The sequence below is a fragment of the Mesorhizobium sp. M1307 genome (assembly GCF_040318155.1).
In the GTDB taxonomy this organism is placed as follows: domain Bacteria; phylum Pseudomonadota; class Alphaproteobacteria; order Rhizobiales; family Rhizobiaceae; genus Mesorhizobium.
The window spans coordinates 1-115,343 of the sequence record NZ_JAMYLR010000004.1; the positions used below are offsets into that span (position 1 = coordinate 1).

The window sequence follows — 115,343 nt, forward strand, 5'->3', positions numbered from 1 at the left end:
AATGTGTCTCTGTTTTATGTGCAAAACACCACCAGATCCGCGGGGGGGCGGCGTCCTCCACCCGAACCCCCCTTTTGGCGCCCCCATTGAAACCCCAACTCCCCGCGGGGGCTCCCCCCCGCCGCTCTTGTCTCTTGCATGGCGGAAGAACGCCTGCTTCAAGCCGCCTTTGCTTCTGCTTCATGGAGCGCGAAAGAGCGCCCGTCCGCGTCGAAAATATGCAGGTCTCCGGCGTCCGCCGTCAGCCGCAGTGTCGCTCCGCGCTTGATCTCGACATTGCCCGGCAGCTTGGTCACCAGCGGCAGGTCGGCGCGGCCGATGTCGACATAGACGAGCTGGACCTCGCCGAGCTGCTCGACGTAATCGACCGTCCCTTCGAACAAATAGTCGGCGCCGGTGGCAATCATCAGATCCTCCGGCCTCACCCCGAAGCTCACCGCTGCGCCTTTCGCCGACGCAGGCGTTGCGATCGGCACCGTTGCCTTGCGGCCGCCGACATGGCTGACGACCGTCGGGTTGCCGGTCTTGTCGATCGTCGCCGGCAGGATGTTCATCGCCGGCGAGCCGATGAACTGGGCGACGAACAGATTGCCGGGCCGCTTGTAGAGCTCCATCGGCGTGCCGACCTGTTCGATATGGCCTTCCTTCAGCACGACGATGCGGTCGGCCAGCGTCATCGCCTCGACCTGGTCGTGGGTGACGTAGATCATCGTCGTGGCCGGCATCGACTCCTTGAGCTTGGCGATCTCGATGCGGGTGGCGACGCGCAGCGCCGCGTCGAGGTTGGATAGCGGCTCGTCGAACAGGAAGACCTTGGGATTGCGCACGATGGCGCGACCGATGGCGACGCGCTGGCGCTGGCCGCCCGACATCGCCTTGGGCAGGCGGTCGAGATATTTGGTCAGCTGCAGGATCTCGGCCGCCTGGCGCACCCGCTTGTCGATCTCGGCCTTGCTTTCCTTGCCGATCTTCATCGAGAAGGCCATGTTGTCGTAGACGGTCATGTGCGGATAGAGCGCATAGGACTGGAACACCATGGCGATGCCGCGCTTTGACGGCGGCACGTCGTTGACGATCTCGCCGTCGATCTTGAGCTCGCCCGAGGTGATCTCCTCCAGCCCGGCGATGCAGCGCAGCAAGGTCGACTTGCCGCAACCAGAGGGACCGACGAAGACGATGAATTCGCCCGACTTTATGTCGAGGTCGACGCCGTGCAGAATGTTGAGATTGCCATATGATTTCCTCACTTGCCTTAGCGTGACATCGGCCATGGTACCCTCCAGTTCTTCCTTGAATTCAGTCGATACGCCCGAACCAGGCGCCGTAGCCGCCGAGGCGGATAGTGCCGGCGCCAGTCTGTCCCGAAAACCCGTGTCCCGGCAAGGGCTGCAATGAGCGGCCGCCAAGATCGACCTCGGCCGGCTTTGCTCCGAGATTGAAGGCGCAGACGATCTGCTCGTTGCCTTCGCGGCGCGTGAAGGCGACGGTGTCGCCCTCGCTTTCGATGAACTCGATATCACCCTTGGCCAGTGCCGGATGGGCGCGGCGGAAAGCCAGGAAGCGCCGGTAGTGCTCGAGCAGCGAGCCGTCGTCGCCTTGCTGCACATTGACGGCTTGCGCAAGGTGCTTGCTGGGCACCGGCAGCCAGGGCTTTGCCGTCGAGAAGCCGCCATTGCGGGCAGCGCCGTCCCAAACCATCGGCGTACGGCAGCCGTCGCGTCCCTTGAATTCAGGCCAGAAGCGGATGCCGTATGGGTCCTGCAGATCCTCGAAGCCGAGTTCGGCCTCGCTGAGCCCGAGCTCCTCGCCCTGATAGATACAGACCGAGCCGCGCAACGACATCAGCAGCGCCGAGATGACCTTGAGGTAGGCGGTCGGGTCGGGCTCGCCGGCTGCCCAGCGCGAGGCGGGACGCATCACGTCATGGTTGGAGAAGGCCCAGCACGACCAGCCGTCGCTGGCCACCTTGCCGAAGGTTTCCAGCACCGAGCGCACCTTTGCCGCGCTGATCTTCTCCGGCGCCAGGAAGTCGAAGGAGTAACACATATGCACGCGCTTGCCGCCGGCCGTATAGGCCGCCACCACTTCCAGCCCACGCTGCGAATCGCCGACCTCGCCAACTGCGGCCGTCGCCGGGTATTCGTCGAGCAAGGCGCGGAAGCGTTCGAGGAAGCCGAGGTTTTCAGGCCGGCTCTTGTCGTAGAGATGGTCCTGGTAGTTGTAGGGGTTGACGGCCGGCGCCGTCTGGTCGTTGCGCTGCTCGGGCGGCAGCGGCGGATTGTCTTCCAGGCCTTGGCTGTGGAAATAGAAATTGATGGTATCGAGTCGGAAGCCGTCGACGCCGCGCTCCAGCCAGAAGCGGGTGACGTCGAGCAGCGCGTCCTGGACCGCGCGGCTGTGGAAATTGAGGTCGGGCTGCTCGGCCAGGAAATTATGCAGGTAATATTGCTGGCGGCTGGTGTCCCACTGCCAGGCCGAGCCGCCGAAGATCGACAGCCAGTTATTGGGTGGCGTGCCGTCCGGCTTGGCATCCGCCCAGACATACCAGTCGGCTTTTGGATTGCTGCGGCTCGAGCGGCTCTCCTTGAACCAGGGATGGATGTCGGCGGTGTGCGAGAGCACCTCGTCGATCATCACCTTGAGGCCAAGCCGGTGCGCCTCTGCGGTCAGCGCGTCGAAGTCGGCCAGCGTGCCGAACATCGGATCGACATCGCAATAATCCGACACGTCGTAGCCAAAATCCTTCATCGGCGATTTGAAGAATGGCGAGATCCAGATGGCGTCGACACCGAGCGAGGCGATGTAGGCCAGCCGGCCGATCATGCCCCTGAGGTCGCCGATGCCGTCGCCGTTCGAATCCTGATAGCTGCGCGGGTAGATCTGGTAGATCACGGCACCTCGCCACCAGTCGCGATCGATAGCGAGATCTGGCTTCGGGGTGGCCTTCAAAGCGGATTGCATGATCTCAACCTCCTTTCACCGAGCCGGCAAGCAGCCCACGGACGAAATAGCGCTGCAGCGAGAAGAACACGATCAGCGGCACGATGATGGTGACGAAGGCCGATGTCGTCAGGATCTCCCAGTCGCCGCCGCGCGAGCCGAGCAACGCATTGAGCTTGGCGGTAAGCACGATCTGGTCGCCCTCGGTACCAAGGAAAACCATCGCCACCAGCAGATCGTTCCACACCCAGAGAAACTGGAAGATGGCGAACGAGGCCAGCACCGGGAACGACAGTGGCAGCACGATCTTGACGAAGATCTCGAAATCGCTGGCGCCGTCGATGCGCGCCGACTCCATGATCTCGCGTGGCAGGCCGGCGATATAGCTCCTCAGAAGATAGATGGCGAAAGGCAGGCCGAAGCCGGTATGGGCCAGCCAGATGCCGAGATAGGTCTTCGACGGCACGCCGAAGAAGCTGCCGACGCCGTTATAGAGCTTCAACAGCGGAATCAGCGACATCTGCAGCGGCACGACCAGGAGGCCGATGATGACGGCGATGAGCAGGGCCCGGCCAGGAAAGCGCATCCAGGCCAGCGCGTAGGCGGCGAACGCGGCGATCAGGATTGGAATGACGGTCGCCGGAATGGTGACGGTCAGCGAGTTCATGAAGGAGCGGCCGATGCCTTCCGAAAACAGCACCGTGTCGTAATTGTCGGTGGTGAATTTCGGCGGCGCCGACGAGGCGTAATAGACGCGCTGGCCGCGTTCGCTCTCGAAAGCCTTCGGCGAGGTCATGACGAAACTGCCGTCGGCATTGAGTTGCAGGGTGACGCCGTCGCCGAGATCGGCTGTCGAGCCGGCGGGATATTGCGTCGGCGCGGCCGACTTGACGCCAAAGGCGCTGATGTTGCGGGCCGGGCCGTCGCCGAAGATATTGCCTTGCAGGACGAACTTGCCCTCCTTCTCGACCTGCGCCGAGGCTGGCGGCAGCCGGCCGGCTTCCGTCTGGCTGGAACTGGTGAACGAGTTCCACCAGCCCGAAGCGATGATCTGATCCTTGTCGCGCAGTGACGAGACCAGAATGCCGAGCGTCGGGATCGTCCAGATCGCAACGAAGATGAAGACGGCGATGTGGACGCCGAAACGGCTGACAAAGGACTTTCCGGTCGACGCGGCCATCTCAATGCCCTTCCGTCTCTTTGTTCGCCTGGCGGATGTTCCAGACCATGATCGGAATGACCGCGATCATGATGATGATGGCGATGGTGGCGCCGCGGCCGAAATCGCCGCCGCCGCGGAACATCCAGTCGAACATCAGATTGGCCAGCACCTGGCTGTTCCACTGGCCGTTGGTCATGGTCAGCACGATGTCGAAAACCTTAAGCACCAGGATGGTGATGGTGGTCCAGACCACGGCGATGGTGCCCCAGATCTGCGGCACCATGATCTTCCAGAAGATCTGGAAAGGGTTGGCGCCGTCGATGACGGCGGCTTCCAGCGTCTCTTCCGGAATGCCGCGCAAGGCCGACGACAGGATGACCATGGCAAAGCCGGTCTGGATCCAGATCAGGATGACCATCAGGAAGAAGTTGTTCCAGAACGGCAGCGAGATCCAGACCTGCGGCTGGCCGCCGAAATACTGGATGATGGCGTTGAGCAGGCCGATCTGCGTCTGCCCGTCGCCGCGATATTCGTAGATGAATTTCCAGATGACGCTGGCGCCGACGAACGAGATCGCCAGCGGCAGGAAGATCAGGCTCTTGGCGATGGTGCCCCACCAGATCTTGTCGGTGAGCACGGCGATGATCAGCCCGAGGAAGGTGCAGGCGGCCGGCACCACCGCCAGCCAGATGATGTTGTTGAGGATCGAGTTGCGGAACTCGCGGTCGCCGAACGCCCATTGATAGTTGGCCAAGCCGACGAAATGGGCGCCGCCGCGATCAAGGAACGACAGCCTCAGTGTCTCCACCACCGGGTAGATCAGGTAGATGGTGAGGATGATCATCGCCGGGCCGACGAACAGCCAGGGCCGGATCACCCCCTGCCGGCGCAGATTGTTAATCGCCGCCTTGCCGGAAACGCCGCGCGCCGGAAAGATCGTGTCGAGTGCCTTGTTGGCGCCCCAGAAATAGGCGACGCAGCCGCCCACGCCGATGATGATGACGAATATCGCCGAAAAAATCTGAGCCGCCATGGGTCCCTCCCCCTGCGCACGGATCCGCCAGTCGAGAATGGCTTTGGCGACGGGATCATGCGCCGATTCAGTTGTCTGGAGCGCGACCAGCCGGAAAGCAGGTCACTGGGCGCGCGTCATGCCGGAATGCGTTGTGCTCACGACAATCGACGCGACGCCAAGCACCGGATAAGGTCCGGGCCGTTTGAGGCCCGGACCACATCACATTGGGAACTCAAGCCGGCCGCTTACTTGATCGCGTCCCAGCTTTTCTGGATGTCAGTGGCGACGTCCTGGGCGGACTTGCCGCCGACCAGGTCGATCATGCCGGTCCAGAACGCACCGGCGCCGATCTTGCCCGGCATCAGGTCGGACCCGTCGAAGCGGAAGGTCGAGGCGTTGGCCAGGATCTCGCCCTGCTTCTTCAGCGCGTCGCTAGCATAGGCGTCCTTGTTGACCGACTTGAACGGCGTCACGAAGCCGCCCTGTGCCATCCAGATCTCATGAGCGAGCGGCAGCTTCAGGAATTCGATGAACGCGCGGGCACTCTTGCTATCTTTGGTGATCATGGCCAGCGTGCCGGCGCCGAGCACCGGAGTGCCGAGCTCGGGCTTGGAGGCGTAGGGCGGGTAATAGAAGAAGTCGGCATCCTCGCCGATCTTGGTGCCTTGCGGGAAGAAGGTCGGGATGAACGATGCCTGGTGGTGCAGATAGCATTTCGGCGGCACCGAGAAGAGGCCCTTCGGGCTGTCACGGAAATCGGTCGCCGCAACCGCCTTGGCGCCGCCCTCGACCATCTTGTCGTCGGTCGCGATCTTGCCGAAAATGTCGATCGCGTTGACCACTGCCGGATCGTTGAACGGAATTTCGTTCTTAACCCATTTGTCGTAGGTCTCGGGCGTCTGGGTGCGCAGCATGATGTCTTCGACCCAGTCGGTCGCCGGCCAGCCGGTGGCGCCGCCCGAACCAAGCCCGATGCACCATGGCGTGCCGCCGTCGGCGATGATCTTCTTTTCGAGCTCGGCAAGCTCTTCCTGCGTCTTCGGCACCTTGTAGCCCGCTTCCTCGAAATTGTCCGGCGAGTACCAGACCAGCGACTTCACGTCGGCCTTATACGGAAAGGCGAAGAAGCCGGGTTTGCCGTCCTTGTCCTTGAACGTGCCGAGGTCGACCCAGGATTGGCCGGCGCCGTAATTGTCCTTGACCCAGTTGGCCGTGTCGTCGCCGAGCGGCGTCAAAAGCCCCTTCGATGCCAGATCCTGGATCAGGCCCGGCTGCGGCAGCACGGCAATGTTGGGCGGGCTGCCGGCCTGCGTGTCGATGACGATCTGCTGCTCGTAATTCTCCGACGAGGAGTACTTGATCTCGGCGCCGGTGGCTTCGGAGAAGTAATCGAGGACGGTGCGGATAAGCCCTTCGTCCTCGCCGCGCCACGGCCCGAAGATCGTCAGCGTCTCGCCCTTGAGGTCGACCTTCTTGAGCTCCTCGTAGTTGGCCCAGTTGAAACGGGGATCTTCGCCCGGCTTGAACTTCAGTTCGGCTTGCGCCGGCATGGCGAGCGCAAGCGTGGCAAACGCAGCGCCCAGCAGAAGCATTTTCTTCATCGGTATTCCCTCCCAGTGGTGACAAACACCGAACGAAACCTCCATTCCGTCCGCCGGCGCTGCAGGACTGTGACTCAGTCGGAAAGGAACTGCAACCTTTCGTAGAGTCTTCCAAAGCGCTTTGGTGATTTTGATCTCGCCACTGAATTGATCCGGAGTCAAGAGAAAGCCAAATTAATCGATTTAATTTCTGCGGTCGAGTGCCAGCGAAAGTGCGCTGCAGCACAGTTTTCTGGCGGTGCAGCAGCAAATTCGGCTTCAAACCGGTCCGAACCGTGCGTAAGGTCATTGCGCTCGGCGGCGCAGTTCGTAGCGGCCGGCTCGATTCAGATTAAAAGCGCTTTGAGGTTTGGAGGCCTCCGGTGAACCTCAAGCAGCTCTCCCATGTGCTGGCGCTTTCGCAGACTACGGTGAGCCGCGCATTGAACGGCTACCCGGAGGTCAACGAGGAAACGCGCCGGCGGGTGGTCGATGCCGCCAAGCGTCACGGCTATCGCCCCAATCCGAGCGCCCGCCGGCTGGCGACCGGCAAGACCGGCATGATCGGCTATGTGCTGCCGACGGGGACGACCGTCGACATCGACCCGCATTTCGTCGAGTTCCTGTCCGGCCTCGGCGACTATGCGCGTTCGCACGAGCTCGACCTGGTGCTGTCACCGGCCGATGCCGACGACCAGGAGACGACGTACCGCCGCATTGTCGCCAACCGGCAGGTCGACGCGGTCTATATCTCCTCGCCGAGGCCGGCCGACCGGCGGGTGGCGCTGGTCAATACGCTCGGCATTCCTTTCATCGTCCATGGCCGCAGCGAAGGCTTCGATTTCGAGTATCCGTTCACCGACATCGACAATGAGGGCGCCTTCCACGAGGCGGCGCGGCTACTCGTTCAGCTCGGTCATAGGCGTCTGGCGCTGATCAATGGCGACGATCGCGAGACCTTCGCCATCCATCGCGAGCGCGGCGTGCGCCGCGCGCTTGCGGCGAGCGGCCTGGTGCTTCGTGATCAGCATGTCTGTTCGCTCACCATGACCGAGGAGAACGGCTACCGCGCCGCCCGGCGCTTGCTGGAACAAAGCGACGCGCCGACGGCGATCGCCTGCTCCAGCCTGATCATGGCGCTCGGCGTGGTGCGCGCGGTGCGCGATCTCGGCCTGACCATTCCGGGCGACCTGTCGCTGATCGCCCATGACGACGTCTTTCCCTGGCTGAAGCCGGAAAATTTTTCGGTGCCGCTGTCGACGACACGTTCGTCGATCCGCCTGGCCGGCGCACGCATCGCCGAACGGCTGGCGGCGCGGATTTCCGGCCTGGAGGAGGGCGCTCGCGGCGAAGTCTGGCCGGTCGACCTGGTGGTCAGGGGATCGGTCGCCGGCGCGCCGGCCTAGAGGCAATCACTCTGAACGGCCGAGGTCGACTCTTGGCGGCTGTTAGCTAGCCAGCACCAGCGGGTGCGTCCTGGTCTCAGGCCGCGGATTTGAGGTGATCGATGAAGGCGCGCAGCTTCGGCAGGACTTGGCGCTTGCCGGGATGATAAAGGAAGACACCCGGCGTCGTCGTGGCGACGCCGTCGAGCACCGACTGGAGTTTTCCTTCGGCTATCAGACCTTCGGCGAGTGGTCGCGGTGGCTGCGCCAGCCCAACGCCCCGCATCGCAGCCCCGACCAATGTCGAATAGTCGTGCGCAATCAGCGGGCCTGAGACGACCGCTTCGATTGCGCCGTTGCCGTCGATGAACGACCAGGGCGCGATAGCGCCATTCGAGCGGCGCAAGCGTAGGCAGGCGTGGTGGCGCAAGTCGTCGACACGCTCGGGACGGCCGTGGCGCTCGAGATAGTCAGGGCTGCCGACGACCACGAACGAGAACGGCGCTGTCAGCCGCACCGCGACCATGTCGGCGGCGATGAGCTGGCCGAGGCGGATGCCGGCATCGAACCCGCCGGTCGCGAGATCGACCATCTGGTCGCTCACGGCGATCTCCAGTTCGATCTCAGGATAGGCTTGGCAGAACGACGCGAGCAGCGGCTCCAACATCAGCGGCACGATAGCGCGAGGCACAGACAGACGTAGCAGCCCGGTCGGCCGCTGGCCGATATCGCGAGCAGCCTCGCCGGCCGCAACGAGCTCCTCGAATGCCGGGCCGGCACGGTCGAGGAACCGCTGGCCAGGTTCGGTTAAACCAACGCTCCGCGTCGTGCGGACGAACAGCGCCGTGCCCAGGCGGGCTTCCAGCGCGCGCACCGCTTGGCTCACGGCGGATGGTGTCACGCCGAGATCGGCGGCGGCGCGGCGGAAGTTACGGCGCCTGGCGACGGCCAGGAACGCCTCGACGCCCTCCAGCGCACCATGTCGGACTGTGTAGTTCTGCTTCATAGGTTGTTGTGATTACACCGGATAGTCGAATTGCGGTAGCGGGCTTAAAGCCGCGTGAATCAACTGTGAGGAAGCCAAATGTCCACGGAAATGGTGTTCCAAACCCACCTTGTTCTCGGCTACGTCGCGTGGCTGCTTTGCTTCGGCGCGTACGGTTTGCCGTGGCTCAGGTCGATGGACCGGGTCGCGGCGCAACGCGCCATCGCCACGCTTCACAGCTTCCGCTTCTTCGGGCTCGTCTTCATGGTTCCAGGCGTCGTAAGCCCCAATCTGCCCACCGACTTCGCCGTATTCGCCGCCTACGGCGATTTCGCGACTGGCGTGCTGGCCATGCTGGCGCTGCTCACGGTGAGGATACGCCCGCTCTTCTGGCCGTTGGTCGTCGCCTTCAATGTCGTAGGGACGGTCGACCTCATCGTCGACTATTACCACGCCATTCAGATCGGCCTTCCTGCACGCGCAGGCGAACTGGGCGCCACCTACGCGATCCCGATCATCTACGTACCGCTGCTGATGATAACGCACATCGCCGCATTCTATTTTCTCCTACGTCCTCAGCAAAACGCGACTTGAGCGGGCTATTCCTTCGCCGCTTCGGCCGCCTTGGTGTCCAGCAGGCCAAAGCCGAAATCATTGTCGCGCCCCTTGGGGCCGAGATCCTTTGCCGTGGCGGCAAGTGCTTTCTCGACCCAGTCGGCGGAGCGGTCGGGCGCGGCATGCAACAGATTGGCGATCGCGCCGGTCACGATCGCCGCGGCGAAGGACGTCCCGGTCACCACGTCCGAGCCGGCGCCGCTCGGCGCCACCATCTCGACGCCGGGAGCGGAGATGAAGACGTAGGCGCCGCGATTGGCCTGCGGCATCAGCCCGTCCTTGGCATCGGTGGCCGTCACCGCGATCACGCCGACGAAGGCGGCCGGATAACCATAGGGCGCCTTCGGTCCGTTATTGCCGGCGGCCGCAACCAGCACGATGCCAAGCGCGCGCGCATTGCGGCAGGCGATGCCGAGCAGGTCGTTCTTCGGACCGACGAAGCTCATATTGATGATGCGGACATCCTGCTCCGCCGCCCAGTCGAGCGCCGAAAGGATGACGTCCATGGTCGACTTGCCGCCCTCGAAGGCGCGGGCATGATAGATCCTGGCGCCCGGCGCCATGCCTTTGAACGCGCCGGTGCCGGCGATCAGTCCATCGACCGAAGTGCCGTGGTCGCGCGCCTTGATCGGCACGTCGGGCATGGCATCGAACTGCCCGGCGATGACGCCGGAGAGCGCCGGATTGCCGTCATCGATGCCGGTGTCGATGACGCCGACGCGCACATTCCCGCCGCTGGCTTTGTCGGCATCGAGCGCGATGCGCTCGAACGCATAATTGACGATGCTGGCCGCCTGCTGCAGCGAGTAGACATGGTTGGCCTCACGCCGCAAAGTACGGCCGTCGGCGGCAAGTTGCGCCAGCACGACGCCGACCGGGCGGCCATCGGGAATGCCGAAGCGCACCAGCGTGTTGCCGAGCAGCCGCGACTGCCGCTGCGAGCGTATCTCGAGGCCGAACGAGGCCGCGATCTGCTGGACCGCGCCGGCGTCGCCATTGACGGTGACCAGCACCTCGTCGGGCACGAAATCGCCGGTCACGGCGCGCGGCGGCTCGGTTGCCACAGGATCGGTCGGCGCAACCACCGCACCGCCCGGCGCGGCAGCCTGTATTGCCGGCGCGACGGCGGGTGGGGCCGCAGTATTGCCAGGAGGTATCGGCGCCTCGGTGACTACGGCAGGATTGGGGAACAGGTCGACAATCAAGCCCGGAAAAAACACCGCGCCCGTCGTTCCATGAGCCGGCGCTTTGCCGCCATCCTTCATGCCGCCACCATCCTTGGCGCAGTCGGCGTTGGCAGCATTTCCCTGGTTCAGGCAGTCGATCTCCACCTGGGTGAGGTTCGGGTCATTGGTCTGCGCCATTGCGGACGCGGCGAAGTCATCGCCGCCGTCAATCGAATGACCGCCTCAGCCGCCATCAGCCGGTTTCCTTCCCTCCAGCGCAGCTTCGGTGAAAGGCTGGGCGGCGATAAGGCCAAGCAGCTTCTGATAGTCGGCGGCGGTCTTGGCCGGGACGCCGACGCGGAAGACGCCGTCGGCGGTCGGCCCGCCGGCGATCTTCAACTGGTTCTGGTCGAGAAAAGCGACGATGTCGGACAGCTTCGCATCCGGTTTGAACTTCACCAGTGCAAACGGCATTTTGGCCAGACCGTCCTCCGATCCGGCAATCTCGAAATCGCCACCTCTGTTGCCGGTCTGCACAAAGGATTGCGCGACGACCAGGGCCAGCAGCACCGCGGCCGCGGCCCAGGCGACGCCGGCGGGCACCGCCATGAAGCGGCTCCAGGCTTGCGCCAGCCAGGACGATGCCGCAGGCGCGCGGGACGGGCCGGCCTCGGCGTCGAGCGCCTTGGCAAAGCGGCTGAGCGCATCGGCCGGCGGGCGGATTGCCTCGTTTGCGGCAGCGGTGCCGGAGAATTCGGCCTCGGCCTCGCCTAGTGCGGCCATCGCCGCCGGATCGCTCGCCAGCCATTCCTCGATGGCTTCGAGCTCGGTGCCCTCCAGCGAGCCGTTCAGATAAAACGGCAGCAGCATTTCCATTTCGTCGCGGCGTGACATTTTTTCAGCGGCGCTCATGGCCACCCCCTGTCGTAACCGGCGGCCTTGAGGGCTTCGCCGAGTTTCTTGCGGGCGTAGAACATCCTGGTCTTGACCGTTGCGACCGGGATGCCGAGTACCTCGCCGATCTCGCTCACCGATTGCCCGTGATAATAGGCAAGGTCGATCACCGTGCGGTGCTCTTCCGGCATGGCATCGATAAAGCGTCGCAAGGCGGCGGCCTTGTCTTCCTTCATCGTCACGACTTCCGGCGTGTCGGCGCCGTCGGCGACCTGGGCCGCGTCATGGTCGTCGATCCAGTCTTCCTTCTTCTTGCGCAGCAGGGACAGCGCCTTGAAGCGGGCAATGCCGAGCAGCCATGTCGAGACCTCCGAGCGCCCCTCGAAGGCCGGTGCCTGCCGCCAGAGTTCGAGGAACACCTCGTTCGCGATATCGTCGGCCATCAGTTCCGATCCCGTCTGGCGTGCCACGAAGCGGTAGACCCGCGCGTGGTGGCGCATGAACAGGAGCCGCACGGCGGCACGGTCGCCTTTCGCGGCCCGCTCGACAAGCGCGCGATCGGTCTCCGCGGCCGTCATCGCCGGTCGAGCCGCCTGGCTCCTGCCTGCTCTGTCGCTGATCGGCCCAAAAAGGTTCACCGCATCCGCCCGTATATTTGCGGAGGCTAACTGAAGAGCGGGAGCGTTGCCAGAGGGAGAAGAGGGCGCGCGCTCAACTCAGGAACGGCTCTGCCTTCATCGTCGCCGGCACCGGCACGCCGAGGCGCGCAAGCACCGTCGGCGCGAGCTGCAGCTGATCGAGCAGCGTATTGGCTTCCGGACCCTCGCCGGATCCGAAGTAGTAAAGTGCGAAATCCTGCATCTCCTCGTCGTGGCCGCCATGATGGCCGCGATCGGTCTGGCCATGATCGGCGGTGACGATCACCTCGTAGCCGGCTTCCCGCCAGCGCGGCAGAAAGCCGGCGAGCATGGCGTCCATTGCATAGACGGCATGATCCATCTCGTGGCAGTCATGGCCGAAGCGGTGGCCCATCGAGTCCAGAGTACAGCTGTGCAGGATGCCGTAGTCGATGCCGTAGCGCCTGGTCAGCATGGTCAACGTCGCGAACAGGTCGACGTCGCTCGGCGTCATCTGGTTCCTGGCATTGTAGCCGGTCATGGTGTGGAACCGGCCATGGCTGATCGGCCTGCCCGGCTGGTCGAACTCCATGTCCTCGACCAGATCGAACGGATAGGCCCGGAAGAATTCGGACCAGTAGGAGTGGGTGACCGCACCGGTCTTGCCGCCGGCCCTACTGACTTCGGAAAAGATGTCCGGCTGTTCGACGCGAAACCGGTTCTCGTTCGACAGGATACCGTGCACTTGGGGCGGCACGCCGGTGTGGATCGAGGCATAGCAGGATGCCGAGGTCGACGGCAGCACGGAACGCATTTTCCATACGCGGGCTTCGCCTGATTGCACCCAGCCTTCGAGATTGCCCATCAGCCGTCGCCAGTTCCGGTAAGGCACGCCGTCGAGGATGATGAGCAATAGTTTTGTGTCGAGCGCCACGGAGTGTCTAATTTCCCGCGCTGGCCATGCGCCGTCCCTTGATCGCCTTTTCCAGCCAGCCGATCTCCATTTCGGGCACCGACGATAGCAAAAGATCGGTGTAGGCATCGAAGGGCGGCGTCAGCACCTTGCTCTTGGCCCCATAGCGCACCACTTCGCCGCGATACATCACGGCGATCGAATCGGCGATCGACTTGACCGTGGCCAGGTCGTGGGTGATGAACAGATAGGCGACGTTTTCCTCTTTCTGCAGCCCGAGGAGCAGCTCCAGTATGCCGTGGGCGACCAGCGGATCGAGCGCCGAGGTCACCTCGTCGCAGATGATCAGCTTCGGCTTTGCGGCGAGCGAGCGGGCGATGCAGACGCGCTGCTTCTGGCCGCCCGAAAGCTCGGCCGGATAGCGGTCGACATAGCCTTTGCCCATTTCGATCTTGTCGAGCAGTTCCGCGACACGGGCGTCACGTTGCCTTCCGCGCAGACCGAAATAGAATTCCAGCGGCCGGCCGATGATGGTGCCGACCGTCTGGCGCGGGTTCATCGCCACGTCGGCCATCTGGTAGATCATCTGCAGTTGGCGAAGATCCTCTTTCGGCCGGTCGGCAAGCCGGTTGGCGAGCGGCCGTCCGTCGAAGGTGACGGTGCCTTGTTCGGGCGGCAAGAGGCCGGTGATGGCGCGCGCCAGTGTCGATTTGCCGGAGCCGGACTCGCCGACCACCGCCAGCGTCTGGCCGGGGAAAATATCGACCGAGACGTTCTTCAGCACCTTGATGTGACTGCGGCCATAGGCGGCGGTGATGTTCTTGACCGACAGGAACGGGCTCGTGCCAGGCTTCTGCTCCTGGTGTTCGATCTCATGCACCGAAACCAGCGCGTTGGTGTATTCCTGGCGCGGCTCCTTGATGATCTGGCGGGTGCCGCCCCATTCGACCAGCCGGCCGTGGCGCAGCACCATGATCTCGTCCGAGACCTGGGCGACGACGGCAAGGTCGTGAGTGATGTAGAGCGCCGCGACATGCGTGTCGCGGATGGCATCCTTGATCGCCGCCAAGACGTCGATCTGCGTCGTCACGTCGAGCGCCGTGGTCGGCTCGTCGAAGACGATCAGGTCGGGTTCCGAGCACAGCGCCATTGCCGTCATCACGCGCTGCAGCTGACCGCCCGAGACCTGGTGGGGAAAGCGCTCGCCGATGCTTTCGGGGTTCGGCAGGCTGAGCTTCTTGAACAGCGCCACGGCGCGCTTTTCGGCTTCGGCCCGCGTCGCCGTGCCGTGCAGGAGTGCTGCCTCGACCACCTGGTCCATCAGCCTGTGCGCCGGATTGAAGGCGGCTGCCGCCGATTGCGCGACATAGCAGACCTCGCGGCCGCGCAATTTGCGAAACCCTTCGTTGCCGCCCTTCAAGATGTCGCGGCCATTGAGGATGACCTCGCCGCCGGTGATGCGCACGCCGCCGCGGCCGTAGCCCATCGACGACAGGCCGATGGTCGATTTGCCGGCGCCGGACTCGCCGATCAATCCGAGCACCTTGCCCTTTTCGAGCGTCAGCGAGACATCGTGCACCAGCACGATGTTCTTCGGCGCCTCACCCGGCGGATATACCGTGGCCTCGATGCGCAGATTGCGGATGTCGAGCAGCACGCCGGACTTTGGTTGCCCGGGCTTCGGTTGCCCGGGCTTCGGTTGCTTGTCAGCCATTAGCCGCGTCCTCCCTTCAGGCTTGTCGTGCGGTTGAGCACCCAGTCGGCGACGAGATTGACGGAAATCGCCAGCGCTGCGATCGCCGCCGCCGGAATGAGGGCGGCGCCTATGCCGAAGACGATGCCATCCTTGTTTTCCTTGACCATGCCGCCCCAATCGGCGTCCGGCGGCTGCACGCCAAGCCCGAGGAAGGACAGCGTCGACAGGAACAGTACGGCATAGATGAAGCGCAGGCCGAGTTCCGAAACCAGCGGCGACAGCGCATTGGGCAGGATTTCCCGGAAGATGATCCAGCCGCTGCCTTCGCCGCGCAATTTGGCCGCCTCGACATAGTCCATGACGTTGATGTCGACGGCGACCGCCCTCGACAGGCGGTAGACGCGGGTCGAGTCGAGAATGCCCATGACCAGGATCAGTGTCACCAGATTGGATGGCAGCACCGACAGCACGACAAGGGCCATGATCAGTGTCGGGATTGACATCAGGAGATCGACGAGACGCGACAGAAGCGTGTCGAACCAGCCGCCGAAAACCGCTGCCGAAAAGCCGAGGATGGCGCCGAGCGAGAAGGACAGCGCGGTCGCCAGCACCGCGATGAACAGGGTGATGCGGGCGCCGTAGATCATGCGCGACAACAGATCGCGGCCGAGATTGTCGGTGCCCAGCCAATGCGCCGCCGACATCGGTTCCCAAGGGACGTCGCTGACGATCTCGGCATTGCCATGCGGCGCGATCCACGGCGCAAAAATTGCTGCCAGCACGAACAGCGCCGTCAGCACGATGCCGACCAATGCCGGGATGGGGATGCGTTTGATGACGAGCATACCCGCCCCCCTCATTTCGGATGTCTGAGGCGCGGATTGGCGACGATCGCCGCTATGTCCGCGATGATGTTCAGGCTGATGTAGACGGCGGCGAAGATCAGCCCGACCGCCTGCACCACCGGCACGTCACGCTTGGTGACGTGGTCGACGAGGTATTGGCCCATGCCTGGATAGACAAAGATAACTTCGACCACGACGACGCCGACGATCAGGTAAGCGAGATTGAGCATGACGACGTTGATGATCGGCGCAATGGCATTGGGGAAGGCATGCCTGCGGATGACCGCGAAGGCCGAAAGCCCCTTGAGTTCGGCGGTTTCGACATAGGCCGACTGCATGACGTTGAGGATCGCGGCGCGCGTCATGCGCATCATATGGGCTAGCACCACCAGGGTCAGCGCCGCCGCCGGCAGTGCGATGGCCTGAATGCGTTCGCCGAAAGGCATCCCGTCATAGACAGTGGAAATGGCGGGAAACCATTGATGTTGCACCGCGAAGAAAAAGACGAGCACATAGCCGACGAAGAATTCCGGGAAGGACGTCGAGGCCAGCGCCAGTCCCGAGATCAGCTTGTCGACCCAGCCATTGCGGTAGCGCACCGCGATCAGCCCGAGGATGATCGCCAGCGGCACCGCGACGACCGCCGCCCAGAAGGCGAGGAACAGCGTGTTCCACAGCCTTCCCTTGATAGAGGTTGCGATATCCTGACCGCTCGACATAGCCGTGCCGAGATCACCGGTCAGAATGCCGCCGAGCCAGCGAAAATAACGGATGTAGGCGGGATCATTGAGGCCGAGCTGCTCGCGCAGATTGGCGAGCGACTCCGGTGTCGCCGACTGTCCGAGGATGGCTTGAGCGACGTCGCCGGGCAGGATCTGGGTGCCGGCGAAGATCAGGACCGAAACGGCCAACAGCAGCAGAATGCCCAGCGCAATGCGCTGGGCCACCAGTTTCACGATGGGTGAGGACATATCCGCAAGGCCGGGCTCAGGCTTCGAGCCAGCACTTCGCCAGAGCATATCCGTTCATCAACTCCTGATGCGGATCATCCACCCACCCGGCAACCTTGGCGCCCGTCGCGTCGATAAACTGATTGAACATCGGCAGGATCAGGCCGCCCTCGTCGCGCACCATCACAGCCATGTCGTGGTACATGGCCTTGCGCTTGGCCTCGTCGAGCTCGGCGCGAGCCGCCAGCACCATCTTGTCGAAATCCGGACGCTTGAACCGTGTGTCGTTCCAGTCGGCCGTCGACAGATAGGCAGTCGAGTACATCTGATCCTGCGTCGACCGGCCGCCCCAGTAGGAGGCGCAGAAGGGCTGCTTGTTCCAGACTTCCGACCAATAGCCGTCGCCCGGCTCGCGCTTGATCTCCAGCGTGATGCCGGCCTTGGCAGCACTCTGCTGGAACAGCTGTGCAGCATCGACGGCACCGGGGAAGGCGACGTCCGACGTCCGGAGCAGGACGGCACCGTCATGGCCCGACTTCTTGTAGTGGAACTTGGCCTTGTCGGGATCGTATTTGCGCTGCTCGATCTCGGTGAATAGCGGGTACGATGCATTGATCGGGAAGTCGTTGCCGAGCGAGCCATAGCCACGCAGCACCTTGTTCAGCATCTCCTCGCGGTCGATCGCCAGCTTCAACGCCATCCGCAAATCGTTGTTGTCGAACGGCGCGGTGTTGCAGTGCATGATGAAGACGTAGTGGCCGGGTCCCGAATGGTTGCGGATGGTGACGCCGGGCACGCGCTTGATCAGATCGACGATCTTCGGCTCGACGCGGTTGATCATGTGGACCTGGCCGCCCTGCAGGGCGGCCGTACGCGCCGTGGCGTCGTTGATGACGATGATCTCTATCTGGTCGGCATGGCCCATCTTGTCGCCCTGCCAATAATTGGCGAAGCGCTCGCCGCCATGGCGCACGCCGGGCTCGTTGGTGGTGACCTTGTAAGGACCCGCCGAGATGCCGGCATCGGCCTTGTCCTTGCCGCCATTCGGCTGAATGATCAGGTGATAGTCGCTAAGCAGGTAGGGCAGGTCGGCATTCGGCTCCTTCAGCGTCAGCACCACTTCCTTGCCGCTGGCCTTGATGCTCTCGATGCCTTTCATGTAACCGAGCGCACCGGACTTTGACTTCTCGTCCGAATGGCGTTCGAGGGTGGCGGCCACGTCCTCTGCGGTCACCTTCTTGCCGTTGTGGAACTCGACGCCATCGCGGATCTTCAGCGTCCAGGTCTTGGCGTCGTCCGACGAGCCGATCTCTTCGGCGATGCGGTTCTCGAGCTTGCCTTCGGGAGACAGTTCGACGATCAGTTCGCCCCACATCTTGCCGAAGGCGAACGGCACCTGCGTCATAAACAGCGCCGGATCGAGGCTGTTGGTGGACTCGCCACCGACCAGGCCGGCCTTGAGCGTGCCGCCCTTGACCGGACCCGCCGCGCGGGAAGCGCTGGATAGCAGCGAATTGGCGATGGTTGCGGTGACGCCAAGCGCTGCTGCCCGGCCGAGAAAATCGCGACGGCTCAGCTTGCCGGACGCAACGCGCCGGCTCAGATATTCCAGTTCGTTTGACATGTTGAGTTCCTCACTCTGTTGGTCCGACCTTATGGTCGTTTTTCTCATTTCTATCGGGAGAATAATGACCGTAAGGGAAAGCGGTAAGCAAGACCGAATGCGACATGCCGTGGCGTAAATCGTGCGTCGCAATTGGACCAATCGCTATAAGCGCTCAAAGTAGCACGCGCGGGATTTTCTCCTCGAAATTGCGCTCGAAGACGAGTTTCTCGCCTTCATAGGCTTCAATTCTGGCGCTAACCACGAAGCTTTGCGCGTCGGACCGCATTTCGGCGAAGGTTTCGGTGCGCACCGACCATCCATTTCGCGACAGCGTCTGGCTCCAATGCGTCTTGCCCGAGGCTGACAGCGGATTGTCAGGATGGATCACCCATGTCTCCCTGGCGAGGCTCCCGTGGGCGAGGCCATGCTCCAGGTCGCGCACCTCACCGAAATCGTCGACGATGGAAACCGTAATCATTCCGGTCTTTTCGTCGCGATCGACATGACGCTCGGAATTGGCGGGCCGAAGCGTCTCCGTTGCCCAGGGCGCAGCACCTTCGGGAGCGGGGAAGGTGACCTCGTCGCCTGTCGCTGGCGGGCGTACCGGCAGCATCAATGTCGCGGCCGACAATTCGAGCCGGACCGGCTCCGGCGACGGCCAGATCATCGGCCAGTAGGCGTTCGAAACGGCAACGCGCAAGCGATGGCCGACCGGCACGCGATAGGCGCATTGGTCGAGCACCACCCGGGCGCTGACGGTTTCGCTGGGCACCAGCGCTTCGGGAAATTCGTGCGAGTTGCGATGCGTCAGGTTGAGCATGCCGTACGAGATCAGCTCCGATGCCCCGTCCGGATGGACGTCGCACAGCCGAACCGCGATGTTCGCCTGGCGCCGGTCCGACGAGACCCTGACCACAACTTCGGGAGCACCGACAATGTCGATCGTTTCGGTCAGCACCGGCTGGTCGAAGCACACCGACAGCGCATCGTCGGGGCGCTGGTCACCCGGCAGTTCCGGGCCGAAGGTGAAGGGGAAATATTCGCCGCCGGCGAGGCCGCAGCTTTGCGGCGAAGCGACGATAGCGTGGTTGCCTTCAGCGATAAGCTCAACCTCTTGCGTCTTGATGTTGGGTGACGGCCATTCCGATTCAGCGACCCAGCGGCCCGGCCGCTCGGGATGCCAGCGCGCCGGACGCACGCTGTCCATGACATAGGCGCGGTAGGCGGGGTCGGCCTCGACGCCGGTGTCGATGTCCTTCAGCCAGCGGTCCCACCAGCGCAAGGCCTCCTGCAGGAAGCCGATGCGCGGTTCGGGCGCGGCGTAATGCGGGTATTTGTGGATCCACGGGCCGACGATGCCCTTGACCGGCGCCTCGATATTGACGGCGAGATGGGAAATCGTATTGCGATAGCCATCATGCCAGCCGCCGATCGACAGCACCGCGGCATGGATGGCGGAATAGTCCTCGCAGATCGAGCCGCGCTTCCAATAGGCATCGCGATGCTGGTGCTTCAGCCACAGCGGTGCCAGGAAGGGCTGGTTCTCCAGCCTGGTCAGCCACAGGTCGCGCCATCTGTTGTCGCCGGCCAGCAACGGATCCGGCGGCCTTGACGAATAGGACAGCATGGTCGAGGCCCAGCCGAAATTCTCGATCAGCAGGCAGCCGCCCTTGTAGTGGATGTCGTCGGCATAGCGGTCGACCGTCGAACAGAGACTGATGACCGCCTTCAGCGCTGGCGGCTGCTTAGACGCCACCTGCAGGCAGTTGAAGCCGCCCCACGAAATGCCCATCATGCCGACATTGCCGTTGCACCAGGGCTGGTCCGCCGCCCAGGCGATGACGTCGCAAGCGTCCTGCAATTCCTGCTCGGAATATTCGTCGTCCATCAGCCCTTCGGAATCGCCATTGCCGCGCATGTCGACGCGGATCGAGGCGTAGCCGTGGCCGGCAAAATAGGGATGCGTCAGCTGATCACGATAGATCGTGCCGTCGCGCTTGCGATAGGGCAGGTGTTCGAGGATTGCCGGCACCGGATCGTCGGCAGCATCGGCCGGCATCCACACCCGCGCCGACAGCCGGCAGCCGTCCGGCATGATGATCCCCATATCCGGAAATTCGACGATCTTTCGTGGGAATTCAGTGACGATTTTCATGCGGGGCATAACGCCCCGCAGCGAGGCGACTTTCAATCGCTATTCGCGACTGGAGCAGCAAATTATGCGACCTGTCAGAGAGGCCGCGCGGCTACCGCAACTCGTCCACCAACTCCGGGTGTTTTTCCAACAGCGTCATCAGCTGAATGGTTGGGCCACTCGGCTCGATCAGACCCCGTTCGTATTTGTCGAAAGCGTTCTCGCCGACCTTGAACAGGGATCCTGCCTCGCGCTGCGACAGTTTGAGCTTTGTGCGCACGCGACGGATGGTGGCCGGTGCCGGAACGCCGTCGATCTTTTCTTTGAGGATGCGGCGCGCTGCATCGACGACGGTCATGTCGTCTCCGACATGCACGCCCTCACTTCCCGAAGAGGGATAATAACCCGGCAGCTCGACGATCATGCTCTCGCCCTTGTAAGTCACAGTGAACGGACGCACCCCACGCGTCAGCGTTTCTCCTGTTTCGGGGGAGGTCATGCTATTCGTTCCATTATTTTCTTTCATCGCCATAGTCACTTTCCTTGAACGACATGACTGTGAATTCGGTCACGACGTCCGCCTGAAATTTCACGTAAAGAACCAGGTCGCGTGCTGGCACGTGCCAGACACGATGGTCGGCGAACGTCGTCATCGACGTTACAAACATCTTCCGCGTGATGCCGCCGATCACCTCGACAATACCGGCGCGATCAAAGCCCAGCCCAATGGCATCCCGCAGGGCGGACGTCTTGATTGCCAGCGTGTCGACAGAACCCAACTCGGCCTTGATTGCATCAAGATCGTAAGTGGGTCTGCGTTTCTCCATAACGCAATATGCCACCATAAAGGTGGCAATTCAAGCCATTGAACTTTGCGGCATTCAATTCAGCGGAATGTCGTTTTCGTCCTTGCCGGCCTGATAGGCGCCGGACAATTCGTCATAGCGCGCCGATATTGTGTGGATGCGCGCTTCCAGCCGGCCGCGCTCGGGGTCGGGCAGCGAGCGCACCAATTTGCGGATCGAAAAGCTCTTCCAATAGGCATTCTCGGCATTGTAGCCGCCGGGATCGAGCGTGAAGACCTCTTTCAGGATCTTCAAATCGTGCGGGATGTCGAAGCTGTCGCGCGAGTCCTCGTGGCTGAACAGATAGAAGAAATTGTCGAAGCCGGTCCAGGTGATCGCCGACAGGCAGAGCGAGCAAGGTTCGTGCGTGGCAAGAAAGATCGCGTCCTTGGTATCGACGCGCTCGGCCTTCGGCATTTCGTAGAAGCGCTTCAGGCAGTGCACCTCGCCATGCCAGAGCGGGTTTTCCGTCTCGTTATTGGTTTCGGCAAGCACCAGCGAACGGTCGTCCTTGCGCAGGATCGCCGCGCCGAACAACTTGTTGCCATGCGCGACGCCCTCGGCCGTCTTCGGCACGATGTCGTGCTCTATGACATCGAGCAGGCGGTCGATCAGCGAAATGTCGGTCATCACCGGCTCCCATCGGGAAGATGTATCTCGTAGGCGTGCGAGAAGTGGCACTCTTCGAGGTTGGAGCCGTCACCGCCACGGTCGACGACCACAAAATCTTGGACATCGCCGATCGGCGTCAGCACGCCGTGCCACAAATTGCGCGGATAGTTGACGCCTTGTCCGGGCGCGGTGATGAACGCATGCAGTTCGCCCGGGCCCTCCTCGCCATCATGGCAGACGACGACCAGGAACGGCCGTGGTGACAGCGGGATGAAGGCCTGGCTGCCGAACGGATGGCGCTCCACCATGGTCAGCTTCAACGGCAGCTCATAGGGCGTGCCACGCACCATGGAGATCAGCACGCGCGCATTCGGTCCTCGTGCTTCCGCGGTGGCGAGGTCGTGGTAGCGCTCGGCCTTGCCGCCATTGATCGAATAATGGTTGTCGCCGCCCATATCGATGACGTCGCCGAATTCGGCGAAATTTTCGCGGGTCAGCGGCCGCGCGACGATGCGGGTCATGGTAAAGGTCTCGCGACGCCGGCGCTGCCAAGCTTGGCGTGGCGGTTGACGTCCTTGTAGAGGAGGTAGCGGAATTTGCCTGGCCCGCCGGCATAACAAGCCTGCGGGCAGAAGGCGCGCAGCCACATATAGTCGCCGGCTTCGACTTCGACCCAGTCCTGGTTGAGACGGTAGACCGCCTTGCCCTCCAGCACATAGAGCCCGTGCTCCATGACATGCGTCTCGGCGAAGGGAATGACCGCGCCCGGCTCGAGCGTGACGATGGTGACATGCATGTCGTGGCGCATGTCGGCCGGATCGACGAAGCGCGTGGTCGCCCATCGGCCTTCGGTACCCGGCATCGGCGTCGGCGCGATGTCCTGTTCGTTGACGAAGAACGCTTGCGGCGGCTCGATGCCGTCGACTGCATCATAAGTCTTGCGGATCCAGTGGAAGCGGACGGCGGCGCCGCTTTCATTGTGCACCGTCCACCCACTCGCCGGCGGCAGGAAGGCAAAGCCGCCCGGCCTTAAGCTATGTTTCTTGCCGGCAAGCGAAACGCTTAGCTCGCCTTCGACCACGAACAGCGCACCTTCGGCGGCGGCGTCAAGCTCAGGGTGGTCGCTGCCGCCGCCAGGCGCGAGCTCGACGATATATTGCGAAAACGTCTCGGCAAAACCCGACAGCGGCCGCGACAGCACCCAGACGCGCGTCCCATCCCAGAACGGCAAGGCGCTGGTGACGATGTCCTGCATCACGCCTTTGGGGATGACGGCATAGGCCTGTGTGAACACAGCGCGGCCGGTCAGCAATTCGCTCTGGCCGGGATGTCCGCCCTGCGGCGCATAATAGGTTCGCTCGGCCATTTTCATCATATCCATAAATTCAAGCCTGTTGCGGAAGCCAGGGCCTATCGCGGCAGCCAAAGCCTATTGCGGAAGCATGTCCTTGACGCGAAGCAGCGCGATGCGCTCGACCTGTCTGCAGGCGGTTTCGAATTCGACATCGTGGCTGTTGCCAATACGCGCCTCGAACTCGGCCAGGATCTCCCCCTTGGTCTTGCCTTTCACCGCAATAATGAAGGGGAAACCGAAACTGGTGACGTAGGCGGCATTGAGTTTTGCGAACAGCTCGCGCTCCTTGTCGGTCAGCGCGTCGAGGCCGGCCGAAGCCTGTTCCCTCGACGATTCCGCCGTCAGCCGCTTGGCCTGCGCCAGTTTTCCGGCAAGGTCGGGGTGGGCATTGAGCACGGAAAGCCGCTCGGCCTCGCTTGCCGCGCGAAAGACGCGGCAGAGCGCATTGTGCAGGCCGCCGGCACTGTCATGCGCCGGGCCGAGCTCCAGCTCATAAGCGCGCTCGGCAATCCACGGGGAATGCTCGAACACGCCGCCAAATGTATGGACGAAGGCCTCGACTTCCATTTTCGACGGGCGCAGCGCCGGCAACCGGAACGGATGCGTCTCCTGCCAATGTTTTGCGATGTCGATGCGCCGTGCCAGCCAGACCTTGTCGTGTGATTTGACGTAGTCGATGAAGCGCTTCAGTGCCGCGACCCGGCCCGGCCGGCCGACGAGGCGGCAGTGCAGGCCGATGTTCATCATGCGCGGCCGTCCTGCCTTGCCCTCGGCATAGAGCGTATCGAAACTATCCCTGAGATAGGCAAAGAACTGGTCGCCCGAGTTGAAGCCTTGCGGCGTGGCAAAGCGCATGTCGTTGGCGTCGAGCGTATAGGGGATGACCAGCTGCGGCTTCGCCGACCCGTCCGGTGCCACATGCTCGAACCAGTAGGGCAGTTCGTCGTCATAGGTGTCCGACACATAGTCGAAGCCGCCCTCTTCCGCCGCCAGCCGCACCGTGTTGATCGAGGTGCGGCCGGTGTACCAGCCGGTCGGCCGCGCCCCTGTGACCTCATAATGCAGCCGGATCGCCGCTTCCATGTCGCGGCGCTCGTCTTCTGGCGCATGGTCGCGGTAGTCGATCCATTTCAGCCCGTGCGAGGCGATCTCCCAGCCGGCCTCCTGCATCGCCGCAACCTGATCGGGCGAACGCGCCAGGGCCGTGGCGACGCCGTAGCAGGTGACCGGCACTTGCGCCGCGCTGAACAGGCGCAGCAATCGCCAGAAGCCGGAACGGGCGCCGTATTCGTAGATCGATTCCATGTTCCAGTGGCGCTGGCCGGGCCAGGGCGCGGCGCCGACGATCTCAGACAGGAAAGCCTCCGAAGCCTTGTCGCCGTGGAGGACGCAATTCTCGCCGCCCTCTTCGTAATTGACGACGAACTGCACCGCGACATGCGCCCCGCCGGGCCATTTCGGATCCGGCGCATTGGCTCCGTAGCCGCGCATGTCTCGTTCGTAACGCATTCTCGCTCCTGCCGGAAATTGTGATCAGGATAGTCGAAAGGAGTGCCTGCGCATTCCCCCGAAATTTTTGAAAGTGTTTTTGTCGCGCTCCGCTCGACCGGGACTTATGCATCGCCTTTAATTGGCGCACAATTCATGAATAGTGTTCGACTGTGCAGGGAATGGAGCAGCCAGTGGCGGAAACGTCGAAAGCCGAAGGCGGGCGCCTGACGACCCACGTCCTCGACACTGCGGCCGGCAAACCGGCGGCCGGTCTGTCGATCGAGCTCTATCATCTTGACGGTCAGGCCCGGACGCATCTGAAAACGGTCGTCACCAATGATGACGGCCGTTGCGATGCTCCGCTGCTTGCCGGCGCGGAATTCCGTACCGGCGAATACGAGCTGGTCTTTGCGGCCGGCGATTATCTGCGCCGGCAAGGGACAAATCTGGCGGAACCGGCCTTCATCGACCATGTGCCGATCCGCTTCGGTATGGCCGAGCCGGTGCACTATCATGTGCCACTGCTTCTGTCCCCGTACGGCTATTCGACTTACCGGGGAAGCTGAGATGGCCGGAATCAAGACACGCAATGAAATCCGCTTCATCCTCAATGGCGAGGACGTCGCGCTCAGCACGGTTGCACCCGACCAGACCCTGCTCGATTGGCTGCGGCTCGACCGCTCGCTGCGCGGCACCAAGGAAGGTTGCGCCGAGGGCGACTGTGGCGCTTGCACGGTGCTGGTCGGCAGGCTCTCCGGTGGAACACTGGTCTATGAAAGCGTCAATGCCTGCATCCGCTTACTTGGCTCGCTAGACGGCACGCATGTCGTGACCGTCGAGCATCTGCGCGGCGACGCAGGAAAACTGCATCCCGTGCAGCAGGCGATGGTCGATTTCCACGGCTCGCAATGCGGCTTCTGCACGCCGGGTTTCGTCATGTCGCTTTATGCTCTGTGGATGCGGGCGCCGGAGCCGTCGGACGCCGCCATCGAAAAGGCGCTGCAAGGCAATCTCTGCCGCTGCACCGGCTACGAGGCGATCATGCGCGCCGCACGTGCCATCTCCAGCTACGGCAAGGCGACAAAGGATCCGTTGGCGGCGGAGCGCAAGGCAGTCACGACCAAGCTCGAAGCGATGAAGGACGGTTCGCGCATTGAGATCGGCTCCGGCAACAAGCGGCTGATCGTGCCGGCCAATGCCGACGATCTGGCCAGCGTGCTGGTCAAGGAGCCGGGCGCCACTATCGTCGCGGGTTCGACCGATGTCGGCCTTTGGGTGACCAAGCACATGCGCGATATTGCGCCGGCGGTTTTCATCGGCAATCTCGATGGTCTGTGCGGGATTTCCGAGGACAAGGGCGTCGTCTCGATCGGCGCCGGTGTCACCTATAGCGAAGCCTTCTCGACGCTGGCGAAACGCATCCCGGCGCTCGGCCCGCTGTTCGACCGCATCGGCGGCGATCAGGTGCGCAACATGGGCACCATCGGCGGCAATATCGCCAACGGTTCGCCGATCGGCGACACGCCGCCGCCGCTGATCGCACTCGGTGCCCGCCTGACGCTGCGCCGCGGCGACAAGCGTCGAACGATCCCGCTCGAGGAGTTTTTCATCGCCTACGGCAAGCAGGACCGGCAGCCCGGCGAATTCGTCGAGGCCGTGCATGTTCCGGTGCCGGGTAGCGAGACGAAATTTGCCGTCTACAAGATCACCAAGCGCCGCGACGAAGACATCACAGCAGCGCTAGGCGCGTTTTTCCTGAAGCTCGCCGAGCATGGCACGGTGGCGGATGTGCGCATCGCCTATGGCGGCATGGCGGCAACGCCGAAGCGAGCCTTTGGCGTCGAAAAGGCATTGCTTGGCAAGCCCTGGACGGAAGCGACGGTCGAGGCGGCGATGGCCGCGTATGCCGACGATTTCACGCCGCTGACCGACATGCGGGCAAGCGCCGAATACCGGGCGCTGGCGGCGCGCAACCTGCTGCTGCGCTTCTTTGCCGAAACCACCGGCACCCGGGCGCCGATCCAGGTATCACGGCACGAGGCGGCATGATGAACAAGCACGCCACCCCCAACCTGAAGGCGCAAAAAATCGCCGGCGGCGTCGCCACCGACCAGCGCCATGATTCCGCGCACAAGCATGTCAGTGGCACGGCCGTCTATATCGACGACATGCCGGAACCGGCCGGCACGCTGCACGGCTGCCTTGGGCTTTCGACGGCGACGCATGCCACCATCACCAGCATGGACCTGTCGGCGGTGCGCGCGGCACCCGGCGTCATCGACGTGCTGACGGCGAGCGACGTGCCAGGCGAGAACGACATTTCGCCGACCGGCCGTCACGACGAGCCGGTGCTGGCCGACGGCAAGGTGCAATTCTTTGGCCAGCCGATCTTCTGCGTCATTGCCGAAACCCGCGAGCAGGCGCGCCGTGCAACGAGGCTGGCCAAGGTCGAATACAAGGAATTGCCGTTCGTCGCCGATGTCGGTGAGCTCGATCCCCGGAAAGATAAGCTGGTCACGCCGCCGCTGACGCTGAAGCGCGGTGATGCAGCGGCTGCGATCAATGCGGCGCCGCGCCGGCTGAAGGGAAAAATGCGCATAGGCGGCCAGGAGCATTTCTATCTCGAAGGTCATATCGCCTTGGCCATCCCCGGCGAGGACCACGACGTCACCATCTATTCCTCGACCCAGCACCCGAGCGAAATCCAGCACATGGTCAGCCATGCGCTGGGTGTGCCGAGCCATGCGGTGACGGTGGAAATCCGCCGGATGGGCGGCGCTTTCGGCGGTAAGGAAACGCAAGGCAATCAGTTTGCGGCATTGGCCGCTATCGCCGCGAAGAAACATCATCGGGCCGTGAAAATCCGGCCCGACCGCGACGACGACATGATCGCCACCGGCAAACGCCACGATTTCCTCGTCGACTACGAGGTCGGCTTCGACGACCAGGGCAATATTCTGGGCGTAGATTTCATGTTCGCGGCGCGCTGCGGCTTCTCGGCCGACCTCTCCGGCCCGGTCACTGACCGCGCGCTGTTCCATTGCGACAACACCTATTTCTGGCCGGCGGTGCACGCGCAATCGGCGCCGCTCTACACCAACACGGTATCGAACACTGCCTTTCGCGGCTTCGGCGGCCCGCAAGGCATGGTCGGCGCCGAGCGCGTCATCGACGAAGTCGCGTTTGCCGTCGGCAAGGACCCGCTCGAAATCCGCAAGAAGAATTTCTACGGCACCAGCGACCGCAACATCACGCCCTATCACCAGACGGTCGAGGACAACATCATCCACCGCATCGTCGCCGAGCTGGAGGCGAGTTCCGACTATGCGAGGCGCCGCCGCACCATCGATGCTTTCAATGCCAACAGCCGCTTCATCAAGCGCGGACTGGCGCTGACGCCAGTCAAGTTCGGCATCTCGTTCACCGCCACCCACTACAACCAGGCCGGCGCGCTGGTGCATGTCTATACCGACGGTTCGGTGCATCTGAACCACGGCGGCACCGAGATGGGGCAGGGCCTCTATGTCAAGGTGGCGCAGGTCGTGGCGGAAGAGTTCCAGATCGACCTCGATCAGGTCAAGATCACCGCGACGACGACCGGCAAGGTGCCGAACACCTCGGCCACCGCCGCGTCTTCCGGCTCCGATCTCAACGGCATGGCGGCGCAGAATGCCGCCCGCCAGATCAAGGACCGGTTGATCAATTTCGCCGTCGAGAGATACCAGGTGCCGCGCGACCAGGTGCTGTTCTTGCCCAACCGCGTGCGCATCGGAAACCAGGAGATCGCCTTCGCCGATCTCGTCAGGCAGGCCTATATGGCGCGCATCCAGCTTTCGGCGGCGGGTTTCTACAAGACGCCGAAAATCCATTGGGACCGCGACAAGGGCGAGGGCCATCCCTTCTACTATTTCGCCTATGGCGCCGCGTGCTCGGAAGTTTCGGTCGATACGCTGACCGGCGAATATGTCGTCGAGCGCACCGACATCCTGCACGAAACCGGCCGCTCGCTGAACCGCGCCATCGACCTCGGCCAGATCGAGGGCGGCTTCATCCAGGGCATGGGCTGGCTGACGACGGAGGAACTGTGGTGGGACGACAAGGGGCGGCTGCGTACCCATGCGCCATCGACCTACAAGATCCCGCTCGCGTCGGACCGGCCGAAGATTTTTAATGTGACTTTGGCCGACTGGGCGCAAGCAGGCGAGCCGACGGTGCACCGCTCCAAGGCGGTCGGCGAACCGCCCTTTCCGCTCGCAATGTCGGTGCTGCATGCGCTGTCGGACGCAGTTGCGAGCGTTGCCAGCCACAAGATCTGCCCGCGCCTCGACCCGCCGGCCACGCCGGAGCGTGTGCTGATGGCGATCGAACGGCTGAAGCGGGAAGCCAGGACCGGCACTTGAATCCCGGAAAACGTGCAATTCAGGCCGAAAAACTCTATATTTCCCGATAGGGAACGCGAATGATGAACCCGAAAGTGCAGAGCCTGAAAGCCTTTCTTGCCGGTGCCGGCCGGGTCGCCTTAGTTGAGGTGGCCGGGACAAAAGGTTCGACGCCGCGCGAGACGGGTGCCTTCATGCTCGTCTCGGGATCGGCCACTTTCGGCACGATCGGCGGCGGCCAGCTCGAATACATGGCGATCGACAAAGCGCGGCAGATGCTTTTCTCCCCCCTTGAGGGGGAGATGGCCGCGGAGCGGCCAGAGGGGGTCGTCTCAGAAGGTACCGCCAGTGCGTCGAGCACTGCCGCGGCGACCCCACCCGGCGGCTTCGCCGCCACCCTCCCCTCAAGGGGGAGGGATATCCGCGCCACGCTCGACATCGCGCTAGGCCCGGAGATCGGGCAGTGCTGCGGCGGCAGGGTCGAGCTGTTGATCCGGCTGGTCGACCCCGCGCTTGAAGCCAAGCTGGTTGCGGCGGCGGAGGCCGAGGCGGCGCAGCTGCCGCATGTTTACATCTTCGGCGGCGGTCATGTCGGCCAGGCACTGGCCTCCACGGTGGCCTTGCTACCGGTGCATGTCGTCGTTGTCGAGACGCGAGCCGAGGCGCTCGAAGGCATGCCGGAAGCGGTCGAAACCAAGCTGACGCCGATGCCTGAGGCAATTGTGCGCAAGGCGCCGGCCGGCTCCGCCTTTGTCGTCCTGACCCACGACCATGCGCTGGACTTCCTGATCGTCGCCGAGGCGCTGAAACGCCGCGATGCCGCCTATGTCGGCATGATCGGTTCCAGGACCAAGAAGGCGACCTTCCGGAATTGGTTCCTTAAGTCGGCGGACGGAAGCGAGGCGGAATTTGCCCGCCTCGTCTCGCCGATTGGCGGCGATGCAATCAAGGACAAGCGCCCGCAGGTGATCGCCGCGCTAGCCGCAGCCGAAATCATGACTGCGTTGACCACCCACGCTCCGTCCAAAGCCCGTCGTGGCAAGGCGATGGCCGGCTGACGTTTCCTTCTATTCCTTCTCCTGCGTGTGCGCCTCAAGGAACCACAGCAATTTGTCGAGCGAGCGTGAATAGGCGGTGAAGATGTCGGCGGTGTTGGCATCGCCCGCGCCGGCCGCCTCGTCGATCGCCGCGCGTGCCCGCTTGGCGGTTGCGGCATAGCGGTCGATCAGCGCCGCCAGATGATCCCGGGTCTTGTGGATGTCGGTCGGATAGGCCTCCAGCATAGTCGCCTTCGACACCTCCTGCGAGGTGCCGAGCGCCGTGCCGCCGAGCTGTACGGCGCGCTCGGCAATGGTGTCGACATGGCCGTCGAGCTCCTCGCGGAACGTGTCGAGCATCTCGTGGATGGCGATGAATTGCGGTCCCTTGACGTTCCAGTGCGCCTGCTTGGTGATCAACGCCAGATCGATGGCGTCGGCGAGGCGGGCATTGAGAAGATCGATACACTCTTTCTTGGCGTTGGATTGCAGGTCGTTGCGGGTGGCGATGGCATCCATGATCGGCTCCTGTGGCGGTTGCGTCCGCGTGGTTTGAAAAGAGGGCGAAGTTTGGGATGGTCAATCGAATATGCGCGCAGACGCCCTCATCGCCGCGGCACAGCATCCCAAAACGGCGATTTCCATTTTCGTTCCGCTCGTCGTTTTACGCCGGCGTTTTCAAGCCCAGATGGTCGCGCAACGTGCTACCTTCATAAGCCTTCCGGAAAAGCCCGCGCCGCTGCAGCTCCGGCACGACAAGCGTGGCAAAGGCTTCGAGTTCGCCGGGAAAATAGGATGGCATGACGTTGAAACCGTCTGCCGCGCCGCCCTCGAAGCGTGCCTCGAGCTGGTCGGCGATCTGGGCCGGAGTTCCGACGACGCGCCAATGACCGCGCGCGCCGGCGAAATGACGGGCAAGCTGGCGAATGGACAGCTTGTCGCGGCGTGATTGCTCGATGACGAGCGCCTGCCGGCTCTGCATGCCTTCGCTGGCCGGCAGCTCGGGCAGCGGTCCGTCGATGGGATAGCGCGCGAGATCGGATATGCTGAGATAGCTGGAAAGCAGCGCGACACCGACATCGTCCGGTATCAGCTCCTGCAGTTCATCATGTTTTGCCCGGGCTTCCGCTTCGCTTGCCGCGACGACCGGCGCGACGCCGGGCATGATCTTGACGTCCTCCGGCTCGCGCCCATGGGCCACCAGCCGTCCCTTGAGGTCGTCGTAGAAGGCCTTCGCCTCCTCGAATGTCTGCGCCGCAGTGAACACCACATCGGCGGTCCGGGCGGCGAGATCGCGGCCCTCATCCGACGCTCCCGCCTGAACCATGACCGGTGCACCTTGTGGCGAGCGCGGCAGATCGAGCGGGTCGCGCACCGAAAAACTTCTGCCTTCGTGTCCACCCTGGCCTTGCCAAAGGCCAGCAACCACGGCAGCGAATTCGCGCGCGCGGTCGTAGCGGTCCGCATGTGGGCGCAGTCCGGTCGAGCCGAAATTGGCGGCCTCGATCTGGCTGGCCGAAGTGACAAGGTTCCAGCCGGCACGCCCGCCGCTCAGATGGTCGAGCGACAGGAAGGTTCGCGCCAGCCCGTAAGGCTCGTTATAGCTCGTCGACGCCGTTGAGACGAGGCCGATGCGCTCCGTCTGCACCGCGAGCGCCGCAAGCAGGCTGATCGGCTCGAAGCCGATCGAGCGCGACGTTTGGCTGGCGATGTTGACATTGGCCTCGCGCACGCCGGCGGCGTCCTCGCAGAAGATCATGTCGAACTTTGCCGCTTCCGCCGTCCGCGCCAGCTGGATGTAATGATCGATGTCGATGCCGGCCGTGACATGCGCCTGCGGATGACGCCAGGCGGCGATGTGGTGGCCTGTCGCCCACAGGAAGGCGCCGAGCTTCATCTGGCCTCGACCGGCGCTCATTGCCGATCCTCCCCTGCAAGCCCGAGATGGGCGCGCAGTGTCGCCGCGCTGTAGCCGGACCGGACAAGGCCGCGGCGGCAAAGCTCCGGCAGCACGAGACCGACGAAATCGTCGAGCGCCGATGTGAACGGCATGGCGATGATGAAACCGTCGCAGGCTTTCGAGCGAAAGCACTCTTCGAGCCTGTCCGCAAACAGGTTCGGCGCGGCGGTTATTTCGGCGCTGACGGTAACGTTCATCAGCACTTTCAGCGCCTCCGGACTGCGCCCGAAGGCAAGCGCACGGCGCTTCAGATCGCCAGCCTTCGCCGGCTCGATCGATGCCTCATCCAGCAGGACGACATCGGCGGTGCGGGCGGCGATATCCGTGTCGGGCTCGGACAGGCCGGACATGACCAGCACCGGCGTGTCCTGCGGCGACCGAGCCACGTTGAGCGGCCCGCGCACGGAAAAATATTCGCCCTTGTGGTCGAGCAAATGCATCTTTTCAGGATCGAAGAAGCGGCCGCCACTTTTGTCGAACAGCAGCGCGTCTGCGTCCCAGCCTTTCCACAAGCCTTGCACGATGCCGATGAATTCCTCGACGCGCAGGCGGAAATCGTCGCCGGAAAACCCTTCCGGTCGGCTGAAATTGGCCGCCTCGCGCGGATCGGGAAACATGCTCGCGTTCCAGCCGGCGCGGCCATGGCTGATAATATCGAGCGAGGCGAAACGGCGTGCGAGGTTGTAGGGCTGGTGGGCGACCGTCGACGCCGCGGCGGCAAGGCCGATCCTGCTTGTCACCGTCGCCAGCGCCGCCACCAAGGTCGTTGCTTCGAAGCGCATTTGCCGGTTCGGCCCGCCTGCAACCGGCGCGGAATCGGCGAGCAACACCATATCCAGACCGGCCGCTTCGGCTTCTTGCACGAACCGCGTCAGCAGACTGAAGTCCGAGCCGGCGTCGGGCGGATGGGAAGGGGCGGCTTCCGGAGACAGTGAAACGGCGAGACACATTGTGGCGCCGTTGGCCATCGCTTTTCCCTGTTGAGCGAGATTCCTTGAGAATTATCTCGCCGGCTGGACGGAAAGCAACCGGCCAGCCGGCGATCATTTGCCGGCCAGAATATCCCTGATCAGCCGCTGGCAGCGCTCGGCCATGAAATCGAGCAGCAGCCGCACCTTCGGATCCTGCAGCTTCTTATGAGGGTAGACGGCGGCGAACTGCACCGGCGTCGGCGGCGTGTTGCTCAGGATCACCTTCAGCCGCTGGTCGCGGATAAACGGCTCGACCTCGAAGCGCGGCTTGTTGATGATGCCGCGGCCGGACAGCGCCCAGCCGGTCAGCACGTCGCCATCATCGGTATCGTAGGGGCCGTGCACCTCGAACTTTTGCGGTCCGTTCGGCGTCTGCAGCGTCCAGACATATTCGCGCGCGCCGGAATAGCGCAGCATCAGGCAATCGTGCTTCTTGCCGATCAACTCCTGCGGCTCGGTAGGCTCGCCGCGCGCCTCCAGATATTGCGGAGCCGCCACCAGAACGCGTTCGCATTCCATGATGCCGCGCATCCTGAGGCTGGAATCCTCGATGATGCCCAGCCGGAAGGCAACGTCGATGCCTTCCTTCATGATATCGACATTGTGATCGGAAAGCCGGAGCCGCACCTCGATATCGGGGTATCTGTCGTGGAAATCCGGGATGCCGGATGCCACCAGCCGCCGCCCGAGGCCGAGCGGCGCTGTCACCTTTATGGTGCCGCGCGGCTGCCCGGATAACGCGCTGACCGCCGCTTCCGCCTCGGTGACCGCCTCCAGCACCTGCTTGGCGCCGGAGTAGAACACCGTGCCGTGCTCGGTCGGCATCAACTGCCGCGTCGTGCGGTTGAACAGCCTGACACCGAGATGCTTCTCGAGCTCCTTGATGCGATTGGAAGCGACTGCCGGCGAAATGCGCATGTCGCGCCCAGCCGCCGATAAATTGCCGAGCTCGACGACGCGGACGAAAACGGCGATGTTGTCGAGATAGGCCATGCGGCTTTCGTGGCTCTCATGTGGCAGCGTGTAACGAGCCTAGTATTTTCCAAATTTTTTTGAAAGTCATCGTGCAGCTCGGCTCTTTCCGTTTGCGCTCCAGTCCGTAAAGTCAGTGGATCGGCAGGGACGATTTTTTCATGATGGATTTCGCGATATTCTGGGATTGGCTGAGTTTCGCCGTGCGCTGGCTGCACGTCGTCACCGGTATCGCCTGGATTGGGTCGTCCTTTTATTTCGTCGCGCTCGATCTCGGGCTGCGCCAGCGTCCGGGCATGCCTGCCGGAGCCTTCGGCGAGGAATGGCAGGTGCATGGCGGCGGCTTTTACCATGTGCAGAAATATCTGGTGGCGCCGGCTGAGATGCCCGAGCATCTGACCTGGTTCAAGTGGGAATCCTACGCCACCTGGCTGTCGGGCTTCGCCATGCTGTGCGTCGTCTACTATGCCGGGGCGGACCTGTTCCTGATCGATCCGAATGTCCTTGCCATGTCGGTGCCTACAGGCATCTTGCTGTCGCTGGCGACGATCGGCGTCGGCTGGGTGGTCTACGATCTCTTGTGCCGTTCGCCGCTCGGCAACAGCGACACCGGCCTGATGCTGGTGCTGTATGGGGTGCTGGTATTCATGGCCTGGGGACTGACCCACCTGTTCACCGGCCGCGCCGCCTTCCTGCATCTCGGCGCCATCACCGCGACGATCATGTCGGCCAACGTTTTCATGGTCATCATCCCCAACCAGAAGATCGTCGTCGCCGACCTGATCGCCGGCCGTAAGCCCGATCCGAAATACGGCAAGATCGCCAAGCAGCGCTCGCTGCACAACAATTACCTGACGCTGCCGGTTTTGTTCCTGATGCTGTCGAACCATTATCCGCTGGCGTTCGGGACAGAGTTCAACTGGGTCATCGCCTCGCTGGTGTTCATCATCGGCGTGCTGATCCGGCACTATTTCAACACCAGGCATGCGCGCAAGGGCAATCCTACCTGGACCTGGCTGGCGGCCGCCGTCCTGTTCGTCGTCATCATCTGGCTGTCGACCGCACCGAAGCTGCTGACCGGCGAGGTCAAAACGTCCTCGGCGGCACAGGTCTACGTTGCCTCGGCGCATTTCCCTGCCGTGCGCGATACGGTGCTTGGCCGCTGTTCGATGTGCCACGCGGCGGAGCCGTCCTACGCGGGCATTTACCACGCACCGAAGGGTGTGATGCTCGACACCGATGCCGGCATCGCCGAGCACGCCGGCGAGATCTACCTGCAGGCCGGACGCAGCCACGCCATGCCGCCCGCCAACGTCACCCAGATCACCGACAAGGAACGGGCACTGCTGATAGCCTGGTTCGAAGGCGCGGGGAAATAGCATGACCAGCACGCTGCTGCGCGGCCGCACGCTGTCGTTTTTGCGCTGGCCAGAAACTATCGACGACCATTCCGCCTGGCGCTACGAGCAAGATGGCGGCCTGCTGATGCGCGACGGCAGGATCGTTGCCGCTGGCGCCTATGCCGAGGTCGAGAAAAAGGCGGGTGAGGGAACAAGAAAGATCGACCACAGGCCACATCTGCTGCTGCCCGGGTTCATCGATGCGCACGCGCATTTTCCGCAGATGCAGGTCATCGCTTCCTTCGGCGCCGAGCTGCTCGACTGGCTGAACACCTACACTTTTCCGGAAGAGACCAAATTCCAGAACGCCCAGCATGGCCGCCGTATCGCCAGGCTGTTCCTGGATGAAGTATTGCGGCATGGCACCACGACAGTCGCGGCCTATTGCTCGGTACACAAGGAATCTGCCGAAGCGTTCTTTGCCGAGTCGCACGACCGCAACATGCTCAACATCGCCGGCAAGGTGATGATGGACCGCAACGCGCCGGACGGCGTGCTCGACACGCCGCAATCGGGCTATGACGACAGCAAGGCGTTGATCGATGAGTGGCACGGCAAGGGGCGCCAGCACTATGCCATCACGCCGCGCTTCGCCATCACCTCGTCGCCCGAGCAATTGGAGATGGCGGGCGCGCTCTGCCGCGAATATCCTGATCTGCACATGCAGACACATCTGTCGGAAAACCACGCCGAGATCGCCTTCACGCAGCAATTATACCCGCAGACGCGGGACTACACCGACATCTACGAACACTATGGGCTGCTCGGGCGCAGAAGCCTGTTCGGCCATTGCATCCACCTGTCGGAACGCGAGGCGGATGCGCTTTCGGATAGCGGCTCGGTGGCGGTGTTCTGCCCGACCTCCAACCTGTTTCTCGGCTCGGGCCTGTTCGATTATCAGCGCTATAGCCGCCGCGAGAAGCCGCTTCGCATCGCCGCCGCCACCGATGTCGGCGGTGGCACCAACTATTCGATGCTGCGCACCATGGACGAGGGCTACAAGGTGATCGCGCTGAACGGCGAGAAGCTCAATCCGTTCCAGTCCTTCTGGCAGCTGACCCGCGGCAATGCCGAGGCGCTGTCGCTTGCGGAAAAGATCGGCACCCTGGAGGAAGGCAGCGACGCCGATATCATCGTGCTCGACGCCCGCGCCACGCCGGCGATGCGGCTGCGGGTGGAGACGGCGGACACGCTCGCCGAGGAATTGTTTCTGCTGCAGACGCTCGGCGATGACCGCGCCGTGCGCGAGGTCTATGTCGCCGGCCGGGCGGCCAAGGCGGATATAGCGGTTTAGCCGTCGTATGCGGCCGGCTTGACCGGGCGGCAGCCATCCGCCAAAGCAACAGGCGAGATCGACAGGGGAACGACATGGCCGTTGCGGACGACATCGCTCTGATCAAGAAACAGGAAGCCACGCTTGTCTTTTCGGCCTTCGATGAAGCCGTCGCTTTCGAGATCGGCTCGGCGATCCGCGACCGGGCTCTCAAGGAAAACCTGCCGATCATCGTCGATATCAGAACTTTCGACCGGCCGCTGTTCTATGCGGCAATGCCCGGCTCGAACGCCTCCAATCCGGACTGGGCGCGGCGCAAGATCAACGTCGTGCGGCGGTTCCTGAAAAGCACCTACCGCATTGTGCTGGAGCAGCAGCGCCCCGACCGCAGCTTCAAGCCCGGCGAGGGGCTGGACGTTGCCGACTATGTACTGGCCGGTGGCGGCTTTCCCATCACTGTCAAGGGCGCTGGCGTCATCGGCGTGATCGCCGTCTCCGGTCTACCGGAGCGCGAGGACCACGGAGTTGTCGTCCATACGCTGTGTAGCTACTTGGGCGTCGATAGCCAGGAGTTGGTCCTGCCGCCGGAAGCAACATCGTGACGTTGGCGCTGCCCCTCATCCGCCTGCCGGCACCTTCTCCCCGCGTAGTGACGGGGAGAAGGGCAACGCTCCAACGCTGGCGATCCCCTCTCCCCGTCTCTATACGGGGAGAGGGTAAGGGTGAGGGGCAGCGCAAACGCCGCAGAAGCTCGCACAGCGTCCGTGGTAGCTCAGTATGACCGCGCTCGATCCCAAGTCCTTTCTCATTTCGATCTTCAACGCCGCCGTTGCCGCCGCCGATCCCCAGAGGACGATCAAGGATCATTTGCCCGCAAGGCCGAAGGGACGGACGATCGTCATCGGTGCAGGAAAAGGCTCGGCGCAGATGGCGGCGGCTTTCGAGAAAGTGTGGGACCGGCCGATCGAAGGTTTGGTCGTCACCCGCTACGGCTATGGCGCGGCCTGCCGGCGCATCGAGATCATCGAGGCGGCGCATCCGGTGCCGGATGCCGCGGGGCTGGAGGCCTCGCGACGGCTGCTCGAAAAGGTCCAGGGACTGACTGCGGACGACCTCGTCGTGGCGCTCATTTCGGGCGGCGGCTCGGCGCTGCTGCCGTCACCTGCCGAAGGTCTGACGCTGGCCGATGAGATCGCTGTCAACGAGGCGCTGCTCGCCTCCGGCGTGCCGATCGCCGCGATGAACACCATCCGCAAACATGTTTCCACGATCAAGGGCGGCAGGCTGGCGGCCGCTGCCTATCCAGCCAAGGTGGTGTCGCTGGTGGTCTCCGACATTCCGGGCGATAACCCGGCGCTGGTCGCTTCCGGCCCGACCGTTCCCGATTCCGGCAGCCGCGAAGATGCATTAGCGTCGATCGCCGCCTATGACATGAAACTACCGGCTTCAGTGATGGCGCACATCAATTCGCCGGCCGCCGATGCACCGCGCGTCGATGATCCGCGTTTTTCGCGCAACGAGGTACATCTGATCGCCTCGGCCGGCGTATCGCTGGAAGCGGCTGCGGCCGAAGCCAGGTACCAAGGTATCGAAGCGGTCATTCTCTCCGATTCCATCGAGGGCGAGGCGCGTGAGGTCGGCGGCGTCCACGCTGCAATCGCGCGCGAAGTGGCGACGCGCAACCGGCCATTCGCAAAACCGGTGCTGATCCTGTCGGGCGGCGAGACGACCGTGACCTTGCGCGCGAAAGGCAAAGGCGGCCGCAACTCGGAATTCCTGCTCGCCTTCGCCATTGGGGTCAGCGGCATGGCGGGCGTCCACGCACTGGCCGCCGACACCGACGGCATTGACGGTTCGGAAGACAATGCCGGCGCCTTCGCCGACGGCTCGACGGTGTCGCGGATGCATAAGGCGGGCGTCGATGCCAAGGCCATGCTTGCCGGCAACAACGCCTGGACGGCATTCAATGCCGTAGATGACCTTTTCGTACCCGGTCCGACCGGCACAAACGTCAACGATCTCCGGGCGATATTGATCAAATAGCTCAGGCGGCCATCAGCTTTTTCACCGCTCTCATATCCTGCAGGAACCGGTCGCGTTCTGCCTGCTTGTCCGCCGGCTCGCGAATGCGCAGGATGAAGGACGGGTGGATGGTGACGAAGACACGCAAGCCATCGTCGCGCTCCACGACGGCCCCGCGCATCTTCATGATCGGCACCACCTTGCCAAGCAGCGCCTGCGCCGCCGTTGCGCCGAGCGCCACCGCCAGATTGGGCTTGATCAGATCGATTTCCTTGTCGAGCCACCAGCGGCAAGCCTGCACCTCGCCGGCGTTCGGCTTGGAGTGGATGCGCCGCTTGCCGCGCGGCTCGAACTTGAAATGCTTGACCGCGTTGGTGACGTAGACTTTCAGCCGATCGACGCCGGCATCGTCCAGGATCGCGTCGAACACCTTGCCCGCCGGACCGACGAAGGGCTTGCCCGCCAGGTCCTCCTGGTCGCCCGGCTGTTCGCCGACGAAGATCACCTTGGCTTTATCAGGGCCCTCACCGAACACGGTCTGCGTGGCGTCGTGCCAGAGCGGACAGCGGCGGCAGATCTTGGCCGTTTCGCGCAGTTCAGGAATCGTCCTGGCGTCGATTTCTGTCGTTTCCGGAGACTTGCTTGCAGGCAAGCGTCTTGCCTGCACTTTGGCATGGTGCGGCGTCGGGGTTGTCTGCATCCTGGCCATCATGACTAAGGCGGCCTTGCTCGCTCGCTGCAATCAGACACGCAATGAGCAAAGCCCGCCGAAGGTTCCGTTGAAATTATTCCGCATGGGCCTTCACCGGCGGATGGCCGACGATGCGATGCCCTACACCTCGTGCAGATAGAGGTGATAATCCAGTTCGCTGACCGTGCGCGCCACGCGCAGATATTCCGATTGCTTGATCGCCACGAACGTCCGGTGCAGGTCTTCGCCCAATGCGCCCTTGAGGAAACTCGACGCCCTTGCCGCCTCGATCGCGGCGCGCCAGTCGACCGGCATCGTCGTGCGCGTGACGGCCGATTCGTAGCCATTGCCGGTGGTTTCGGGACCGGGATCGAGGCCTTCGTCGAGGCCCTTGACGACACCGGCCAGCACCGTTGCCGCCACTAGGTAAGGATTCGCGTCGACGCCCGATGGCCGGTGCTCGATGCGGCGGTTCTTGGCATCGCCGGCCGGCACACGCAGTGCCACCGAACGGTTGTTGACGCCCCAGGTCGGCGCCACCGGCGCATAGGATTGCGAGACGAAGCGCCGCCATGAATTGGCATGCGGCGCGAAGACCAGCATCGATTCCGCCATCGTCTGGATCAGTCCGCCGAGGCCGCGCAGCAGCGGCAGCGACCAGCTTTCGCCGCCGGTTTCGGCAAAGACATTCTTGCCGGCATCGTCCAGCAGCGAGACATGAAAATGCATGCCCGAGCCGGCATATTTCTCGATCGGCTTGGCCATGAAGCAAGCGGTGACACCATGACGGCGCGCCTGCGCCCGCACCAGTCGCTTGAGCATCACGAGATCGTCGGCCGCCCGCATCACATCCTTGCGGTAGTTGAGCGTCAGCTCGTACTGGCCGGGCGCATATTCCGAGATGACCGTCTCGGCCGGGATGCCTTGCACCTTGGCTGCGGCGTAGATGTCGGAAAACAGCGGCTCCATGCCGTGCAGATGGTCGACGGAATAGACCTCCGTCTTGGCCGAGCGGCGTCCGTCAAGCACCGCGTGCGCCGGCTGCACCTTGCCTTCGGCGTCGCGCTCGTTGGCGAGCAGGAAGAATTCGAGCTCGAAGGCGCCGGCCGGATGCAGGCCCTTGGCCGCGAGGATGTCTACCTGGCGGGCGAGTGCCAGCCGCGGGTCGGACGACATCGGCTGGCCATCGAGATGGTACATCGCCATCAGCACCTGGCCGCGCGGCGGCTGGGTGCCGAACAGCGGCACCAGTGTGCCGGGGATCGGCCACGCCCGCAGGTCGCCGTCGCCCGTCGTCCAGATCAGCCCGGTCTCGTGAACATCCTCGCCGGTGATGTCGAGGCCGAGGATCGAGATCGGCATGTGCCGGCCCCCCTCGAAGATGCTCATCAATTCATGCCGGCGCACGATCTTGCCGCGCCCGACGCCATTGGCGTCGGTCAGCACGATGTCGAACGCTTCGATCTCGGGATGAGCGTCGAGAAAGGCCTGCGCCTCGGCGGGCGTCGAGCCCGAAGGGGATGCCGTGACCAGGTTCAAACTTTGCTTGGGCGCTTGTTTCATGCCGCAAGCTTGTCTCACGCCGTAAGCTTTGCCGCAACCGCGCCGAAGGCAGTGATCAGCCGGTTCACCTGGGCGGCGCTGGTCGCAGGAGAGATCAGCATCATGTTGTGGAAGGGTGCGATCAGCACGCCGCGATTGACCAGCGCGACATGGATTGCCGCCTCGAGCTCCGGCACGTGCGCAGCTTCCGCTTCGCCGCCGTTCCTCAGCGGGCCCGGCGCGCAGATGAACTCGACACGGGCACCGACGCGAGCAACATGCCAGGGCAGACGATAGCGATCGATGACGGCGGTCAGCCCGGCGTCGAGCCGCCGCGCCAGATGGTCCATATGGCTGTAGTTCTCGTCGGTCATGACGTATTCGAGCGTGGCGCGCATCGCTGCGAATTGCAGCGGATTGGCCGACAGCGTTGTCCCCATGCCGGAGTAGCCGGGCTCTTTCCGGCTGATATAAGCGGCATAGCGGGCCGCAACGTCTTCGCTCATGCCCCAGACGCTCGCCGGTACGCCGCCGGCAATCGGCTTGCCCAGCACGAACAGGTCCGGCTCCAGCCCGTATTTGCTTGAATAGCCGCCGGGACCGGTCGAGATTGTATGCGTCTCGTCGATTAGAAGCAGCGTGCCGGTCGCACGGGTGAGACGCCGCAAACCATCATGAAAGCCGGCTTCGGGCAGCACCATGCAGGAATTGGTCAGCACCGGCTCGGCGATGACGCAGGCGACATCGTTGCCCCGGAGTGCCGCGTCGAGCGCCGGCAGATCGTTGAACTCGACGACATCAGTCGCCCGCGTCAGGTCGCGGAACTCGCCGGCCAGTCCCGGTCGATTCACCGCTTTCCCGGCGACCAGCCGCACCATCGTCTCGTCGACCGAGCCATGATAGCAGCCGTTGAAGACCAGTATCTTCTCCCGGCCGGTAACGGCGCGGGCAACCCGCAGCGCGAAGCGGTTGGCATCGGTCGCCGTCGTCGCGATCTGCCACGACAGCAAACCGAAGCGCTGCTGCAGCAACGGCCCGATGGCGAGCGCGTTCTCGGCAGGCAGCATGTAGGTCAGGCCGCGTCCGGCCTGCCTGCGGATGGCGCGTGCGACCGGCGGCGGCGAATGGCCGAACATCGAACCGGTGTCGCCAAGGCAGAAATCGTCGAGCCGGTTGCCGTCGATATCTCTGATGATGGCGCCCCTGGCCCTATCGACGAGGATCGGGAACGGCGTCGGCCAGTCGTTCATCCAATGCATCGGCACGCCGCCGAAGAAGCCGGGCAGGCCATTGCCGATTTTCGCCATCGATTTTGGCCGCGCCCGGCGGAAGACTTCTGCTTCGGTCGCGCGCAACTCGGCGATCCGGGCCGGGCCGATGCCGCCGATGGAAGTCTTTGAATGGTTCATGACGTTCATGGCGGCCCTCTCAGTCGCACTTTAGACAATCGGCATCCGCCACCGCAATTGGCCGGGCGGCTGCCCTGTGTTGGGTCAGCGGTCGTTTGAATGAAAACAGGCGCTTGACCGCGAGCCGCCTTCGGGCGCCAATGGTATTTCGGCTGGAGGGGATAAGATGTTGCGGGCGATCGTCTGCGCAGCAACGCTGCTGTCGTCGGTTGGTGCGGCTCTGGCGTCCGGCGGCATCTGGTGTTCCGCCGAGGATGCAGCCGTCAAATTTCAGGTCGGTGCCGGGGTCACCAGAGGCATGGGCGGGCCGACCTTCAATTTTAGCGGCGAGCTCGAGATTCTGGGCAGGCCGGCTGGCGACAGTCTGCGCAAGACGGTGTTCGAGGATCAGAACCTCACGCAATATTGGCTCGACAACAAGGAATTGCGGCTGCTCGTCTACCACGAACGGCAGGTCGAAAACGCCTACGGCTATGTCGAACTGGCGATCCTGACCAAGGCCAGCGAGGAAGGCGTCTATGACGGTCGCTATTTGCTCTCAATCTATGATGTAACGGCCGATGCCGAAAAGGACGGCAAGCAGGCTGAATTGACCGGCAAAGTATCTTGCGGAGCCGAGTAAATAACAGGCTACGCCGAAATATCGATGACGCCGCAGTCGCCCGCAGCGCTGCCAAAGGCGACGCGGCGCTCTTCCTTGTCCCACATCATCGAAGTGACGGCGCCCTTGCCCGGCCGGCGCAACAGCACTTCCTTGGCGTCGGCGAAGCGCACCGCCATCACCATCCCGTCATCATAGCCGATAGCAACGACGTCCTGGCTCGGGTGGCAGGCGACCGTGGTCACCATGGAGCTGCCGCGCGTGCCGAGTTCCAGCGGCGCCTTGCCCATCGGCCCGTCTTTGCCGGAAAACGGCCAGACGATCGCCGCCGGCGCGCCGGAACTCGCCAGCCATTTGCCCTTGGCGCTCCACGACAGGCTTTTCACCTTGCCGGGGTAGCCGGACATGCGCATGTGCTTGCCGTCGGCGAGCTTCCAGCCATGCAGCGCGTTTTCCTGCATGGTGGTGACGACGAAGCCGCCGTCCGGCGAGAAGGTGATGCCGGTGTGGGCGCCGGCCCATTCGAGCTCGACCGGCTTGCCGTCGGCAGCCGGGAAGTGCAGCGTCGCGCCATTGTAGCGGGCAACGCCGAAGCGCATGCCCTTGGGCGAGAAGGCCAGCCCCTCGACCGAGCGCGGATGCGAGAATTCCCTGGTCTTGCCGTCGGCAAACCGCACATAGGCAATCTTGCCCGAAGCATAGGCAACAGCGCCTTGCGGCCCGGCGGCGACGCTGGTTATCCATTTTTTGCCTGCGGTCGCCAATTCCGTTGTATTGCCGCCTGGGGTCACGGCAAAGATCCTGCCGTCCTCACCACCGGTGATCAGTCGGTCGTTTGCCGCATCATGGAAGGCGGCGAGCATTCCGTCATTGGCCTGCACCGTCTTGTGGCCATGGTCGAGCCGATGGATTGTGCCGTCAGCCAGCGCAAAATGCGGCACGTCGCCGAGAAACACGGCGGCGAGGCAGTGGCCTTCGAGATCGAGCGGGGCGACTGTCGGCATGAGAGATCATTCCGTTCGAGATTTCTGCTTGTCATCTAACCCGCCGGACTCCGCCTTCTCCCCTTGTGGGAGAAGGTGGATTGGCGCGCAGCGCCAAGACGGATGAGGGGTGCTGGACGGAGTGCCGTCCTTGCCAAGCTGGAACACCCCTCATCCGACCGAGCTTTCGCTCGGCCACCTTCTCCCACAAGGGGAGAAGGAGAGAAGGGGCAGCGCTAGCGCTATAAAGTCCGGAAATCAAGCGGCCTGGCAGGCCTCGAAGCTTGTCTTCAGTCGCTCGGCGTCGAGTTCGCGGCCGATGAACACCAGCCGGCTCTCGTGCTTCTCGTCGTCCTTCCAGGCGCGCTGGTGGTCGCCCTCGATGATCATGTGCACACCTTGGATGACATAGCGCTCGTCATCGCCTTTCAGCGCAATGATCCCTTTCAGCCGCAGGATGTTCGGGCCTTCCATCTGGGTGACCTTCTCGATCCACGGGAAGAACTTTTTCGGGTCCATCTCGCCGCCGCGCAGCGACACCGACTGCACAGTCACGTCATGGATGTCGGAAGGGTGCGCATGATGATGCCCGTCATGATCGTGGTGATCATGGCCGTCGTGATCATGGTGATGGTGGTCATGATCATGATCATGATGGTCGTGATCGTCATGCGCCTCGAGGAAATGCGGATCGTTCTCCAGCGCCCGGGACAGGTCGAACGCACCGCGATCGAGCACCTCGGACAGCGCCACGCTGGCGCGTGTGGTGCGATGGATTCGTGCCGCCGGGTTGATGGCGCGGATCGTCGCCTCCACCTTGCTCAGCTCTTTGGGGGTGACCAGATCGGTCTTGTTGAGTACGACGACATCGGCAAAGGCGATCTGGTCCTCGGCCTCTCGGGAATCCTTCAGACGCAGCGGCAGGTGCTTGGCGTCGACCAGCGCCACCACCGCATCGAGCCTGGTCTTGGAACGCACGTCGTCGTCCATGAAGAAGGTCTGCGCCACCGGCACGGGATCGGCGAGGCCTGTGGTCTCGACGAGGATGGCGTCGAAGCGGCCAGGCCTGCGCATCAGGCCTTCGACGACGCGGATCAGGTCGCCGCGCACGGTGCAGCAGACGCAGCCATTGTTCATCTCGTAGATTTCCTCGTCGGATTCCACGATCAGCTCGTTGTCGATGCCGATCTCGCCGAATTCATTGACGATGACGGCGTAGCGCTTGCCATGGTTTTCCGAAAGGATGCGGTTGAGCAGTGTCGTCTTGCCGGCGCCGAGATAGCCGGTGAGGACGGTTACGGGGATCTGCGTCTGTGCGTCGCTCATATTGTGCCTCGAATAGGGATTGTCGGCTCCATATAGGATGTGTGCTCGGCTTTTGCACGAGGCAAACCGGTGGGCCAAAGAGGGCTGGTATTGCCGAACTTTCCTCACATTACCGAACTTTCATTGGCGCCGCCTGACAGCGGGCCCTAGATAGGCGGGGTCATTTACGGAGCTGTTCGCGTTGAAGAGGCGCCAGATGTCCGACAAGTCCTTGCCACTAAGCCGTCGGCAGGCGCTCGGTCTCGTTGCGGTTACCGCTGGCGGCATATTCCTGCCTGCCGGTGCAAGGGCCGGGCAGGTTTCGCGCTATGCCGGGCTTGCTTTGTTCGAAGCCGGTGCCGGCGTCTGCGCCATCACGCCCGAGGTCACCGAAGGGCCGTTCTATTTCGACCCGAAGCTCGAACGCGCCGATATCACCGAGGGCAAGAAGGGCATCGCCCTCAATGTGCGGCTGCAAATCGTCGACGCCGCCTGCCGGCCGCTTTCCGGCGCACGCGTCGATATCTGGCATTGCGATGCCCAGGGCACCTATTCCGGCTATCCCGGACAGGGCGACGGGCAGGATATCGACACGTCCGGCCAGAGCTTTCTCCGCGGCTGGCAGAGAACCGATGAAAGCGGCATCGCTTCTTTCGCCACCATCTATCCCGGCTGGTATCGCGGCCGCACCACCCACATCCATTTCAAGATCTTCCCCGACGACCGCTCGATGATGACCGGCCAGATGTTCTTCCCCGACAGCCTCAGCGAGCAGATATTCGCCACCGTCGCGCCCTATAAAGATCGCCCCGGCAAACGCGATACATCGAACGCGCGGGACGGCATTGCGCGGCAGGCCGGGCCGCTGTCGCAGGCAGCGCTGCGGGAAATGGCGGACGCCTATCAGGCGTTGATGGTGGTCGCGGTGAAAGCCGGTTGAGAACGCCTCGTCACGTCCCCATCCAGCCATTGCGGAAAGTCGTTTGTCATCTAACTGAAATAAACATCTGGCATTAGCCACGGCGAACACCGCGAAGCTTGCCGGCAAAGCTATTTTCCCAGCCGGAATGTTTTCGATCGTCATTGCCAATCGGCGGCCTGCTTCTATGCTGTCCGCACCGGTTCGGCCGAGGAGGGATGAGCATGGCCAAGGCGGACAAGACTGCAACAATGAGCCGGCTGCATTCGGCGGCGCGGCTGGCGCGCACGGCGCTCGCCGCCCGGCTTCTGGCGCATGGTTTCTATGCCGGCCAGGACCAGATCATGCTGGCGCTCGACCGCGAGGACGGGCAGACGCCCGGCAACCTTGCCGGCCGCCTCGGCGTGCGTCCGCCGACCATCACCAAGACCATCAACCGGCTGCAGGCGCAGGGCTTTCTGGAGAAGCGGGCCTCGTCCGCCGATGCCCGCCAGGCGCATATTTTCCTCACCGACACCGGCCGCGAAATCATCCACGCCATCGAGAAATCGGTGAAGAAGACCGAAAAGCAGGCATTGAAGGGTCTCGACAAGAAGGATCAGAAAGCGCTGTTCAAGCTGCTTGCCCGTGTCGAGGCGAACCTTTCGAACGGCGAAATGGTGCTCCCCGATGACGAACTCGATATCGAGGACAAGATCCTTGAATAAGGTCACGCGTTCGCCGCTGACGGCCGTCGCGTCAGTGCCGACCAGCGTCCCGGTGTGACGCCGAACGCCTTTTTGAAATGCCGATTGAAATGGCTTTGGTCACTGAAGCCGGCTGCGATGGCGATTTGCGCCAGTGGCTCGTCGGCTTCGATCATCCGACGGGCTCGTTGAAGCCGGCGCATCAACAGGAACCGGTGCGGGCTGGTGGAGAAGGTGGCGCGGAAATGCCGCGACAGGGCATAACGGTCCAATCCGGTTATCGCCTCCAATTCGTCTGAACGTACAATCCGCGCGACATTTTCCTCCAGATAGTCGCGCGCCAGGCTGGCGGCGCGCCACGCCGTTTTCGCTACCGGTTTCGTCGGCTGACCGGCGTGCCGGGCCAGGCTTTGCATAAGCTGCGTCATGAAATCGACGACAAACAGCTCGTCCAGTTCCTGATTCAACGGCCCGAGCGCGGAAAGCAGCGTCGCCCGGAGATCGCGGTCTGTCACCACGGCATTCCCGACGAATGGCAGTGATCCGCCGCCGAGACAATCGAGCATCAGGGACGGCTCCAAATAGAGCATTCTGTATCGCAAGCCGTCTTCGGTACCGGCACCGCCATCGTGCAGTTCGTCGGGATGAAGGATAATGATCTGGCCAGGCAGGCTCTGATGCGTTTGGCCGCGATAGCGGAAGCGCTGCACGCCATAAAGCGTCACCCCGATCGCATAGGTGTCGTGGCGATGGAGATCGAAGGCGTTGCCGTGGAACCGGGCCTCGATGCGTTCCATGCCGGCAGCACGGGGTGCCGGTACGATGCAGTTTTCGGCTGCATCCACGCACAAACGTCCAAGACCCTGAAAGGCTTCCCCGTCTAGACCGTGCGGCATCGCTTCTCTCGCAGCCTCGGATTGGCCCCCTTTCGGATTGGAAACTGTCGCATGTTCGATACGAAATTTGCAATCGTGCTCAAGGATGATCTTCCCGTCTGGCAAAAGCTCAATGTCACCGCCTTTCTGACCAGCGGCATCGTCGCGCAATTTCCCGACATTATCGGCGACCCCTACCGTGATCGCGCCGGCAATATCTACAACCCGCTGTCGATCCAGCCGGTCATCGTGCTTTCGGCGGACGGCCAGACGCTCGGCGCGATCCAGCGGCGGGCGCTGGAGCGTGGTGTGACGGTTTCGCTCTATGTCGAGGAAATGTTTTCGACCGGGTATGATCTGGCCAACCGCGCCGTCTTTGCCGAATTTGCGCCGGAGGATGCCAAGGTGGTCGGCATCGCGCTTCGCGCCGAAAAGAAGCTCGTCGACAAGATCACCAAGGGCGCCCGCATGCACGCCTGAGTCGTCGGCCACTAGGTCGGCCGCTGGGAAACAAACTGAGCCTGTCGGCGGCTGTCGTTGTGCCAGCCTGTTTTGGCTTGCCCGCAGGCGACAATTGCCGCATTGGTGAGGGACCGCCTTGCTTCCCGTCCGGCCTGAAATTGAATGCTCCCCCAAGACATGACGAAAGCGCGACATCGCCGGCGGCGATCCTGTGCATGCTTTCCGTCTATGTGTTTTTCACCTTCCTCGACACCAGCAGCAAGTACCTTGTGCTGGCCGGCGTCTCGGCGCTGATCGTCGGCTGGGCCCGCTTCGCGGTCCATGTGCTGATCGTCGGCGTCTTTCTGCGTGGATGGCGCGAGCCGCTGCGCTTTCGTCCCGCCAACCTGCCGGCGCATCTCACGCGCGGTCTGCTCCTGTTCGGATCGACGATATGCAACATTCTCGCGCTGCGGACGCTGCAGCTGGCGGAAACCACCTCGATCTACTTCTTCGGCCCAATGGTGATCACTGCGCTTGCCGGTCCGTTGCTCGGCGAATGGGCAGGCTGGCGGCGCTGGCTGGCGATCATGAGCGGCTTTGTCGGCGTCCTCATCATCACCCGGCCGGGCATCGGAGTTTTTGGCGTCGGCCATCTCTTTGCGCTCGGCTCGATGCTATCGAACAGTTTCTACGTCATCATGACGCGCCGCATGTCGGCGACGGAAACCTCGGAAAGCCTCATTCTGTTTTCGGCGCTGGCGCCGGCCGTGCTGCTGCTGCCGACACTGCCGTTTTCGCTTTCGTTGCCGCAGGATGGCTGGCACTGGTTCATATTGCTGATGCTGGGCGTCTTCGGCGCCATCGGCCATTGGCTTCTTGTGCAGGCCTATCGCCTTGCCACCACCACGGCCCTGGCTCCCTATCCCTATTCGCAGATGATCTGGATGATCATCTCCGGCCTGATCGTCTTCAACCAGTTTCCCGATCGCTGGACGCTGGTCGGTGCCACAGTCATCGTCGCCAGCGGCCTCTACATCGTTCACCGCGAGCACCGGCTTCGCTTGCGCAACCGCGCGACGCTGGACGCGGAGGCGGAAGCGCTGGCAAAAAAACTTTGATTTGCGCGGGATCGATGGCATAAGAGCCGGCCTTTAAACAGTTTAAATTGCTTCGGGAGCGCAGGGCGCTGGCACAGAAGATCAAGCTTTCCACCATCGCGGATGCGCTCGGCGTGTCCACGGCCACGGTCTCGCTGGCCTTGCGCGACAGCCCGCTGGTCGCCGGCGGCACCCGCGATCGCATCAAGGAACATGCCCGCGCCATCGGCTATATCTACAACCGCCGCGCCGCCAGCCTGCGCACCTCGCGTTCGGGCATTGTCGGCGTCGTCGTCCATGACATCATGAACCCGTTCTTTGCCGAGATATTGCGTTCGATCGAGAGCGAACTCGACCGCAGCCGGCAAACCTTCATCCTGTCGAACCACTACGACCAACTCGAGAAACAACGCACCTTCATCGACACGCTTCTGCAACTCGGCGCCGACGGCGTCATCATGTCACCGGCCATCGGCACGCCGCCCGAAGACATAATCATGGCCGAGGAGAACGGTCTCCCGGCAGTGCTGATTGCACGCACCGTCGAAGGTGCCGACGTGCCGGTGTTTCGCGGCGACGATGCCTATGGCACCGGGCTTGCTACCAATCATCTGATCTCGCTTGGCCACAAGCGCATCGCAATGATCGGCGGTACCGACCAGACCTCGACCGGCCGCGACCGCTATCAGGGATATGTCAACGCCATGGAGGCGGCAGGGCTTGAGGTCAGGCCGTCCTGGCGCATCGCCGGCCCGCGCACCAAGCAGGCCGGCTTCGAGGCTGCCGGGCAGTTCCTGGCGCTGAAGGACAGGCCGACCGCGGCCTGCTGCTGGAATGACCTCGTCGCCATCGGCCTGATGAACGGCATCGCGCGCGCTGGTCTGGTGCCGGGCATCGACATCTCCGTTACCGGCTATGACGACCTCGAGGAGGCGGCGATCGCGACGCCTGCGCTAACCACCGTCTGGAACGGCCAGCGCGAGGTTGGCCGCCGCGCCGCCAGCGCGCTGCTCGACAAACTCAACGGACAGACGGTGCGGCCGTCGCAGGAACTGATCAAGCCGGAACTGCATGTGCGCCAGTCGACCGGCAAACCGGTGGAACGTGCATGACAAAAACCAAACAGCAAGCTGTCGCCATTCTGGTGCCGGGCCAGTTCAACGATCATGCGGTCGGCCGCATCGACGGGGTGTTCAGCCGCGTCCGGATCGAACGCGCCGATCCGTCGCTGGTCACCGACGAGATGCGTCATACGGTGCGCGGCATCGCCGCCTTTGGCGGCATAAGCTCCGCGTTGATGGACGCGCTGCCAAAGCTCGAGATCATCGCCAATTTCGGCGTCGGCTATGATTCGGTCGATGTCCGCCACGCCGCACAGCGCGGCATCATGGTCACCAACACACCGGATGTGCTGACCGAAGAGGTCGCCGATACGGCGCTCGGCCTGTTGATCAATACCATCCGCGAACTGCCGCGCGCCGAGGCCTGGCTACGCGACGGAAGCTGGCTGCGCAACGGCAACTATCCGCTGAGCCGGCTGACCTTGCGCGGGCGCCATGTCGGTATCTTTGGCATGGGCCGCATCGGCCTCGCCATTGCCCGCCGGCTCGACGCTTTTGGGCTGCCCATTGCCTATCACAACCGGCGCCGACTCGAAGGCCTGTCCTATGACTATCACCCGACGCTGAAAGGTCTCGCCGAGGCGGTCGACACACTGATCTCGGTGGCGCCCGGTGGGGCTTCGACGGAAAAGGCCGTCAATGCCGAAATCCTCTCGGCTCTTGGGCCGAACGGCGTCTTTGTCAACATCGGCCGGGGCAGCACGGTCGACGAACCAGCCCTTGCCGCCGCACTTGCCAGCGGCAGCATCGCCGCTGCCGGGCTAGACGTCTTTGCCGACGAGCCGAATGTGCCAACGGCGTTGCTTGCCGCGCCCAACACCTCGCTTTTGCCACATGTCGGCTCGGCCTCGCAGCACACCCGCCGCGCCATGGCGGACCTGTGCGTCGAAAATCTGGTCTCGTGGTTTTCGCAGCGCAAGGCGCTGACGCCGGTGCCGGAGACGGCAAATGTCAAGGCAAGGCCGTAAGCGGGCTGCCATATCTATTAACTTCAGCTTAACCCTTCGGAATCATTCTGGTCCCTTCGCAGTGTATGTCCGCCTGATAGGACATGACAGCAAGATGAAGCGCGCCTCCCTGATCTCTTCGAACCGGCGCGCTTGAAATGCGCGGAGAACCAGGATGAAGACGCTTCCTGCATTGATGGCAGTCGCTGTGCTGTTCGGCAGCGCCCAGCTGTTTTACGCCGGTAGCGGTGAAAGCCGTGCGGCCAGTGAGTCACCGCCTTCATCCGGCAACTACAGGCTGGTAGCCCATGGCAACGAGGGGTCTTGTGCGGTCAGCCGGGGCGCCGAGATTTCGCAAGGCCTGTCGCTGTTGACGGTCGCAGCAAATTGCCGCCGGGTGTTGCCCGGCGTCGAGCAGGCGAAGTTCTGGCGAGAGCAGGATGACGGCACGGTCACCTTCAGCGCCAACGGCACCGATCCGATCGTCATGTTCTCAGTCGCCGACGGCGATGGTTACGAATCCTACGCGCCGGCGCTGCCGCTGCTGACGCTGGCGTCGGCCGGCAACTAGCGAGCGCGGCAGGACTATTCCGCGGCTGCGCGCGCACCCGATTTCGCCGCCTGATGCAGGCGCACCGCATCGCCGAATGCGCGAAATATCTTTACCGAGATACTGTCCGATTTGACCCAGTATTCGGGATGCCACTGGACGCCGACGGCGAAAGCCCGTGCATCGCGCACCGAAACCGCCTCGACAGTGCCGTCGGCGGCGACCGCTTCGACCTGCAGCTTTGGGCCAAGCCGGTCGATGGCCTGGCGATGCACCGAATTGACCATGATATCGCCGGCGCCGAAGACCCCGGCCAGGCAGCTGCCGGGTTTTATCGCCACGCTCTGGCGGATGGCGAAGCGTTCGTCCTGATTGTCGCTTGCCGGCGCACGATGATCGAGCGAACGGGCGCGTTCCTGGATTTCGGTGGCCAGCGTGCCACCCAGCGCCACATTCATCTCCTGGATGCCGCGGCAGATGGCGAGCAATGGCACCCCGCGCTCCACCGCCCGGCGGATCAGCGGCAACGTCGTCGCGTCGCGGGCGGAGTCGTAAGGACCATTGGCTTCGCTGGCGTCACCGCCATAGAGCGAGGGATGAACGTTCGATTTGGAGCCGGTGACCATGACGCCGTCGACGGCGGAAAGCAGTTCGTCGAAGTCGAGCCGGTCGCCGAAGGACGGTACCAGCAGCGGGAACACGCCTGCACCCGAAAGCGCCGCTTCGAGATATTGCTGTGGCGCGGCATGCCAGGTGTAATTGTCGAACTGGCGGACATCGGTCGATACGGCGACGAGCGGCTGGTGCATTTGGTCCGGATCCCATCGGGTGCAACGAATTATCTGCCTGCAAAATAGGCGATCCGAAGGCGCATTTCCATGGCAAGTTTCGGCGTGTCGCGTAGGCCAGTTAATCGACCTTAGACTATAGTTGCAAGATCTGGCCCAACGCCGTGAATTTCCCCGAAATGCGCCGCTCAAACCGGGCTACCGTGCTGGACTCGACTCCTTGCCTGTGTATTGTCGGCTCGAAGCCGATCCGGGCGCCGAAGTGTCCCGAATGTCGGTCAGTGGATCCAAAAGGGAGGAACTTCATGGATCGTCGTTCGTTCATCCGCAAGGCCGGCACCACCGGTTTCGGCGCTGCGGCCGCTGCCGCGACACTTGCTGCGCCGGCCATCGCCCAGTCCAATCCGAAAGTGACCTGGCGACTGGCGTCGTCCTTCCCGAAGTCGCTCGATACGATCTATGGCGGCGCCGAAGTGTTTTCCAAGATGCTGTCGGAGGCGACCGACGGCAACTTCCAGGTCCAGGTCTTCGCCTCCGGCGAACTCGTTCCCGGCCTGCAGGCCGCCGATGCCACCACAGCCGGCACGGTCGAGGCCTGCCATACCGTGGCATACTATTACTGGGGCAAGGACCCGACGTGGGCGCTGGGAGCGGCGGTTCCGTTTTCGCTCAACGCGCGCGGCATCAACGCCTGGCACTATCATGGCGGCGGCATCGATCTGTTCAACGAGTTCCTGGCGACGCAGGGTCTGTTTGGGCTGCCGGGCGGCAATACCGGCGTGCAGATGGGCGGCTGGTTCCGCAAGGAGATCAAAACGGTCGCCGACCTTTCCGGCCTCAAGATGCGTATCGGTGGTTTTGCCGGCAAAGTGGTGCAAAGGCTCGGCGTGGTTCCTCAGCAGATCGCCGGTGGCGACATTTATCCGGCGCTGGAAAAAGGCACGATCGATGCCGCCGAATGGGTCGGCCCTTATGACGACGAGAAGCTCGGCTTCTACAAGGTTGCGCCCTATTACTACTATCCCGGCTGGTGGGAAGGTGGACCGACCGTCCATCTGATGTTCAACAAGGCGAAATACGACGAACTTTCGCCGGCTTACAAGTCGCTGGTGCATACTGCCGCTCAAGCGGCCGACGCCAACATGCTGCAGAAATACGACTATCTCAATCCGGCGGCGGTTAAGCGGCTGGTTGCCGGCGGTGCCAAGTTGAGCCCGTTCAGCCAGGAGATCATGGCCGCCTGTTTCGAAAAGGCCAACGAAGTCTATGCCGAGATGGAAGCCTCGAATGCGCCGTTCAAGAAGATCTGGGATTCGATCAAGGCGTTCCGCAAGGAGCATTATCTCTGGGCGCAGGTGGCCGAGTACAACTATGACACCTTCATGATGGTCCAGCAGCGCAATGCCAAGCTCTGATCCTGTTGCTTCGCGGCGCCAGTGTTCCTTCCGGAACACTGGCGCCGTAGCGCATTCATTTGCGATCAGCCGGGCACCACCACGACCTTGACCTCGCCTGGCGCCGGCGGGTTGGCAATGATCGCCACCGCCTCGTCGAGGCTGACTTGTCGTGATATCAGCCGATCTACTTCGATCGTCCCCGAGGCGATAAGATTGGCGGCCCGGCGATGGGTAAAGGGGTTGAGGAAGGAACCCAGGACCTTCAACTCACGGAACAGCAGATCGAACGGTTCGAACGCCACTTTCATGCCTTGCGGCATCACGCCGACGACGACGACGGTGCCGCCCGCTTTGGCCAGCCGCATCGCCTGCTCAACAGTGTCTTTCACGCCGGCGCATTCGAACACCACGTCGACGCCGCCCGGCATCAAACCCGACCGGCCGACGATCGCATCGATGACATCGAAGGCGCTGGGATCGAGCGTCGCCGTTGCGCCAAATTGCTCGGCAAGAGCCCGCCGCGAGGCCTGACGGGTCGACAAGATAATGGTCGTCGCACCGGCGAGCTTTGCCAGTTGAACGGTGAGCAGGCCGATCACGCCGCCGCCGAGCACCGCGACCGACGAGCCTGGTTTGATCGCGGCAAGGTCCACGCCATGCAGGCAGCAGCCGAGCGGCTCGCAGAAAGCACCATGCGTAGGCTTCAGATCGCCTGGCAAGACGAAGGCCTGTTTCTGTGGCAGGACAAGATATTCGGCAAAGCCGCCATCGCGATGGATACCGATGGCGCGTAGATTGCCGCAGAGATTGACCCGGCCGGCCTGACAATGCTCGCATCGGCCACAGGCAATGTTGGGATCGCCGGTGACGCGGTCGCCGACGGAAAAGCCGGATACGGCAGGTCCGACCGCCTCGACAATGCCGGAGAATTCATGCCCGAGCGTCACCGGCGGCGTGCACGGGAATTCACCATGGAAAAGATGCCTGTCGGTGCCGCAGACGCCGCACGCCTCGATGCGCACCAGCAGATCGTTCGGCCCGGCGGTCGGTTTCTCGACCTCGCACACGGCGAGGCTGCCCACTCGCTCCAACCGAACCGCCTTCATGGCTGCCGGGCCCTCCTCAGTTGAAACTCGGTGGTTGCGACAGATCGATTGCCGGCGCCGCCGGTTTCGCGGGCGGCTTTTCGTCGAAGCTCGGCGGCTGCGACAAATCCGGTGTGGAAGGTGAGGCCGGGGCAGTGCCGCCGTTGGCCGGCGGCGTGCCAAGCGGCGACAAGCCGATGCCAGGCGTTTCCGGCACCTGGTAGTTGATGGTGCCAGGATCGACGACAGTGCCTTTGTAGTGCATCACCATCTGCGGGAAGGCGATGGTCAGGCCGATCATGATCACCTGGATGCAGACGAAGGGCACTGCGCCCCAATAGATCTGCCCTGTGGTGACCGGCGCGATCTGCTTGCCGGTGAGTCGGTCGAGATAGGGCACGCGCGCGGCGACCGAGCGCAGATAAAACAGCGCGAAGCCGAAGGGCGGATGCATGAAGGAGGTCTGCATGTTGACGCCCAAAAGCACGCCAAACCAGATCAGGTCGATGCCGAGTTTGTCAGCCGCTGGCGCCAAAAGCGGCACGATGATGAAGGCAAGCTCGAAAAAGTCGAGGAAGAAGGCGAGCACGAAGACGAGGATGTTGACGCCAATCAGGAAACCGACTTCACCGCCCGGCAGCGACGTCAACAGGTGCTCGACCCAGATGTGGCCATTGACGCCGTAGAAGGTCAGCGAGAACACCCGCGCGCCGATCAGGATGAACAGAACGAAGGACGACAGCCTGGTCGTCGAGGCCAGCGCCTGCTTGACCACGTCGAGCGACAGCCGCCCCTTCATCGCCGCCATTGCCAGCGCGCCGACGGCGCCCATGGCGCCGCCTTCCGTCGGCGTGGCGATGCCAAGGAAGATGGTGCCTAGCACCAGGAAGATCAGCGCCAGCGGCGGGATCAGCACGATGATCACCTGCTGTGCCAGTCTGGACATCAGGTTGATCTTCAGGCGCTGGTCGACGATCGCCACGACATAGATGAAGATGACGCCCATGGTGGCGCCGAGGATATCGGCGTTGCCGCCATGGTTCGGCGCAAGGTAGCGATACGCCGCATAGGAAACCACCACCGCCGCCAGCAGCGCCGCCAGCAGCGACAGCACGCCGTGGCCGAGCGTGCGGGCCTCCAGCGGCAGGGCCGGCATCGACTTCGGCCGGAAGATCGACATCAGCAGGATGTAGAGCATGTAGATGCCGGTCAAAATGAGTCCGGGGATCAGCGCTCCCTTATACATATCGCCGACCGAGCGGCCGAGCTGGTCGGCCAGGACGATCAGCACCAGTGACGGCGGGATGATCTGGGCGAGCGTCCCGGACGCGGCAATGACGCCGGATGCCAGCCGCCGGTCGTAGCCGTAGCGCAGCATGATCGGCAGCGAAATCAGACCCATGGCAATGACGGAGGCCGCCACCACGCCGGTCGTCGCGGCGAGCAGCGCGCCGACGAAAATCACGGCATAGGCGAGGCCACCACGGACCGGTCCGAACAACTGGCCGATCGTATCGAGCAGGTCTTCGGCCATGCCGGATCGTTCGAGCACGATGCCCATGAAGGTGAAGAACGGGATCGCCAGCAGCGTATCGTTCGACATCACCCGGCTGCCATAGAAATTATCCGGCAACGCGTGCAGCAACGGCCAGGCGAGATTGATCGAGCCGCCCGAATAGGGCGACAGAAGCACGCCGATGAAGAAGAACATCAGGCCGTTGGCGGCGAGCGAGAAGGCGACGGGGTAGCCGATCAGCAGGAAGACGACCAGCGAGGCGAACATGATCGGCGCCATGTTCTGGGCGATGAACTCGATCACGAGCGCACCTCTTCGGCGAGCGCCTTGGCTTCGAGTTCGGCCTGCTCATGCGCCGATATGAACGGAGTGGGATCGTCCATCTGACCGCGCATGATGGCGATTTTCTTGATGATTTCGGAAATGCCCTGCAGCGCGAGCAGAAAAAAGCCGACCAGCAGGATCGCCTTCGCCGGCCAGATGATCAGCCCGCCGGAATTGTTCGACATCTCCCCGCTGCGATACGACAGCGACACATAGGGAACGAAATAGACCACCATCAACGTCACGAACGGCATCAGGAAGAAGACGTGACCGAAAAGGTCGATCCAGTGCTGCACGCGGCGCGAGAACATGCCGTAGACGATATCGATGCGGATATGGTCGTTCTGCTTCAGCGTGTAGGCGGCGGCCAGCATGAAGGCGGCGCCGAACAGATACCATTGCAATTCCAGCCAGGCGTTCGAGGACATGTCGAACACCTTGCGGATGACGGCGTTGGCGGCGCTTACCAGGATCGCCAGCAGGATCAGCCACGAAACCCATTTGCCGATGAATTCGTTCAAACGGTCAATGGTTCTGGAAAGAGCGAGAAGCCCTGCCATGCATTCCTCCCTTGTGTCAGAGCGCGGCGGTTCACTGTCCGTCGCGTCGCTGTGGACCAACGGTATGCAGTGCGTGGTCCGGCGGGTCAACACGGGACAGCCCGCATAAACACAGTTGTGAGATGACGGGCGGCAAAATGCTGCCGCGTCCTTTGCATGTCCAAGGACATGCGGCGCTTTCACCCAAGCAAAGTCGGGTGCGGCTCAGGCGATCTTCTGTTGGTCGCGGCCGGCGCCGATCAGCACAAGCATGGCGACGAGGAACAGGTACATCCAGCCGTCCCGCCATTCGAGCGGAAAATAGCCGGCCCATAGCGATTCGGCCATGCCGAAAGCGGCGGCGCCCAGTGCCGCCCGCAAAGGCGAAAGATAGCCGCCCACTGCGGTCACGAACAGGATTTTCAACCCGTAGACCAACCCTGTGCCGAAGCTGATGTTGCCGTAGTAGAAGGCGGCGAGCACGCCGGCCAGTGCCGCGCAAAGGCCGCCGAAAAGCACCGCACGCCGAAACACCGCACGGACATCGACGCCGCACATCGCAGCCGCCTTGGGATCGTCGGATACGGCGCGCCAGCTCCGGCCGAAGCTCGAATATGCGAAGCCCCAGGCAGCCAGCGCTATGGCCGCCAGTACGGCGGCGCAATCGAGCAATTGGATCAGCGTCAACGTCGCCTTGAAGCTGGCATTCTGCGCGAAGACGATGGTCTGGGCCAGCATTGGCGGCAACCATAGGTCATGGGTATCGGCGGCGATGCGGCTGGCTTCCGACAAGACCAGCAATATGCCGAGCGTCGTCACCACGATGGCGTTGGGCGAGCGGTCGGCCAGCGGTTCGAAGATACTTCGGGACAGGACATGGCTGAGCAGCGCCGCATAAAGGAATGCCGCAGCTACGCCGAGCGCGACCGACGCAAACAGCGTCAGCCACAGCGCCTGATAGCCGAACGCCGCGGTGAGGATCATCGTATGCCCGCAAAAGGCGAACAGCGCGCCATAGGCAAGATTGGTACGGTGCAGGATGCCGTTGGTCAGCACGTAGCCGAAGGCAAGCAATGCGTAGAGCGCGCCCGAATGCAGCCCGTTCAGAACCTGCTGGAAGAAATAGAGCATGCAAGACCCTCTATGCATGCCCCGCAATCGGGGCAGAGGTTTGGGACGAACGATATTCTCAGTACGGCGATCGCCTCAGTGAGCGTTGCACCCGGAATCTAACTTGTCAAACGCGAGTTATCAGTTAGATTCGCCATATGACGGTATCCTGGACTCCGCACCGCTTTACCGGTGGCATGCTGGCGCTCGATACGGCGAACACCGTCGTTTTGCGGAACGATCCGAAGAAAACTTTCGACCGTTTCGACGATCCGGCCGAGATCGCCCGCTTTGCCGAAGCCGCGAGTGCCTTTCGCGCCGCCGAGCTCGGCGGCAGGCGGCTCGTAGCGCCGGCGCCTGAAAAGATCGCACCGGTGGTGCTGTCGATCCGGGAGACGACCGATCGGCTGTTTCGCGGCGCGGTATCGAAAGGTGCGATCGCGACCGGCGATATGCCGAAATTCTTGGAGGCCTGCGCCGATGGCCTCGCTCATAGCCGCACCGAAATCGGCACGCCTGGAAAACCGTTCGGTGATCCGGCGACGCCGATTGCCTTTGAGGCCGCGCTTGCGGTCTCGGCGTTGTCGCTGCTGCGTAGCGACACCATCGCCAGGCTGCGGATATGTCCGAACTGCAGCTGGCTGTTTGTCGACAAAAGCCGCAATTCCAGCCGCCTCTGGTGCGACATGGCGGTGTGCGGCAACCGCCAGAAGGCAAACCGACATTATCGCCGCCGGACCGCGGCCAGGGAGGTCACCAATGTCTAGAAGATTCTCACGCGCGATGATTGTCGTCGCGGCGTTGTTCGCGGCGGCCGCGCTCGGCGCCTGCCGTGATTCCGGCAAGGACCAGCTGTTCGCCATTTCCGGGAAGCTGTTCGAGTTCAACTACCGGCTGGGTATCGCCACCTATGTCATCACCCTCAATCCGCTGCGGCCGGTGGGTGAGGGGCAGGTCGCTGTGGTCTCCTTCCAGAACCCGGCCGGTGGTGATCCGATCATCGTCACCCAGAAAATATGGCCGAAGCTGCCGCATGTGACGCTTACCAGCCCGCCGCTTACCTGCGTTGTCAAGGACAAGCCCTATGCGGTGTCGATCCGCATCGAGGATTCCAGCGGCAAGTTGCTGCAGAGTTTCGCGACCACTCTGACGTCCTCGCTCGACCAGTCGGTCCTGCCCGACCGGCCTCTGGTGGTCGGGCCAGTCTACGAGCTCAACAAGGACTTGGCCGGCCATGTCGACGGCAAGCTGCCCGGTGAACCGAAGCCCAGTTGCCCAAAGGCTGCATGATGCATCACCAGCGGCACTGAGCGCCGCCGGAATTTTTCATGCTCGGCCATCCTCCCCGACAGGCGTTTCGTGGCGCCACACGGCCGCGCACGGATCGTTTGTTGCGGACCGCCTGGCACCTTCGATTTTGTTTGACCTCCCCGGCAAGGGAAGAAAGACTGTGGGCACTCGACTCCGACGTTGGCCGCGCACCTCCAGGCGCGGCCTCCGCACAGGAAATGCCTGATGACGCTGCACAATGTCGCGCTCGACGACAAGTTCGACCTGGCAAAGGAGCGGATCTTCCTGTCGGGTGCCCAGGCAGTCATCCGCATGCTTCTGATGCAGCGCGAGCGCGACCGCCGGGCTGGCCTGAACACCGCCGGTTTCGTCTCCGGCTATCGCGGCTCGCCGCTCGGCGGCCTCGACATGCAGCTGTGGAAGGCCAGGAACCAGCTCGCGCAGTCGGACATCGTCTTCCAGCCCGGTCTCAACGAGGAGCTTGCCGCCACCGCCTGCTGGGGCTCGCAGCAGGCCGAATTGCTGGGCGAGGGTACCCATGACGGCGTTTTTTCGGTCTGGTATGGCAAGGGTCCGGGCGTCGACCGCTCCGGCGACGTGTTCCGCCACGCCAATCTCGCCGGGTCGTCAAAACATGGCGGCGTGCTGGCTCTGATGGGTGACGACCACATGGCCGAATCCTCGACCAACGCGCATGCCACCGAGTTCCTGTTCGTCGACACCATGGTGCCGATCCTTAATCCGGCCGGCGTCCAGGAGATCATCGACTACGGCCTCTACGGCTTTGCCATGTCGCGTTTTGCCGGCACCTGGGCGGCGATCAAATGCGTCAAGGACAACATCGAATCGACAGCCTCTGTCGATGCCGCGCTCGACCGGCTAGATATCGTCATCCCGGACTTCGACATGCCGCCCGGCGGCCTCAACATCCGTAACGAGATCGACATGCTCGGCCAGGAGGAGCGGTTGCATGAATACAAGCGCGCCGCCGCTTCAGCGTTCATCCACGCCAATGGGCTGAATCGGATCGTCTATTCGGGCGGCACCAGCGCCAGGCTTGGCATCGTCACCATCGGCAAGAGTTATCTCGATGTTCGCCAGGCGCTGGAGGATATCGGCGTCGACGAAGCGGCCGCCAGTCGTATCGGTATCAGGCTGTTCAAGGTCGGTTGCCCGTGGCCGCTCGACCTGCAACACATCGCCGACTTTGCTCGCGGCCTCGATACCATCGTCGTCGTCGAGGAGAAACGCTCGCTGATCGAGGTGCAACTGCGCGAGAACCTTTACGGCACCGCGACGCAGCCGGTCATCGTCGGCAAGAAGGACGAGCGCGGCGACTGGCTGTTCCCGGCCAAGGGCGCGCTCGACCCCAACGATATTGCCATCGCGCTCGGCGAGAGGATTTTGCGAACGATCGGCCCGTCGGAAGAAATCGCCGCGCGGGTGGCGAAGTTGCGCCAGTTCCAGGCGATGCTGGCCGACACGTCAGACATCGCCTCGCGCACGCCCTTCTTCTGCTCCGGCTGCCCACACAATTCCTCGACCAAGGTGCCGGACGGCTCGCTCGCCGCCGCCGGAATCGGCTGTCATTTCATGGCGCTGTGGATGGACCGCAACACCGTCGGCTTCACCGCCATGGGCGGCGAGGGCGCGCAGTGGGTCGGCCAGGCGCCGTTCTCGAAGCGCGAGCACATCTTCCAGAATCTGGGCGATGGCACTTACAACCACTCGGGTGTGCTGGCGATCCGCTTCGCGCTGTCGACCGACGCCAACATCACCTACAAGATCCTCTACAATGACGCCGTCGCGATGACCGGCGGGCAGCCGCACGAGGGCGGCCTGACGGTGGACATGATCGCAAGACAGGTGCGCGCCGAGGGCGTGGAGCGCATCGCCATCGTCACTGACGAGCCGGACAAATATACCGGCAAGGTGGAATTTCCCGCCGGCGCCACCATCCATCACCGCGACGACCTCGATCTCGTCCAGCGCGAGTTGCGTTCGGTCAAAGGCGTCTCGGTGCTGCTCTACGACCAGACCTGCGCCGCCGAGAAGCGTCGCCGCCGCAAGCGCGGCACGTTCCCCGATCCGGACAAGCGTATCTTCATCAACGAACTGGTCTGCGAAGGCTGCGGCGATTGCGGCGTGCAGTCGAATTGCGTCTCGATCCAGCCGGTCGAGACCGAATTCGGCCGCAAGCGCAAGATCGACCAGTCGAGTTGCAACAAGGACTTCTCTTGCGCCAACGGCTTCTGCCCCTCCTTCGTCACCGTTCATGGCGCCAAAATCAGGAAAGCCGAAGGCATAGCCGGCGCGGCCGACCCGCTCGCGGGGGTGCCGGCGCCGGCGCAATTTACGCTCGGTGAACAAGGCTGGGCGGCGATCATCGACGGTGTCGGCGGCACCGGCGTCGTCACAATAGGCGCGGTGCTCGGCATGGCCGCGCACCTGGAAGGCAAGGGCTGCGGCATGATCGACATGGCCGGCCTCGCCCAGAAGGGCGGCTCGGTGTTCACCCATGTCCGCATCGCCCGCACGCCGGACGACATCCACGCCATTCGGGTATCGGCCGGCAAGGCCGATCTCGTGCTCGGCTGCGATCTCGTCGTTTCGGGTGCCAAGAAGGTGTTGGCCGCGGTGTGCGAAGGCCATACCATCTTCCTCGCCAACACTGCCGAGATCATGCCGGGCGAGTTCGCCCGTTCGGCCGATTTCTCGCTGCCCGTCGAGCGGCTGAAGAAAGCGATAAGAACGGCCGCGGGCGACGACAGGACGCATTTCTTCGACGCTACCCGCACCGCCACTGCGCTGTTCGGCAGCTCGCTTGGTGCCAACATGTTCATGCTCGGATTCGCCTTCCAGCATGGCGGCTTGCCGCTGTCGGCGGAGGCGGTCGAGAAGGCGATCGAGCTCAACGGCGAGGCGGTAGCGATGAATGTCGCGGCATTTCGCTGGGGCCGCCGCGCCGCCCACCAGCCGGATTTCGTCCGCAGCCTTCTCGCCCAGCCGGGCAAGGCCACGCAGCATGCCGCCATTGCCGAGACGCTGGACGATATCATTGCTCGCCGCGTCGCCTTCCTGACCGCCTACCAGAACGCCGCCTATGGCAAGCGCTATGCCGACAGACTGGCGGCGCTGCGCAAGGCCGAAACCAATGCTGTGCCCGGGTCGACCGTGGTGACCGAGGCTGCCGCAAAGAACCTGTTCAAGCTGATGGCGATCAAGGACGAATACGAGGTGGCGCGGCTTTATACGGACGGCTCCTTTGCCGCAGAGCTCGCAAAGCAGTTCCAGAGCTACGGCAAGCTTGAATTCCATCTCGCACCGCCGATCATGGGCAGGCGCGGCAGTGACGGGAAGCCGAAGAAATCGAGCTTTGGCCCGTGGATGATGAACGGGTTCCGCCTGCTGGCGGCGATGAAGGGCCTGCGCGGCACCGCTTTCGACCTGTTCGGCTACAGCGCCGAGAGGCGTATGGAGCGGCAGTTTCTTGCCCTCTATGAAGCCGACCTGGAGCTTGTCGCCGGCGCGCTGGCGCCGGGCAAGATCGAGGTTGCTGCCGCGCTTGTTTCGGTACCGGCGCTCATCCGCGGCTTTGGCCACGTCAAGCAGGCCAGTGCCGAAAAAGCCGCCGGCGAACGCCAGCGTCTGCTCGACCGCCTCTCGACGGCGCCGCTGCGGCCGCAACTTCAAGCCGCCGAATAATTCAGCGCCGTGATACGCCTTGTTTACCTGAACTGTAGTTTCCCTGCTTCCGCTGCGTCACCAATGAATGCCAATAGAGCCCGAACCGCTGCTCTAAACCTTTCTTAAGGCCAATGTGACACTGCTGGGTTCCCCAGGGTTGGGATCCAGGCGTGAATCTGAGACGAAAAAACGAGATTCCGGTCGACGTTTACATTCCGTTCGTGGAAACGCTGTTTCGCGACGGGTTCACGCTGTCGATCGGCCTTGTTGCGCAGACACTCCTCGTCATTCTGGTCTATTGGAAGACCATGGACTTGGCGTATCTTCTAGTTGCCGCTGGGCTCATCATTGTCGGTACTCTGCGCCTTCGCAACATCCGAAAATACGGGCGACTTCCTTCCCCGACGACGTGGGAAGAAGCCCATGATCGCGAAAACGATTACATAATTTTCGGTTCGATGCATGGTTTCATGCTTGGCGCGTTCTGTTTCGTCAGTATCTATCTGGCAAATGACAGCCACGACAACTATGCCGAAATAGCCTCTGTCTGCGTCACTCTGGCATCGGTCACGTCGATTGCCGGCCGCAATTATGGGTCGCCGCGCATGGTCATGATTTTTATCATAACCACCACATGGCCCATATCGCTTGGCTTTATCCTGCGCGGCGATATCTACCACATCATCCTCGGTCTGATGTCGGCCCCTTTTCTGTTTGCGATCAAGCGGTTCGCCGACATCGTCCGCGAAGTCCTGTTTACCGCCCTGTCGGAGGAAAAGAAGGCGAACCGCATCGCGCAGCGTTTCAACCGCGCGCTCAACACCATGTCGCATGGCCTTGTCATGCTTGGTCCCGACGGCCGGGTGGCGGTGGCCAATGCCGAAGCCGCGCACCTGATGTCGCTCAAATCGGCCGATGCGCTGCTAGGCCGCTCGATCCACGGTCTGCTGATGCGCGGCGCTGCAGGCGGCATGCTGGCGCCGAAAGATTGCCGTTACATCGAAGCCCAGCTGACGCGTGCGTTGCGCGAGGGCCGCGACCGCAAGGTCCTGGTCTCGCTCACCAACGGCCAGCACTATGAATTTTCGGCGCGCGAAGGCAGCCAGGAACTGGGCGTCGTCACTTTCGAGGATGTGACCGCCCGGGTCGAGGCGGAAGACAAGATCCGCTTCATGGCGCGCTACGACAGTCTCACCGGCCTGCCCAACCGCGCCTACTTCCACGAGTTGGTGGTGGAAGCCATGGCCTCAGGGGATCCCGAGCGTCTCTGCGGGCTGGTGGTGCTCGATCTCGACGATTTCAAGAGCGTCAACGACACGCTCGGCCATCCGGTCGGCGACGGATTGATCTACGCCGTTGCCGAGCGGCTGGCGGCAGTCGCTGGGCCAGGCATCACCGTCAGCCGCTTCGGCGGCGACGAGTTCGTGATCTTCTTCGAGCGCATCGAGGATGAAAGCCACTTGACCGGCCAGGTTGATGAGATCTTTGTCAATCTACAGGGCGAGGTCGATGTCGCCGGCCACGGATTACGCATCCAGGCCAGCGGCGGCGCGGTGCTGTCGCGGGTCAAGGATACCGACGTTGACGCCATGATCGTCAAAGCCGACCTTGCACTCTACAAGGCCAAGGAGCTTGGCAAGAACGGTTGGCGGCTGTTCGAGGCCTCCATGGATGCTGCCTTCCGCAGCCGTCAGCTGATGAAGGCGGACCTGCGCAGCGCCGTGGAAAACAACGAATTGCGGGTGGTCTATCAGCCGATCGTGGCGATGAGCACGATGCGTATCGCCAGTTGCGAAGCGCTGTGCCGCTGGGATCATCCCGATCTCGGGCCGATTTCCCCCGGTATCTTTATTCCGCTGGCGGAGGAAATGGGGATTATTTCCGACATCAGCACCTTCGTCCTGCATGCGGCCTGCACGGAATGCGCCAAATGGCCGGCCCAGACCAGCGTGTCGGTCAATCTCTCGGCCAAGGATTTCCGCAACCGTGATGTCATCCAGAAGGTTCGCGACGCGCTGGCTGAATCCGGTCTCTCCGCCGGACGTCTGGAGATCGAAGTCACCGAGACGGCGCTGCTCGACGACAAGTCGCTGACACGCCAATATATCGAGGAGTTGAAGCGGCTCGGCGTGCGCATTGCGCTCGACGATTTCGGTACCGGGTATTCGAGCCTCAGCTATCTCCACAAACTGCCGCTCGACAAAATCAAGATCGACCGCTCGTTCCTGATGGATGTCACTCAGAACAGCCGGTCGCTCGAATTGCTCAAGGGCATCGTCAACCTGTCACGGCCGCTGGGACTTTCGGTTACCGTCGAAGGTGTCGAGACCTTCGAACAGCTCAAGATCCTGGCATTGCAGGTCAAGCCGGACCTGGTCCAGGGCTTTCTGTTCGGGTCGGCACTCAGCGCGTCCGGCATCGAGACGATGTCGAGCACCGTCTGGCCCTTCGCCAAGGACATCCAGACGGCAAGGAAGGCGCCGCGGCGCTGACTTCGCGCTGAAAAACCGCGTATTTTAGTATAATTTTATTAATTATTAACCTTAACGAGCGGTAAACGAAATCCTACTTATTTTCGTCTTTACATCTCATGACCCGTCCGTAGTGTCGGCTGGTGGCGGTAATCGCGGGGAATAGAGTTCATGTGTGCCCAGTTGAGTTCGCTCGGCCATGCGGCGGGCGCTGGTGGGAAAGATGCGTCCGAGACCATGTCCAGCTTCGCGCAACATGTTTATGCGCTGCTTGACCGGACGGAGTACCGACGCTGTGAAAGCGGCGAGGACTTCGAAAGCATTTACAGGCTGCGCTACAATTCCTATCGGATGAACGATCTGGTGCCCGAGAATGCGTCCCGTCAGGTCCATGACGAGTTTGACGAACTGCCCAATTGCCATACGTTCGGAATCTACATCGAGGGGCGGCTGGTCAGCACAATGCGCCTGCATAACGTGTCTGCTGATAACGCCACATCACCAGCGCTCAGCGTCTACAAGGACTTGTTGATGCCGCGTCTGGCGGCCGGCGAAGTCTTTATCGACCCGAGCCGTTTTGCCGTGGACGCCGAATGGTCACGGCTTTACCCGCAGATCCCGTATGTGACGCTGCGCCTTGCGGGCATGGCTTGCTTCCATTTCGGCGCGCCTTATTGCATATCCATGATCCGCGAGGACCATGCGGCTTTCTACAAGCGCATCTATCGGGCGCGACCGATTGGCGATGCGCGGCCCTATGCCGGCGTGATCAACTGTTTCGCGCTGCTTTATCAAGCCGATGTCCTGGCGATCAAGAATGAAACCTACGCTCGCTTTCCGTTCTTCCGTTCGACGCCAATGGAGCAGCGCATGTTGTTCGATACGCCCGGTGCCGGCGAACTCGCCCCGCTGACCATCCTGCCCACCGCCAAGTATTTTCGCGAAGCCGCCTGAACGAGCCCATGGAGCCTTCCGGTCGCTTCGGCGTTCTGGGCAAGGGTGCTGGTGGTAGGTCGGCATGGCCGGCATCCGCCAAGCATCGCTTCGATAGCGATCCGATCAAAGGAACCGATATGACCATTTCCACGCTCGCCCTTACCCCGCTTATCTCGCTGATTGCAGGCGTGCTGATCCTGGTGATGCCGCGGCTGCTCAATTATATCGTCGCCCTTTATCTGATCGTTGTCGGCCTGCTCGGTCTGTTCCCGCATCTCGCCGGCTAACGACATCGGCAATAGCGGACCTGCCATCCATTGTGGTAGGTATCGCCGCGCTTCGCGCAGCGATTTCCAGTTTCGCTTGAGACAGTTGGCTGCGGCGATGCGGCAATAGTGCCATTGCCCTTAACGCGGCTTTTCGCTATGTGCCTGAAAGATGTCTTCGAAGGGGTATTCCTATGGCTGAACACACGCCGACCGGTCCTGTCGAACTGGGCGCGAAGATGGACTATGCCGAGCACGACCGCACCTATGCCGGCTTTGTGATGCTGGCCAAATATGGGTCGCTATTTTGCGCCGCCGTGCTTCTGGCCATGGCGTTCGGCTTCTTTGTGGGCGGCTTCTTCTCGGGGACTATCCTGTTCGTTCTGATCCTGGCCGTCGGCGCCTTTATTCTCCGATAACTCCTCCAACCTTTGTCGAGGGCGCCGCCGGGGGCCGGCCGGCGTCTTGGGTAACGGGTTCCGGCCGAAAGGATCATGCGGTGGGACAGACGGTTTTCATCCCTCGTGAGCTTGACGCGAACGAGCCGCGCGTCGCGGCCTCGCCCGACACGGTGAAGCGGCTGGCGGCACTGGGTTTCGACGTGATTGTCGAAACCGGCGCCGGCACTGCGTCGCGCATTCCCGACGAGGAGTTCGCCCGGGTGGGCGCCGCGATCGGCAAGGCCGGCGATGCAGCCAGGGCCGATGTCGTGCTGAAGGTGCGCCGCCCCATGGACGCCGAGCTGAAGGGCTACAAGTCCGGCGCCGCTGTCATCGCGATCATGGATCCCTACGGCAACGACGCTGCCGTCGCTGCCCTTGCCAAGGCCGGTGTTACTGCCTTCTCCATGGAGTTCATGCCGCGCATCACCCGCGCCCAGTCGATGGACGTTCTATCCAGCCAGGCCAACCTCGCCGGCTATCAGGCGGTGATCGATGCCGCTGCCGAATATGACCGGGCGTTACCGATGATGATGACGGCGGCCGGCACGGTACCGGCAGCGAAGGCGTTCGTCATGGGCGTCGGCGTCGCCGGTCTGCAGGCCATCGCCACCGCGCGCCGCCTCGGCGCCGTGGTCACCGCCACCGACGTGCGCCCGGCCGCCAAGGAGCAGGTCGCCTCGCTCGGCGCAAAATTCCTGGCCGTCGAGGACGAGGAGTTCAAGGCGGCCGAGACGGCCGGCGGCTACGCCAAGGAAATGTCGAAGGGGTACCAGGCCAAGCAGGCGGCGCTGACCGCCGAGCACATCGCCAAGCAGGACATCGTCATCACCACGGCGCTGATCCCCGGCCGTCCGGCGCCGAAGCTGGTCTCGGCAGCAATGGTCGCCTCGATGAAACCCGGCTCGGTGATCGTCGACCTCGCGGTCGAGCGCGGCGGCAATGTCGAGGGCGCCGAAGCCGGCAAGGTGGTGACCACGGCCAACGGGGTAAAGATCGTCGGCCATCTCAACGTTCCCGGTCGCGTCGCCGCCTCCGCCTCGCTTCTCTATGCCAGGAACCTCTATGCCTTCCTCGAGACGCTGGTCGACAAGGCGGCGAAGACGCTTGCCATCAACCACGACGACGAACTGGTCAAGGCAACGATGCTGACCGATGCTGGCAAGATCGTGCATCCGGCTTTCGCAAAGGCTGAGCAGGAGCCGCCAAAGGGCCAATATGTCGAGCCACCGGCCATTCCGGCCAGGACGATGGTTGCCGAGGCTTCGGCGAAGCCGGCTGCGAAGAAAACGGCCGCTTCGAGGAAGCCCAAGACCACCGGAGGGATCGCGTGATGGATCAGACTCTGCAGAAAGCCCTCGACCAGCTCGACCAGGCGACAGCTGCCGTGCGGCTCGCGGTGCAGAACCTGGCGGCCGCGCCCGGCACCGAGGCGGCGGGTGACGCCGCTCACGCGCTGTCCGGCGGTGCCATCGATCCCTTCGTCTTTCGCTTCGCCATCTTTGTCCTGGCGATCTTCGTCGGCTACTACGTCGTGTGGTCCGTCACGCCGGCACTGCACACGCCGCTGATGGCGGTCACCAACGCCATTTCCTCGGTCATCGTCGTCGGCGCGCTGCTGGCCGTCGGCATCTCGGCCTCAGGGCTTGCCACCGGCTTCGGCCTCGTTGCGCTGATGCTGGTATCGGTCAACATCTTCGGCGGCTTCCTCGTCACCCAGCGCATGCTGGCCATGTACAAGAAGAAGGAAAAGTAGGCCGCTATGAACGCCAACTTCGCCTCCTTTCTCTATCTGGTCTCCGGCATCCTGTTCATCCTGGCATTGCGCGGCCTGTCGCATCCGACCACCAGCCGCCAGGGCAACATGTACGGCATGATCGGCATGGGCATCGCCATCGCCACGACGCTGGCGCTGGCGACCCCTTCGGCCGGGCGCTTCGGCCTCATAGTGCTCGGGCTGCTGATAGGCGGCTCGGCCGGTGCGGTCACGGCACGGCGCATTGCCATGACCTCGATGCCGCAGCTGGTCGCCGCCTTCCACTCGCTGGTCGGTCTTGCAGCGGTCATGGTGGCGGCCGCCGCCATCTATGCACCGGAAAGCTTCGGCATCGGCACCGTCGCCGATATTCATGCCCAGGCACTGATCGAGATGAGCCTCGGCGTTGCCATAGGTGCCATCACCTTCACCGGCTCGGTCATCGCCTTTTTGAAGCTCGACGGCCGCATGTCGGGCAAGCCGATCATGATCGGTGGCCGCCACTTCATCAACGCGGCCCTGGGCATTGCGCTGATCGTGCTGATCGTGCTGCTCGTCACCGCCGAGTCCAAGGTGGTGTTCTGGCTGATCGTTGCCGCCTCGCTGGTGCTGGGTGTGCTTCTCATCATCCCGATCGGTGGCGCCGATATGCCGGTGGTCGTGTCGATGCTGAATTCCTATTCGGGCTGGGCCGCGGCCGCCCTGGGCTTCACGCTCGGCAATCTGGCGCTGATCATCACCGGCGCGCTGGTCGGCTCGTCGGGCGCCATCCTGTCTTACATCATGTGCAAAGGCATGAACCGGAGCTTCATCTCGGTCATCCTCGGCGGCTTCGGCGGCGAGACATCAGCCATTGCCAACGACGGCATCGAGCGCACGGTCAAGCAGGGCTCGGCCGAGGATGCCGCCTATCTGATGATGAATGCTCAAAAGGTCATCATCGTGCCGGGCTACGGCATGGCCGTCGCCCAGGCGCAGCACGCCCTGCGCGAGATGGCCGACAAGCTCAAGGCCAACGACGTCGACGTCAAATACGCCATCCACCCGGTTGCCGGCCGCATGCCCGGCCACATGAACGTGCTCTTGGCCGAAGCCAACGTGCCTTATGACGAAGTGTTCGAGCTGGAGGACATCAACTCTGAGTTCGCGCAGGCCGACGTCGCCTATGTCATCGGGGCCAATGACGTCACCAATCCCTCGGCTCGTGACGACAAGTCCTCACCTATCTACGGCATGCCAATCCTCGACGTCGACAAGGCGCGCACTTGCCTGTTCGTCAAGCGCTCGCTCGGCTCCGGCTATGCCGGCATCGACAACACGCTGTTCTACAAGGACGGCACCATGATGCTGCTCGGCGACGCCAAGAAGATGACCGAGGAGATCGTCAAAGCGATGGATCATTGAAACGGCGTCGCTGCCAACTCACTGCCGATCGTCGAATACAGCCCGGCTCCGCGCCGGGCTTTTTCTTGGCTGTTCCCGGTTCTGAAGCTACGATGCCGACCCGTCGTCTTGCTAACGGCGTCATCGTGGAGGTGCTGGTGCCCGACCCTGGTTCTGCTGCATCGCCGGCCGCCGATCTGACCGCAGCAGAGAAGGCGCCACGCAAGCGCAGCCAGGCGGTAGTGGTCGTGCACGGCATGGGCGAGCAGCGGCCCATGGACACGTTGAGGGAGTTTGTCCAGGCCGTATGGAGCCACGATCCGGCCCGTGCACCGTTCTATGCCCATGTCCCCGATCCGGCCGACCCGATGGGTGCGAAGATCAACCAGAGCTGGATCACGCCCGACAGCCGGACCAATTCGCACGAACTCCGCCGGATCACCACGCCCTATGATGTCGATGGCCGCCGCACCGATTTCTACGAGCTTTACTGGGCCGATATCACCCAGGGCACGACCCGAAGCCGCCTTGCTGCCTGGGTGACGACCCTGCTCTGGCGCAAGCCGGCCGATATTCCGCGCGATGTGCTCAAACTCTATGTCGTCACGCTTTTGGCCACCATCGTCGTCCTTGGCGCGGCGCTGGCGCTCGCAACGTCGACCTGGCAAGGCTACATCTCCTGGACGACCGGTGTGCTTGTCACGGTTCTGGCGTCGTTCGTCATCTGGTCGGTGGACCAGTTTGGCTTGCCTTATTTCGGCGACGTTGCCGCCTATGTGCGGGCCGAAGCGGCAACGGTCGAGAAGCGGGCGCTGGTCCGCGAGCGTGGCCTCAAGCTGCTGAAGCGTCTCATGATGGACGATGCCTATGACCGCATCGTGCTGGTCTCGCACAGCCTCGGGTCGATCATCGCCTATGATCTGTTGCAGATATTGTGGGCCGATTTCAGGCCTAGAAAGTTGGAAGCCATTCGCGACAAAGCGAGGCTGAAGGCGATCCACGTCGTCGACAAGGCGACGCTGGCCGCCGATGCCTCCGCTTGGCCCGACAGCCTCGATGACCTCCCCGCATTCCGGCGCAGCCAATGGGAGCTCTACCGGCAGCTTCGCGTCGGCGACGCCGATCATCCGCTGCCGTGGAAGATCAGCGATTTCGTCACGCTCGGCAGTCCGCTGACCCACAGCGAGTTTCTGGTGACCTACAACCTCGCCGAATTCAGGCGCGGCATCGCCGAGCGCCTGTTTTCGGCATGCCCGCCGATCGCCGACAGGGCGGCGGGCGGGACCATGCTCTACCAGGAAGGGCGCAGCCATTCCGGCAAGCCGCAGCGGGCGGTGCATCATGGCGCGGTGTTTGCCGCGACGCGCTGGACCAATATTTTCGACAGGGGCAATGGCTGGCTGACCGGCGACCCGATTTCAGGGCGGATGACGGAAAATTTTGGTCCCGGCGTGGAAAACATCCAGGTCGAGCTGCGCGGCTCGGGCGGCCGCGTCTTCACGCACAGGCTCTACTGGTCGCTGACGGCGAGCGGCGTCGAGGTCAACGCGCCGGCCGGCGTACAACCGCGCTCGCACCTTGCCGTGCTGCGCGATGCGGTCGATCTCGGCCGCAAACTGGAAGCTGAGCTGTAGGCGGCGAGCAGCGCACGACAATGCCGCGGCGGCAGTTCAAAGCAAGGTCCCCTTCGGACGCAATCTTCCGGAAGCGGACCGAGTTCGCTTAGTCACCGATCAACGATTGGTCAGGAAAATCGCTTCCTCGTCGTCGCGCTGCCTGCCGCCAAGTGCTGCAGCCGCGCTGGCAATGAAGGCCCCGACGACCAGCGACAGCGCGCCAATCAGCGAGAAGGTGGCGCCTGCCTTTCTGGCGGTGTCGGCCGCCTGCTGGGCCTTGACCTTGGCGTCCTGCGCTCTGGCGATTACCGCATCGACGCGAGCGGTGGCATCCGCTTCGGACAGGCCTGTGCGGGCGGCCACCAGCCGCGACAGATAGGTCTTGTCGTCGGCCGATATTTCGCCTGCTGCGGCACTCGCGATTAGAATGCGCGATGCCTGCGCCGTTGCCGCAGCGTCGCTCTCCGGATTGGCGGCAGCGAGCCTTGCCGGATCGGCCGGGCGGAACAGCGTATCGACGAAATACGATGTGGCGTTGTCTGTCGAGGCGCTACCCGCGTTTGCAGCAGCACCTGCCGAAGCGCCAATTGCCGCGCCCGATGCCACAGTCGAAGCAGCCTGGACACCGGTACCTATCGCGGCCGAAAGCGCCGTGCCGAGCACGCCGGCGACGAGCAGCGTCGCCAGCGCCCAGGCCAGGAAGCCGTGAGCGGTATCGCGGAAGAAGACTTCATCGGTGTGGATGCCGACCCATTTGGTGCGCAGGCGTCCGGCGAGGTAGCCGCCCAGGGCCGACGACAGCCACTGCACGACGATCAGCCAGACGGCGGTGGAAACGGCGAAAGTCGTGACTGACGCACCCGAGCCGGACCATGGCGACACCATGCTCAGCCCAAGCCCGGAGCCGAGCAGCATCAAGATGAAGGTAAGCGTTGACGCAGCAAAGGCGCCGGCGACGATTGGCCCCCAACTGACAGCAGTGGAAGCGGATTCCGTCGGGGCGGAAACGTCGACAGCTGTTACGGTGGACTGCATCGAAGCCTCCCTACCGTGCGAACAGCATGATCAGAATAATGATCGGAATTGGGACTCCGAGAAGCCAGAGCAAAATGCCACGTCCCATGGATGCCTCCTGCGGCGATTGTGATCAACTACAATGCCTTGAAAGCCTTTCCGTTCCGGCGGTCCTGGTGATCTTTGTTGCGTTGCAGCAGTCGTATTGGTGCGCCAAGGCGCACCAATACACTTCATGCCTGCTGGCTGGGTATCTGGACGGCGGCTCAGATGTCCAGATTGGCAACCGACAGCGCGTTTTCCTGGATGAATTCGCGCCTTGGCTCGACCTCGTCGCCCATCAGCCGTGAAAACAAGCTGTCCGCATCAGTCGCGTCATTGACCTTGACCTGTAACAGCGAGCGCACATTCGGGTCGAGCGTCGTTTCCCAGAGCTGCTCGGCGTTCATTTCGCCAAGGCCCTTGTAGCGCTGCATGGTCAGGCCCCTGCGGCCGGTGGCAAACACGGCATTGAGCAGTGCCAGCGGCCCTGAAATGGTTTCCGAGACATCCTTGCGGCGCAGCACCGGCGGCTCGCCGTAGATTTCCGCCAGGCGCGGCGCATAGCGGTCGAGCTGGCGTGCGTCGGCGGAATTGATCAGCGCCAGGTCGAGATGCGCGAACTCCTTGACGCTGCGCACCGTTCGCTCGAAGACATAGCCGCCAATGCCCTCGTTCGAGGTCGACATGCGGCCGATCCAGCCGCGCTCGGTGTCCTCGGCGATAATGTCGAGACGACGGGCAACACGCTCGGCCGTCTCGTTGGCGCGGCGGAGGTCGGTGAAGATCTCCGGGTTGAGCGCGCCGGCAATCGCTGCCTGCTCGACCACGCCTCTGTTATAGCGCGTGTGCAATCCGTTGATGAGCTGGCGGACAGCCAAGGCGTCGTCGATGGCACTGCGCAGGTCCTGCCCGGCCCGCACCTCGCCTGTGCTGAGCGCAAGCGACGCTTCTTCCAGCCCGGAGCCGATCAGGAATTCCTCGAAGGCGGCTTCGTCCTTGATGTATTGCGAGCTCTTCCCGCGCGTCACCTTGTAGAGCGGCGGCTGCGCGATGTAGAGATGACCGCGTTCGATCAGTTCCGGCATCTGGCGGAAGAAGAAGGTCAGCAGCAAGGTGCGGATGTGGGCGCCGTCGACATCGGCGTCGGTCATCAGGATGATCTTGTGGTAGCGCAGCTTGTCGGCGTTGAACTCGTCCTTGCCGATCGAGGTGCCGAGCGCGGTGATCAGCGTGCCGATCATGTCGGAGCCGAGCATGCGGTCGAAGCGGGCGCGCTCGACATTGAGGATCTTGCCGCGCAGCGGAAGAATGGCCTGGTTCTGGCGCGAACGGCCGCCCTTGGCCGAGCCGCCGGCGCTGTCGCCCTCGACGATAAAGATCTCGGATTTCGCCGGATCGCGCTCCTGGCAATCGGCCAGCTTGCCGGGCAGCGAGGTAACGCCGAGCGAACTCTTGCGGGTGATGTCGCGTGCCTTGCGCGCGGCTTCGCGCGCGGCAGCGGCCTGGATGACCTTCTCGATGACCGCCTTGCCCTCGGTCGGGTGCTCCTCGAGCCAGGTGCCGAGCGCTTCGTTGACAAGCCCTTCGACCACCGGGCGGACCTCGGACGACACCAGCTTGTCCTTGGTCTGCGAGGAGAATTTCGGGTCGGGAACCTTGACCGACAGCACCGCGGTCAGCCCTTCGCGGCAATCATCGCCGATCAGCGCCACTTTTTCCTTCTTGGTCAGGCCCGAGGAGTCGCCATAGCCGGTTATCTGGCGCGTCAGCGCGCCGCGGAAGCCTGCCAGATGCGTGCCGCCGTCGCGTTGCGGGATGTTGTTGGTGAAGGCCAGCACGTTCTCATGGTAGCTGTCGTTCCACCACATGGCGACTTCGACCGTGATGCCGTCGCGCTCGGCGCGGATCGAGATCGGCTTGTCGAGCAACGGCTTCTTCGTCCGGTCGAGATATCGGACGAACTCTTCGAGGCCGCCATCGTAGTGCAATTCATGGCGCATGATGTCGGCATGGCGGGCATCGGTCAAAACGATGCGCACGCCGGAGTTCAGGAAGGCGAGTTCGCGCAGCCGATGCTCCAGCGTACCGTAGTCGAATTCGACCATGGTGAAAGTCTCGGACGACGGCAAAAACGTGATTTCGCTGCCGCTGCGCCCTTCATAGGTGCCGGGGACCTTGTCTTGTTCATAACTGCCGGTGATGCGCAGCGGCGCGTCGGCATTGCCATGCGTGAAACTCATCTCGTAGATATGGCCGTTGCGGCGGATCTTCAGTTTCAGCCAGGCCGACAGGGCGTTGACGACCGACACGCCGACGCCGTGCAGGCCGCCTGAGACCTTGTAGGAGTTCTGGTCGAACTTGCCGCCGGCATGCAGCTGCGTCATGATCACTTCGGCCGCTGAAATGCCTTCGCCGGTGTGGATATCGGTCGGAATGCCGCGGCCATTGTCGATGACCGTCACCGATCCGTCCGGATTGAGCGTCACCGTCACCAGGTCGGCATGGCCGGCCAGTGCTTCGTCGATGGCGTTGTCGACCACCTCATACACCATGTGGTGCAGGCCCGAGCCGTCGTCGGTATCGCCGATATACATGCCCGGCCGCTTGCGAACGGCATCCAAGCCCTTCAAAACCTTGATGGAATCGGCGCCGTATTCGGCTTCAACGCCGTTGGCGATGTCGGTCTGGTCGCTCATGAAAACCTGTCTGATTGATGCCGTGTGCAGAGCGCGAAAAATCGGCTTCGAATCGCGCATTTCTAATGTCGTAGATATAGGCGCAAAAGGCGGTTTTTCCAAGGTTTGCAGGCATTTCGGAACGGAATCACCATCGCGTGAGCCGGCTACCGGCGCGTGGCTTCGATCCTGGCCAGCCGCTCACGTAAAAACTTGATCATGAACTTGTGGCGCGGTGCCAACCGCCCGCTCCGGTCGAGCTCGAGCGTCATGTCGAGCGCCTTGGAAAGCACAGCCTTCGGGTCCTTTGCGACTTGGGCGTAGTCGATATAGGCGACCACCAGGTCGCGCTGCCAGGTGGCGTTGTCCGGATCGGACCGGGCAAGTTTCTCGCGAATGGCCAGGCTGTTCTGAAGGGCTTGCCGGGCGCCCCTGACGTCGCGCTGCCTGAGGCGCAGCGTGGCGACTTCGGACAGCGTTATCGACAAGTCCCGCTGCCAGTCGGAATTGGCGGGATCGAGCTTGGCCAGCCTCTGCGCAATCGCGTAGCTGTCCAGATAGGCTTTCAGCGCGCCTTTGTGGTCGCCCTGTATCGCGAAGACGCCGGCGACTTTCTCGATGCACACGGACAGGTCGCGCTGCCATTCGGTGTTGTTCGGGTCGCCGGCGGCGAGCACGCTGGCCTGCGAAAGTGCCTCACGATAAGCCGAAAGTGCCGCCGGCCAGTTCTGCTGGTCGCTTAGCGCATTGCCGATTTTGGCGTTGCCGACCGACAGGTCGCGCTTCAACTCGGTGTCGTCCGGATCGCGTTTCGCCAGTTGTTTGACGATCGCCAGACCTTCCTTGTAGGCCGCCAGCGCCCCGGCGGCGTCGCCGCGTTCGCGCAACAGGTCGCCTATCGTATCGTGGCTGACCGAGACGTCACGCTGCCGGTCGGCGTCTCCCGGTTTGTCCGCCGCCAGCGCCAGCCGCACCTTCAGGCTCTCTTCATAGGCCGCCTGTGCGTTGTCCAGTTGGCCTGCGATATGGGCAAGGTGACCGATCTCATCGTAGGTGATGGTCAGGTCGCGCTGCAGTTCGGCACGGTCGGGCTCTCCGGCGGCGAGCTGCTTCTTGATCGACAGGCTTTCCTGGTAGACCTCTGCGGCGCCGGCCAGATCGCCTTGCGTCGCCAATACGTTGCCGATCTTGTCGTCGGCCATGGCGAGGTCGCCGAACCACTCCAGATTGTCTGGTTCTGCCTCGGTCAGGCCCTGCAGAATGGTCTTGGCGGTCTCATAATTCTGCAGCGCTGACGGCAGATTGCCTTGCGCCATCCGCACGTTGCCGAGCTTGACGTGGCTGACGGCGAAGTCGCGCTTCACGTTGGGATCGGTTTCATGATGCGACCGCCGCTCGAGATCGGCTTGCAGCGCCTCGAAGGCACGGCCAGCCGCATCGATATTGCCGACCGTGGTATAGAGCTTGCCGAGCTCGTCCAGCGTGCGGATCAAGCGGTCGGCGTCGTCGAGCGACAGCACCACCTGTCCGGCTTCGCCATAAAGCGCCAGCACGGACTCATAGTCCCTGATGGCTGTGGCGTAGTCGAGGTCGGCGCGCGCGGCCCCGCCGGACAGATAGCGCGTTGCGGCCTCGGAGAGCGTGCGGCTGACGAAATTGGCCTTCAGCGCGTTGCGCGAGACATTGTCGATCTCGGCTGCCTCGGCGAGCTTTTTACGCGCGGCATCGAACGCTCCCAGCGAAAGCTGCTCTTCGGCCTGCCGGCGCAACGCTGCCACCCGCAGATCGTCGGAGCCAAGCGTCTGCATTTCGCTCCGCACCTTGACGAAGGCGTCGGCTGCCTCACGCAGCCTGGCGTTCAGACTGTCCGCGGAGAGGTGGCCGGCATCGGAACTGATCAACGCGCCATAGAGCGGTGCCAGCGGCATGTCGGCGTCGCTGGCGATCTTCTCCACTTCGCCGCGCATCGCGGGCGTCACCTCGGCCATGGCCAGCAACAGGCGTTCGCGTTCCGGCAATTTCTCCTTGGCCGAGGCGGCAAAGAACAGCTGCGGCAGGCCGCTCTCGACATAGGGCAATTGCTTGCCGCGCGAGAGGTCGTAAACCTCCTGCTGCACGAGCGTCAGCACGGAGCGGATCTCGAGACCTTCGGTGCCGAGGTATTTCGTCAGCGCCGCGGTAAACGGCGAATTCTGGTCCGTCCCATCCGCGGCGGTCTCGCCGGGCGCCGCCGAGAAGGCAAACAGGATGTTTTCTGCCCGCCCGATGCGGCCAAGACCCGGCCGGACCTTGTCGCTGACCTCTTTTACCAGCGCCGTTGCGCCGCGGCCTTCGCCGCCCGTAGCCGCAAACGGATCGCTGCGGCAGGCATCGAGCACGATCAGTCCGACCTTGCTGGTGGCGGCGACGGTCGCGCGGATCTCCTCCAGCGGCAGGCTGGTCCTTTCCAGCGTAGCGAGCGACGACGCGTCTGCATCGACCGGCAGGAGCCGATTCTCGCCGGCTATCTCGACGCCGTGGCCGGAGAAGAACACCAGCGCCACGTCGGCGCCTTTGGCATCCTCGCGGAAATCGTCAAGCGCCCGGCGCATGCGCCGCAGGTCGCGGTTGGTTTCGAGGAAGACCTCGAAACCGAGCTTCCTCAGCACCGTTTCCATGATCTCGCCGTCATTGACGGGATTGGCGAGCGGCCGGATCAGCCGGTAGTCGTTCTCGGCGATGACCAGCGCAGCGCGCCGCTCCGCCATTGCAGCGGAGGCCGTCGAGAGGATCAGCAGCAAGGCAAACAGAAAACGCAAATCGAACCGCCCCGGCCCGGTCATTTGCCGGAGCATTCCATCTCTTTATGGCATGAGCAAGTTACGGCATCGGCAAGCCGGGCCGTTCGCGTTGTCAGCCAACCCGCATCGGCTTCAGCGCTTCGCTCCAGCGGAACAGCTCGTCCAGCATGGTTCTGGCCCCGCCGAGCACCTGCTCGCTGGGCAGGAAGGCGCCGGTCTCGTCGAGCAGCTTCTGGTACATCGGCAGCGCCACGCCTTCCGGAATCGGCATGACACCGACGGCGGTCAGCAACGGTTTGACCGCCTGCGCCGCTCGTAAGCCGCCGGAGACACCGCCGTAGCTGAGGATGGCGGCCGGCTTGTATCGCCATTCCCTGAGCAGGTAGTCGACCGCGTTGACGATCGCGGGAGCGGTGAAATAATTGTACTCCGGCGCCACGAAGACGAATGCGTCGGCGGCGTCGATTGCTTTCGACCAGGCTTTCGTGTGGCTGTTTTCGTATTTGCCGAGTCTCGGATGATGCGGCTCGTCCAGCACCGGCAGGTTGAATGCGGCGATGTCGGTGAGCACCGGCTCGAATTTGCCATGCTCGCGCGCAAAGCTCTCCAGCCACTTTGCGAAAGCGGGTCCGGCGCGGCCCGGCCGCGTGCTGCCGATGATGACGTTCAACTGGTGCTTCAAGGCAGGCTCCCGCCGGTTCTGACATCTGTGGTGCTGCCACCTAAGACACGCAGCCGGACACAGCAAGCAGGCACTTTCCGGTGCCCGGGTCACATTCCAGAGAGCGGATGCATCACCTTGTCGTCCGCTCACATGGACGCCTGCCTTGCCCGCCACTACATTGAGGTGTCAGCGGAGCAAGTCATGGACAGTCAGCCCGTCCCCTTCGTCCCGCCGGCGCCGAAGCCGCGCACCGCGCCGCCCTCGACGCTGGAGATGATCCGCATCGTCTACCGCAATCCGCTCGAACTGTGGGGCGAGCCGACCTACAACGAGCCCTGGATTTCGGTGACCGGCATCGGCGGGCCGCTGGTCATCGCCAACGACCCCGGTCTCATTCGCCACGTGCTGGTCGATAACGCCAAGAACTACAAGATGGCGACGGTTCGCCAGCTGATCCTGCGGCCGATCCTGCGCGACGGCTTGCTGACCGCCGAGGGCGAGGTGTGGAGGCGTTCACGCAAGGCCATGGCGCCGGTGTTCACGCCGCGCCATATCTTCGGTTTTGCCGAGCCGATGCTGAGGCGCACGCGGGAGTTCGTCACGCGCTACGAGGGCGGCGGCACGTTCGACATCGCTCACGACATGACGCTGCTTACCTTTGACATCCTGGCCGAGACGCTGTTTTCCGGTGAGATTTCAGGCGAGCCGGGCAGCTTTGCCAAGGAGATCGACCGCCTGTTCGAGACCATGGGTCGGGTCGATCCGCTCGACCTGTTGCGGGCACCCGATTGGCTGCCGCGTCTGACCCGCATCCGCGGCCGCAAGACCATGGCCTACTTCCGCAAGATCGTCACCGACACGGTGCAGATGCGCGAGGCGCGGTTGAAGCGTGATCCGGACACGGTGCCGCAGGATTTTCTCACGCTGCTGTTGAAAGCGGAGGGACCGGGCGGGCTGACCCGGGCCGAGGTCGAGGACAACATCATCACCTTTATCGGCGCCGGCCACGAGACTACGGCCAGGGCGCTCGGCTGGACGCTCTACTGCCTTGCCGAAGCGCCGTGGGAGCGCGAAAAGATCGAGCACGAGATCGATGCCGTGCTGGCGCGTGAGCCCGACCCGATGAAATGGCTCGACGCTATGCCGCTCACCCGTGCCGCCTTCGAAGAGGCGCTCAGGCTCTATCCGCCGGCGCCATCGATCAACCGCGAACCGATCGAGCCCGAAACCTGGAACGGCCTCTACATACCGCGACGTGCCGCGGTGCTGGTGATGCCGTGGGTCGTCCACCGCCATCGCAAGCTGTGGGACAGGCCCGACGCCTTCATGCCGGAACGCTTCCATCCGGGAAACCGCGAGAAGATCGACCGTTTCCAGTATTTGCCGTTCGGCGCCGGGCCTCGCGTCTGCATCGGCGCCAGCTTTGCCATGCAGGAGGCAATCATCGCGTTGGCGATCATGCTGTCGCGCTATCGTTTCGATACCACCGCGCAAACCCGCCCCTGGCCGGTGCAGAAGCTGACGACGCAGCCGCAAGGCGGGCTGCCTATGCAGGTTACCAGGCGCGCGGCGTAGGCAACCCGACGTCCGTTCGTGTTATGCGGCGGACTTGCGTTGGAACTGGCCGGCGGCGCGGTAGCGCCAGAGATAGCTGGGCAGGATGGTTCCGATCGACCGCGGCTGGATACCGAGGCCGGCGAGCGTCCTGTTGTCCTTGACGGCGGCATCCGACACCACATTGTGCTGGCGCAACAGCAGGACCTGGTCCTTGGTCAACAACGGATTGGGCAGCAGCCCGAGAATTGATGCCTGGAAGTTCGCCAGCCACCATGGCACGGGCAGCAAAAACCGCTTGCGTTCGATGATGACAAGCAGCTCTTGCATGCATTCCTTGAAGCTAAGCACCTGCGGCCCGCCGAGTTCATAGATCCGGCCGCCCTGGACCTTGCCGTCGACCGAGTGTGCCACCGCTTCGGCGACGTCGCCGACATAGACCGGCTGGAATTTCGTCTGCCCGCCGCCGATCAGCGGCAGCACTGGGGAAAAGCGAGCCATGTTTGCAAAGCGGTTGAAGAAACCGTCCTCCGGCCCGAAATTGATCGATGGCCGAAAGATCACGGCGTCCTGGACCGTCTCAAGAACGGCCTTTTCGCCGAGCGCCTTGGTACGCGCGTAGTCCGATTGCGCGTGGAGATCCGCACCCAGAGCCGAGATATGGGTGAGGCCGGCGCCGACGGCGCGCGCCGCTTCAGCGACAGCCCGCGCGCCGAACTCGTGGACGGCAGTGAATTTCTGCCGGCCGGCCTCATGCGCGATCGCCACCAGATTGACGACATGGTCCGCGCCTTGCACGGCGCGGTCGACCGACCAGCGCACCCGGACATTGGCTTGCACCGGCTGGATCTGCCCGACATTGCCGAGCGGCTGCAGGTGGCCGGCGAGATCGGGCCGGCGGCAGGCGACCCGGATGCGGTAGCCGCGCTTGGCCAGCGCCCGCACGACATGACGACCGACAAAGCCGGAGCCGCCGAACACGACCACGAGCTTTGGGGTCTGCAGGATTTCGGTCATGGCTGGCTCCGGCGGCTATCCAGATGGCTTGGTTGAAGCCGTTTCATAGTCGGTTTCGCGCCAAAGGCAAAGGGCGACCATCGGTCGCCCGGCATTGTTGAAGCATGATTTCCAGTATCCGTTGGAAACGGCAGAAAACCCGCCGACGCCGGGCTTTAGGGTAACTCCATTCGGGACAGGAACCTTTGTTCCGGCCGGCGATTTTAGGATGTATGGTTTGATTCCGAATGGAGGATATTGCCGATGACGACAAAACGCGTTGCGATCTTCGCTCTGGCTTTCGCAACAGGCTGCAGCATTGGTGCCTCGGCATTCGCGGCAAACCGGCATCACCACCAAGCTCAACCCGAACGCTACGTTCCGGCCAACGGCAACATCATCGACATTCTGTTCGGTGGCCCGCGCTACTATGACAACCACCTGTTCACGACGGCCGCCGAACCCTGCTCCTACAACAGGGTAGGGCCGGACGCGAATGCGGCGAACGTCATCAACGATCATTATTGCGGGAAGTAGGCTCGCGCTGCCGGATCGGCAGGCGTTCTCAGCCGCTCATCGGACAAACGAATTTCTTCAGGACGAATAGCGGGCGGCGAATTCGGAAATGCGCTGCACCACGGCTTTCGGCGCGCTTATGCCGCGCGCCGCCGCCTTCTCCGCGGCCTCGGCCCGGGCACGCCCCGGCACATGCACGCCATAGCGCCGCCGCAGCCGGTCGAGTTGATCCTTCATCCGCTTTTCGAAGTCCGGATCGAGCAGCTTGGGCTCGACGGCAAGCACGAAAAGGCCGGTCCCCGGACTGTCCGGCCCGCCGCTGAACCATGGCGCATCGAGCGACCAGTTGGCGCCCGACAGGCCCGCAGCCAGCACCTCGACCATCAGCGCGATGTTGGCGCCGCGCTGGCCGCCGAAGGCAAGCATGGCGCCCTTCATTGCAGCTGCCGGGTCCGTGGTCGGATTGCCGCTCGCATCCAGTGCCCAGCCTTCGGGTATCTTCTTGCCGTCCTCGGCCGCCTTGCGGATGTTGACGAAGGCGGTGGCGCTCGACGATTGGTCGATGACCAGCGCCGCCCCGTCCGCGGCGGGTGCCGCAAAGGACATCGGGTTGGTGCAGTAGACCGGCTTGACCGAGCCCGAGCCGGCAAGCACGGCCGGGCCGTTGGTGGCGGCGAACGATACCAATCCCTGCGCGGCCAGCCGTCCGGTGAAATAGCCGAGCGCGCCGCATGTATAGGCATTCTTCTGTGAAAAGATGGCGACGCCGAACAGTCGCGCCGCCTTGGCGAGGTCATCGATCGTGCGGTCGAAACCGGTATGCGCCAGTCCGCCGCGGGCATCGGAGAGATAGACTGCGAGCGCCGGCCTGGTGATCACCGGATCGGCATTGCCGTCGATACGGCCGGCTTCCAGCGCTTCGAGATAATCGATGAAATGCGACAGCCCGACGGTCGACAGTCCTTCCGCCTCGGCCGCGACGATCGAGGCAGCCAGCGACTGCGCTGCCTCTTCGTTTGCGCCGGCGCCAAGTGCGGCCATCCGGCACAGCCCTGTCGCCTGGTCGAGACTGAGTTGCATTGTGATTGCCATGGATATCTGAGGGAATGGGTGAATGGTGAATGGTGAGTGGGATTTAGCCGGTAACACTACGGGCTACTCACTACTGACTATTCACCATTCACCATTCACCTAACCAATCTTGTTCGGAATCCGCGCCTCGATCTTGCCCAGAGCGAAGACGAGGATGCCGGTGATCGCCATATAGATCAACGCCAGGAGCAGCAAGGGTTCATAGGTGAGGTAGGTATCCTGACGCACCTTTGAAGAGACGGCGAATATATCGATCACGCTGATGGTCGCCACCAGCGGCGTCGATTTCAGCTGCAGCACGGTTTCGCCCGTCAGTGTCGGCAGCGCGCGATAGAAGGCCTGCGGCAGCCAGATTCGCTGGAATGTCTTCCAACGGCTCATGCCGAAAGCGCGGGCTGCTTCCAATTGGCCTTTCGGCACGCCGGCAAAAGCGCCTCGCATCACCTCGCCCTCATAGCCGGCGAAGGACAGCGTCAGCCCGAGAACGCCATAGGGCCATGCCTGCCTGAGATACGGCCACATCCAGGACTCGCGAATCCACGGATATTGTGGAAACAGCGAGCCCAGCCCGTAATAGAGCAGCCAGAGCTGCAGCAGCAGCGGTGTTCCCCTGATGACGGTGCAGAAGACCTTGGCGGGTGCCGCGAACCAGACGGGGCCGGCAGCCTGCGCCAGGCCGAGCGGCACGGCGAGCAGGAAACCCAGTATGCAGGTGACGGCAAGAATCCACAGCGCGCGCCAGATGCCGAGCAACCCCATCCCGTAATATTTAGGCAGCCAGTCCCAGCGCATGAAGACAGCCGCCGCCAAAACCAGTCCCAGCGCGATCAGGATCAGCACGATACGATGCGGCTTCAGCCACAGCGAAGCGCGTGCGGCTATCTCGACGGCCGCTTCGCCAGTCATCACCGGGCCAGCCATCAACGGGCCTCCTTGAGCGAGGGCATGCCGCGGCGGGCCCAGCTCTCGATGCGGCCGATGATCAGGTTGGAAACCAGCGTCAACAGAAGGTAGATCGCGCCGGCGGCGACAAAGAATGTCAGATAGGCTTTGGTGACGCCGGCCGCCTGCCGTGTCGCCAATGTCAGCTCGAAAAAGCCGACGACCGCCAGCAGGGCGGTGTCCTTGGTGGCGATCAGCCAAAGATTGGCAAGGCCGGGTATGGCGAACGGCAGCATCGCCGGCAGCGTGATGCGCCGCAGCAGCAGGCCGGGAGACATGCCATAGGCGCGCGCGGCTTCGATCTGGCCCTGCGGAATGGCGAGGATCGCCCCGCGGATCACCTCGGTCGAATAGGCGCCCTGGACGAAGCCGAGCACGGCAATGCCGGCCGCCAGCCCGCTAATGTCCATGCGCTGATAGCCCATTGCCGTCAGCATCTGATTGATCAGGTCGGTGCCGGCGTAATAGAGCAGAAGGATCAGCACCAGCTCCGGCACGGCGCGCACGACGGTCGTATAGACTGCCAGGAGATCGCGCACCACCGGACCACCATACAGCTTGCCGGAGGCGCCGCCGATACCGATCAAAAGGCCGAGACAGGTGGCGCCGACCGCAATCTCGATCGTATGGAGCAGCCCGACGATGAGCGTTCCACCCCAGCCCGGCGGCACGGGCGAGAGAAGCGCGATGGCAGAGGCGGCCCAAGCCGGAACAAATGCGTCGATCAGCGTCGCCCTCGAATTGCTGGCGCTAAAACCGCCGGCGATTTCCGCCCGCGGAAGCTCGCGTCGATGGATTTCGACCAACCACGCGGCTCTATCGGGGCCGCGTGGTTAATCGCTCATGGATGAGGCCGTCAGTTCGACTGCGTGTCGGAGCCGTAAATATCAAAGTCGAAGTACTTCTTCGAAATCTCGTCATATTTGCCGTTGGCGCGGATGGCCTTGATACCGGCGTTGATCTTTTCCTTCAACGCGGTGTCTTCCTTGCGGACGCCGGCGCCGACGCCGGGCCCGAGAATGGCCAGATCCGGCGCGACCATGCCTTTCAGATCGCAGCATTGCTTGCCCTGGTCCGATTTCAGGAAGGCGTCGAGGGCGATGGAATCGGCCTGCACCGCGTCGACCCGGCCGGCGGCAAGATCCTGGTTGGCCTCGTCCTGGGTCTGGTATTCCTTGATTTCCGCCGCGTCGGCGAAGTGCTTCTTGGCGTAGTCGGCGTGTACGGTCGAGACCTGGACGCCGATGATCTTGCCCTTGAGGTCCTCCGGTGTCGAGCCGAACTTCTGGTCCTTCGGCCCGATGATCGCAGTCGGGGTGTTGTAATATTTGTCGGAGAAGTCGATCGTCTTCTTGCGTTCGTCGGTGATCGACATCGAGCTGGCGATGACGTCGATCTTCTTGGTCGTCAACGCCGGGATGATGCCGTCCCAGGCGACCGGCGTGATGACGCAGTCGAGCTTCTCTTCGGTGCAGACAGCGTCGATGAATTCGATTTCCCAACCGACCCATTTGCCGGAAGCATCCGGCGAGGTGAACGGCGGATAGGGCTCGGCAGCGACACCGATCTTGACCGGATCGGCCTTGGCCACGCCCACGGCGGCAACGCCAAGCAGCAGCGCTGCCGCAAAGGTCTTGAGAATAATCTTCATCGTCATGACTCCCAGTTTGTTGTTGTTCCCGGTTTTCGTCCGCCCACGGTTTAACTGATGTTGCGGATGAACTGCTTCAGCCTTTCGGATTTTGGTGCGCCGAAGATCTGTTCCGGCGACCCTTCTTCCTCGACCAGCCCGTTATGGAGGTAAACGACATGCGTCGCGACCTCGCGGGCAAACTTCATCTCATGGGTGACCAGCACCATAGTGCGGCCTTCCCGCGCCAGGTCGCCGATCACCTTCAGCACCTCGCCGACCAGCTCCGGGTCGAGCGCCGAGGTCGGCTCATCGAACAGCATGACGCGCGGATTGATGGCCAGCGCCCTGGCGATCGCGGCGCGCTGCTGTTGGCCGCCCGACAGATAAGCGGGATAGACGTCGCGTTTTTCGGCCAGGCCGACGCGGGCGAGCAATTTTTCCGCCTCGCCGATCGCCACATCGCGCTTGACGCCGAGCACATGCACGGGAACCTCGATGACGTTCTCGATCAACGTCATGTGGCTCCACAGATTGAAATTCTGGAAGACCATGCCGAGCTTGGAGCGGATGCGTTCGATCTGCTTGCGGTCGGCGGGCACGGTGTGGCCGTAGCTGTCGGCCTTCAGCTTTATCTCTTCGCCATTGACCCGGATGATGCCGCTGGTCGGGTTCTCCAGGCAGTTGATGCAGCGCAGCAGCGTCGATTTGCCCGAGCCGCTGCCGCCGATGATGGCGATCACCTCGCCGTCGCGAGCCGACAGCGAAACGCCCTTCAATACATGCAGCTTGCCGAAATTCTTGTGCAGGTTCTCGACGTGGATGGCTTCGGCGGCGCCGTTCTGCGCCGTATGCTTCAGGGCGGTGGCCGGCGCTGTCATCGTCGCGGCGCCCCGCGGAGCAGCCGAGGCAGTGCTTGCTGGAATTTTTTACCCATTACCCGTCACTGGACAGCGTTCCGATTCTCAAGATGGACCGTTCCGCTTGTCTCCGTCAACCGCAGTTTTTTGGACCATTGATCACCGCCTGCCGAGTGGCTATTGGCAGGAGGGGCGCGTTTCAGGAGAATTTAGTGGGCAAAGCATACGGGTCGCAGTCGATGGCCGGGACGCTGCAGCGCGTGCTGATGCGCTCCGCTGCCGGCGCCATGCGTCGGGCCGAAGCGCTGGAGTGGCACTATGGCCCCGGCTTCAATCCGCAAAAAGCGGCGGTCCAGCATGATGCGCTGGCCAGGCTGATTTCGGCCTCAGGCGCTGAGATCGAATGGCTGAGTGACGCCGACGACGGGCTTGCCGATTCGGTTTTTACCCACGATCCCTCGCTGATGACCGACCATGGCGCGGTCATCCTTGCCATGGGCAAGGCGCTGCGCCGGCCCGAGCCCAGCCTCCACGAGGCAGCCTATGGGCGCATGGGCATCCCCGTCCTCGGCCGAATCGAGGCTCCCGGCCAGGTCGAGGGCGGCGACTGCGTGTGGGTGGATGCAAACACGCTGGCCATCGGCCGCGGCGTGCGCACCAATCAGCACGGCATCCAGCAGCTCTCCAACCTGCTTTCGCCCAAGGGCATCCAGGTCTATGGCTTCGACCTGCCGCTCTGGCAGGGCGAGGAGGCCTGCCTGCACCTGATGTCGGTGATCAGCCCGCTCGCCGACGATCTGGCGCTGGTCTATGCGCCCCTCCTGCCGGTCGCCTTCCATCAGATGCTGCGCGAACGTGGCATTCGGCTGGTCGACGGCGATGCCGACGAATTCTTCGCCTCGAATGGGCTCAGCCTCAATGTCCTGCCGACCGCGCCGCGCCAGGTTATCGCCGTTGCCGGTTTTCCGAAGACGGCGGCTGCCATGCAGGCCGCTGGCTGTACGGTCTCGACATTCGAGGCCGATGCGCTGTGCATTGCCTGCGAGGGCGGCCCGACCTGCCTCACACGCCCGGTGCTAAGACAATGACGACCATTGGCGAAGCGCTCATCACCTTGCTCGAAGCGCACGGCGTCGACATCGTCTTCGGCATCCCCGGCGTGCACACGGTCGAGCTCTACCGCGGGCTGGCGCGGTCGAAGATCCGTCACATCACGCCGCGCCACGAGCAGGGCGCCGGCTTCATGGCTGACGGCTATGCGCGCGCCAGCGGCAGGCCGGGTATCGCCTTCGTCATCACCGGGCCGGGGCTGACCAACACCATCACCGCCATGGGCCAGGCGCGCGCCGATTCGGTGCCGATGCTGGTAATCTCGGGCGTCAACGCCACACCGACGCTGGGCAAAGGCCTTGGCCATCTGCATGAACTGCCGGACCAGCGCGGCATGATGGAGAAGGTGGCGCTGTTTTCGCACCGTGTCACCGAGGCCGGCGAACTGCCCGGCGTGCTCGCCCGCGCCTTTGCGCTGTTCTCATCCTCGCGTCCGGGTCCGGTGCACATCGAGATCCCGACCGATGTCATGAGCCTGCCTGCCAACGGCATCGTGCCGCTGCTGCGGAGTTCAGCGCCGCCCGAGCCGGATGTGGCGGCGATTGCCGAGGCGGCAAGGCTATGCGCGTCTGCCCGCCGGCCGCTTATCCTGGCCGGCGGCGGCGCCAAAGCGGCCGAAGCGCCGTTGCAGCACCTGGCCGAGAGGCTGGGAGCGCCGGTCGTCCAGACCGCCAATGCGCGCGGCCTGCTCTATCGTCATCCACTTGGCGTGCCGGCCAGCCCCAGCCTGAAGGCGGTGCGTGCGCTGATCGCCGATGCCGACCTGGTCATTGCCGCCGGCACCGAATTCGGTCCGACCGACTATGATGGCTATGGCGACGGCGGTTTTGTCCTGCCCGCCAACCTGATCCGCATCGACATCGGCGCCGACCAGCTTGCCCGCCGGCCTGCGCGGATTTCGATCCAGGCCGATTGCGGAGCGGCGCTCAAGGCGCTGCTTGCCGAAATCGGCACGCACGAGACGCCATTGGATGATGGTTCAGCCCGCGCCGCCGCGACGCGGCAGGCGGCCTTTGCCGAGATCGGCCCGGCCATGCAGGCGCAATTGCGAGCCGTCGAGACGATCCGCGATGCGCTGCCTGGCGCGATCATCGTCGGCGATTCGACCCAGCCGGTCTACGCCGCCAACCTCTATTACGATCACGACCGGCCGGGCGGCTGGTTCAACGCGGCCACCGGCTTCGGCGCGCTCGGCTATGGCCCGCCGGCGGCGATCGGTGCCGTCCTTGCCAGGCCTGAGGCGCCGGTCGTTTGCCTCACCGGCGACGGCGGCTTCCAGTTCACCCTGCCGGAACTGGGCGCCGCGCTCGACGCGGCGGCGCCGGTGATCTTCGCCGTCTGGAACAATCGTGGCTACCGCGAGATCGAAACCTCGATGCTCGACGTCGGCGTCGAGCCGGTCGGCGTCTCCCCGGCACCGCCGGATTTCTGCAAATTGGCCGAAGCCTACGGCATTGCCGCCGAGCGGATTTCTGGCACTGGCGGCTTGGCGGACGCGCTCGGGCGCGCGCGGGCGACTGGACGACCTTACGTCATCGAGATTTCGGTTGAGTGATCGCGCGAAAGGCGCGACCTTCCGCATCGGCGGCGCGCAATGACGGAGCGGTCGAATATGACGGAAACACTGGACGGCAGACATATCGTGGTGACCGGCGGCACCGGTGCCCTTGGCGGCGCGGTCGTAGGAAAACTGCTGGAGCAGGGCGCGATCTGCCATGTGCCCAATGCCCACGCTGCCGCGCCTGCGCATTTTCCCTTTCCGGCGCATGACCGCGTCAGGCTGGCGCACAATGTCGACCTTGCCGACCCTGCCAAGGTCGACGCCTTCTATGCCAGCGTTCCGAATTTATGGGCATCGGTGCATCTGGCCGGCGGCTTCACCGCCGCGCCGGTCGAGAAGATCGAGCCCGCCTCCTTCGCCGAGATGATGGATACCAATGCCCGCACCACCTTCCTGTGCTGCCGCGCGGCGATACGCTCGATGCTGGAATCTTCCGTGCCGGGCCGCATCGTCAATGTCACCGCGCGAGCCGGGCTCGATCCGCGGCGCGGCTCCGGCAAGGTGGCCTACGCCGCCGCCAAGGCGGCAGTCGCCGCGATGACCGTGGCGATAGCCGAAGAGCTGAAGGGCAACGGCATCCTGGTCAACGCCGTGGCGCCCTCGACGCTCGACACGCCGGCCAACCGGGCTGACATGCCGAACGCAGATTTCAGCAGATGGGTCAGCCTTGAAGCGGCCGCCGAGGCCATTGCTTATCTCGCCTCGCCGGCCAACATGGCGATCAGCGGCACGCTGGTGCCACTCTACGGCCGGGCCTGAGCCTGCGGTCCGTCGCAAGCAAAAGGTCACAAGCAAAAGCCCCGCCGGACCGTTCCGGCGGGGCTTTTGTTTCGTTCATAACCCGCGCGAGGCGCGGTGTTGGCTTAGCTGCCCTGCTTCTTCAGCGCGGCACCCAAAATATCGCCCAGCGAAGCGCCGGAGTCGGTCGAACCGTATTGGGCGACCGCTTCCTTCTCTTCGGCGATTTCCAGGGCCTTGATCGAGACCTGCAGCTTGCGGGTCTTCTTGTCGAAGGCGATGACGCGGGCGTCGACTTTCTGGCCGACGGTGAAGCGCTCGGGGCGCTGCTCGTCGCGGTCACGGCTGAGATCGGAGCGCTTGATGAAGGTCTCGATGCCGCTGTCGACCAGCCGCACTTCCAGACCGCCATCCTTCACGCCGATAACCTCGCAGGTGACGACTGCGTTCTTGCGCAGTTCGCCTGACGTCGCCGCTTCGCCGACCGTGTCCTTGGCCAGCTGCTTGATGCCGAGCGAGATGCGCTCCTTGTCTATGTCGACGTCGAGCACCTGCGCCTTGACCATGTCGCCGCGATTGTACTCTTCGATCACCTGCTCGCCCGGACGGGTCCAGTCGAGGTCGGAAAGGTGGACCATGCCGTCGACGTCGCCTTCGAGGCCGATGAACAGGCCGAACTCGGTCTTGTTCTTGACCTCGCCCTCAACCTGGCTGCCGACCGGGTGGCTGCGCGCGAAGGCCTCCCACGGGTTCTCCAGCGTCTGCTTGAGGCCGAGCGAGATGCGGCGCTTGGCCGGATCGACTTCGAGCACCACCACGTCGACTTCCTGCGTCGTCGACAGGATCTTGCCGGGATGCACGTTCTTCTTGGTCCACGACATTTCCGAAACGTGGATGAGGCCTTCGATGCCCGGCTCCAGCTCGACGAACGCGCCGTAGTCGGTGATGTTGGTGACGGTACCCTTGATCTTCTTGCCGATCGGGAACTTGGTGCCGATCTCGGACCACGGATCGCTCTCGAGCTGCTTCATGCCGAGCGAGATGCGGTGGGTTTCCTGGTTGATGCGGATGATCTGCACCTTGACCGTCTGGCCAATATTGAGGATTTCGGTCGGATGGTTGACGCGGCGCCATGCCATGTCGGTGACGTGCAGAAGGCCGTCGATGCCGCCGAGGTCGACGAACGCACCATAGTCGGTGATGTTCTTGACGACGCCTTCGACCACCTGGCCTTCTTCGAGGTTCTGCACGATTTCCGAACGCTGTTCGGCGCGGCTTTCCTCGAGCACGGTGCGGCGCGACACCACGATGTTGCCGCGGCGGCGATCCATCTTGAGGATCTCGAAGGGCTGCGGGTTGTGCATCAGCGGCGAGACGTCGCGGATCGGGCGGATGTCGACCTGGCTGCGCGGCAGGAAGGCCACGGCACCGTCGAGGTCGACGGTGAAGCCGCCCTTGACCTGGTTGAAGATGACGCCTTCGACGCGTTCGCCCTTGGTGAACTTCTCTTCGAGACGGACCCAGCTCTCTTCGCGGCGGGCCTTTTCGCGCGACAGCATGGCTTCGCCAAGCGCGTTCTCGATACGCTCGACATAGACCTCGACCGTGTCGCCGACCTTGAGCGTCGTGTCCTTGCCCTTGACGCCGAATTCCTTCAGCGGCACGCGGCCTTCGACCTTGAGGCCGACGTCGATGATGGCCATGTCCTTCTCAATGGCGGTGATGATGCCCTTGACGACCTGGCCTTCGCCGGAATGGCCGGCGGAAAATGATTCTTCGAGCAGGCTCGCGAAATCATCGCGAGTGGGATTTGCAACTGACATAGTTTCTCCTGGAATGCCCCGCAATCTGTCGCGGGGCGGGCGCCGTGGGTTAGCGTTGCGTTGGCCTGCCAGCGTTCCGGGCAAAAAGCCCTTGGCCGCCCTTGAGCGGCAATTCCGGCGCATGAAGAATGCTGGCAGGCTGGTTCATACCCGATATGGGAAGTCTTTTTGTCGCCGGCAATCGGCGGCGGCAGGAAAACCCGGCTCAGGCTTCGTTTCTCTTGGCCAGGACATCGTCGATGATCGCCTGAGCTGCCAGAAACGCGGCTTCTATAGCCATTTCCGACGTGTCGAGCAAGTGCGCATCGGCGGCCGGCTTCAAGGGCGAGTCCATGCGGCCCATATCGCGCTCGTCGCGGCGCACGATATCGGCAAGGATTTCGTCGAAATTGGCAGTGCCGCCGATGCTCTCGATTTCATCCAGCCGCCGCTTTGCCCGCACCTCGGCGCTGGCCGTGACATAGAGTTTTACGTCGGCATCGGGACAGACGACGGTGCCGATGTCGCGGCCGTCGAGCACCGCGCCAGGCGGTGTTCTTGCGAAGTCACGCTGTTTCTCGACCAGGATGCGCCGCACCGACGGGATCACTGCCACTTTCGAAGCCGCCTCGCCAACGGCGTGTGCCGAAAGCACGGCGCGGTCGAGCTTTGCCAGATCGACCTGACGAGCCGCGGTTTCAGCGGCCGAGACATTGTCGAGCGGCAGGCCGAGCCGGAGCAGCGAATGCGCCACCGCCCGATAGGTAAGGCCGGTGTCGAGCAGGTTCAGCCGGTAGTGATCGGCGAGTCGCCGAGCGAGGGTGCCCTTTCCGGCACCGGCAGGGCCGTCGATGGCTATGGTGAAAGTTGAGGTCATTGGCCGCCCACCGGAATCGAAAAGCGCAATGATCCAGATAGGCGTTGCGATCCTTCGCGCCCCCCTCTGTCCTGCCGGACATCTCCCCCACTTGGGGGGAGATCGGCGGCCATCGCGGCTTTCGCCAATTGTCTACGTCGCAGGATTGAGCGGAGCGCCGAAGCTGCCAATCTCCCTCCTTGCGGGGGAGATGTCCGGCAGGACAGAGGGGGGCGCTGTCCCACCGACGTTCCAGTTTGGCCCCAACCCCCAAGGCTATTGATTGCTATCAAGCTATTCGATCTCCGCACCGAGCCCCTTCATCAGCCCCATGAACTCCGGAAAGCTCGTTGCGATCATCGCCTGGTCGTCGATGGTCACGGGCTTTTCCGTTGCCAGCCCCATAACCAGAAAACTCATGGCGATGCGGTGGTCGAGATGGGTCTGGACGATGGTGCCCTGTCCGTTGGGGTGTTGGCCGAGGCCCTTGCCGCCGGGCTTTCCGCGCACGACAAGCGAGGCCTCGCCTTCGCTGCAATCGACGCCGTTGAGCTTCAGCCCTTCGGCCACCGCCGACAGCCGGTCGGATTCCTTCACGCGCAGCTCTTCCAGGCCAAGCATCAGCGTTTCGCCCTCGGCAAAGCTCGCCGCCACGGCAAGCACCGGATACTCGTCGATCATCGTCGGCGCCCGTTCGGGCGGCACGGTGACGCCTTTCAGTTCGGAATAGCGTACGCGCAGGTCGGCGACGTCCTCGCCACCTTCGTTGCGCGGATCGATTATGTCGATCCAGGCGCCCATTTCCTGCAGCGTCAACAGAAGTCCAGTGCGGGTCGGGTTCATCAGCACGTTTTCGATTGTAATGTCCGAGCCCGGCACGATCAGCGCCGCCACCAGCGGAAAGCCGGCCGAGGAGGGGTCGCCAGGCACCGCGATCGTCTGCCCCATGAGCTTGCCCTGGCCTTCGATGAAAATGTGGCGCACGCCGCGCTCGTCGGTCTCGACCGACAGATTGGCGCCGAACCCCTTGAGCATCTTTTCGGTGTGGTCGCGCGTCATAACCGGCTCGATGACGGTGGTAATGCCCGGCGTGTTCAGCCCAGCCAGCAGCACCGCCGACTTGACCTGTGCCGATGCCATCGGCACGCGGTAGGTGATCGGCGCGGCGTGCTTGGGCCCGTGCAGCGTGATCGGCATGCGGTCGCCGGGCGTCGCCTTCAGCACCTGCACGCCCATCTGGCGGAGCGGTTCGAGCACCCGGCCCATCGGCCGGCCCGACAGCGAGGCGTCGCCGATGAAGGTGGTTTCCATGTCATAGGTGCCGACCAGGCCCATGGTGAGGCGTGAGCCCGTGCCGGCATTGCCGAAATCGAGCGGGCCTTCCGGCTGCAGCAGCGCGCCGTTGCCGGTACCGCGGATCACCCACTCAGCGCCATGCTTCTCGATATGGGCTCCCATGGCCTTCATGGCAGCGCCCGTACGCATCACGTCCTCGCCTTCCAGCAGCCCGGTGATACGGGTTTCGCCGGAGGCCAGGCCACCGAACATGAACGAGCGGTGCGAGATCGACTTGTCGCCCGGCACCCGTGCCGCGCCTGAAAGGCCAGATGATTTGCGGGCGGTGGCCTGCTTCGGGGCGGCAGTGTGCGACATGGTTCTTTCCTGGAAACGCCGGCGGCCGGCCATTTTCTGCTGGTTTGCGGGGTCTCCTATCATGGCGTACCGAAATGGTCATCCCCTTGGTATGAAGGCCTTCGAATTCAAGCTTTTTGGGACGCCGGCTTTTCGCTTTGACAGCGCCGTAAACTCTGGTTAAGGGGACCAAACTTTCATCGACGAGGCTTGCTGTGGCAAAACCCGAACTTGGCACCAAACGCATCGACCCGGAGACGGGTCGAAAATTCTATGACTTGAACAAGGACCCGATCGTCTCGCCTTACACGGGCAAGAGCTATCCGCGCTCCTATTTCGAAGAAGGCAAGATCGCCGCCCTCGAGGAGGAAGAGGAAGTTGCCGAGAAGGAAGTGGACGCCGAGGAGGAAGAGGGCGTCGAGGTCGTCTCGCTCGAAGAGGCGGACGAGGACGCGAAGGCCGACGAGCTTCCCGATCTCGGCGATGACGAAGACGACGTTGACCTTGGCGATGACGAGGATGACACGTTCCTCGCCGACGAGGAGGAAGAAGACGACGACGTTGCCGACATGATCGGCGTCGGCGAAGACGACGACGAAGTCTGAGCGAACCGCATTCGCCGGCTTTCGCGGCGCTGCCTAGAAAAAGCGGTTCTTGAAGGCTTGATATTGACTGAAGGCGGGGTTAGAAGCCGCCTTCACTAACGGCGCGGTCTAGAACCCGCGCCGGATCTCTTCGCCGGAAACGGCGCCGGTGAACTGCCGGAGTGGGGCCATAGCTCAGTTGGGAGAGCGCTTGAATGGCATTCAAGAGGTCGTCGGTTCGATTCCGATTGGCTCCACCAGTTCTCTCCGCGAAAATCAGCAGAACGCCCGCCCGTCCGGGCTGGCCCGCCGCCTATCGCAGAACCCAGCTGAGACTAGTGTAATCGGCCGCTCTACTTGGGCTCGCCGATCCATTCAGAAGTAATGAGCCCGTGCCCGGTCTGTGCATGTTTCTGGCTGTGGTTTGAACCGCGAGCACCGGTCTGGACCAGGCAGCGGGCTGAAATGACGGCTGAGCAAAACGCCGTTACTTGTTGCAGTTCTGCATATCCGACGTCATGGCGCCGCTGGGGGTATTGTTGTCGGTATCGCTGCTCGCCGTATCCTTACAGCGGTCCTCCATACCGTTTGTCTGCGGCGTGGTGGCGCTCGTTGCGTTCGGATCGATCGTGTTCGGGGTAGTTGCGCTGCCAGTCCCGGTGTTGCCGCCGGAAGTGCCTGTGTTGACGCCGGTATTGGGGTCGTTACCGGTCCCGGAGCCCATGGATTGTGCCATGGCAGATGTGGCCAGGCCGATAGCAAGTAGGGATGCAGAGAGAATTTTCATCATCTTAGTGTCTCCATCGAGTTGCATCGCTCTATCGCGATCTATACCAACGAGAGTTTTTTCGAGATGTTCCGTTGGGCAGAAATATTGATCGATACAATCATTATGGATCTTTGTTGCTCGTCGTTTCGTGAATGCGGCTGCGAAATTCCTGCCGCATAGCGGCAATTTCGTCTGGAACCAAATCGAGCATGCCGCGTTCTTGCGCTTGCGGGGAGTTGTGTCGGCCGCAGGGGACAGTTTCACCAGGACATTTAAGAAATCCGTGAGCTGGGAGGGGCGCTGTGAGCGTGCTTGCATCCACAAGGCAATTGGACCACCGTCAAATACTGAACGCGCTGAAGGCTTTTCGGAGCGGTGACTTCTCCGTTCGCATCGACAATATCTATTCTGGCCTCGATTCGGAGATCGCCGACACCTTCAACGAAATCGTCGAGCTCAACGATCAGGTCACGCGCGAGTTTGAGCGCCTCAGCAAGGTCGTCGGCAAGGATGGCCGGATCGGCGAACGCGGCCGTGTCCGCAACGCCACCGGCAGCTGGGAATCGAGCGTCCGTTCCGTCAACGATCTGATCGAGGACATGGTTCAGCCGACGGCCGAAGTGGCGCGCGTCATCGGCGCGGTGGCCAAGGGTGACCTGTCGCAGACGATGATGGTCGAAATCGACGGCCGGCAGCTGCGCGGCGAGTTTCTGCGCATCGGCAAGATAGTCAACACCATGGTCGGGCAACTGGCCTCCTTCGCCTCGGAAGTGACGCGCGTGGCGCGCGAGGTCGGCACCGAAGGCAAGCTCGGCGGCCAGGCCCGCGTGAAAGGTGTGGCCGGGACCTGGAAGGACCTGACCGACAACGTCAACGCGATGGCGACGAACCTGACCGGGCAGGTGCGCAACATCGCCGAGGTGACGACCGCCGTCGCTTCCGGCGACCTGTCGAAGAAGATTACCGTCGACGTGAAAGGCGAAATCCTCGAACTCAAGAACACCATCAACACGATGGTCGACCAGCTCAATTCCTTCGCCTCGGAAGTGACGCGCGTCGCGCGCGAAGTCGGTACAGAAGGCAAGCTCGGCGGCCAGGCGCGCGTCGAAGGTGTCGGCGGCACCTGGAAGGACCTGACCGACAACGTCAACCTGATGGCCGAGAACCTGACCGGCCAGGTGCGCAATATAGCCGAGGTGACGACGGCTGTGGCGCTGGGCGACCTGTCGAAGAAGATCACCGTCGACGTCAAGGGCGAGATCCTCGAGCTGAAATCGACTATCAACACCATGGTCGACCAGCTGAATTCATTTGCCGGCGAGGTGACGCGCGTCGCCCGCGAGGTCGGCACCGAGGGCAAGCTCGGCGGCCAGGCGCAGGTGCGCGGCGTCGCCGGCACCTGGAAGGACCTGACCGACAACGTCAATTCGATGGCCGAGAACCTGACCGGCCAGGTCCGCAACATCGCCGAGGTGACGACCGCCGTCGCTTCGGGCGACTTGTCGAAGAAGATCACTGTCGCCGTGCAGGGCGAAATCCTCGAGCTCAAGGACACCATCAACACGATGGTCGACCAGCTCAATTCCTTCGCTTCGGAAGTGACGCGTGTGGCCCGCGAGGTCGGCACCGAGGGCAAGCTCGGCGGCCAGGCCGAAGTGAAGGGCGTCGGCGGCACCTGGAAGGACCTGACCGATAACGTCAACCTGATGGCCGCCAACCTGACCGGCCAGGTCCGCAATATCGCCGAGGTGACGACCGCCGTTGCCCGCGGCGACCTGTCGAAGAAAATCACCGTCGACGTCAAGGGCGAAATCCTCGAGCTCAAGGACACCGTCAACACGATGGTCGATCAGCTCAATTCCTTCGCCTCGGAAGTGACGCGTGTGGCGCGCGAAGTGGGGTCGGAAGGCAAGCTCGGCGGCCAGGCGCATGTCGAGGGCGTCGGCGGCACCTGGAAGGACCTGACCGACAACGTCAATGCCATGGCCGGCAATCTGACAGTGCAGTTGCGCGACGTGTCCAAGGTGGCGACGGCAATTGCGACCGGCGACCTGACCCAGAAGATCACCGTCGATGCATTGGGCGAGATCCTGCAGATCAAGGACGTCATCAACACGATGGTCGACCAGCTGAATTCCTTCGCCTCCGAGGTGACGCGCGTGGCGCGCGAAGTCGGTTCCGACGGCAAGCTCGGCGGCCAGGCGCAGGTGCGCGGCGTTGCCGGCACCTGGAAAGATTTGACCGACAACGTCAATGCGATGGCTGCCAACCTCACCGGCCAGGTGCGCAACATCGCCGAGGTGACGACTGCGGTGGCGCTGGGCGACCTGTCGAAGAAGATCACGGTCGATGTGCGCGGCGAGATCCTCGAGCTCAAGGACACCATCAATACGATGGTCGACCAGCTGAATTCCTTTGCCTCGGAGGTGACGCGCGTTGCGCGCGAGGTCGGCACTGAAGGCAAGCTCGGCGGCCAGGCGCAGGTGCGCGGCGTTGCCGGCACCTGGAAGGATCTGACCGATAATGTGAATTCAATGGCCGAGAACCTGACCGGCCAGGTCCGCAACATCGCCGAGGTGACCACCGCTGTGGCGCGCGGCGACCTGTCGAAGAAGATCACCGTCGACGTCAAGGGCGAGATCCTGGAGCTGAAATCGACGATCAACACCATGGTCGACCAGCTGAACTCCTTTGCCGGCGAAGTGACGCGTGTCGCCCGCGAGGTCGGCACCGAGGGCAAGCTCGGCGGCCAGGCGCGGGTCGAGGGCGTCGCCGGTACCTGGAAGGACCTGACCGACAACGTCAACCTGATGGCGACGAACCTGACCAACCAGGTGCGCGGCATCGCCGATGTCGTGACCGCGGTCGCGCAAGGCAATCTCAAGCGCAAGCTGACGGTCGATGCCAAGGGCGAGATCGCCTCGCTCGCCGACACCATCAACGGCATGATCGAGACGCTGGCGACCTTCGCCGACCAGGTGACCAACGTCGCCCGCGAAGTGGGCATCGAAGGCAAGCTCGGCGGCCAGGCCCGGGTGCCCGGCGCTGCCGGCCTTTGGCGCGACCTGACCGACAACGTCAATCAGCTCGCGGCCAACCTGACCACTCAGGTGCGCGCCATCGCCGAGGTGTCGACGGCGGTGACCAAGGGCGATCTGACCCGCTCGATCAGCGTCCAGGCCTCCGGCGAGGTGGCGGCGCTGAAAGACAACATCAACGAGATGATCCGCAATTTGAAGGACCAGACGCTGAAGAATGCCGAGCAGGACTGGCTGAAGACCAATCTCGCCCGCTTCTCGCGCATGCTGCAGGGCGAGCGCGACCTGGCCACGATCTCGCGCCTCATCATGTCCGAACTCGCCCCGCTGGTGAATGCGCAATATGGCGTGTTCTATGTGACCAACCGCGACGAGGATGAATTCTATCTGGAGCTCGCCGCCTCCTATGGCGCCGAAAGCAAGGCGGAAATCAAGCAACGCCTCGATCTGCGTGAAGGGCTTGTCGGGCAGAGTGCCGCCGACAAGCGCGCCATCATGCTGGACAATGTGCCGCCGAATTTCCTGCGCGTTACCTCCGGCCTTGGCAATGCCGCGCCGGCGAACGTGATCATTCTTCCGGCTCTGTTCGAGGACGAGGTGAAGGCCGTCATCGAACTCGCCTCGTTCAGCGAATTCCGCGACACGCACCAGTCGTTCCTCAACCAGCTGATGGAATCCGTCGGCATCGTTCTCAACACCATCGCCGCCACCATGCGCACCGAAGGCCTGCTCAAGCAGTCGCAACTGCTGACCTCGGAATTGCAGGCGCGTCAGACCGAGCTGACCAAAAAGCAGGAAGAGCTGCACGCCACCAACGAGGAGCTGCAGGAAAAGGCGCAGCTGCTCGAGAACGAAAAGAAGCAGGTGGAGAACAAGAACCTGGAAATCGAGATGGCGCGGCGGGCGCTGGAGGAGAAGGCCGAGCAGCTGGCGCTTACCTCGAAATACAAGTCGGAATTCCTCGCCAATATGAGCCACGAACTGCGCACGCCGCTGAACTCGCTGCTCATCCTTTCAAACCTGCTCGCAACCAACCAGCAGGGCAATCTCAACGACAAGCAGGTCGAGTTCGCGCGCACCATCAATTCGGCCGGCACCGACCTTTTGAGCCTGATCAACGACATCCTCGACCTGTCGAAGATCGAATCGGGCACCGTCTCGATCGACATCAACGACATGCCGGTGGTGCATCTTCGCCAGCACATGGAGCGAACCTTCCGGCAGCTGGCGACCGACAAGGGGCTTGGCTTCACCATCAACGTCGATCCCGAGCTTCCGGAGACCGTCCGCACCGACGAGAAGCGATTGCAGCAGATCGTGCTCAACCTTTTGTCGAACGCCTTCAAGTTCACCTCGCAAGGCGAGGTTCGCTTGAATTTCCGGGCCGAAAAGACGGGCCGTCACAACGTTTCGGCGCAACCGATGGAGGCGCTCGCGATCGTGGTCACCGATACCGGCATCGGTATTCCGCAGGACAAGCAGAAGCTGATTTTCGAGGCCTTCCAGCAGGCCGACGGCACCACAAGCCGCAAATATGGCGGCACCGGGCTTGGGCTCTCGATCAGCCGGGAGATTGCCCGGCTGCTCGGCGGCGAATTGCGGGTCGAGAGCACGCCGGGCAAGGGTTCGACGTTCACTCTGGTCATTCCATTCGACGGACCCCGGATGGCCTTGGCCCCGCAAGCGGCGTTGCTGCCGGCGATGGAGGTGGCCGCGACGACAGCGCAGCCGAGCCCGCCGTCCTCCGAATTGCTCGATGACCGCGATACGATCTCGTCGGAAGATCGGGTCGTGCTGATCGTCGAGGACGACCCGACCTTCGGCGGTTTGCTGCTCGGCCTTGCACGTTCGGCCGGGCTGAAAGGCGTCCTGTCGACCGCGGGCTCCGGCACGCTGGCTTTGGCACGCAAGCTGGTTCCCGACGCGATTACGCTCGATCTCGGACTATCGGATATCGACGGCTGGGTGTTGTTCGATCTGCTTCGCCATGACCCGAAAACCAAGGACATTCCCGTTCATGTCATCTCGGGCGCCGAAGACATCGAGGTGCTTGCCCGCAAGGGTGCATCCAGCATTTCAACCAAGCCCGTATCGTCGGACGAACTGATGAAGGTCTTCCAGGATATTCATTCCAGAAAGCTCCGCGTCCAGAGCCGCGTCCTGATTGCCGATCCCGATCCCGAGCGCCGCCTTTCGCTGATCGAGGCGATCCGCGACGGCGTCACCTCGGTTACGGCGATCGGCCGCGTCGCGGCGAATGCGGACGAAATCGGCATCGCCAACTATGATGCCGTTGTGCTCGGCTTTGGCCGCTCGGCCAAGGACAACGCCCAGATGCTGGATGAGATTGCCATCCTGTTCGGGCAGTCGGTGTCGCGACTGCTGTTCTTTGCGCCTCATCCGGAAGCGCTGCAACAGTCGCTCGCCTTGCATCCGGCATTGGCGGATGTTCCGCGGGCGGAGAATTTCGCGCAGCTGGCTCTCCTGATGTCGGCAACACTCCCCGGGCGAGGCCACGAAAACGATGGTGCGGCAGCCGAACAGCCGGACAAATTCGACCTCGCCGGCGCAAAGGTCCTCATCGTCGACGACGACATCCGCAACATCTATTCGCTTACCAGCGTTCTCGAGACCTATGACATCCAGGTGCTGCATGCGGAGCGCGGCCGGGAAGGTATCGCGCTTCTGGAGCAGAGCCCGGACATCGATGCGGCACTGATCGATATCATGATGCCGGAAATGGATGGCTACGAGACGATGCGGCAGATCCGCAGCATGCCGGCGATCGCCCATATCCCGTTGATCTCGGTCACAGCCAAGGCAATGAAGGGCGACCGGCAGAAGTGCCTCGATGCCGGCGCCTCCGACTACATCGCCAAGCCTGTCGACCTCGATCTGCTGTTGGCATTGCTGCGTGTCTGGATCGGCCGTTCGCGATCCCGTGTCCATGGTCCGGAAAAGATGCTCATGGCAGTGAACTGACGGCCGCTCGATGCAGAAGCTATCGAGAAACGGAGCAAGGAAGCTGGAGGTCATGGCGCCGGCAGCGGGGCCGGCAAAGGCGCGCATCCTGGCCGTGGATGACGACGAGCGCAATCTGCTGGCGATCGGCGAGGTTCTGGCCCCTATCGGTGAAGTCGTCTGCGTGCAGTCGGGCGAAGAAGCGCTGCGCGCACTGCTGAAGGAGGATTTCGCAGTCATCCTGCTGGACGTGCTGATGCCCCGGCTGGATGGCTACGAGACCGCGGGATTGATCCGCCAGCGCGAGCAATCCAGGCGAACGCCGATAATTTTTCTCACCGCCATCAACAAGGAAGACGCGCACATGCTGCGCGGCTACGACGCCGGCGCGGTGGATTACGTGTTCAAGCCTTTCGACCCGGCCATGCTGCGTTCCAAGGTTGCCGTGTTCGTCGAACTTCATGAGAAGACGCTCGAAATCCAGCAAAAGGCGGCTGCCGAGCAACGGCTGCTGGCCCAGGCACTGCAGGCGCAGAAGGAAAAGCTCGAGGCCGAGCGGGCGCTGCGCAGCGCACAGGAGCGGCAGCATGCCATTTTGAGCTCTCTTCCGGTCTGCTTCCACGCAAGGGCGGCGGAGCCGCCGTTCGGCGCCAGCTTTGTCACCGAAGGGGTCGAACGCCTGACCGGCTTTCCTGCGGAACGGCTGACCGCCGATCCAGGCTTCGGCCTGAGCCGCGTTCATCCCGACGATCTGCCGAGAGTGAGGGAGGTCCTGCTCGCAGCCAAGGCCACCGGCTCCTACACCTGCGAATTCCGCTGGCAATGCGCCGACGGCAATTACCGGATTTTTCTCGACCAGGGCGTCCTGTCGAATGGCTCCGACGGCCGGAAGCCCGAGATCCTCGGCACATTGCTGGACGTTACCGAGCGGCGCGAGCTTGAGGACCAGCTGCTGCAGTCGCAGCGCCTCGACGCGATCGGCAAGCTTACCGGCGGCCTGGCGCATGATTTCAACAATCTGCTTGCCGCAATTCTCAGCGGATTGGGATTGCTCGAGCGCCATGCCGAGTTCGACGGACAGACCAGGCAGGTTCTGGAACTGACACGCCGGTCGGCAAAACAAGGCGCCGAGCTCGTCAACCGCATGCTTGCCTTCTCGCGCCGCCAGACGCTGAGGCCGCGGGCCGTGCGCCTCGCCGCGCTCGGCGATACAATGAACGGGTTGGTGGCCCCGGTCCTGGGCGGCCTGATCCGTTTCGATTGGCTTGTCGACGACACTGTGTGGCCGGCGCATGTCGATGCCAGCCAGCTGGAGCTCGCGCTGATGAACCTGGTCTTCAACGCGCGCGATGCCATGCCGTCCGGCGGCACGATAATCGTGGAGGCGCAAAATCGAACGCTAGGCCGTGCAGCCGAGGATATTTCGGCGGGCGACTATGTCGTGGTCACCGTCAAGGACACCGGGTCGGGCATACCGGCTGACATTCTCGCCAAGGTCGTCGAACCGTTCTTCACCACAAAACCGGTCGGCAAGGGCACTGGCCTCGGTCTGAGCACGGTGCATGGTTTCGTCAAGCAATCGGGCGGCACGCTTCGCATTGAAAGCACCGTCGGCAGTGGAACATCCGTCCAGCTCTGGCTGCCGCGTTCAATCGAGCGTCCGGTCGAAATCCCCGAGAAATCCGATGCCGACGACAGCGTCGTGAATGCCAGCGAGGACTATCCATCGGTCCTGCTGATCGACGACAGCAACGTACTGCGGGAACTGACGGCGCAATCGCTTCGCCAACACGGCTTTGCGGTTACCTGTGCCGCGGGCGGTGCCGAAGCGCTGGCGATGATCGAGCGCGCGCCGTACGATTTCGATGTCATCGTCACCGATTTTGCCATGCCGCTCGTCTCGGGCCTGGAGGTCATTCGGTTCGCCCGCAATCTGCGGGCCGATTGGCCGGCGGTGATGATAACCGGATATGCCGATGCCGACGCGATCGCCGGCCGGCCCCCCGACGTGCCGCTGCTCGGCAAACCGCTGCGCGACAAGGATCTGGTGGAGAGCATTCTTGCAGCGGCCGCGCGCGCCGGCTCGCAGAAAGCCAGGCGGGCCCAGCCGGTGAAAGGCGGGTACCGGTTTTCGACCTGAGGAGACAAGCCTCATCGAATCGAAACGGTACGTTCCGTATCCTCGATCGTCCGCGACATCCAGCCTGTGCGCAACACGGAGCGCCGGCCATGCCGCGCTCGACGGGCTGTGATGCGATTGATAAGCCCTCTCCGCAAGGAGAGTCGAGACATGACCGTTGCGATCGAGATGGGCCAGACGAGCGCAGGCGCCCCGGCGGCGCTGGATCTCGAGGAGCTGCTGGCGACCCGCCTTTTGGTGCAGGGCAATTCGGGCTCCGGCAAGTCCCACCTGCTGCGCCGGCTCTTGGAGCAGAGCGCGCCCTGGGTGCAGCAGACCATCATCGACCCCGAAGGCGACTTCGTGACGCTGGGCGACCGTTTCGGCCACCTGGTGATCGACGCCGAGGAGCATACCGAGCGCGGCCTGCAGAGCGCCGGCGAGCGGGCGCGCATCCACCGCGTCTCCACGGTGCTCAATCTCGAGGGGCTCGACGCCGAGAACCAGATGCGGCGCGCCGCCGCCTTTCTCGGCGGGCTTTTCGAGGTCGCCCGCGACCACTGGTACCGGATGCTGGTGGTGGTTGACGAAGCGCAGCTGTTCGCGCCGGCTGTCGCCGGCGAGGTTTCCGACGAGGCGCGCAAGCTCTCGCTCGGCGCCATGACCAATTTGATGTGCCGCGGCCGCAAACGCGGGCTGGCCGGCATCATCGCCACCCAGCGGCTGGCCAAGCTTGCCAAGAACGTCGCCGCCGAGGCTTCCAATTTCCTCATGGGCCGGACCTTTCTCGATATCGACATGGCGCGCGCCGCCGACCTGCTCGGCATGGAGCGGCGCCAGGCGGAGGCTTTTCGCGACCTCGAGCGCGGGCAATTCATGGCGCTCGGCCCGGCGCTGTCGCGCCGTCCGCTGGGCTTGCGGATCGGCCCGACCGATACAAGTCCGCGCAACGCGACCCCGCGCCTGATGCCGCTGCCGGAATCGGCGTTGGAGGACGCGCGCGCGATCATCCTGGCGGCCCCGCCGCCCGAAACCGTCCGGCCGCAGCGCCGGTCGTCGCCGGACCTGCTCGACCAGCTGATGGCGGCGAAATCGGCGGCGCTGGAAATCCGCCCCGAAGCGGTGGAGCCGCCGATCAGCGCCGAGGATTTGGCGGAGCGCCGCGAGCGCGTCGACCGGGTGCTGCGCGCCGTGCTGGCGCAACCCGATGCCGGCTTCCGGGTCATCGGCGTGCTTTATCAGGAGTTCGTGGTCCGCTGCCGCATCGAGGGCCTCGCCTCGGTCGTGCCGGACCTGCCCGAGTTCCGCCGCATGCTGACGCGCGCCCGTGCCGGCCTCGGCTCCGACATGGCGGGCGACGACGCATGGCAGGACGTCTCGGTGCGCGCCTCGCTGCTGCCCGAGGATATGCAAGGCGTGTTCATGATGATCGCTCGCGCCGCCAAGGAGGGATGGCCCTGCCCGAGCGACGCGGCAATCGCTCGCGCCTACGGCTCGCACTCGCTACGCCGCGCCCGGCGCCTGCTGAGCTATATCGAGGAACAGGGCCTGATCGTCTGCCAGCTGGATGGGGTTGGCCGGCGGACGGTGACACTCGTCGAACTGGCCTGGGCGACGGCACCGGGCGACCCCAATGCGGAGGAGGTGGTGCAGGGGAGGGTGGCTGTTTAATTGGGGTGGTTTAGGCCAAAACTGACGTTACTCAACATCAGCAAAGCGCCATATCCGGACCTTGCCAGTGATGCCGTGAATGTTAAGTCTCGGCTCCGATGCGGACGTTCCGCCCGAGTTCGAAGACTGACCGCGACCGTTCTGCGGCCTTCGCATCGATAGCGCCAATGAGCGGCGTCCCACATCCCACTCCTTGTGTCCATTGGGAGGGGTCGTTGTGGACCAAGCCCTACTACCCAGGCTTGTGACGAAGCCGATCCAGCGCGTCTCGAAGTGCATTGGCGGCATCGCCACGCTCGTCAGGGGACATCAGCTCCGGTTCAAGTTCCAACCTGAAGTGCGGCAGCTCCGTTCGAACAGCACGACGAGCGGCCGCCAAATTGGCCTTCAGATCGATGACGCGGTAGGTGGCGACGGGATAGGCGATCCCCTTGACCTGGACTTGCCCCAGTTCCTCACAGTCGATTGCGTCCTTCACTTGCGCAAACGTCTCGTAGGAAATGAGGATGGCCCCCGGCGGCGCCTCCTGCTCCAGGCGCGAGGCGAGATTCACGGCGCCGCCGATTATCGTGTAGTCCATCCGGTCCTCGCTGCCGAAGTTACCGACGGTGCAGTAGTCGGTATGGATGCCGATGCGACAGCGCAGCGGTGTTTCGATCCCCATGTCCCGCCAGACTTCGGCAAGCTCGCTAATCCGCTTTTGCATTGCAAGTGCCATCTGCGCGCAAGCCAGCGCGTCCTCCTTGACGCCGCGAGTCTCGGGATCGCCGAAAAACATCAGGATCGCGTCGCCGACATATTTGTCGATCGTCGCCCCGTGATCCGAAGCAATTTTCGACATTTCCGTCAGATAGTGATTGAGGAGTTGGGTGAGATCCTCGGATTCCATTTTGTCAGTGGTCTCGGTAAAGCCGGCGATATCGGAGAAGCATATTGTCAGTTTCTTCCGCTGGCTGGCGATCCTGACCTCCTGGCGGCCGGTGAATATCGAGCGATACACCTGGGGCGCCAGATACTTCGCCAGCTTGCTGGAAAGCGCCTCCAGAACCACGGATTTCTCGGCGAGATTCTCCTCCCTTTGCTTCAGCTCAGTGATGTCCGAATAGACGGCGACCGTGCCGCCGGCGCTGATCCGCCGCTCGCTGACCATGACCCATCGCCCGTCGCCTCGCCTCTGCACCCAAGGTTCGCCAGGGTTGCGGTGCCGCGAGAGGCGCTCGGCGACCCACTCCTCGACCCGCCCCTCGGCGTCCCTGATGTAGCCGCGCTCAGCGGATCGGCGAATGATTTGCTCGAATGTCGTGCCGGGCGTCAGTTCGCTCTCCAGACCGGTGTAGAGCAATTCGCGGTAGCGGCTGTTGCTGAGGACGAGCCGGTCCTCCCAGTCGTACAGAGCGAATCCTTCGGAGATGCTTTCGATGGCATCGATGAGCCGCTGACGAGCTTCCGCAACGTCGCGCAGGTTCTTTTCCTCGACCTCGACAGCAGTATCCCGGAAGAGTCTCAGCGCTTCGGCCATGCGCCCGATTTCGTCGCTGCCCGCGGCTGGCAGCGGCGCACGAAGATTGCCCCCTGCAATCGCGAGCATGCCTTGGCTCACGGCCCCCAGTCGGGCGAGGAGGCTGCGGTCGACATAGAGCCAGACAACCAGAACCGAACTCAGGAGGCTGAGAAAGGCGGAGCCGAGTACAACCGCGGTGCCGTAGCGCTGGACGAGCGCGGCTTCGCGACCGGACGCAGCGATCTCCTGATCTGCCGTGGCGACCAGGCGATCGACGCCAGCGGTGAGATTGCGCGACAGTCGATTGTTCTCGGCCAGAAGCCTTTCGCCCTGTGCCAGGACAGCAAACTCGTCCTCCCGCACCTTGGGGATGCTGTCCTCGCCGTCGGTCAAACCCCTGAACTCGTCAACACGCTGCCGGAAGCGGGTCCGCAGCTTTTCGTCGATCTCCGTGGAAACCTTTTCAAGAGCAGTGAGCGAACGGCGTAGCGGAAAAAGGATCAACGCCAGGTCGCCCGGCGTCGGCGCGTTCGCGACCTTCACCAGCGCGTCGTTGACCGCCGAGATCTCCAGCTGCGCCTTCTGCTGGGGAATGTAAGCCGCAATCGCCTGGACCAGGTCGGCCATCGCCGCTGCGCGTCGATCGGGCGACAGCGACGTGTCGGCCGCGACCGCCCTCCATTGCGGGAGCCTGGAATCCATTACTAGGATGCCGGTGGCCACAAGGCGCTGGCTTCCGGTCGTCGTCGCGGCGAGGCGGTTCAGGAGCTCCTCCTTGCGGGCGACCACGTCGAGCCGGGCGACAACAAGAGAGTCGAGCTCCTTCAGGTTGCGCCTCAGAACAATCGCGGCTTCCTCGATCTCGGCCAAAGGCACTGTGCCCAACGTGGCATCCCGGAGGTCCGTGCGCAGGGCCTCGAGGCGGGACATCTCGAGCGCGACGGCAGCCGAGACCTCGCTGTGCTGAGCCCTGCTTGTCGCTGCTAGCACCGATGGCGCGGCAGCAGCGACCCGTTCGGCCTGGCGCGACAGCTGGAGGGAGGCGAGCGCCGACGGCACTCGATCCGTGGTAATTCGGTCCACGACGTCGCCAACCTGGAGGAAGGCATAAAGCGCCGCAGCGGTTGCCAGCACCGCAAGGGCGCTGATCCCGAAAAAGGCGAGCAACAGCCGGCCGCGTATGCCGAGGCGTTCAAGCTCGGCGAGTCGGAACAGTCCGGCCACACTGGTCTGCATCAGACTAGACATCTCAGCCGGCACGCCGGCGATCAGCGAACCCTATTCAACCGGCACGTACTCTCCGCCGCGCCAGACGTACCAAACCCAACTCTGCTTCGTGAGGTCGCCCTTGTCGTCGAAATCGACCCGGCCGATGACGGTGTCGAATTCCTGTTCGTGCAGTGCCGCAATGATGGCCTTCTGCTCCAGCGAACCTGCCTTCGAGACTGCCTGGGCCCAAACCTGGACCGCGCAGTAGCTCAACAGCGTGTAGCCCGCGGGTTCGAAATTCTCCGCACGGAACTGCTCAACGACCGCGGCCGCTTCGGGGCTTCGCCTCGGGTCCGCCGGGAACGTGAAGAGGGTCCCCTCCGCCGCGGGGCCGGCGATCAGGGCAAATTCCTCGGTCGCCAAAGCATCTCCGGATATGAGCTGAACCGTGTAGCCACTGTCGTGTGCAGCGCGAGCAATCAGCGCAACCTCGGCATGATACCCACCCACATATAAGGCGGAGACGCCGGCGGTCTGCAACGTAGCGATCTCGGCCGAATAGTCGTCCTTCCCGGGAATGTATGCGTCGTAAACGGCCTCAGTCACGCCCCGCTTGTTCAGCTGCTTCCTGGTCTCGTCGGCGAGACCCTTCCCATAGGTCGAATTGTCGTGGAGGATCGCAATCTTCTTGTTGCCCCAGCGATCGGCAAGGTAGTTGCCGGCGATGAAACCTTGCGCGTCGTCGCGGCCAATGGTGCGAAAGACATTGGCACGGCCCTGTTCGGTCAGCTGCGGATTGGTCGAGCCTGGGGATATCTCAACGACGCCCGCCTCCTCGTACACTTTTGATGCGGGGATCGAGGCTCCGGAGCAATAATGCCCGACGACGAGCACGACCCCGTCAGCCACCAGCTTCTTGGCGGCCGCCACAGCTTGCTCGGGATCGCAGAAGTCGTCGACCGAGATGAGCCTCACCTTCTGGCCGAGCACGCCGCCCGCCGTGTTGACGTCGGCCACTGCCATCTCCGCGCCGCGCTGTCCCTGCTCGCCGATCCAGGCGAGCCGTCCCGTCATCGCAGCCGAGACGCCGATCAGCACCTCCGCCTGCGCGGAACTGAACACGGCCGCGAGAACTAAGATCGCTATGGCGATGATGCGGTGCATGTGTGCACCCCCTTAACTGTAGCTTACGCCAATCCCGTCAAAGCCGACAGCCCCTTCGGCAAGCGCGACTGTCTCGGGCTGCTATTGCAGCGCACACCCAATTTGGCGAAGCAAGCATACACTGGAATGGCGTGTCATAACTTCGTTCACTGAGGTCGGAATCGCGCGCCAAATCCGGACGTTACCACTGACCGGAGTGAGCGTCGTGATTGGGTCAAAGCAGCCCCCCGCCTCAGCTTCCCCCTATCTCTCCTCCACAATCCGCAAATAAGCCGCCGTCACAAACAGCACGATTAACCCAAACAATATCCACCACGCCCCTTCCGGCATCTGCAAAATCGTCAGCAGCGTCGTCAGCGCGGTGGGGATCAGCGCCGTTGATTGTGCCGGTGCAGGCGCCGCGGCCGCCGAAGATCGAGGTGCCGCCGACGACGGCGGCGGCCACCCAAGGCAGCACCAGCGGGTCGGCGAGCGACGGCCTTGATCAGGCCGATGTAGTGCAGTGCCGACGAGCACGCTCGAGATAACGTAGAGCGCCGTGATCACCTGCCAGCAGCGTACGCCGGACAGGCGTGTTGCCCGTTCGTTGTCGCCGACCGCCCCAGCACCACCGCCGCGACGCTGGCCGTCGCGTCCAATTCCTCAGGCGACGCCTGGACGCCGGCATTGTTTCCGTGAATCTCGGGATGCCGCATTGCACAATCGTCTCGCCTGCGCAAAATGCGGCATGATCCGCAAATCCCTCACTGTCCTGGTGATCGATGAAAACCACATCCGCGCTTCGATAATCGAAGCGGGATTGCGGGAGGCTGGGCATCAGCAGGTCACGGTCATCCACGACGTCGCCGGCATCGCGCGACGGATCGCCGAGATCGAACCCGACGTCATCGTCATCGATCTCGAAAATCCCAACCGCGACATGCTCGAAAACATGTTCCAGCTTTCGCGCGTGGTGAAGCGGCCGATCGCCATGTTCGTCGACCGCTCGGATCAGGCTTCGATCGAAGCCGCGGTGGAAGCGGGGGTATCAGCCTATGTCGTCGACGGCCTGCGTCAGGAGCGGGTCAAGCCGATCCTCGACATGGCGATCAGCCGCTTCAACGCCTTCTCGCGTATGGCGCGCGAACTGGAAGAAGCCCGCAGCGAGTTGGAGAGCCGCAAGGTGATCGATCGCGCCAAGGGCATCCTGATGAAGTCGCGCGGCCTGTCGGAGGACGCGGCCTACACGCTGCTGCGCAAGACCGCCATGAACCAGAACCGCAAGATCGCCGAGATCGCCCAGAGCCTGGTAACGGCGGCAGGCCTGCTGGATCCCGAGGAGAGTTGAGAATGGCGGCCGAGCACCGGATCAATGCTGGCTTCATGCCGCTCTTCGACAGCGCTATCCTTGTCGCGGCGAAGGAAATCGGCTTCGCCCTGCGCGAAGGCATCGACCTGACGCTCAACCGGGAAACGTCCTGGGCCAACATCCGCGACCGCATCGCCATCGGCCATTTCGATCTGGCGCACATGCTGGGGCCGATGCCGATCGCCTGCAATCTGGGGCTGACACCGCTCGCCTCCGATACCGTCGTGCCGTTCTCGCTCGGCCTCGGCGGCAATTGCGTGACGGTTTCGAACGCGGTCTGGGTGGGCATGGCCGCGCACGGCGCCCAACCCGATCTCGATCCGGCGCGGGCCGGCAAGGCGTTGGGAGCGCTGATTCGTGAACGGGTGAATGCCGGCGGCGATCCGCTTCGCTTCGCCGTCGTCCATCCGCACTCCGGGCACAATTATGAATTGCGCTACTGGCTCGCCGCCTGTGGCATCGACCCGTCGCGTGAAATCGAGATCGTCATCGTGCCGCCCCCGTTCATGGCCGACGCACTCGCCGCCGGCAGGATCGACGGCTACTGCGTCGGCGAACCCTGGAACAGTGCCGCGGTCGTCGCCGGCACCGGCCGCATCGCCACGGTCAAGGCGGCCATCTGGAAGACCAGCCCCGAGAAAGTCGTCGGCGTGCGCAAGGCATGGGCGGAAAGAGAGCCGGAGGCGCTTTCGGCCCTGCTGCGCGCGCTGCATCATGCGGCGCGCTGGTGCCAGGATCCGGCAAACCGCGGCGAACTCGCGGCGCTGATGGCGCAGCCGGCCTTCCTCGGGCTTGAGCCGGCGCTGCAGATGCCGATCCTCAGCGGCCATCTTGCGCTCGGCGGCGGCGCCGAACTGAGCGTCGGCGACTTCTTTCTGCCCTTCAACAAGGCGGCGAACTTCCCGTGGAAGAGCCATGCGCTGTGGTTCTACACGCAGATGGTGCGCTGGGGGCATGTCGCGCACACGCCGGAAAACCTCGCTATTGCCCGCGACTGCTACCGCCCCGATCTCTACCGCTCGGCGTTGAAGCCGCTTGGCGTGGCGCTTCCCGGTGCCAATGCCAAGGTCGAGGGCGCGCTGAAGGCCGCGACTCCGGTCGGTTCGGCGGGGGCAAGCCTGGTGCTCGGTCCCGATGGTTTCTTCGATGGCCAGATCTTCGATCCCGACGAGATCGACGCCTACATTGCCGGCCAGAAATTGGCGCGCGCCGAAGTCTGATCATTTCGGCGCCATTCTTGTGCGCTGCACAAAAAATGTGCGTGCAACTGCGCTAATGAACAATCTTTGGCTTGCTCGCCCAGCGGGCCGGCGCGCCGACGATTTTGGCAAGTCGTTGATCTCATTGATGTTTGTCATCCATTCCGAAACTGGCACGGTTCCTGCGTTGCAATAGGCAGACTCTTCTCGGGTCACGGAATAGGCGTCCAATGGCGGGCGCTACAGGCAACGCTGCCGCTCAGGTCAACACGCGATCCCGGATGGACGGACGCGCGCGGCCTGGCCGGCGGCTTTTTTGTTTTGGTCGAACACGCAATCGACGGCGCCGATCCCAAGCCGCGCCCAACCGGAGATGACGATGACGAAAAGCAGCAATAGCCATTCCGCCCAAACGGCGATCAGCCGCCGCGATTTCCTGAGGATCAGCGCGGCCACCACGGCAACGCTGGCCGCGGCGCGTGCGCTGCTGCCCTCCGGCGCCTATGCGGCGCCCGCCGCGCCGGAAGTCACCGGCGCCAAGCTCGGCTTCATAGCGCTGACCGATGCGGCGCCGCTGATGATTGCCAAGGAGAAGGGCCTGTTCGAGAAATTCGGCATGCCCGACGTCGAGGTGCTCAAGCAGGCCTCCTGGGGGGCGACGCGCGATAATCTGGTGCTCGGCGGCGAAGCCAACGGCATTGACGGCGCCCATATCCTGACGCCGATGCCTTATCTGATGCACACCGGCAAGGTGACTCAAAACAAGCAGCCACTGCCGATGGCGATCGTGGCCCGGCTCAACTACGACTGCCAGGGCATTTCCGTCGCCCAGGAATATGCCGGCACCGGCGTCGGCCTCGACGCATCAAAGCTGAAGGACGCCTTCGCCGTCAAGAAGGCCGCAGGCAAGGAGGTGAAGGCCGCCATGACCTTTCCGGGCGGCACGCACGATCTTTGGCTGCGCTACTGGCTGGCCGCCGGCGGCATTGATCCCGACAAGGACGTCTCGACCATCGTCGTGCCGCCGCCGCAGATGGTCGCCAACATGAAGGTCGGCAACATGGACGTGTTCTGTGTCGGCGAGCCGTGGAACGAGCAGCTGGTTCACCAGGGCGTCGGCTTCACCGCCGCCACCACTGGCGAGCTGTGGAAGGGCCATCCGGAAAAGGCGCTCGGCCTGCGCGCCGCCTTCATCGACAAGTATCCGAACGCCACCAAGGCGATCCTGATGGCCGTCATGGAAGCCCAGCAATGGTGCGAAGCCAAGGAAAACAAGGACGAGATGGCCGCCATCATCGGCAAGCGGCAATGGATGAACGTGCCGACCGCCGACATCATCGGCCGCCTCAAGGGCGACATCAATTACGGCAATGGCCGCGTCGCCAACGGCACCGATCTCTACATGAAGTTCTGGCAGGGCGGCGTGTCCTATCCCTTCAAGAGCCACGACAGCTGGTTCCTCGCCGAAAATATTCGCTGGGGCAAGTTCGCGCCGACCACCGACATCAAAGCACTGGTCGGCCAAGTCAACCGTGAGGATCTGTGGCGCGAGGCGGCCAAGGATCTTGGTGTCGCCGCGGCCGATATTCCGGCGTCTACGTCGCGCGGCGTCGAGACCTTCTTCGACGGCAAGATCTTCGATCCGGAGAACCCGTCCGCCTATCTCGACAGCCTGAAGATCAAGGCATCGGCCTGAGCCTGACATAGATGCGCGGCAGGCGGTGGCAGCGCCGCCTGCCTTGCACCCGCCGCCAAGGAGTTTTTCGAGAAATGTCTATCCAAGCCATCGAGGACCGCAAGGTGAAGCCGTTCCCCGCACCGGCCAAGCCCGCCGAGGTCATCGCCTTGACCGCCAGGGCGCGGCGCCGCTTCGACCCGGCCGCGATCGCCGCCAAACTGGCCAGCACGCTGGTGCCGCCGGTCATCGTCATCACCATTATGCTCGTCGTCTGGCAGGTCGCCTGTTCGTCGCCCACAGCCAGCCTGCCACCGCCGAGCCAAGTGTGGAACGAGGCCTATGACCTGATCGCCCACCCGTTCTTCGACAATGGCTCGCAGGACATCGGACTCGCCTGGCGGGTGCTGATGTCGCTGCAGCGCGTCGCCATGGGCTTCGGCCTGGCAGCAATCGTCGGCGTCGCGCTCGGCGCGCTCGTCGGCCAGTCGATCTGGGCGATGCGCGGTCTCGATCCGGTCTTCCAGATCCTGCGCACGGTGCCGCCGCTCGCGTGGCTGCCGCTGTCGCTGGCGGCGTTCCGCGATTCCAGCCCGTCGGCGATCTTCGTCATCTTCATCACCTCGATCTGGCCCATCATCATCAACACCGCGGTCGGTGTCCGCAACATCCCCGAGGACTACCGCAACGTCGCCCGTATCCTCCGGCTCAATCAGTTCGAGTTCTTTGTGAAGATTATGGTGCCGGCGGCCGCGCCCTACATCTTCACGGGCTTGCGGATCGGCATCGGCCTGTCCTGGCTCGCCATCGTCGCCGCCGAAATGCTGACCGGCGGCGTCGGCATCGGCTTCTTCATCTGGGACGCGTGGAACTCGTCGCGCCTGCCCGACATCATTGTCGCGCTCGCCTATATCGGCGTCACCGGCTTTTGCCTCGACCGCCTGGTCGCGGCGGTCGGCGTCTTCGTCACCCGCGGCACAACGGCAAAGTGAGGAGAGGGACGATGACGGCCTATCTGAAACTCGACCACATCGACAAATCCTTCGCC

The 115,343-nt window shown here is 63.3% G+C and carries 97 protein-coding genes, 1 tRNA gene and 1 pseudogene (1 of these 99 running past the window's edge); 45 read left to right on the forward strand and 54 right to left on the reverse strand.

The window, feature by feature from the left end:
- Positions 1-158: 158 nt before the first annotated feature.
- The 5 genes from NKH16_RS07240 to NKH16_RS07260 all read right to left on the reverse strand — a co-directional run bounded on the left by NKH16_RS07240 (position 159) and on the right by NKH16_RS07260 (position 6,718).
- On the reverse strand, positions 159-1,271 hold the full coding sequence (locus NKH16_RS07240) for an ABC transporter ATP-binding protein (protein WP_352469836.1): 1,113 nt from the start codon (positions 1,269-1,271) through the stop codon (positions 159-161).
- 25 nt (positions 1,272-1,296) lie between these two features.
- Complete coding sequence (gene bglA, locus NKH16_RS07245) at positions 1,297-2,961, reverse strand: beta-galactosidase BglA (protein WP_352452252.1); 1,665 nt, start codon at positions 2,959-2,961, stop codon at positions 1,297-1,299.
- Between the two features lie 4 nt (positions 2,962-2,965).
- Positions 2,966-4,120 (reverse strand): carbohydrate ABC transporter permease, encoded by a 1,155-nt coding sequence (locus NKH16_RS07250; RefSeq protein ID WP_352452251.1) that lies wholly within the window; start codon positions 4,118-4,120, stop codon positions 2,966-2,968.
- 1 nt (position 4,121) lies between these two features.
- Positions 4,122-5,135: a carbohydrate ABC transporter permease gene (locus NKH16_RS07255; protein WP_023680221.1), complete on the reverse strand. Its 1,014-nt coding sequence runs from the start codon at positions 5,133-5,135 to the stop codon at positions 4,122-4,124.
- Between the two features lie 227 nt (positions 5,136-5,362).
- Positions 5,363-6,718, reverse strand: coding sequence for an ABC transporter substrate-binding protein (locus NKH16_RS07260; protein ID WP_352452249.1), 1,356 nt, complete (start codon positions 6,716-6,718; stop codon positions 5,363-5,365).
- A 362-nt stretch (positions 6,719-7,080) separates the two neighbouring features.
- Here NKH16_RS07260 and NKH16_RS07265 point away from each other — a divergent pair, with 362 nt between their 5' ends.
- Complete coding sequence (locus NKH16_RS07265; protein ID WP_352452248.1) at positions 7,081-8,103, forward strand: substrate-binding domain-containing protein; 1,023 nt, start codon at positions 7,081-7,083, stop codon at positions 8,101-8,103.
- Positions 8,104-8,179: 76 nt separating this feature from the next.
- Here the strand turns inward: NKH16_RS07265 and NKH16_RS07270 are convergent, their stop codons facing one another.
- Positions 8,180-9,088, reverse strand: coding sequence for a LysR family transcriptional regulator (locus NKH16_RS07270; protein ID WP_352898830.1), 909 nt, complete (start codon positions 9,086-9,088; stop codon positions 8,180-8,182).
- Between the two features lie 78 nt (positions 9,089-9,166).
- On the opposite strand from NKH16_RS07270, the gene NKH16_RS07275 reads away from it, so the two are divergent.
- Positions 9,167-9,661 carry a DUF8737 domain-containing protein gene (locus tag NKH16_RS07275; protein ID WP_352452246.1) on the forward strand — a complete coding sequence of 165 codons (495 nt, stop codon included), beginning with the start codon at positions 9,167-9,169 and terminating at the stop codon, positions 9,659-9,661.
- 5 nt (positions 9,662-9,666) lie between these two features.
- Here NKH16_RS07275 and NKH16_RS07280 read toward each other — a convergent pair whose 3' ends face one another.
- The 15 genes from NKH16_RS07280 to puuE all read right to left on the reverse strand — a co-directional run bounded on the left by NKH16_RS07280 (position 9,667) and on the right by puuE (position 24,823).
- Entirely contained in the window at positions 9,667-11,046 is a 1,380-nt protein-coding gene (locus tag NKH16_RS07280; protein ID WP_502911675.1) for a S8 family serine peptidase, read from the reverse strand.
- A gap of 45 nt (positions 11,047-11,091) precedes the next feature.
- The gene (locus NKH16_RS07285) at positions 11,092-11,760 is read right to left on the reverse strand and encodes an anti-sigma factor (protein WP_352898833.1); all 669 of its coding nucleotides are present in this window, start codon (positions 11,758-11,760) and stop codon (positions 11,092-11,094) included.
- Complete coding sequence (locus NKH16_RS07290) at positions 11,757-12,320, reverse strand: sigma-70 family RNA polymerase sigma factor (RefSeq protein WP_352898836.1); 564 nt, start codon at positions 12,318-12,320, stop codon at positions 11,757-11,759. The genes NKH16_RS07285 and NKH16_RS07290 overlap by 4 nt, the downstream gene beginning before the upstream one ends.
- 133 nt (positions 12,321-12,453) lie before the next feature.
- Positions 12,454-13,293 (reverse strand): alkaline phosphatase family protein, encoded by an 840-nt coding sequence (locus tag NKH16_RS07295; protein WP_352614338.1) that lies wholly within the window; start codon positions 13,291-13,293, stop codon positions 12,454-12,456.
- A gap of 7 nt (positions 13,294-13,300) precedes the next feature.
- Complete coding sequence (locus NKH16_RS07300; protein ID WP_352898839.1) at positions 13,301-14,986, reverse strand: ABC transporter ATP-binding protein; 1,686 nt, start codon at positions 14,984-14,986, stop codon at positions 13,301-13,303.
- Positions 14,986-15,813 (reverse strand): ABC transporter permease, encoded by an 828-nt coding sequence (locus tag NKH16_RS07305; protein WP_352452240.1) that lies wholly within the window; start codon positions 15,811-15,813, stop codon positions 14,986-14,988. Before NKH16_RS07305 ends, NKH16_RS07300 begins: the two co-directional genes overlap by 1 nt.
- A gap of 11 nt (positions 15,814-15,824) precedes the next feature.
- Positions 15,825-16,784, reverse strand: coding sequence for an ABC transporter permease (locus tag NKH16_RS07310; protein WP_352681491.1), 960 nt, complete (start codon positions 16,782-16,784; stop codon positions 15,825-15,827).
- 16 nt (positions 16,785-16,800) lie between these two features.
- Positions 16,801-18,387 carry an ABC transporter substrate-binding protein gene (locus NKH16_RS07315; RefSeq protein WP_023676219.1) on the reverse strand — a complete coding sequence of 529 codons (1,587 nt, stop codon included), beginning with the start codon at positions 18,385-18,387 and terminating at the stop codon, positions 16,801-16,803.
- Between the two features lie 154 nt (positions 18,388-18,541).
- Positions 18,542-20,524 carry a CocE/NonD family hydrolase gene (locus NKH16_RS07320; RefSeq protein ID WP_352898843.1) on the reverse strand — a complete coding sequence of 661 codons (1,983 nt, stop codon included), beginning with the start codon at positions 20,522-20,524 and terminating at the stop codon, positions 18,542-18,544.
- Positions 20,525-20,615: 91 nt separating this feature from the next.
- The gene (locus NKH16_RS07325; protein ID WP_352454756.1) at positions 20,616-21,035 is read right to left on the reverse strand and encodes a type II toxin-antitoxin system MqsA family antitoxin; all 420 of its coding nucleotides are present in this window, start codon (positions 21,033-21,035) and stop codon (positions 20,616-20,618) included.
- Positions 21,016-21,330, reverse strand: a complete 315-nt coding sequence (locus tag NKH16_RS07330; protein ID WP_352454755.1) for a type II toxin-antitoxin system MqsR family toxin — start codon at positions 21,328-21,330, stop codon at positions 21,016-21,018. Before NKH16_RS07330 ends, NKH16_RS07325 begins: the two co-directional genes overlap by 20 nt.
- A gap of 54 nt (positions 21,331-21,384) precedes the next feature.
- Complete coding sequence (locus tag NKH16_RS07335) at positions 21,385-21,978, reverse strand: nucleoside deaminase (protein WP_352454754.1); 594 nt, start codon at positions 21,976-21,978, stop codon at positions 21,385-21,387.
- Positions 21,978-22,481 carry an ureidoglycolate lyase gene (locus tag NKH16_RS07340; protein WP_352454753.1) on the reverse strand — a complete coding sequence of 168 codons (504 nt, stop codon included), beginning with the start codon at positions 22,479-22,481 and terminating at the stop codon, positions 21,978-21,980. Before NKH16_RS07340 ends, NKH16_RS07335 begins: the two co-directional genes overlap by 1 nt.
- The gene (locus NKH16_RS07345; protein WP_502903558.1) at positions 22,478-23,326 is read right to left on the reverse strand and encodes a bifunctional allantoicase/(S)-ureidoglycine aminohydrolase; all 849 of its coding nucleotides are present in this window, start codon (positions 23,324-23,326) and stop codon (positions 22,478-22,480) included. The genes NKH16_RS07340 and NKH16_RS07345 overlap by 4 nt, the downstream gene beginning before the upstream one ends.
- A 63-nt stretch (positions 23,327-23,389) precedes the next feature.
- On the reverse strand, positions 23,390-24,823 hold the full coding sequence (puuE, locus tag NKH16_RS07350) for an allantoinase PuuE (protein WP_352898848.1): 1,434 nt from the start codon (positions 24,821-24,823) through the stop codon (positions 23,390-23,392).
- Positions 24,824-24,996: 173 nt separating this feature from the next.
- Between puuE and uraH the strand changes: the two genes are divergently transcribed.
- From uraH to xdhC, 4 genes are all read left to right on the forward strand, one after another.
- Positions 24,997-25,371 carry a hydroxyisourate hydrolase gene (gene uraH, locus NKH16_RS07355; RefSeq protein WP_352452235.1) on the forward strand — a complete coding sequence of 125 codons (375 nt, stop codon included), beginning with the start codon at positions 24,997-24,999 and terminating at the stop codon, positions 25,369-25,371.
- Position 25,372: 1 nt separating this feature from the next.
- Entirely contained in the window at positions 25,373-26,854 is a 1,482-nt protein-coding gene (xdhA, locus tag NKH16_RS07360) for a xanthine dehydrogenase small subunit (protein ID WP_352898852.1), read from the forward strand.
- Positions 26,854-29,205: a xanthine dehydrogenase molybdopterin binding subunit gene (xdhB, locus tag NKH16_RS07365; RefSeq protein ID WP_352716571.1), complete on the forward strand. Its 2,352-nt coding sequence runs from the start codon at positions 26,854-26,856 to the stop codon at positions 29,203-29,205. Before xdhA ends, xdhB begins: the two co-directional genes overlap by 1 nt.
- A gap of 62 nt (positions 29,206-29,267) precedes the next feature.
- Positions 29,268-30,242, forward strand: a complete 975-nt coding sequence (gene xdhC / locus NKH16_RS07370; RefSeq protein ID WP_352899035.1) for a xanthine dehydrogenase accessory protein XdhC — start codon at positions 29,268-29,270, stop codon at positions 30,240-30,242.
- A 9-nt stretch (positions 30,243-30,251) separates the two neighbouring features.
- Here xdhC and dps read toward each other — a convergent pair whose 3' ends face one another.
- The 4 genes from dps to NKH16_RS07390 all read right to left on the reverse strand — a co-directional run bounded on the left by dps (position 30,252) and on the right by NKH16_RS07390 (position 34,145).
- Positions 30,252-30,740: a DNA starvation/stationary phase protection protein Dps gene (gene dps / locus NKH16_RS07375; protein WP_352898855.1), complete on the reverse strand. Its 489-nt coding sequence runs from the start codon at positions 30,738-30,740 to the stop codon at positions 30,252-30,254.
- Between the two features lie 145 nt (positions 30,741-30,885).
- Positions 30,886-32,139: an LLM class flavin-dependent oxidoreductase gene (locus NKH16_RS07380; RefSeq protein ID WP_352898858.1), complete on the reverse strand. Its 1,254-nt coding sequence runs from the start codon at positions 32,137-32,139 to the stop codon at positions 30,886-30,888.
- On the reverse strand, positions 32,136-33,149 hold the full coding sequence (locus NKH16_RS07385) for an LLM class flavin-dependent oxidoreductase (protein ID WP_352898861.1): 1,014 nt from the start codon (positions 33,147-33,149) through the stop codon (positions 32,136-32,138). Before NKH16_RS07385 ends, NKH16_RS07380 begins: the two co-directional genes overlap by 4 nt.
- Before the next feature lie 75 nt (positions 33,150-33,224).
- A complete protein-coding gene (locus NKH16_RS07390; RefSeq protein ID WP_352590951.1) occupies positions 33,225-34,145 on the reverse strand; it encodes a LysR family transcriptional regulator in 921 nt (306 codons plus the stop codon).
- Positions 34,146-34,285: 140 nt separating this feature from the next.
- Here NKH16_RS07390 and NKH16_RS07395 point away from each other — a divergent pair, with 140 nt between their 5' ends.
- The 4 genes from NKH16_RS07395 to NKH16_RS07410 all read left to right on the forward strand — a co-directional run bounded on the left by NKH16_RS07395 (position 34,286) and on the right by NKH16_RS07410 (position 38,840).
- A complete protein-coding gene (locus tag NKH16_RS07395; RefSeq protein WP_352898864.1) occupies positions 34,286-35,503 on the forward strand; it encodes a urate hydroxylase PuuD in 1,218 nt (405 codons plus the stop codon).
- 1 nt (position 35,504) lies between these two features.
- On the forward strand, positions 35,505-36,818 hold the full coding sequence (gene guaD / locus NKH16_RS07400; RefSeq protein ID WP_352898866.1) for a guanine deaminase: 1,314 nt from the start codon (positions 35,505-35,507) through the stop codon (positions 36,816-36,818).
- A gap of 74 nt (positions 36,819-36,892) precedes the next feature.
- Positions 36,893-37,399: a heme-degrading domain-containing protein gene (locus tag NKH16_RS07405; protein WP_352452226.1), complete on the forward strand. Its 507-nt coding sequence runs from the start codon at positions 36,893-36,895 to the stop codon at positions 37,397-37,399.
- Between the two features lie 175 nt (positions 37,400-37,574).
- Entirely contained in the window at positions 37,575-38,840 is a 1,266-nt protein-coding gene (locus NKH16_RS07410) for a glycerate kinase type-2 family protein (protein ID WP_352898868.1), read from the forward strand.
- 1 nt (position 38,841) lies between these two features.
- On the opposite strand, the gene NKH16_RS07415 is transcribed toward NKH16_RS07410, so the two are convergent.
- From NKH16_RS07415 to NKH16_RS07425, 3 genes are all read right to left on the reverse strand, one after another.
- Positions 38,842-39,519 carry a UdgX family uracil-DNA binding protein gene (locus NKH16_RS07415; protein WP_023676234.1) on the reverse strand — a complete coding sequence of 226 codons (678 nt, stop codon included), beginning with the start codon at positions 39,517-39,519 and terminating at the stop codon, positions 38,842-38,844.
- Between the two features lie 132 nt (positions 39,520-39,651).
- A complete protein-coding gene (locus NKH16_RS07420; protein ID WP_352454740.1) occupies positions 39,652-41,073 on the reverse strand; it encodes a glutamine synthetase family protein in 1,422 nt (473 codons plus the stop codon).
- 14 nt (positions 41,074-41,087) lie between these two features.
- Positions 41,088-42,470: an aspartate aminotransferase family protein gene (locus NKH16_RS07425; protein WP_352452223.1), complete on the reverse strand. Its 1,383-nt coding sequence runs from the start codon at positions 42,468-42,470 to the stop codon at positions 41,088-41,090.
- Positions 42,471-42,627: 157 nt separating this feature from the next.
- Here NKH16_RS07425 and NKH16_RS07430 point away from each other — a divergent pair, with 157 nt between their 5' ends.
- Entirely contained in the window at positions 42,628-43,083 is a 456-nt protein-coding gene (locus tag NKH16_RS07430; RefSeq protein ID WP_352681511.1) for a hypothetical protein, read from the forward strand.
- Between the two features lie 8 nt (positions 43,084-43,091).
- Here the strand turns inward: NKH16_RS07430 and NKH16_RS07435 are convergent, their stop codons facing one another.
- A complete protein-coding gene (locus NKH16_RS07435; RefSeq protein ID WP_352745820.1) occupies positions 43,092-44,066 on the reverse strand; it encodes a WD40 repeat domain-containing protein in 975 nt (324 codons plus the stop codon).
- 237 nt (positions 44,067-44,303) lie between these two features.
- On the reverse strand, positions 44,304-45,371 hold the full coding sequence (locus tag NKH16_RS07440; protein WP_352745823.1) for a CobW family GTP-binding protein: 1,068 nt from the start codon (positions 45,369-45,371) through the stop codon (positions 44,304-44,306).
- Positions 45,372-45,567: 196 nt separating this feature from the next.
- Here NKH16_RS07440 and NKH16_RS07445 point away from each other — a divergent pair, with 196 nt between their 5' ends.
- Together NKH16_RS07445 and NKH16_RS07450 are read left to right on the forward strand one after the other, a co-directional pair.
- Positions 45,568-46,290, forward strand: coding sequence for an intradiol ring-cleavage dioxygenase (locus NKH16_RS07445; RefSeq protein WP_352745826.1), 723 nt, complete (start codon positions 45,568-45,570; stop codon positions 46,288-46,290).
- A gap of 203 nt (positions 46,291-46,493) precedes the next feature.
- Positions 46,494-46,976: a MarR family winged helix-turn-helix transcriptional regulator gene (locus NKH16_RS07450; protein WP_352454736.1), complete on the forward strand. Its 483-nt coding sequence runs from the start codon at positions 46,494-46,496 to the stop codon at positions 46,974-46,976.
- Positions 46,977-46,978: 2 nt separating this feature from the next.
- Here NKH16_RS07450 and NKH16_RS07455 read toward each other — a convergent pair whose 3' ends face one another.
- Positions 46,979-47,851: an AraC family transcriptional regulator gene (locus tag NKH16_RS07455; RefSeq protein WP_352745879.1), complete on the reverse strand. Its 873-nt coding sequence runs from the start codon at positions 47,849-47,851 to the stop codon at positions 46,979-46,981.
- 51 nt (positions 47,852-47,902) lie between these two features.
- Between NKH16_RS07455 and NKH16_RS07460 the strand changes: the two genes are divergently transcribed.
- The 5 genes from NKH16_RS07460 to NKH16_RS07480 all read left to right on the forward strand — a co-directional run bounded on the left by NKH16_RS07460 (position 47,903) and on the right by NKH16_RS07480 (position 52,010).
- Positions 47,903-48,310, forward strand: coding sequence for a DUF2000 family protein (locus NKH16_RS07460; RefSeq protein WP_254816031.1), 408 nt, complete (start codon positions 47,903-47,905; stop codon positions 48,308-48,310).
- Between the two features lie 197 nt (positions 48,311-48,507).
- On the forward strand, positions 48,508-49,392 hold the full coding sequence (locus tag NKH16_RS07465) for a DMT family transporter (RefSeq protein WP_352898873.1): 885 nt from the start codon (positions 48,508-48,510) through the stop codon (positions 49,390-49,392).
- 68 nt (positions 49,393-49,460) lie between these two features.
- Positions 49,461-50,483: a LacI family DNA-binding transcriptional regulator gene (locus NKH16_RS07470; protein WP_023676245.1), complete on the forward strand. Its 1,023-nt coding sequence runs from the start codon at positions 49,461-49,463 to the stop codon at positions 50,481-50,483.
- Complete coding sequence (locus NKH16_RS07475) at positions 50,480-51,460, forward strand: 2-hydroxyacid dehydrogenase (protein WP_352745829.1); 981 nt, start codon at positions 50,480-50,482, stop codon at positions 51,458-51,460. Before NKH16_RS07470 ends, NKH16_RS07475 begins: the two co-directional genes overlap by 4 nt.
- A 154-nt stretch (positions 51,461-51,614) precedes the next feature.
- Positions 51,615-52,010 (forward strand): hypothetical protein, encoded by a 396-nt coding sequence (locus NKH16_RS07480; RefSeq protein ID WP_352898875.1) that lies wholly within the window; start codon positions 51,615-51,617, stop codon positions 52,008-52,010.
- A gap of 14 nt (positions 52,011-52,024) precedes the next feature.
- Here the strand turns inward: NKH16_RS07480 and NKH16_RS07485 are convergent, their stop codons facing one another.
- Entirely contained in the window at positions 52,025-52,798 is a 774-nt protein-coding gene (locus NKH16_RS07485) for a gamma-glutamyl-gamma-aminobutyrate hydrolase family protein (protein WP_352745834.1), read from the reverse strand.
- A gap of 284 nt (positions 52,799-53,082) precedes the next feature.
- Here NKH16_RS07485 and NKH16_RS07490 point away from each other — a divergent pair, with 284 nt between their 5' ends.
- Positions 53,083-54,192, forward strand: coding sequence for a TRAP transporter substrate-binding protein (locus NKH16_RS07490; RefSeq protein ID WP_352540376.1), 1,110 nt, complete (start codon positions 53,083-53,085; stop codon positions 54,190-54,192).
- Between the two features lie 65 nt (positions 54,193-54,257).
- Here NKH16_RS07490 and NKH16_RS07495 read toward each other — a convergent pair whose 3' ends face one another.
- The 4 genes from NKH16_RS07495 to NKH16_RS07510 all read right to left on the reverse strand — a co-directional run bounded on the left by NKH16_RS07495 (position 54,258) and on the right by NKH16_RS07510 (position 58,769).
- The gene (locus NKH16_RS07495; RefSeq protein ID WP_352452212.1) at positions 54,258-55,280 is read right to left on the reverse strand and encodes a zinc-dependent alcohol dehydrogenase family protein; all 1,023 of its coding nucleotides are present in this window, start codon (positions 55,278-55,280) and stop codon (positions 54,258-54,260) included.
- A 16-nt stretch (positions 55,281-55,296) separates the two neighbouring features.
- On the reverse strand, positions 55,297-57,075 hold the full coding sequence (locus tag NKH16_RS07500; RefSeq protein ID WP_352454837.1) for a TRAP transporter large permease: 1,779 nt from the start codon (positions 57,073-57,075) through the stop codon (positions 55,297-55,299).
- Positions 57,075-57,659 carry a TRAP transporter small permease subunit gene (locus tag NKH16_RS07505; RefSeq protein WP_352452211.1) on the reverse strand — a complete coding sequence of 195 codons (585 nt, stop codon included), beginning with the start codon at positions 57,657-57,659 and terminating at the stop codon, positions 57,075-57,077. The genes NKH16_RS07500 and NKH16_RS07505 overlap by 1 nt, the downstream gene beginning before the upstream one ends.
- Before the next feature lie 204 nt (positions 57,660-57,863).
- Positions 57,864-58,769: a branched-chain amino acid ABC transporter permease gene (locus tag NKH16_RS07510; protein WP_023676253.1), complete on the reverse strand. Its 906-nt coding sequence runs from the start codon at positions 58,767-58,769 to the stop codon at positions 57,864-57,866.
- Positions 58,770-58,906: 137 nt separating this feature from the next.
- Between NKH16_RS07510 and NKH16_RS07515 the strand changes: the two genes are divergently transcribed.
- The 11 genes from NKH16_RS07515 (at position 58,907) to NKH16_RS07565 (ending at position 72,611) form a co-directional block, all read left to right on the forward strand.
- Positions 58,907-59,515 carry a CGNR zinc finger domain-containing protein gene (locus tag NKH16_RS07515; RefSeq protein ID WP_352454730.1) on the forward strand — a complete coding sequence of 203 codons (609 nt, stop codon included), beginning with the start codon at positions 58,907-58,909 and terminating at the stop codon, positions 59,513-59,515.
- Positions 59,508-60,038, forward strand: coding sequence for a hypothetical protein (locus NKH16_RS07520; protein ID WP_352452209.1), 531 nt, complete (start codon positions 59,508-59,510; stop codon positions 60,036-60,038). The genes NKH16_RS07515 and NKH16_RS07520 overlap by 8 nt, the downstream gene beginning before the upstream one ends.
- A gap of 225 nt (positions 60,039-60,263) precedes the next feature.
- A complete protein-coding gene (locus NKH16_RS07525; protein WP_352898879.1) occupies positions 60,264-63,743 on the forward strand; it encodes an indolepyruvate ferredoxin oxidoreductase family protein in 3,480 nt (1,159 codons plus the stop codon).
- Positions 63,744-63,895: 152 nt separating this feature from the next.
- Entirely contained in the window at positions 63,896-66,217 is a 2,322-nt protein-coding gene (locus tag NKH16_RS07530) for a putative bifunctional diguanylate cyclase/phosphodiesterase (protein ID WP_352898882.1), read from the forward strand.
- Between the two features lie 150 nt (positions 66,218-66,367).
- Positions 66,368-67,150 (forward strand): N-acyl amino acid synthase FeeM domain-containing protein, encoded by a 783-nt coding sequence (locus tag NKH16_RS07535; protein WP_023676258.1) that lies wholly within the window; start codon positions 66,368-66,370, stop codon positions 67,148-67,150.
- A 119-nt stretch (positions 67,151-67,269) separates the two neighbouring features.
- Positions 67,270-67,419 carry a DUF3096 domain-containing protein gene (locus NKH16_RS07540; protein ID WP_013528205.1) on the forward strand — a complete coding sequence of 50 codons (150 nt, stop codon included), beginning with the start codon at positions 67,270-67,272 and terminating at the stop codon, positions 67,417-67,419.
- A gap of 173 nt (positions 67,420-67,592) precedes the next feature.
- Complete coding sequence (locus NKH16_RS07545; protein WP_352522521.1) at positions 67,593-67,817, forward strand: aa3-type cytochrome c oxidase subunit IV; 225 nt, start codon at positions 67,593-67,595, stop codon at positions 67,815-67,817.
- A gap of 80 nt (positions 67,818-67,897) precedes the next feature.
- Positions 67,898-69,172 carry a Re/Si-specific NAD(P)(+) transhydrogenase subunit alpha gene (locus NKH16_RS07550; RefSeq protein ID WP_352745846.1) on the forward strand — a complete coding sequence of 425 codons (1,275 nt, stop codon included), beginning with the start codon at positions 67,898-67,900 and terminating at the stop codon, positions 69,170-69,172.
- Positions 69,172-69,594 (forward strand): NAD(P) transhydrogenase subunit alpha part 2, encoded by a 423-nt coding sequence (locus NKH16_RS07555; RefSeq protein ID WP_502894805.1) that lies wholly within the window; start codon positions 69,172-69,174, stop codon positions 69,592-69,594. Before NKH16_RS07550 ends, NKH16_RS07555 begins: the two co-directional genes overlap by 1 nt.
- Before the next feature lie 6 nt (positions 69,595-69,600).
- Positions 69,601-70,998, forward strand: a complete 1,398-nt coding sequence (locus tag NKH16_RS07560) for an NAD(P)(+) transhydrogenase (Re/Si-specific) subunit beta (protein ID WP_352745849.1) — start codon at positions 69,601-69,603, stop codon at positions 70,996-70,998.
- 92 nt (positions 70,999-71,090) lie between these two features.
- Positions 71,091-72,611 carry a hypothetical protein gene (locus NKH16_RS07565; protein ID WP_352745850.1) on the forward strand — a complete coding sequence of 507 codons (1,521 nt, stop codon included), beginning with the start codon at positions 71,091-71,093 and terminating at the stop codon, positions 72,609-72,611.
- Between the two features lie 99 nt (positions 72,612-72,710).
- Here the strand turns inward: NKH16_RS07565 and NKH16_RS07570 are convergent, their stop codons facing one another.
- The 4 genes from NKH16_RS07570 to NKH16_RS07585 form a co-directional block, all read right to left on the reverse strand.
- A complete protein-coding gene (locus NKH16_RS07570) occupies positions 72,711-73,628 on the reverse strand; it encodes a hypothetical protein (RefSeq protein WP_352743817.1) in 918 nt (305 codons plus the stop codon).
- A 245-nt stretch (positions 73,629-73,873) separates the two neighbouring features.
- Positions 73,874-76,345: a DNA topoisomerase (ATP-hydrolyzing) subunit B gene (gene gyrB / locus NKH16_RS07575; protein WP_352898886.1), complete on the reverse strand. Its 2,472-nt coding sequence runs from the start codon at positions 76,343-76,345 to the stop codon at positions 73,874-73,876.
- A 146-nt stretch (positions 76,346-76,491) separates the two neighbouring features.
- On the reverse strand, positions 76,492-79,158 hold the full coding sequence (locus NKH16_RS07580; protein ID WP_352898888.1) for a caspase family protein: 2,667 nt from the start codon (positions 79,156-79,158) through the stop codon (positions 76,492-76,494).
- Positions 79,159-79,216: 58 nt separating this feature from the next.
- Positions 79,217-79,786 (reverse strand): NADPH-dependent FMN reductase, encoded by a 570-nt coding sequence (locus NKH16_RS07585; protein WP_352454723.1) that lies wholly within the window; start codon positions 79,784-79,786, stop codon positions 79,217-79,219.
- Between the two features lie 183 nt (positions 79,787-79,969).
- Between NKH16_RS07585 and NKH16_RS07590 the strand changes: the two genes are divergently transcribed.
- On the forward strand, positions 79,970-81,343 hold the full coding sequence (locus tag NKH16_RS07590) for a cytochrome P450 (RefSeq protein WP_352898890.1): 1,374 nt from the start codon (positions 79,970-79,972) through the stop codon (positions 81,341-81,343).
- Positions 81,344-81,364: 21 nt separating this feature from the next.
- On the opposite strand, the gene NKH16_RS07595 is transcribed toward NKH16_RS07590, so the two are convergent.
- Entirely contained in the window at positions 81,365-82,339 is a 975-nt protein-coding gene (locus tag NKH16_RS07595; protein ID WP_352454721.1) for a complex I NDUFA9 subunit family protein, read from the reverse strand.
- A 243-nt stretch (positions 82,340-82,582) separates the two neighbouring features.
- On the opposite strand from NKH16_RS07595, the gene NKH16_RS07600 reads away from it, so the two are divergent.
- Positions 82,583-82,855: a hypothetical protein gene (locus NKH16_RS07600; RefSeq protein WP_352454720.1), complete on the forward strand. Its 273-nt coding sequence runs from the start codon at positions 82,583-82,585 to the stop codon at positions 82,853-82,855.
- Positions 82,856-82,912: 57 nt separating this feature from the next.
- On the opposite strand, the gene NKH16_RS07605 is transcribed toward NKH16_RS07600, so the two are convergent.
- The 5 genes from NKH16_RS07605 to NKH16_RS07625 form a co-directional block, all read right to left on the reverse strand.
- On the reverse strand, positions 82,913-83,914 hold the full coding sequence (locus NKH16_RS07605; protein ID WP_023676270.1) for an Ldh family oxidoreductase: 1,002 nt from the start codon (positions 83,912-83,914) through the stop codon (positions 82,913-82,915).
- A gap of 111 nt (positions 83,915-84,025) precedes the next feature.
- Entirely contained in the window at positions 84,026-84,832 is an 807-nt protein-coding gene (locus NKH16_RS07610; protein ID WP_352453686.1) for an ABC transporter permease, read from the reverse strand.
- Between the two features lie 14 nt (positions 84,833-84,846).
- A complete protein-coding gene (locus NKH16_RS07615; protein WP_352453687.1) occupies positions 84,847-85,512 on the reverse strand; it encodes an ABC transporter permease in 666 nt (221 codons plus the stop codon).
- Positions 85,513-85,724: 212 nt separating this feature from the next.
- Entirely contained in the window at positions 85,725-86,519 is a 795-nt protein-coding gene (locus NKH16_RS07620) for a transporter substrate-binding domain-containing protein (protein ID WP_352743813.1), read from the reverse strand.
- 50 nt (positions 86,520-86,569) lie between these two features.
- On the reverse strand, positions 86,570-87,379 hold the full coding sequence (locus NKH16_RS07625; protein ID WP_352743811.1) for an ABC transporter ATP-binding protein: 810 nt from the start codon (positions 87,377-87,379) through the stop codon (positions 86,570-86,572).
- A 218-nt stretch (positions 87,380-87,597) separates the two neighbouring features.
- Between NKH16_RS07625 and NKH16_RS07630 the strand changes: the two genes are divergently transcribed.
- The 3 genes from NKH16_RS07630 to NKH16_RS07640 are packed head-to-tail and all read left to right on the forward strand — an operon-like array spanning position 87,598 to position 90,788.
- Positions 87,598-88,446 (forward strand): dimethylarginine dimethylaminohydrolase family protein, encoded by an 849-nt coding sequence (locus NKH16_RS07630; protein WP_352743990.1) that lies wholly within the window; start codon positions 87,598-87,600, stop codon positions 88,444-88,446.
- Positions 88,443-90,023: a 5-guanidino-2-oxopentanoate decarboxylase gene (locus tag NKH16_RS07635; RefSeq protein ID WP_352743809.1), complete on the forward strand. Its 1,581-nt coding sequence runs from the start codon at positions 88,443-88,445 to the stop codon at positions 90,021-90,023. Before NKH16_RS07630 ends, NKH16_RS07635 begins: the two co-directional genes overlap by 4 nt.
- A gap of 57 nt (positions 90,024-90,080) precedes the next feature.
- Positions 90,081-90,788 (forward strand): SDR family NAD(P)-dependent oxidoreductase, encoded by a 708-nt coding sequence (locus NKH16_RS07640; protein WP_352453685.1) that lies wholly within the window; start codon positions 90,081-90,083, stop codon positions 90,786-90,788.
- Between the two features lie 104 nt (positions 90,789-90,892).
- On the opposite strand, the gene rpsA is transcribed toward NKH16_RS07640, so the two are convergent.
- From rpsA to aroA, 3 genes are all read right to left on the reverse strand, one after another.
- A complete protein-coding gene (gene rpsA, locus NKH16_RS07645; protein ID WP_023676278.1) occupies positions 90,893-92,590 on the reverse strand; it encodes a 30S ribosomal protein S1 in 1,698 nt (565 codons plus the stop codon).
- 205 nt (positions 92,591-92,795) lie between these two features.
- A complete protein-coding gene (gene cmk, locus NKH16_RS07650) occupies positions 92,796-93,446 on the reverse strand; it encodes a (d)CMP kinase (protein WP_352898896.1) in 651 nt (216 codons plus the stop codon).
- Between the two features lie 273 nt (positions 93,447-93,719).
- Entirely contained in the window at positions 93,720-95,078 is a 1,359-nt protein-coding gene (aroA, locus tag NKH16_RS07655; protein WP_352898899.1) for a 3-phosphoshikimate 1-carboxyvinyltransferase, read from the reverse strand.
- A 194-nt stretch (positions 95,079-95,272) separates the two neighbouring features.
- Here aroA and NKH16_RS07660 point away from each other — a divergent pair, with 194 nt between their 5' ends.
- Together NKH16_RS07660 and NKH16_RS07665 are read left to right on the forward strand one after the other, a co-directional pair.
- Positions 95,273-95,662 carry a TIGR02300 family protein gene (locus NKH16_RS07660; protein ID WP_023676282.1) on the forward strand — a complete coding sequence of 130 codons (390 nt, stop codon included), beginning with the start codon at positions 95,273-95,275 and terminating at the stop codon, positions 95,660-95,662.
- A gap of 163 nt (positions 95,663-95,825) precedes the next feature.
- A tRNA-Ala gene (locus tag NKH16_RS07665) sits at positions 95,826-95,901 on the forward strand.
- Positions 95,902-96,128: 227 nt separating this feature from the next.
- On the opposite strand, the gene NKH16_RS07670 is transcribed toward NKH16_RS07665, so the two are convergent.
- A complete protein-coding gene (locus NKH16_RS07670; RefSeq protein WP_352835588.1) occupies positions 96,129-96,431 on the reverse strand; it encodes a hypothetical protein in 303 nt (100 codons plus the stop codon).
- A gap of 287 nt (positions 96,432-96,718) precedes the next feature.
- Here NKH16_RS07670 and NKH16_RS07675 point away from each other — a divergent pair, with 287 nt between their 5' ends.
- The 3 genes from NKH16_RS07675 to NKH16_RS07685 all read left to right on the forward strand — a co-directional run bounded on the left by NKH16_RS07675 (position 96,719) and on the right by NKH16_RS07685 (position 106,199).
- On the forward strand, positions 96,719-102,430 hold the full coding sequence (locus tag NKH16_RS07675; protein ID WP_352745886.1) for a HAMP domain-containing protein: 5,712 nt from the start codon (positions 96,719-96,721) through the stop codon (positions 102,428-102,430).
- Between the two features lie 52 nt (positions 102,431-102,482).
- Entirely contained in the window at positions 102,483-104,549 is a 2,067-nt protein-coding gene (locus tag NKH16_RS07680) for a PAS domain-containing hybrid sensor histidine kinase/response regulator (RefSeq protein ID WP_352898902.1), read from the forward strand.
- A gap of 150 nt (positions 104,550-104,699) precedes the next feature.
- A complete protein-coding gene (locus NKH16_RS07685; protein ID WP_352898904.1) occupies positions 104,700-106,199 on the forward strand; it encodes a helicase HerA domain-containing protein in 1,500 nt (499 codons plus the stop codon).
- A 232-nt stretch (positions 106,200-106,431) separates the two neighbouring features.
- Here NKH16_RS07685 and NKH16_RS07690 read toward each other — a convergent pair whose 3' ends face one another.
- From NKH16_RS07690 to NKH16_RS07700, 3 genes and pseudogenes are all read right to left on the reverse strand, one after another.
- Positions 106,432-108,936, reverse strand: a complete 2,505-nt coding sequence (locus NKH16_RS07690; RefSeq protein WP_352681415.1) for an adenylate/guanylate cyclase domain-containing protein — start codon at positions 108,934-108,936, stop codon at positions 106,432-106,434.
- Positions 108,937-108,978: 42 nt separating this feature from the next.
- Positions 108,979-110,073 carry a branched-chain amino acid ABC transporter substrate-binding protein gene (locus NKH16_RS07695; protein ID WP_352898908.1) on the reverse strand — a complete coding sequence of 365 codons (1,095 nt, stop codon included), beginning with the start codon at positions 110,071-110,073 and terminating at the stop codon, positions 108,979-108,981.
- Positions 110,074-110,316: 243 nt separating this feature from the next.
- A pseudogene (locus NKH16_RS07700) lies at positions 110,317-110,673 on the reverse strand (ABC transporter permease subunit); the annotation flags it as partial.
- 127 nt (positions 110,674-110,800) lie between these two features.
- Here NKH16_RS07700 and NKH16_RS07705 point away from each other — a divergent pair.
- Together NKH16_RS07705 and NKH16_RS07710 are read left to right on the forward strand one after the other, a co-directional pair.
- Positions 110,801-111,400: an ANTAR domain-containing response regulator gene (locus tag NKH16_RS07705; RefSeq protein WP_023676288.1), complete on the forward strand. Its 600-nt coding sequence runs from the start codon at positions 110,801-110,803 to the stop codon at positions 111,398-111,400.
- 2 nt (positions 111,401-111,402) lie between these two features.
- Positions 111,403-112,641 carry a CmpA/NrtA family ABC transporter substrate-binding protein gene (locus NKH16_RS07710; protein WP_352898909.1) on the forward strand — a complete coding sequence of 413 codons (1,239 nt, stop codon included), beginning with the start codon at positions 111,403-111,405 and terminating at the stop codon, positions 112,639-112,641.
- 243 nt (positions 112,642-112,884) lie between these two features.
- Here NKH16_RS07710 and NKH16_RS07715 read toward each other — a convergent pair whose 3' ends face one another.
- Complete coding sequence (locus NKH16_RS07715) at positions 112,885-113,016, reverse strand: hypothetical protein (RefSeq protein WP_352747178.1); 132 nt, start codon at positions 113,014-113,016, stop codon at positions 112,885-112,887.
- Between NKH16_RS07715 and NKH16_RS07720 the strand changes: the two genes are divergently transcribed.
- The 3 genes from NKH16_RS07720 to NKH16_RS07730 all read left to right on the forward strand — a co-directional run.
- Entirely contained in the window at positions 113,000-114,316 is a 1,317-nt protein-coding gene (locus tag NKH16_RS07720) for a CmpA/NrtA family ABC transporter substrate-binding protein (protein ID WP_352747181.1), read from the forward strand. The genes NKH16_RS07715 and NKH16_RS07720 overlap by 17 nt on opposite strands.
- A gap of 74 nt (positions 114,317-114,390) precedes the next feature.
- Entirely contained in the window at positions 114,391-115,287 is an 897-nt protein-coding gene (gene ntrB, locus NKH16_RS07725; RefSeq protein ID WP_352747183.1) for a nitrate ABC transporter permease, read from the forward strand.
- 11 nt (positions 115,288-115,298) lie between these two features.
- Positions 115,299-115,343 carry the 5' portion of an ABC transporter ATP-binding protein gene (locus NKH16_RS07730; RefSeq protein ID WP_352448436.1) on the forward strand. 753 nt of this gene lie beyond the right edge of the window, so 45 of the gene's 798 nt are visible here — the first part of the coding sequence; the start codon lies at positions 115,299-115,301; its stop codon lies beyond the right edge, outside the window.

Coding starts and splice junctions, on each gene's coding strand:
- NKH16_RS07240 (WP_352469836.1), bottom strand. CDS start 1,271: ATGGCCGATGTCACGCTAAGGCAAGTGAGGAAATCATATGGCAATCTC.
- bglA (WP_352452252.1), bottom strand. CDS start 2,961: ATGCAATCCGCTTTGAAGGCCACCCCGAAGCCAGATCTCGCTATCGAT.
- NKH16_RS07290 (WP_352898836.1), bottom strand. CDS start 12,320: ATGACGGCCGCGGAGACCGATCGCGCGCTTGTCGAGCGGGCCGCGAAA.
- NKH16_RS07270 (WP_352898830.1), bottom strand. CDS start 9,088: ATGAAGCAGAACTACACAGTCCGACATGGTGCGCTGGAGGGCGTCGAG.
- NKH16_RS07640 (WP_352453685.1), top strand. CDS start 90,081: ATGACGGAAACACTGGACGGCAGACATATCGTGGTGACCGGCGGCACC.
- NKH16_RS07580 (WP_352898888.1), bottom strand. CDS start 79,158: ATGCTCCGGCAAATGACCGGGCCGGGGCGGTTCGATTTGCGTTTTCTG.
- NKH16_RS07335 (WP_352454754.1), bottom strand. CDS start 21,978: ATGACCGACATTTCGCTGATCGACCGCCTGCTCGATGTCATAGAGCAC.
- NKH16_RS07710 (WP_352898909.1), top strand. CDS start 111,403: ATGGCGGCCGAGCACCGGATCAATGCTGGCTTCATGCCGCTCTTCGAC.
- NKH16_RS07535 (WP_023676258.1), top strand. CDS start 66,368: ATGTGTGCCCAGTTGAGTTCGCTCGGCCATGCGGCGGGCGCTGGTGGG.
- ntrB (WP_352747183.1), top strand. CDS start 114,391: ATGTCTATCCAAGCCATCGAGGACCGCAAGGTGAAGCCGTTCCCCGCA.
- NKH16_RS07485 (WP_352745834.1), bottom strand. CDS start 52,798: ATGCACCAGCCGCTCGTCGCCGTATCGACCGATGTCCGCCAGTTCGAC.
- NKH16_RS07525 (WP_352898879.1), top strand. CDS start 60,264: ATGACGCTGCACAATGTCGCGCTCGACGACAAGTTCGACCTGGCAAAG.
- NKH16_RS07260 (WP_352452249.1), bottom strand. CDS start 6,718: ATGAAGAAAATGCTTCTGCTGGGCGCTGCGTTTGCCACGCTTGCGCTC.
- NKH16_RS07490 (WP_352540376.1), top strand. CDS start 53,083: ATGGATCGTCGTTCGTTCATCCGCAAGGCCGGCACCACCGGTTTCGGC.
- NKH16_RS07570 (WP_352743817.1), bottom strand. CDS start 73,628: ATGCAGTCCACCGTAACAGCTGTCGACGTTTCCGCCCCGACGGAATCC.
- NKH16_RS07560 (WP_352745849.1), top strand. CDS start 69,601: ATGAACGCCAACTTCGCCTCCTTTCTCTATCTGGTCTCCGGCATCCTG.
- NKH16_RS07690 (WP_352681415.1), bottom strand. CDS start 108,936: ATGCAGACCAGTGTGGCCGGACTGTTCCGACTCGCCGAGCTTGAACGC.
- NKH16_RS07545 (WP_352522521.1), top strand. CDS start 67,593: ATGGCTGAACACACGCCGACCGGTCCTGTCGAACTGGGCGCGAAGATG.
- rpsA (WP_023676278.1), bottom strand. CDS start 92,590: ATGTCAGTTGCAAATCCCACTCGCGATGATTTCGCGAGCCTGCTCGAA.
- NKH16_RS07460 (WP_254816031.1), top strand. CDS start 47,903: ATGTTCGATACGAAATTTGCAATCGTGCTCAAGGATGATCTTCCCGTC.
- NKH16_RS07480 (WP_352898875.1), top strand. CDS start 51,615: ATGAAGACGCTTCCTGCATTGATGGCAGTCGCTGTGCTGTTCGGCAGC.
- NKH16_RS07590 (WP_352898890.1), top strand. CDS start 79,970: ATGGACAGTCAGCCCGTCCCCTTCGTCCCGCCGGCGCCGAAGCCGCGC.
- xdhC (WP_352899035.1), top strand. CDS start 29,268: ATGAACCCGAAAGTGCAGAGCCTGAAAGCCTTTCTTGCCGGTGCCGGC.
- NKH16_RS07395 (WP_352898864.1), top strand. CDS start 34,286: ATGATGGATTTCGCGATATTCTGGGATTGGCTGAGTTTCGCCGTGCGC.
- NKH16_RS07430 (WP_352681511.1), top strand. CDS start 42,628: ATGTTGCGGGCGATCGTCTGCGCAGCAACGCTGCTGTCGTCGGTTGGT.
- NKH16_RS07415 (WP_023676234.1), bottom strand. CDS start 39,519: ATGCAGACAACCCCGACGCCGCACCATGCCAAAGTGCAGGCAAGACGC.
- NKH16_RS07605 (WP_023676270.1), bottom strand. CDS start 83,914: ATGCAACTCAGTCTCGACCAGGCGACAGGGCTGTGCCGGATGGCCGCA.
- NKH16_RS07445 (WP_352745826.1), top strand. CDS start 45,568: ATGTCCGACAAGTCCTTGCCACTAAGCCGTCGGCAGGCGCTCGGTCTC.
- dps (WP_352898855.1), bottom strand. CDS start 30,740: ATGGATGCCATCGCCACCCGCAACGACCTGCAATCCAACGCCAAGAAA.
- NKH16_RS07380 (WP_352898858.1), bottom strand. CDS start 32,139: ATGAGCGCCGGTCGAGGCCAGATGAAGCTCGGCGCCTTCCTGTGGGCG.
- NKH16_RS07515 (WP_352454730.1), top strand. CDS start 58,907: ATGACGGTATCCTGGACTCCGCACCGCTTTACCGGTGGCATGCTGGCG.
- NKH16_RS07435 (WP_352745820.1), bottom strand. CDS start 44,066: ATGCCGACAGTCGCCCCGCTCGATCTCGAAGGCCACTGCCTCGCCGCC.
- NKH16_RS07670 (WP_352835588.1), bottom strand. CDS start 96,431: ATGATGAAAATTCTCTCTGCATCCCTACTTGCTATCGGCCTGGCCACA.
- NKH16_RS07405 (WP_352452226.1), top strand. CDS start 36,893: ATGGCCGTTGCGGACGACATCGCTCTGATCAAGAAACAGGAAGCCACG.
- NKH16_RS07340 (WP_352454753.1), bottom strand. CDS start 22,481: ATGACCCGCATCGTCGCGCGGCCGCTGACCCGCGAAAATTTCGCCGAA.
- xdhB (WP_352716571.1), top strand. CDS start 26,854: ATGAACAAGCACGCCACCCCCAACCTGAAGGCGCAAAAAATCGCCGGC.
- NKH16_RS07285 (WP_352898833.1), bottom strand. CDS start 11,760: ATGAGCGCCGCTGAAAAAATGTCACGCCGCGACGAAATGGAAATGCTG.
- NKH16_RS07325 (WP_352454756.1), bottom strand. CDS start 21,035: ATGGCGATGAAAGAAAATAATGGAACGAATAGCATGACCTCCCCCGAA.
- NKH16_RS07680 (WP_352898902.1), top strand. CDS start 102,483: ATGGCGCCGGCAGCGGGGCCGGCAAAGGCGCGCATCCTGGCCGTGGAT.
- NKH16_RS07685 (WP_352898904.1), top strand. CDS start 104,700: ATGACCGTTGCGATCGAGATGGGCCAGACGAGCGCAGGCGCCCCGGCG.
- NKH16_RS07450 (WP_352454736.1), top strand. CDS start 46,494: ATGGCCAAGGCGGACAAGACTGCAACAATGAGCCGGCTGCATTCGGCG.
- NKH16_RS07520 (WP_352452209.1), top strand. CDS start 59,508: ATGTCTAGAAGATTCTCACGCGCGATGATTGTCGTCGCGGCGTTGTTC.
- NKH16_RS07385 (WP_352898861.1), bottom strand. CDS start 33,149: ATGGCCAACGGCGCCACAATGTGTCTCGCCGTTTCACTGTCTCCGGAA.
- gyrB (WP_352898886.1), bottom strand. CDS start 76,345: ATGAGCGACCAGACCGACATCGCCAACGGCGTTGAAGCCGAATACGGC.
- xdhA (WP_352898852.1), top strand. CDS start 25,373: ATGGCCGGAATCAAGACACGCAATGAAATCCGCTTCATCCTCAATGGC.
- NKH16_RS07620 (WP_352743813.1), bottom strand. CDS start 86,519: ATGAAGATTATTCTCAAGACCTTTGCGGCAGCGCTGCTGCTTGGCGTT.
- cmk (WP_352898896.1), bottom strand. CDS start 93,446: ATGACCTCAACTTTCACCATAGCCATCGACGGCCCTGCCGGTGCCGGA.
- NKH16_RS07695 (WP_352898908.1), bottom strand. CDS start 110,073: ATGCACCGCATCATCGCCATAGCGATCTTAGTTCTCGCGGCCGTGTTC.
- NKH16_RS07555 (WP_502894805.1), top strand. CDS start 69,172: ATGGATCAGACTCTGCAGAAAGCCCTCGACCAGCTCGACCAGGCGACA.
- NKH16_RS07280 (WP_502911675.1), bottom strand. CDS start 11,046: ATGGCGCAGACCAATGACCCGAACCTCACCCAGGTGGAGATCGACTGC.
- NKH16_RS07625 (WP_352743811.1), bottom strand. CDS start 87,379: ATGACAGCGCCGGCCACCGCCCTGAAGCATACGGCGCAGAACGGCGCC.
- NKH16_RS07540 (WP_013528205.1), top strand. CDS start 67,270: ATGACCATTTCCACGCTCGCCCTTACCCCGCTTATCTCGCTGATTGCA.
- NKH16_RS07440 (WP_352745823.1), bottom strand. CDS start 45,371: ATGAGCGACGCACAGACGCAGATCCCCGTAACCGTCCTCACCGGCTAT.
- NKH16_RS07455 (WP_352745879.1), bottom strand. CDS start 47,851: ATGCCGCACGGTCTAGACGGGGAAGCCTTTCAGGGTCTTGGACGTTTG.
- NKH16_RS07305 (WP_352452240.1), bottom strand. CDS start 15,813: ATGCTCGTCATCAAACGCATCCCCATCCCGGCATTGGTCGGCATCGTG.
- NKH16_RS07495 (WP_352452212.1), bottom strand. CDS start 55,280: ATGAAGGCGGTTCGGTTGGAGCGAGTGGGCAGCCTCGCCGTGTGCGAG.
- NKH16_RS07250 (WP_352452251.1), bottom strand. CDS start 4,120: ATGGCCGCGTCGACCGGAAAGTCCTTTGTCAGCCGTTTCGGCGTCCAC.
- NKH16_RS07635 (WP_352743809.1), top strand. CDS start 88,443: ATGACGACCATTGGCGAAGCGCTCATCACCTTGCTCGAAGCGCACGGC.
- NKH16_RS07465 (WP_352898873.1), top strand. CDS start 48,508: ATGCTTTCCGTCTATGTGTTTTTCACCTTCCTCGACACCAGCAGCAAG.
- NKH16_RS07705 (WP_023676288.1), top strand. CDS start 110,801: ATGATCCGCAAATCCCTCACTGTCCTGGTGATCGATGAAAACCACATC.
- NKH16_RS07425 (WP_352452223.1), bottom strand. CDS start 42,470: ATGAACGTCATGAACCATTCAAAGACTTCCATCGGCGGCATCGGCCCG.
- NKH16_RS07300 (WP_352898839.1), bottom strand. CDS start 14,986: ATGGCTGACAAGCAACCGAAGCCCGGGCAACCGAAGCCCGGGCAACCA.
- NKH16_RS07505 (WP_352452211.1), bottom strand. CDS start 57,659: ATGGCAGGGCTTCTCGCTCTTTCCAGAACCATTGACCGTTTGAACGAA.
- NKH16_RS07565 (WP_352745850.1), top strand. CDS start 71,091: ATGCCGACCCGTCGTCTTGCTAACGGCGTCATCGTGGAGGTGCTGGTG.
- puuE (WP_352898848.1), bottom strand. CDS start 24,823: ATGCGTTACGAACGAGACATGCGCGGCTACGGAGCCAATGCGCCGGAT.
- NKH16_RS07510 (WP_023676253.1), bottom strand. CDS start 58,769: ATGCTCTATTTCTTCCAGCAGGTTCTGAACGGGCTGCATTCGGGCGCG.
- NKH16_RS07720 (WP_352747181.1), top strand. CDS start 113,000: ATGACGAAAAGCAGCAATAGCCATTCCGCCCAAACGGCGATCAGCCGC.
- NKH16_RS07275 (WP_352452246.1), top strand. CDS start 9,167: ATGTCCACGGAAATGGTGTTCCAAACCCACCTTGTTCTCGGCTACGTC.
- NKH16_RS07410 (WP_352898868.1), top strand. CDS start 37,575: ATGACCGCGCTCGATCCCAAGTCCTTTCTCATTTCGATCTTCAACGCC.
- NKH16_RS07390 (WP_352590951.1), bottom strand. CDS start 34,145: ATGGCCTATCTCGACAACATCGCCGTTTTCGTCCGCGTCGTCGAGCTC.
- NKH16_RS07475 (WP_352745829.1), top strand. CDS start 50,480: ATGACAAAAACCAAACAGCAAGCTGTCGCCATTCTGGTGCCGGGCCAG.
- NKH16_RS07630 (WP_352743990.1), top strand. CDS start 87,598: ATGGCCGGGACGCTGCAGCGCGTGCTGATGCGCTCCGCTGCCGGCGCC.
- NKH16_RS07310 (WP_352681491.1), bottom strand. CDS start 16,784: ATGTCCTCACCCATCGTGAAACTGGTGGCCCAGCGCATTGCGCTGGGC.
- NKH16_RS07345 (WP_502903558.1), bottom strand. CDS start 23,326: ATGGCCGAGCGAACCTATTATGCGCCGCAGGGCGGACATCCCGGCCAG.
- NKH16_RS07315 (WP_023676219.1), bottom strand. CDS start 18,387: ATGTCAAACGAACTGGAATATCTGAGCCGGCGCGTTGCGTCCGGCAAG.
- aroA (WP_352898899.1), bottom strand. CDS start 95,078: ATGTCGCACACTGCCGCCCCGAAGCAGGCCACCGCCCGCAAATCATCT.
- NKH16_RS07610 (WP_352453686.1), bottom strand. CDS start 84,832: ATGACTGGCGAAGCGGCCGTCGAGATAGCCGCACGCGCTTCGCTGTGG.
- NKH16_RS07600 (WP_352454720.1), top strand. CDS start 82,583: ATGACGACAAAACGCGTTGCGATCTTCGCTCTGGCTTTCGCAACAGGC.
- NKH16_RS07320 (WP_352898843.1), bottom strand. CDS start 20,524: ATGAAAATCGTCACTGAATTCCCACGAAAGATCGTCGAATTTCCGGAT.
- NKH16_RS07255 (WP_023680221.1), bottom strand. CDS start 5,135: ATGGCGGCTCAGATTTTTTCGGCGATATTCGTCATCATCATCGGCGTG.
- guaD (WP_352898866.1), top strand. CDS start 35,505: ATGACCAGCACGCTGCTGCGCGGCCGCACGCTGTCGTTTTTGCGCTGG.
- NKH16_RS07420 (WP_352454740.1), bottom strand. CDS start 41,073: ATGAAACAAGCGCCCAAGCAAAGTTTGAACCTGGTCACGGCATCCCCT.
- NKH16_RS07595 (WP_352454721.1), bottom strand. CDS start 82,339: ATGACCGAAATCCTGCAGACCCCAAAGCTCGTGGTCGTGTTCGGCGGC.
- NKH16_RS07330 (WP_352454755.1), bottom strand. CDS start 21,330: ATGGAGAAACGCAGACCCACTTACGATCTTGATGCAATCAAGGCCGAG.